Genomic DNA, 114,457 nt, shown 5'->3' on the forward strand with positions numbered 1-114,457 from the left:
GGGCTGTGGCGCTACTTCAGCAAGTTCGAAGGGCCGCAGCGGTCGTTGCCGGTGCGGGTGGCAGTGTGGGGCGCGATCTGGGCCCACGCGCTGGTGCAGGTACCGAGGCTGCTGCGCAGGTCGCTGTAACCCGCTGCGTCAGGATCATCCACGCATGGCGTGGATCTACTGCAGAGCCACGCCGTGCGATAGGGCTCCACCTCCCCGCGGACCCCGGTTCACCCCTACAGGCGCATAATTCCAGCCATGCCTATCATCCAGTCCCTGCTCGACACCGACCTGTACAAGTTCACCATGATGCAGGCGGTGCTGCACCAGCACCCCGGCGCGCAGGTTCAATACCGTTTCAAATGCCGCACACCTGGTATCGAGCTGGCCCGCTTCATCGACCAGATCGATGAGGAGATCGACCACCTGTGCAGCCTGCGCTTCAGCAATGAAGAGCTGGACTACATGCGCGGCCTGCGCTTCGTGAAGCCGGATTTCGCCGACTTCCTCGGCCTGTTCCACCTGGATCGCAAGTACATCCAGCTGCGTGCGTCGAAGACGGTGCCTGGTGAGATCGAGCTGGATATCACCGGTCCGTGGTTGCACACCATCCTGTTCGAAGTGCCGCTGCTGGCGATCATCAACGAAGTCTGGTTCCGCAACACCACCACGGCGGATTTCGCCGAAGGCGAACGCCGGCTGCAGGCCAAGGCCGCGCTGCTGCGCGATACCCCCGGCTTCGAACAGTGCCGCATCGCCGACTACGGCAGCCGCCGCCGCTATTCGCGCGACTGGCATGCGCGCCTGCTGCCGCTGCTGCGCGACGCGCTGGGCCCGCAGCTGGTCGGCACCAGCAACGTGCACTTCGCCCGCCTGTACGGCATGACCCCGCACGGCACCATGGCCCACGAATACCTGCAGGCATTCCAGGCGCTGGGTCCGCGCCTGCGCGATTCGCAGGTGGCGGCACTGGAATCGTGGGCGCGCGAGTACCGCGGCGACCTCGGCATCGCGCTGTCCGACGTGGTCGGGCTGGATGCGTTCCTGCGCGACTTCGACATGTATTTCTGCAAGCTGTTCGATGGCGTGCGCCATGATTCCGGCGACCCGTTCGACTGGGGCGACCGCATGCTGGCCCACTTCCAGCAGCGCCGCGTCGACGCGCGCAGCAAGGTGCTGGTGTTCAGCGATGGGCTCGACATCACCAAGGTGATGCGCCTGTACGACTACTTCCGCGGCCGCTGCCAGGTGGCGTTCGGCGTGGGTACCCATCTGACCAACGATCTGGGGCCGACCCCGCTCAACATCGTCATCAAGATGGTCCGCTGCAATGGCCAGCCGGTGGCCAAGCTCAGTGACTCACCGGGCAAGAGCATGTGCGATGACCCGGGTTACCTGTCCTACCTGCGGCAGGTGTTCGAACTGCCGGACCCGGTTCAGGGGTAGTCGACCACCACCAGATAGGCGCCTCGCAGCGGTTGGCGCTGGGAGGCTTCCAGGCGATAGCGCTCGGAGAACGACAGGTCGCCGGCACGCATCGTGCGTGCGGCCACGGCCAGCTGCTGGCCATGGCGGCCGCCTTCGCGCAGCGTTGCCGTTTCACCTTCGCCCAGCGCCGTCACCGCCACCTTGGCGCCCTTGGCCGACGGCGGGCACGCTTCCAGGCTCAGCTCCTGCTGGGACAGGCGCGTCGTGCAGCCGGGATCGACGATGCGACCGCTGAAGCGGACGCTTCCGCTGCTGGCCTGGGCCAGTGCGCTGACGGACATCAAGGCCACGCACAGCAGGATCGAGCTCTTCATGACACGTTCTCTGGTTCGGTGTGTCCTAGTTAGCGACAACCGCGAACAGTCATTGATAGGCAGTGTTTCGTTCTGCTAGGGCCATCACCCGAGAAGGGTGATGCGCGTCAAATAACGCCGTTTTTACCTGCAAACGCGGTCGACGATCGAGTGCCATTTGCGTCGCACGCTAAGCCTGCCTTGGCTTCCCGGGCATCCTCCATTTTTGAGCTATCACGTCAATTTATTGGCGTCAAGATGTTGTGTTCATAAAAAATTATGAGAACTGGGTCACATTTATGCATATACTTGCGTCACGGATTCAGGGAGAGGTACGTCCGAATCCGGCGACAGGTGAGACGCAAGGAAGGGTCCGATGCCCGGCAGTGCTCCTTGCTTCCTCCTCTACTTTCCATCTCTTCAGTAGGGTTAGGTACAAGCAATGCACAAGATCAAATTCATCGCGGTTCTGATGCTGGCTGCCGCTCCGCTGGCCGCCAATGCTGCCGACGGCACCATCACCTTCAACGGCAAGGTCACCGACAAGACCTGCACCATCTCGACCCCGGGTGGCAAGGACTTCTCTGTCAACCTGCCGACCGTGTCCAAGAGCACCCTGGCTGCCGCCGGTGCCGTCGCTGGTCGTACCCCGTTCGCGATCAACCTGACCAAGTGCAGCGCCGGCAACGTCGCTACCTACTTCGAGCCGGGTTCGACCGTTGACTTCAACAGCGGCCGCCTGAACAACCAGGCTGCGGCCAATGCTGCCGGCAACGTGCAGCTGCAGCTGCTGGGCTCGAACAACCAGTTCCTGCCGGTCAAGGCCTCGGGCGCCAACCAGGCCCAGGACAACTCGCAGTGGGTGACCGTTGCTGCCGATGGCACCGCCAACCTGAACTACTACGCTGAGTACTACGCGACCGCCGCCGCGACTGCCGGTGAAGTCACCAGCAACGTCAAGTACACGATCATCTACAACTGATCGTAGCCGTACCCGCATTGGCCGGCGTACGCGCCGGCCAGTGCTTCGCGGCCCCTGGCCACACATCTCGAGCGTAGTAATTCCGATGAAAGCAATCTTTCCCCGGGCGCTGCTGCTGGCAGCGTTCACGCTGCCCTTCTGCCAGAACGCTCTGGCCGGCGTGGTGGTCAATGGCACGCGAGTGATCTACCCGGCGCAATCGCGCGAAGTCACCGTGCAGGTCGACAACGTGGGCGACTCGCCCGCGCTGGTGCAGGCGTGGGTCGACAGTGGCGACGCCAACCAGACCGCTGATACCAGTGATGCACCGTTCGTGCTGACGCCGCCGATCAGCCGTGTCGAGCCCGGTCGCAGCCAGGCGCTGCGCCTGATCTTCTCTGGCGCGCAGCTGCCGACCGACCACGAATCGGTGTTCTGGCTCAACGTGCTGGATGTGCCGCCGTCGCCGGAAAGCGCCGACAGTGGCGAACAGAACTACCTGCAGGTCGCGTTTCGTTCGCGCCTCAAGCTTTTTTACCGGCCGCAGGGCCTGAAGGGCGTCGCCAACGACGCGCCTGCAGCACTGCGCTGGACCCGCAGCGGTGATCGCCTGCGGGTGGAAAACCCCAGTCCCTTCCACGTGACCCTGGCTGAAGTGCATGCCGTGACCGGCAGCGGCGAACGGCCGGTCGAAGAGCAGGGAAAGATGGTTGCACCGAAGCAGAGCCTCGATTTCGCGGCTCCGGCCGGCATCGAGCAGGTCCGCTTCATCACCATCAACGACTACGGCGGCCGGGTCGAACACACGATCCGCCTGTCCGCTACCGGGGGCTGAAAGCGCCGCGTGGGCCATTGGCCTGCGCATCCCGCAACTGCCGCCGTGCGGCGAATTGAAGGAATGTCAGTGTGATCGGAAACAGATTGACATTGTCGATCCATCAGGCGCTTTGCCTGTTGGCTGCTGGCGTCGCCTGCCCAGGATGGGCACTGGCTGCACCGGCCAATCTCGGCGAACAAGCGCTGATGGCGCAAAGCGGTGCGGCAACGGCGCGTGCGCCGGAACAGGCGCAGTTCAATTCCAGCTTCCTGTCTGGCCAGGCCAAGCAGGTCGACCTGGCAGCGTTCTCCAATGGCAACCCGATGGTTGCCGGCAACTACCGAGTCGACGTCTACGTCAACGGCGCATGGCAGGGCCGCCGCGATCTGCAGTTCAAGGCAGATGCGCAGGGCCGTGTCGATGCCTGCCTGGATGTCGCGACGCTGGAAGAGCTGGGCGTGGACAGCGAAGCGGTCCTGCTCCAGCAGGATCCGTCCGCAGCGCTGGACAAGAGCACCTGTGTGCCGGTGCAGCAGCGCATGGCCAACGCCTACGGTACCTATGACAGCGGCAACCTGCGCTACGACCTCAGCATCCCGCAGGCGTTCATGCGCCGCGAAGCACGAGGCTACGTCAATCCCGCACTGTGGGACCGCGGCATCAATGCCGGTTTCGTTGGCTACAGCTTCAACGCGATCGACAGTGACAGCCGCACCGACGGTGGCAACCGCAACCGCAGCGCCTACCTGGGCCTCAACGCAGGCTTGAACCTGGGCGGCTGGCAGTTCCGCCACGATTCCAACCTGACCTGGAACGAAGGCGACGGCCGTCATTGGCAGAGCATCGCCACCTATGCGCAGCGCGGTATTCCGCAGGTGCGCGGCATGCTCACCCTGGGTGAGGCCTACACCAGCGGCGAGCTGTTCGATTCGATCGGCTACCGCGGTGCCAGCCTGGCCAGCGACGATCGCATGCTGCCCGATTCGCTGCGCGGTTACGCGCCGATCGTGCGTGGCATCGCCGAGACCAATGCGCGCGTCGAAGTGCGCCAGAACCAGCAGCTGATCTATTCGGCCTCGGTGTCGCCGGGCAACTTCGTGATCGACGACCTGTACCCGACCGGTTACGGCGGCGACCTGGAAGTGAGCGTGGTCGAAGCCGATGGCCGTCGCCGCGAGTTCAAGGTTCCGTTCGGTTCGGTGCCGCAGATGCTGCGCGCCGGTGTATCCCGCTATGCGATTACTGCCGGCCAGGTCCGCAACAAGCAGCTGCGCGATGAGCCGTGGCTGATGCAGGGCACCTATCAGCGCGGCATCGGCAACCAGCTGACCCTGTACGGTGGCAGCGCGTTGAGCGATGGCTACCTCTCGCTGCTGTACGGTATCGGCGTGTCCACGCCGCTGGGTGCCTTCGCCGCTGATGTCACCCATGCCCGTACCTCGTTCGATCATTACGGCAACAGCACCGGCGCCAGCGTGCGCCTGAGCTACAGCAACATGATCGGCGAGACCGGCACCAACCTGACCCTGGCTGCTTACCGCTATTCCACTGAAGGCTTCTACAGCCTGCAGGATGCGCTGTATGCACGCGACGCCGATGATCGTGGCATCGATCCGAGCACCCGCGGCCGCCAGCGCAGCCAGTTCCAGCTGACCCTGAACCAGCCGCTCGGCCGTCGCTGGGGCGCGCTGTACGTGACCGGCTCGGTGCGTGACTTCTATGATCGCCCCGGTACTGCCAAGCAGTACCAGGTGGGCTACAACAACGCCTGGCGCTCGGTGAACTTCGGTTTCTCCGCACTGCGTACCGAAGAAGGTGCGCTGGGCCGTTCCGATACCCAGTACCTGTTGTCGATGAGCGTGCCGCTGGGCCGCGGAACCCGCCCGGTCTCGCTCAGTGCCGATGTCGGTGTGCGCGAACGCGGTGGCTACGACAGCAGTCGCGTAGGCATCACCGGCGCCGCAGGCGTGGACAACAACTTCAGCTACGGTGTGGCCCTGTCCGATACCCGCGACGGTGGCACCACCGCCGTCGGCAATGCCGAGTACCGCAGCCGCTACACCGCTTTGAACGCGACCTACGGCCATTCGCGTGACTTCCGCCAGGCATCGTTCGGTGCCAACGGCAGCCTGGTCATGCACCCGGGTGGCGTCACCTTCACCCCGCAGCGCGGTGAAACCATGGTGCTCGTCGAGGCACCGGGTGCACGTGATGCCATGGTCAGCAACGCGCCTGGCCTGCGCATCGATGGTCGCGGTTACGCCGTGGTGCCCTACGTGTCGCCGTATCGTCTCAACACCGTGACCCTGGACCCGCAGGGCATGGCTCACGATGTCGAGCTGGAAAGCAGCAGCCAGTCGATCGCTCCGTTCGCCGGTGCCATCAGCTACCTGCGCTTCGACACCCGCAAGGGCAACGCGTTGCTGATCCAGGTGCGCAACGCCGACGGCCGCACGCTGCCGTTCGGCGCGCAGGTCAAGGACGAAACTGGCCAGCCGGTGGGCATGGTCAGCCAGGGCGGCCGCCTGTACGTGCGCAGCGAGAAGAACCAGGGCAGCCTGCAGGTTGAATGGGGCTCCGGTGCTGACCAGCGCTGCACGGTTGATTACCAGGTACCGGCGGGCGCCGATGCGTCCAAGACCGGCTTCATCCCGCTGGAGGCAGCATGCCGATGATTCTCTTCCGTGGCCGCAAGGCGCTGGCCACCCTGGCCGTGCTTGGCGGCGTGCTGCTGGCCGGCCCGGCGCTGGCCACCTGCTATATCACCCAGCAGGGGTTCGTCGCGCAGGACGTGCAGATGGACATGGGTCAGATCGTCATCCTGCCCAATCTGCCAGTCGGTGGTGTGATCAAGGAACTGATCGTGCCGATCAACCAGCGCGACAACATTGGTTACTGTGATCGTTGGGGCGGCAGCGCCAACGGTCGCTTCGTGAACGCTGCGCAGCAGAGCGCTGTGCCAGGCTTCAGCAATGTCTATGCCACCGACGTAGCGGGTGTCGGTATTCGTGTCTATCGCGATTCGGGCTCCATCCAGACCTATTACCCCCACACCCTGCAATTGGGGGGCAACCGCAACTTGACCCTCAATGGCGGCCGCTTCCGGGTGGAATTGATCAAGACTGCTGCGCAGACCGGTTCGGGCACCATCGCGCCCAATGGTCGTTTCACCACCTACTATCTTGATGGCGACGGTCCCGGCCGTCCGGAACTGACCTCCACCTTCAAGGGTTCGGGCACCACCGTGGTCAGCCCGACCTGCGAAGTACAGGCCGGCAGCCGCAACATCCCGGTGGATTTCGGCAGCGTGCCCAACACCAGCTTCACCGGCGTCGGCTCCAAGGCCGTCAACCGTGATTTCGACATCCGCCTGAACTGCCAGGGCAGCAACCTTGCGCAGTTCCAGAGCAAGGTCGGCATCCGCCTGGATGCCGACCAGGATGGTTCGAACATGCCGGGCGTGCTCAAGCTGAGCGCCGCTGCCAACAGCGCTACGCGCATCGGCATCCAGATGGTGCAGCGCGATGGCAGCAACGAGCGCGAAGTGCGTTTCGGCCAGACCATCAACGTCGGCACGACGACGGTCGGCAGCTCTACGTTGAGCCTGCCGCTGCGCGCCCGCTACGTGCAGACCCAGGCCGGTACCGTGGGTGCCGGTATTGCAAACGGGCAGGCAACCTTCACCATCCAGTACGAGTGAAGGCCACGCGGCATCGGGTAGTGCCGGCCGCTGGCCGGCAACTGCAGGATTCCCGAGGCATGTGAGGTTGCCGGCCAGCGGCCGGCAACAGCCACCGGCTTACTCCAGCGCGTAGCGCAGCACGAACAGCACCGCCACCAGCCACACTGCCGGATGCACCTCGCGCCAGCGGCCGGTGCCCGCCTTCAGCGCGGCATAGGCAATGAAGCCGAAGGCCAGGCCGTTGGCGATGGAATAGGTGAACGGCATCGCCAGCGCGCACAGTGCCGCCGGCACCGACTCGGTCAGGTCGCTCCAGTCCACTTCCACCAGTTCACGCAGCATCAGCCCGGCCACGAACAGCAGCGCCGGCGCGGTGGCATAGCCGGGCACCATCGCCGCCAGTGGCGAGAACAGCAGTGCGGCCAGGAACAGCGCGGCCACCACCAGCGCGGTCAAACCGGTACGGCCACCCACCTGCACGCCAGAGGCGCTTTCGGCGAAGGCGGTGGTGCTGCTGGTGCCCAGCAGCGAGCCGGCGACAATCGCCGTGCTGTCGGCCAGCAGCGCGCGCCCGAATCGCTTCTGTGCGCCCGGCAGTTTCAGCAGGCCGGCACGGCCGACCACGCCGTACAGCGTACCGGTGGCATCGAACACTTCCACCAGCACGAACACCAGCACCACCTGCAGCAGTACCGCAATCGGCGCACCGCCGTTGTGGTGCAGCAGGCCGGGCAGGTCCAGCTGCAGGAAGGTCGGTGCCAGGCTCGGCGGCAACGACACCAATCCGTGGTACTGCAGATCACCCAACGCCCAGCCGGCCGTGGTCACCGCCAGGATGCCGATCAGGATCGCGCCGCGCACACGCCGCGCTTCCAGGATCGCGATCAGCAGGAAGCCGCCCAGTGCCAGCAGCGGCGGTGCGGTATTGAGCGGGCCCAACGCGACCAGCGTGTCCTCGTTGCCGATGATCACGCCGGATTTCTGCAGCGCGATGATCGCCAGGAACAGGCCGATGCCGGCCACGATCGCCGACCGCAATGACGCCGGAATGCCCGACACCAGCCACGCGCGCACGCCGGTCAGCGACAGCACCAGGAACACCAGGCCGGAAATGAACACCGCCGCCAGCGCCTGCTGCCAGGGCAGGCCGGCAGCACCGACCACGGTGAAGGCGAAGAACGCATTCAAGCCCATGCCCGGCGCCATGCCCACCGGGAAGTTGGCCGCCAGCGCCATCACCACCGAGCCCAGCGCTGCGGCCAGGCAGGTGGCCACGAACACCGCACCCGCATCCATGCCGGTGGTGCCGAGAATCTCGGGATTGACGAAGACGATGTAGGACATCGTCAGGAACGTGGTGACACCGGCCAGCAGTTCGGTGCGCACGGTAGTGCCGTGCTGCTGCAGCTGGAACAGGCGTTCGAACAGGGACATGGGGTTCTCACGACAATAAGGTGTCACGACCAACGGTCGTGACCTACCCAAATGCAGAACGTGGGTACCGACCGTTGGTCGGTACGCCTTCCTTCACCACCAACGGTGGTGACCTATCTAAATGAGAAAGGCCGCGCGAGCGCGGCCTTTCCGGTTGCCTTACTTCAGCGCCTTGAAGCGCAGGCGCTTCGGCGCAGCGTCGTCGCCCATGCGGCGGCGCTTGTCTTCTTCGTACTCGCGGTAGTTGCCCTGGAAGAACTCCACGTGCGAATCGCCTTCGAACGCCAGGATGTGGGTCGCGATGCGATCCAGGAACCAGCGGTCATGCGAAATGACGAAGGTGTTGCCCGGGAACTCCAGCAGCGCATCTTCCAGCGCACGCAGGGTTTCGATGTCCAGATCGTTGGACGGTTCATCGAGCAGCAGCACGTTGCCACCCTGCAGCAGGGTCTTGGCCATGTGCAGGCGGCCACGCTCACCACCGGACAGCGAACCGACCATCTTCTGCTGGTCCTGGCCCTTGAAGTTGAAGCGGCCGATGTAGGCGCGCGACTGGATCTCGATGCCGTTGATGTTGAGGATGTCCAGGCCGCCCGCGATTTCCTGGAACACGCTGTGGTTGCCTTCCAGCGCGTCACGGCTCTGGTCGACATAGGACAGCTGCACGGTCGGGCCGACCACGATCTCGCCGGTGTCCGGCTTTTCCTTGCCGGTGATCATCTTGAACAGGGTCGACTTACCCGCACCGTTGGGGCCGATGATGCCGACGATGGCGCCCGAGGGCACCAGGAAGTTCAGGTTGTCGAACAGCAGGCGGTCGCCGAACTTCTTGGAAACGTTCTTGAATTCCATCACCGCCTGGCCCAGGCGCTCGCCCGGCGGGATGAAGATTTCATTGGTCTCGTTGCGCTTCTGGTAATCGACCGACTGCAGCTCTTCCAGGCGGGCCAGACGGGCCTTGCCCTTGGTGCGGCCGCCCTTGGCGTTCTGGCGCGACCACTCCAGTTCCTTCTGGATGGCCTTCTGGCGGGACTTCTCCTGGTTGTCTTCCTGCTTCAGGCGCTCGTCCTTCTGGGTCAGCCAGTCGGTGTAGTTGCCCTTCCACGGAATGCCGCGGCCACGGTCCAGTTCCAGGATCCACTCGGCGGCGTTGTCCAGGAAGTAGCGATCATGGGTGACCGCCACGACGGTGCCGGTGTAGCGCGCCAGGAACTGTTCCAGCCATTCCACCGACTCGGCGTCGAGGTGGTTGGTCGGTTCATCGAGCAGCAGCATGTCCGGCTTCTGCAGCAGCAGGCGGCACAGCGCCACACGGCGCTTTTCACCACCGGACAGCTTGCCGACGATGGCCTCCCACGGCGGCAGGCGCAGCGCGTCGGCGGCCACGTCCAGCTGGTTTTCCAGGGTGTGCGCGTCACCGGCGGCGAGGATCGCCTCCAGGCGTTCCTGTTCCTTGGCCAGCGCGTCGAAATCAGCGCCTTCCTCGGCATAGGCGGCGTACACGGCGTCCAGTGCGGACTGCGCCTGCAGCACTTCGCCCACGCCTTCCTCCACCGCTTCACGCACGGTCTTGGTCGGGTCCAGCTCCGGTTCCTGCGCCAGGTAGCCGACCTTGATGCCCGGCTGCGGACGGGCCTCGCCCTCGAAATCGGTGTCCACGCCGGCCATGATCTTCAGCACGGTGGACTTGCCGGCGCCGTTCAGGCCCAGCAGGCCGATCTTCGCGCCCGGGAAGAAGGACAGCGAGATGTCCTTGATGATCTGCCGCTTGGGCGGGACCACCTTGGACACGCGGTTCATGGTGTAGATGTATTGCGAGGACATGAGGTCTCCGTAGGCGCGACCCTGCGCCCGGTCCGTCACGGGGAACTTCCCGTTGCGGCAGCGGGCACAGATTGAATTGAATACCCCCAATTATAGCCGGAACCGGTTCCGGCCCGCGCTGGCCTGAGCGCCCGGGGCTGGCCGCGGCCTGAATACCCCGTCACAGTCCCGCAGCGGGAAGCGTTTCCAGCCGGAAACCGTTCAGATCGCATGCGCAAGATGGGATCACCACCCACCCAGCAGAGGTCTCCCATGCAACTCCATCGACTCATGGCCGGCGCCGTGGCCTCCGTACTGGCGCTGGGTGCCATCGCCCCGGCCTTTGCCGACAACGACCACCGTGGCCGCGACCATGATCGCCGTGAGTGGCGCGAGGATCGCCGGGAATGGCGTCACGACCGTCGCGACTGGGAACGCGACCGCCGCGAAGCGCGCCGCGATTACCGTCACGATCGCCGCTACGACCATGGCTACTACCGTCCGGCACCGCCGCCGCCGCGCGTGGTCTACAGCCCCGGCTACCGGCCCGGCCATGGCTATGGCTGGCAGCGCGGCCACCGCTACCGCGATTACTACCGTGGCCCGATCTACGTGGTGAACGACTACCCGCGCTACCAGCTGCGCCGCCCGCCGTACGGCCACCAGTGGATCCGCGATGACCGCGGCAACATGCTGCTGGTGGCCATCGCCAGCGGCATCATCGCCGACTACATCGTCAGCAACCGCTGATGCAGCGCCGGGGTCGGATCCCTTTCCGCAGGGAAGGGCTCTGACCCCACAACGCCAATCGAAACCATACGGGGCCGGATTCGTTCGTCGAATCCGGCCCCGGTCGTTTCGGCCCCAGCAGGCCGGGGCGGGGCTACAATCAAGGGCTGAGTCGTACCCCTTTCCCCGCCTGCTGGAGTACCCGATGTTCCCGCGTGACGTCCGCATCGAAACCTACGATCCCGAACTGGCCAAGGCCATCGCCGCTGAGACCCAGCGCCAGGAAGACCACGTCGAGCTGATCGCCAGCGAGAACTACACCAGCCCGGCGGTGATGGAAGCACAGGGCAGCCAGCTGACCAACAAGTACGCCGAAGGCTACCCGGGCAAGCGCTACTACGGTGGCTGCGAATACGTGGACATCGCCGAGCAGCTGGCGATCGACCGCCTCAAGCAGCTGTTCGACGCGGACTATGCCAACGTGCAGCCGCACAGCGGCTCGCAGGCCAACCAGGCCGTGTACTTCGCGCTGCTGCAGCCGGGTGACACCATCCTCGGCATGAGCCTGGCCCACGGCGGCCACCTCACCCACGGCGCCAAGGTCAACGCCTCGGGCAAGCTGTTCAACGCCGTGCAGTACGGCGTCAACGACCAGGGCCTGATCGATTATGACGAAGTCGAGCGCCTGGCCCTGGAGCACAAGCCGAAGATGGTCGTGGCCGGCTTCTCGGCCTACTCGCAGGTGATCGACTGGGCGCGCTTCCGCGCCATCGCCGACAAGGTCGGTGCCTACCTGTTCGTCGACATGGCGCACGTTGCCGGCCTGGTTGCCGCTGGGGTCTACCCGAGCCCGCTGGAACATGCCCACGTGGTCACCTCGACCACCCACAAGACCCTGCGCGGCCCGCGCGGCGGCATCATCGTCGCCAAGGGCGCCGACGAGGACCTGGTCAAGAAGCTGCAGTCGATCGTGTTCCCGGGCATCCAGGGCGGTCCGCTGATGCATGTCATCGCCGGCAAGGCCGTGGCCTTCAAGGAAGCACTGGAGCCTGGCTTCAAGACTTACCAGCAGCAGGTGGTGAAGAACGCCCAGGCGATGGCCAACACGCTGATCGCGCGCGGCTACAAGATCGTCTCCGGCGGCACCCAGAACCATCTGATGCTGGTCGACATGATCGGCAAGGACGTGTCCGGCAAGGACGCGGAAGCCGCGCTGGGCAAGGCCCATATCACCGTCAACAAGAACTCGGTGCCGAACGACCCGCGTTCGCCGTTCGTGACCTCGGGCCTGCGCCTGGGCACTCCGGCGGTGACCACTCGTGGTTATGTGGAACAGGACTGCGTGGACCTGGCCAACTGGATCGCCGACGTGCTCGACGCGCCGGCCGATGAAGCCGTCATTGCCCGCGTGCGCGATGCCGTCAGCGCGCAGTGCCGCAAGTACCCGGTTTACGGTTGATCGGGCACTGGGGTCGGATCCCTTCCTTGTGGGAAGGGCTCTGACCCCGGGCACCTGAGTACCGCGCATGGATGAGCGCCGCCTTAAGTATCTCTATGCAGCGCTGGCGGTGCCGTTGGGTGCACCCAGCGTGCTGTTCGGCGGGGCGATGGCGGTGATCGGCATGGCGGGAAGCGTGCTTTCACTCGCCGACGGCACTGTCGATCTGCCCAGCCAGGCGTTGATGCTGGTGTGGGGATTGGCCGGCCTCGCCGGTTGCCTTGCTTGGCTCGATCTCAGTTGTGGATACCTGTTTGGAGGACGCAGCGCACTGCGCACCCGCAGCCGGGTGCAGTGGGGCGCGCTGCTGCTTGGCATGCTCGCGGCGCTGCCGCTGTTGGGCATGGGGCTGTGGCTGGGAATCACACACGGCGTTGAGGGATTGGGTCTGCTGCTGACGGGGCCTTCGCTGCTGGTTCCGGCCGCCATGCTTTTGTGGCTGCGACCGCGCGCTTGAAGCGAGCGACCTTAGCGCTTGAAGCGAGCGACCTTAAAAGAGATTCGAACGCATGGATGAGCGTCTGCACAAACGCCTGTATATCGCCCAATGCCTGCTGCTGGGGCTGCCTGCGCTGGTGGCCGGTGGTGGCGTCGCCGGGTTCGGCATCTACACCTTCCTGGTCCGTCATGGACTGATGCGCGGCGACGAAGGTGCCGTGCTGTTCCTGTGGGCGAGTGCCGGCATTGCCGGGTTGCTGGCATGGCTGTGGCTCAGCATCCGTTACCTGCGGCGGGGGCGCGATGGCGTGCGGCAGTCACCAGCGCTGCCATGGATCGGGCTGGTGCTTGGCGCCATCGCGGCACTGGCCGTGGTCGGCGTCGTGCTTTTCAGCCTGTTTGCCGGCAGCCCCTGGCAGGTGCTGGGGTATCTGGTGCTGGGCGTGCCACTGCTGCTGCCAGCGGCGCATCTGGGTTGGCTGCGTCGCGTCCCCGGCGTTGCCGAACAAGGCTGATTGCAGCCGGCATTTGCTGGGAAAGCCCTTCTCAGGTACCGTTGCGACGCTGCCACGACCGTGGCAGCAGGTATTTTCCTGAGCCAGGCGTTCAATGCATTGCCCCTTCTGCCAGCATGCCGATACACGGGTCATCGACTCGCGCGTCTCCGAAGACGGCGCGACGATTCGTCGTCGGCGTGAGTGCGAGTCGTGCAACGAACGCTTCAGTACGTTGGAAACCGTTGAACTGAAGCTGCCGGCCATCGTCAAGAGCGATGGCACCCGCGAAGCCTTCGATGCCCGCAAGGTCCGTGCCGGCTTCGACCGTGCGCTGCAGAAGCGTGCGGTGCCGGAAGAGAAGATCGAAGCGGCGGTACGCGCGGTGGTGCATCAGCTGCGTATCAGCGGCGAACGCGAAGTGCCCTCGATCAAGGTCGGCGAGTTCGTGATGAATGAACTGCGCAAGCTCGACCATGTTGGTTATGTGCGTTTCGCCTCGGTCTACCGCAGCTTCGAGGACGTGGCCGATTTCCGCGAGGAGATCGAGAAGCTCGAACGCGACCTGCCGTCGAGCACCGAACAATTGCAGTTGCTGGGCGATGTGATCGCCCTGACCAAGAAGAAGAAGGGCTGACGCCCGTTGCTCTGGTAGATGCCAACCTTGGTTGGCGCGTTGCCGCCATCCACGCATGGCGTGGATCTACTGGACTCTGCCAACCTTGGCTGGCGTCGTGCCGTCCATCCACGCATGGCGTGGATCCGTACCAACGGCGCTACCATGGCGGCATGAGCACATCGTTCACCGTCCTTGACCACCTGCACATGGCCACCGCATTGCGGCTTGCCGAGCGTGGTGCGTATACCACCCGCCCCAACCCGATGGTCGGCTGTGTGATCGCCCATGGCGAGCGCGTGGTCGGGCAGGGCTGGCACCAGCGTGCCGGCGGCCCGCACGCCGAAGTGTTCGCATTGCGCGAGGCCGGCAGCGAAGCGCGTGGTGCCACCGCCTACGTCACCCTGGAACCGTGCGCGCATTACGGACGCACGCCGCCGTGCGCATTGGCGCTGATCGATGCCGGCGTGTCGCGCGTTGTTGCCGCGATGCGCGACCCGTTCCCGAAAGTGGATGGCGGTGGTTTCGATCTGCTGCGCGAAGCCGGAATCGAGGTCGCCGAGGGCCTGATGGCCGCGCAGGCGCGCGAACTCAACAAGGGCTTCCTGTCGCGCGTGGAGCGCGGTCGTCCGTGGCTGCGGGTGAAGCTGGCGGCCAGCCTGGATGGCCGTACTGCGATGGCTGACGGCAGCTCGAAGTGGATCACCGGCCCCGCCGCGCGCGAGGATGTGCAGCACTGGCGCGCTCGCGCCGGCGCGATCCTCACCGGTGCCGACACCGTGATCGCCGACGACCCGATGCTGACCGTGCGCTTGACCGACACCGAGGTGATGCCACCACTGCGCGTGGTGCTGGATTCGCGCCTGCGCTCGCTGGAATGCAGCCGTGTGCGCGAGGGTGGGGCGCACACGCTGTACCTGTACGATGCGATGATCAGCCCGCCCGACGCAGCCGACGCGGCATTCGCCAGCGTGGCCGTGCGTCACGGCCGCCTGGATCTGGGCGCGGTTCTGGCGCTGCTGGCCGAACGCGGCATCAACGAAGTGCATACCGAAGCCGGCGCGACGCTGGCCGGTGCGCTGCTGCGCGGTGGCTGGGTGGACGAGCTGCTGCTGTACCAGGCGCCGACCCTGCTCGGCGACAGCGGCCGCCCGCTGCTGGCTGGTCTTGGGATCGACGCGATGGACCAGCAGCGCCGCCTGCGCGTGGTCGATCAGCGCCAGGTGGGTGAGGATCTGCGTCTGCTGCTGCGCCCCTGAAAAAGGGACGGAGGGGATTAAGTCGTTTATGCCACAAACGACTTAATCCCCTCCGTCCCTTTTTCAATTCGGCAGGTGCTCGTTCCACTCGAAGAACGGCAGGAACGCATCCGCTAGTCCGCTCATCAGCGGCGTTGGGTTCTGCATGCGCCAGGCACCACCGTCAAGGTCGCGATGGAACGACACCGTGATGATCCTTTCCCGGTCCGGTACTACGGCGATCATCTGCGTATATGCCGTCGCCAGTTCACTTGCCATCTGCGGCGGATGCGGCCCATTGAACGGCACGCGATGCTGTCGATACACGGGCAGCAGTGCCGACAGGTCGGGCAGGTGGCAGCGATAGTCGACGTCGGCGCTGTCGGTCTGAGGATGGCGCACGCTGTCGGTGGCGCAATGCGCCGAGGCCTGCCGCTTGCGTAGCGCCGCCGCGGCCTTCGGCCAATCAGCCAGTTCGGGCGCCTCGTCCAGATGGCTTGCGCCCGCCAATGCCGCGGCGAAGGCAGCCCCGTTGTCGGTATCGAGATAGCGGGCCAGCGTTGCCTGTGCTGCTGCATCGCCGTGCACGATCACCTGTGCATACAGGTCGAATACCTGCACGGGCGTCAGCGCAGGTGCCGACGCCAGTGCAGTACCAGGGGCCAGCAGCGCTGCCAGCCCCAGTCGTTTCAGCGCAGTGATCTCACGCGCACTCATCGGTCCACATCATCTCGGCCATCGGACGCAGCGACTTGCACTCCTGCGTCATCTCCTCGGCCGACATCACCTGCGTCTTCGCCTTCAGCTCTTCGGCCATCGCATCAACACCGCTGATCTGGTCCGGCGCAATTTTCGCCACGCAGCTGCGGTGCTGCTGCAGCAGCAGGTCGCAGGCCGGCACGCCGGTCACCTTCGGTGCCTTGGCCGCTTCAACGTCCTGGATCCATTCTTCGAACGGCGCCAGCGCACCCAGCACCGGGCCGACCAGATCGTCGAAGTTGCTGCTGTACCAGTAGCCCTTGTCCTTGGCGGTGTACAGGGTGAGGGTGCCGGTCACTGCCTTGCGCGGGCCAGTCTGCAGGGCCTTGGTATAGGCCTCGGTGAAGCGCGTGCGGGTAGCCTGCACATCACTGGTCAGGCTGGCAGTGAACAACGGATGCACGCTGGCCAGGTCGGCCAGCTGGCAGCTGAAATCGACCTTGGCGATCTTCTGGTCGTCCACGTACTCGTTGTCTTCCACCGAACTGCGCGTGGCACGGCACTGCGAGGCCTTCAGCGCCTTGGCGTACATTGCTTCCGCCGCTGCAGGATCGCCTTTCACGCCGGCCACGGCCAGCACCGTCTGCCACGGTTCTGCCAGGGCCTGCGCCATCATGCCCGGCACCGGCGTTACCGAGTCCTGGCCGTCGAAGGCCGGCTTCAGCGCGTCGTTGAGCGTGCGCGTGGCGGCGGTATCGTCTTCCAGCAATGCGCGTGCATAGAGGTCGAAGGTCTGTTCCGGCGTCAGCTGCGCAGGTGCAGCAGCGGCGAACAACGGGGCGCACAGCAGTGCGGTGGCCAGCAGGCCGCGGATCGGGGTCTTCATGACGGTGTTCCTGTTCCAGAGGGCGGCAAGCCTAGCGCAATTGCCATGGCATTCGATGGTGCGCGACAGCCAAGCGTGTTGCGCGCGGCGGCCAACAAAAAACGGGCCCCTTGCGGGACCCGTTCGATCACACGACGAGGATCGGGCAATCAGAAGCTGGCGCGCACGCCGGCCGAGTACTGGGTGACGTCGCGGTAGCCGGAGATCTCACCGACCAGGCCCCAGGTACGGGTGAAGTTGATCTGGCCGCCGACGGTGCCGACCCAGGTGCCCTTGAACTCGTTGCCGCCGTCCATGTAACCGGCCTTGATCCAGGCTTCGGTCATGCGCGAAGGCTTGCCACGCAGGCCCATGGTGGCACGCACCAGGTTGGTGTGGTCCTTGATGGTGAAGCGGCCGTAGTCCACGTCCTTGACGGTCACTTCCGCCTGCTGGCGGACCCAGGCAATGTCAGCGGTGTAATCGACGCGATCACTGAAGGGCATGTGGTAGCCGACGCCCAGCTCCGGCTGGTTCAACTTCAGCTTCATCGAGCCGTAGTCGTAGTCGTACGACTTGCTGCCGTAGTTCCAGCCGCCGAACACGTGCACCTGCTCGGCCAGCGCGATCGAACCGCGCACATAGCCACCATCGACCTTCGGGTCGTTGAATGCTTCGTCATCGGTCTTGACCTGGGTCCAGCCGCCTTCGACGTAGGTGTAGCTCAGGGCGTCGGCCGAGGCCGAGAACGGGGCGGCGGCCAGCAGGGCGGCCACGATCAGGATCTTGCGCATGGGAATTCCTGTGAATTTCAGTCCATTGGCGGTCCACCTGTGCGGCAGTCCGTGGCGACCTCATGTCGTCCGAGCGCCGATTTTAATGAAAGTTTTACGAAATGCGAGCGACGGCCGTCACAGGCCAGGGCACGCCCGGGCGGGGTCGGATCCGTTTCCCATCGGGAAACGGCTCTGACCCCATGGCATCCGACCCCGTTCAGCCCGGGCTGTTACACTTGGCGGGCCGGTTCGCCGGTACACAAACGTCTTCAGGGCGGGGTGCAATTCCCCACCGGCGGTAGGTGCGCAAGCACGAGCCCGCGAGCGCCCCGGCCTTACCGTCGGGGGTCAGCAGATCCGGTCCAATGCCGGAGCCGACGGTCATAGTCCGGATGAAAGAAGACGGTGCCACAGGGCCTATGCGGCCCTGCGCCCGCCTGTTTGCCTTGCGGCGTTTTTCGCTCACTTTTCGCGGAGAACGTTACTTGTTTACTGGAATCATCGAAGGCGTCGGCCGTCTGGCCGCTCGCGAATCCATCGGCGGCGATGTCCGCTTCACCTTCAATGTCGGGAATCTGCCGTTCGACAACGTGCAGATGGGCGAGAGCATCGCCATCAACGGCGTCTGCCTCACCGTCATCGCGTTTGACGCCGGCAGCTTCCAGGCCGATGCGTCCACCGAGACCCTGGGCCTGACCACGCTGGGCCAGCTGGCCGAAGGTGCTGTGATCAACCTCGAACGTGCCATGCGCCCGACCGACCGCCTCGGCGGCCATCTGGTCAGCGGCCACGTTGATGGCCTCGGCCAGGTGCTGTCCATCCACGAAGATGCCCGCGCGCAGCGCTGGCGTTTCGCCGCGCCGGCCGCGCTGCGCCGCTACATCGCCAAGAAGGGCTCCATCTGCGTGGACGGCGTCAGCCTCACCGTCAACGAAGTGGACGACGAAGGCTTTGAAGTGGCGCTGATCCCGCACACCGTGGCCAATACCGCGTTCTCCGCCACCGGCGTGGGCAGCGCGATCAATCTTGAAATCGATCTGGTTGCTCGTTATGTCGAGCGGCTGATCAGTGTGCCGACCAACGGTCTGCACCCACAGGGAGATGCCGTGCCGACCAACGGTCAGCACCCACAGGGAGATACCCCATGAACTTCGCCCCCATCCCCGACATCCTGGAAGACATCCGCCTCGGCCGCATGGTCGTCATCGTCGATGACGAAGACCGCGAGAACGAAGGCGACCTGATCATGGCGGCCGAGCTGGTCAAGGCCAGCGACATCAACTTCATGGTCACCCACGGCCGTGGCCTGGTGTGCCTGCCGCTGACCCGCACCCGCGCCGCCGACCTCGGCCTGGCGCCGATGGTGCAGGCCAATACCGCGCAGTTCCAGACCAACTTCACCGTCAGCATCGAGGCCGCCGAAGGTGTCACCACCGGCATCTCGGCGCATGACCGCGCGCACACCATCCGCACCGCGGTGAAGCCCAACGCCAAGCCGGCCGACCTGCACCAGCCGGGCCACATCTTCCCGCTGATCGCCCAGCCGGGTGGCGTGCTGACCCGCGCCGGCCACACCGAAGCTGGCGTCGACCTGGCGATGCTGGCCGGGCTGGAACCGGCCGGCGTGCTGGTGGAGATCCTCAACCCCGACGGCAGCATGGCGCGCCGCCCGGAACTGGAAGTGTTCGCCCGCGAGCACGGCCTGAAGATGGGCTCCATCGCCGATCTGATCGCCTATCGCCTGGCCACCGAAAAGACCGTCGAGCGCGTCGATGAGCGCGAGATCGAGACCGAATTCGGCCCGTTCAAGCTGGTCACCTACCGCGACCGCATCGCCCACGACCTGCATTTCGCCCTGGTCCGTGGCACCCCGGATGCCGATACCCCGACCCTGGTGCGCGTGCAGGTGGAAAACCCGCTGGCCGACCTGCTGCACTGGCGTCGCGACGACTTCGGCGTGGCCGCCACCGATGCCCTGCGTGCCATCGATGCCGAGGGCAGTGGCGTGATGGTCGTGTTGCAGGCCCCGCGCGACGGCGAAGGCCTGCTGGCCCGCCTGCGCCAGCAGCCGGCGCCGGTGGTGCCGGGCAAGGACAAGGACGTGAGCCAGTGGCGCCGCAACGGTGCCGGTGCGCAGATCCTGTCCGACCTGGGCCTGGGCAAGCTGCGCGTGCTGGGCACTCCGCGCCGCCAGATCGGCCTGGCCGGGTACGGCCTGGAAGTGGTGGAGACGGTCACCCCGTAACCCCCTTGGCGTGCCGACCAACGGTCGGCACCCACCGTCTGCCCTCTGGTGGGTGCCGACCGTTGGTCGGCACGCCTCCAGGCCCCCGCCAGCCACGGCCGGGGCCCATCCACGGTAGAATTACCCCTTAATCGAATCCCAAGCCGCATATGAGCCACTACGAAGGCGATCTTCGCACTCCCGAATCGGCGCGCTTCGCCATCCTGGCCAGCCGCTGGAATGCCCGCATCACCGACGTGCTGGTTGCTGGCGCCCGCCAGAGCCTGGCCGGCAACGGCATTGCCGAAGCCAACATCGACGTGATCCGCGTGCCGGGTGCCTGGGAACTGCCGCTGGTTGCCGCGCGCCTGGCCGCCGCCCACGAACACGCCGCCATCCTCACCCTGGGCTGCGTGATCCGCGGCGACACCCGCCATTACGAACACGTGGCCGACCGTTGTGCCGAAGGCCTGATGCGCGTGCAGCTGGACTTCGGCGTGCCGGTGCTGAACGGCGTGCTGGCAGTGGAACGTGTGGAAGATGCCGAGGCCCGCGCAGGCGGCAGCCACGGCAACAAGGGCGAGGAAGTCGCACTCGCCGCATTGGAAATGGTCAACCTTCTGGAGCAGCTGCCATGAACAAGAACACCCAGGGCAAGCCCTCCGGTAAACCCGTCCGCCGCGATGGCATCGATCCGGTGCTGCGCTCGCGCGCGCGCCGTCGTGCCGTGCAGGCCATCTACGCCTGGCAGATCTCCGGTGGCAACGGCCAGTCGCTGATCGCCCAGTTCGCCCACGAGCAGGCCCGCGAAATCGCCGACCTGGCGTACTTCGAAGCGCTGGTGCATGGCGTGCTCGACAACCGTCGCGACATCGACGAAGCCTTCGGCCCGTACCTGGACCGCAGCATCGACGAGGTGGACGCGATCGAACGTGCGGTGCTGCGCCTGGCCGGTTACGAACTGCGTTACCGCCTGGACGTGCCGTACCGCGTGGTCATCAACGAAGCCATTGAATCGGCCAAGCGCTTCGGTTCCGAACATGGCCACACCTACGTCAACGGCGTGCTGGATCGTGCCGCCGTGGAATGGCGCAAGGTCGAATCGGGTCACTGACCCGACTTCTGTAGAGCCGAGCCATGCTCGGCTCACCGTGCAGCGCACGGTTGCGTCCGGCAGTGCGGCGCGTGATCGAACTGCAGCCGAGCATGGCTCGGCTCTACAAGAAAGCAGAACGCCCCATGTCCCTGGCCGAATTCACCCTCATCGACCGCATCCGCGCCCGCACCGTCGAGCGCGACGACATCGTGCTCGGCATCGGCGATGACGCTGCACTGCTGCAGCCGCGCCCGAACGAACAGCTGGTGGTCACCGCCGACACGCTCAACAGCGGCGTGCATTTCCCGGCAGAAACCCCGGCGTTCGACATCGGCTGGAAGACGCTGGCCGTCAACCTGTCCGACCTCGCCGCGATGGGCGCGCGCCCCGCATGGTGCACGCTTGCACTTTCGCTGCCGGAAGCCAGCGAAGACTGGATCGACGCGTTCGCCGACGGTTTCTTCGCACTGGCCGACCAGCACGACATCGCGCTGATTGGTGGTGACACCACGCGTGGCCCGCTGTCGCTGTCGGTCACCGCGATGGGTCAGGTCTCACGTGGCCAGGCGCTGCGTCGTGATCGCGCACAGATTGGCGATGACATCTGGGTCAGCGGCACCCTCGGCGACGCTGCCGGCGCGCTGCGGCTGTGGCAGCAGGGCGCATTGAACGTGACCGCCGCCACGCTGCTGGCCGACTACGAAACCCTGCGCCTGCGCCTGCTGCGTCCCACCCCGCGCGTCACCCTCGGCCTGCGCCTGCGTGCATTCGCGCATGCCGCCGTGGATATCTCCGATGGGTTGCTGGCCGACCTTGGCCACATTGCTGCCCGCAGCGGCGTGCGCGCCGAAGTCGATGCCGATGCGTTGCCGATGTCAGCGGCGCTGCGCGAACTACTGGGCCGCGATGCTGCCCGTGAGTGCGCTCTGCATGGTGGCGACGATTACGAACTGTGCTTCACCGCCGCCGCCGACCAGCGCGACGCGTTGCACTTCGTTGCCGAATCGCTGGATCTGCCGATCACCCGCATCGGCCGGATCATGGAAGGGCAGGGCGTGCATACCGAAGGCCACGACGGCCCGAGCGGGTACGAGCACTTCGCCGGCTGAGCACACCACGTCATGCCCGCTGTTGCGCGGCAACCTGTCGTTCGATGCTCGCCGCGATCAACGCGATAGCTTCAACGACGGTTGCCTTCGACGTCGCATCTGTCACACCGGCGCTGTGCAGGGCCTGCTCGGCCTGTTGGCAGCTGCGCGCCGCCTGGGTCTCCCCCAGAAATGCCAGCGCGCCGGCAAAGCTGTGCAGCAGATCGATCAGGGCCGGTGCATCGGCGCTGTCCAGCGCCTGGATCAGCGCCGTGTAATCACGATGCGCGGTTTGCAGGAACGCCTCGCGCATCTGCCGCTGAACCACCTCGCTTACTGCCGGGGGTAACGTTGGCCGGATCGTGCGATCAAGATCGAATCCGTGCAGCGCGGCCTCCAGCGAGGGCAGGTCGAGTGGCTTCAGCAGCAGGGTGGACATGCCTGCTTCGCGTACGCGTCGCGCATCTTCGGGCATCGCGTTGGCGGTGAGCGCCACGATGGGGATGGAGGGATCGTCCGCACGCAGCTTCCGGGCCAGCCCGTATCCGTCCATGCGTGGCATGTTCAGATCGGTCAGCACGATATCGAACCGGTCCTCGCGCCAGCGCTGCCACGCCTCCTCTCCGTCGGCCGCGAGGGTGACCTGCCAGCCGAGTGCACGCAGCTGTCCCAGCGTCACGTCACGACTGATCACGCTGTCATCCACCAGCAACGCGTGGCCGCGCGAGGGATGCGCGCGCTCGACAGGCGCCGGCCGTGGCAGCGCGTCTGCCACGGCGGTGGTCCGGCCTGCCGGAATGTCCGCGTGGAAAACGCTGCCGTTGCCCGGCGTGCTGCGCACGCCGATGGTGCCGCCCAGCAGTTCGGTGAAGCGCTGGCACAAGGCCAGCCCTAGGCCGCTGCCGCCGTGCTGCCGTGCCGAGCCGGCACCGACCTGCACGAACGGCTTGAACAGCTTGTCCTGCGCCTCGGCATCGATGCCCGGGCCCGTATCGCGGACCTCCACGTGCAGCCATTCCGTGCCATCAGGCCGCACCGAGGCATCAACGCTGACCGCCACCATTCCCGATGCCGTGAACTTCACTGCATTGCCAACCAGGTTGTTGATCACCTGCGCCAAGCGGCCTGCGTCGGCTACGTAGGCGGGTCCCAGCGCATCGCCCGTGTGCAGCTCCAGGCGCAGGCCCTTCGCGCTGGCCTGTGGTTCGAACAGCGTCGCAGTCTGCTGCAGCAGCGCACGCGGATTGAAAGGTGCCGGCTCCAGCGTCATCAGCCCGGCTTCGATGCGGGAAAGGTCCAGGGTGTCGTTCACCAGCCCCTGCAGCACATCAGCGGCACTGCGCGCACGCGTGACATGCGCGTGCGACGCCGGTGGCATGGCCTGGTGCGCAAGCAGTTCAAGATGGCCGAGCACGCCGCTCAAGGGGGTGCGTATTTCGTGGCTGATCATCGCCACGAAGGCGGTCTTGGCGTGGTCCGCAGCCTCGGCATCGTGCTGGGCTCGTTCGGCATGCCGGCGTGCATCCAGCAGGCGCTGCTGGGTTTCCTTCTGCGCGGTCACATCGGTTACCGCGGAGACCCAGATCGCCCGCCGCTGGTAGCGCGAGGCGGCCACGATGGACTGCAGGTAGCGCGGGGAGCCTTGCTCATCCGAGGAGGGTGCCTCGAACAGCTGGCCGTGCACCTGGCCGTCAACGCGTTGCACCAGGCGGCCGACCAGCACGTCCATCAGGTTGCCGGCGGCGTCGCCGATCAACTGCTCCAGTGCCTGGTTATGCAGGATCACCTGCCCGCTCTGCTGGTCGAGCAGGCACAGGCCCACCGGCGAGGTTTCGATCAGCGTGCGGCTCAGCGCTTCGCTTTCATGCACCCGTGCGGCTTCCTCCAGCGCCGGCCGCAGCACGCGCCGGTCCACCAGCAGCAACAGCGTCCACAGCGCGGCCAGCAACGCTGCCAGGGCCAGCCCACCGCCGAGCAGATAGATCCGCTGCGCCGCCCAGATGTCGCTCCAGCGGTAGAGCCGCAGCAGTGTCCAGTCGATGCCATGCAATGGCGTGGATACCACGAAGGCACAGCCGTCAGGCAGTGCCAGCATCGTAGGCCGGGGCGATGGCACGGCGCGCAGCGCAGGCCCGGAAATTGCAGCGTCCACCGCGCTGCGCAGAACATCGTTCTGCTGGCGGTCCAGCACCACCCACGTGCCCGGGCTGGCCTCCTCCAACCGCTCGCGCAGGCCTTGCAGAGGTTCAAACGTCAGCCGGTTGATGAAGGGGGTACCGTTGCTGCGCAGACGCATCTGGGTGACCAGCGCATCCTCGCCGGTGAAGGGATTGCGGCCGAAGTAGGCGCGCAGCCAACCGCTGGCCAGTTGAAGCTCGGAGTCCGCACCCGCCGACTGCCAGCCCGCATCGGCGGTCTGGACCAGCACGGCCAGCGCCTGCTCACGGCTCTGCACCTTCATGAGCTGCAGCAGCTGCGCTTCATCATGCAGTCCAGCAATCGCAAACAGGCGGCCTTCCGGTTCGAAGGCGAAGGAGATCAAGGAGGTGGGCGAATCCTGCGCCGCCACGGTTGCGGCCATGTACGCCGAATAAGTCTGCACCATGCCCAGGTACGCCGCCTCCGCCTGGGGCGGAAGACGGCCATCGCGCGGGGACAGCGCCAGCCAGGGGACGGACAGGGCGCCCGGTGCCATGACGCCTGCGGCGCCCTCCTGTGCCGAAAAGCGCTCACTGATGGACATGCCTCCGGCCACCAGCGCGGGCTGCTGGGTGGCCCACAACGTGGCGTTGGTGTTCAAGCTGGCCACGTAGGCCCGCCTGCGCTCGCCGATGTAGCGATCCACCGTCTGCTGGCCGCGTCGTAGTGCTTCGCGCTCGTTGATATGCACGGTTTCCAGGCGCAGCCACAGCGCCGCGCAGCCGGCAGCCAGCAGCAGCAGGGTCAGGATGGCACCGCCGCCGAACAGCAGCCGGCGCTGCAATCGTTGCAGGGTGGCCAGCACGGAGCCCGAGGGTGACGCCATGGTGCGAACCTGCGACGTGCGGGTGTGGACTACAGCCTGCCGCGCGGGCCGCCCTCAATGCAAGCAGTCGCCGATGCAGTGCGTAAGCGCAGTTTGCGCCTACCGTCCAACGCGCGCTTCGGCTTCGCGCGGCGTGCCGTAATCATCCAGCCACTTGAATGCCACCGTCGCTGGCATCGTGGCACCCTCCGGCAGCGCATAACGCACCTGTGCCCCCGGCGCAATCATGTCCACCTCCACGCTGCTTCCATCGGCCAGCGTCAACGTGCTCAACGTCACGTGGTACGCGCTCGGGTTGCGTACCTGCAGGGTATCGCCATCGGCAGACCACTGCAGCGTGGCTGCTGCGTCGCGCGCATTGCCCGGCAGTCCGGCGGGGCGATGGAACAGCTTCACCCGCGTACGCACCGCGAACTGCAGCAGGTTCTTGCCGCTGGCATCGCTGGGCTTGGGCGGAATGTCCAGCAGATTGAAATAGAACACCGATTCGCGATCGGTCGGCAGCGGCGCCTCCGATGGGCGCGGTGCGTAGGTGACGCGATATGCCTGGCCCTGCTTCGGCTGCAGCAGGCGTGGCTCGGCCGGTGTCAGCCTGAAGGGAGTGCGCACGTTCTCCGGGCGCGACTGGCTGTCGCCGTCGTCGATCCACACCTGCGTCATCGCCGGCAACTCGCCCACGTTGCTGGCCTTGACCGTCACGTCGCGGCCCTTGCTGGCGTCGTGCACGATGCGCGTGCCCTGCAGTGTCACCGCGGCCGATGCCGGCGGCGCCACCGACACGGCCAGCAGCGCGCATATCCACGCCTCGGCGCGTAGTTTCATGGTCAACCTCATTCAAGGGTGCAGGCCAGCACAGCGTGGCGCTGGCCTGCCGGAAGTGGATTACTTGTAGAGCACCACGAAGTCGCCCGAGGCATTGGCGGTGCCTGCCTGCGCGTTCTGCGCCGGTGAGGCGTACCACGCGCTGTAGTCCAGCTGGCCGCTGCCACCGGCGGCGATGGTCACCCACACCGCCGGATCTTCACCGATCTTCTGCTGGTTGCCCGCGGCGTCGTAGAGGGCCACGCCAACATTGGCTGCAGAAGACGCTGCCGTCAGTGCCAGGTTGCCGGTACTGCCATCGGGCGTACCGCCGAAGCGCACACCCACATCCTGTGATGCACCCGAGCCGGAGCAATCCAGCGCGATGGTGAAGTTCTTCTGGCCGGCGCGGGTGCTGGCGTTGACCGAGGCCAGATCGACCTTGCCCATCGGCACGGTGATGGTGCCGCCGGTGGAGCCCACCGAGCAGGTGGAAGTCATCAGTTCACCAGTGATTTCCAGCGTTTCGGCAGATACCGACGGCGCGACGACGGTGAGGGCGGAAAGCGACAGGAGGCGGAGTGTGAGTGGCATGACAGTTCTCTGTAGTGGAATGGAGGCACGCGGTGACCGCCCATGGCAGTCAGCCCGGGTAGTTTCGATGCGCGCGTCAGGCTGCGGTATGCAACAAGTTGTAAAAGCGCGTTGACGTTCGCGAACTGCAATTAATCCGATAGGAAGTGGCAGTGCCGCTGCCTAGACTGCGCGGCCTCGATTGGTTGTCGAAGGACTTGAATTGGTACTCCGCCGAAACTACTGGCGCGCGCTGTCATGGCGATTGCTGCTGTTGGCACCGGCAGCGCTGTTGCTGGCATCTCCGGCTGTCGCCTGCCAGCGACTGGTCCTCGGTGATCAAACCTTGGACGACAACATTACGATGCCCAATCTGGACCTGCCAGACCGTTACTACCGTGGCACGGGGGGCTACCTGACCGATGCGTACGAGTGCCCGGCGGGAACGGCCGAGTTCGTGGTGGATGTATCTCTGGCAGGCCTGACCTATGTGCGCGACATCGTCTATGACGGCATGGTATGGGCAGCCTACGGATTCAGCGATCGCTCGCCGTTGATTGGCATGGTGTACCAGCTGACTGGCAGCTCAAACCAACCATTGCACCCTGGGCAGCGCATCACCCTTGATGCTTCCGTTACGAGCAACGGCAAGAAGAATGCTGGTGTGATCATCCGGTACTTCTTTCGGGGGGGCGCCATGGAAAGCGTGCCCTACAGGCATCTCGGCACAGTCGAAGCCTGGCCGGTGAGTGATCCCAGTCAACGCCTGCTTTCGCCCATCGCGCTGGGTTTTACCGTTCCCCCCGTCACCTGCACCCTTGCCAACGCCTCCCACACTCTCGACGACGTTCTCGCCAACGAACTCGCCGCCAGCGGCAGCAACGCGAAGGAATCCAGCTTCGACGTCGCGATGAACTGCCCGATGGACAACATCGACGTGCAGCTGTCGCTGGCCGACGCGAATGATCCAGGCAGCAGCAACGGCCAGCTTGCCCCAGCCCCCGGTGCCACCGCTGGCGGCGTGCAGGTGCAGCTGCTGCGTGGTGGCCAGCCGGTGCAGTTCGGCCAGGCGTGGTCGCACGGCTGGTCCAGCAAGGGCCAGCAGGCCATTCCGTTCAGTGCGCGCTATCTGCGTACGGCCGACCCGCTGGTGCCCGGCGACGTCAAAGGCGAGGCGGTGCTGACCGCTGACTACCGATGATTGCCGTTGGCCATGCCCGAGCCGTCACGCGATCGCTCTGCGGCGCCATCGGTGCGGTGTTGTCGACGGGGCTGGCGTTCGATGCCGCCGCCGCGCCGGTCGAGTTCAGCGAAGGCTTCCTGATTGGCGGCGAAGCCATCGACATGGCGCGCTATGCCAACGGCAATCCGTTGCCGGCTGGCGATTACGCGGTGGACGTGCACGTGAACGGCGAGTACCTGCGCAGCGAGGACATCCGCTTCGTCATTGAAGACGATCCGCAGATTGCGGTGGCGTGCCTGACACCGGCGCTGGTGCGTGGGCTGCCGTTGAAGCCTGCGTTCCTGGAGGCACTGCCGGCCGAAGAAAGCACTTGTGTGGATCTTCCAGCGCTGGTGGCGGGCGCCAGCACCACCTTCGACAGCGGCGAACTGCAGTTGTCCCTCAGCATTCCGCAAGCGGCGCAAGCCATCGCCGCGCGCGGCTTCGTGGCGCCGGAACTGCGCGACGACGGCATCACCGCTGCCTTCATCGATTACAGCGCCAACCATTACCGCAGCCAGGGCAACGACAGCAGCTACCTCGGCCTGCAGGCGGGCTTGAACCTGGGCGCATGGCGCCTGCGCCACCGCGCGTCGCTCACCCATGGCAGCCAGGGCACCCGCCACCAGGTCATCAGCAGCCACCTGCAGCGCGACATTCCGCGCTGGAACAGCCAGCTGCTGCTGGGCCAAGGCAACACCGGTGGCGAGCTGTTCGAAAGCGTGCCGTTCACCGGTGTGCGCGTGGCCAGCGACGAACGCATGCTGCCCGATTCACTGCGTGGCTATGCACCGGTAGTGCAGGGCATTGCCGAAGGCAACGCGGTGGTCACCATCCGCCAGAACGGCAACATCATCCACGAGAGCAACGTCGCGCCCGGTCCGTTCACCATCGAGGATCTCTACCCCACCAACTTCGGCGGCGACCTGGACGTCAGCGTCACCGAAGCCGATGGGCGCGTGCAGCGCTTCAGCGTCAATTTCTCCGCCGTGCCGCAGGCGTTGCGTGCCGGGTCGTCGCGCTTTGCGGTCACCGCCGGCGAGCTGCGCGACACCGGCAATACGCTGCAGGCGCTGCGCTTCACCGAAGGTACCTACGCGCGCGGCGTGAACAACCGGCTTACCGTGCTGGGTGGCGCGCAGCTGGGTGAGGACTATCGCGCGCTGCTCACCGGTGCCGCGGTCAACACGGCCATCGGTGCGTTCGGTGCCGATGTGACCCATTCGCGCGCGCGCCTGCGCGGCAGCGAGACGGTCACCGGCAACAGCTTCCGCTTGAATTATCAGCGCTACGTGGCGCGCACCGGTACCAACTTCGGCCTGGCCGCGTACCGCTACAGCACGCGTGGCTTCCTCAGCCTCAACGACGTGGCGCGTGCGCAGAACGACGACTGGGGCTATGGCCAGCGCGCCCGCCAGCGCTACCAGGTGAACTTCTCGCAGAAGGTGGGGCAGCGCAGCAACCTGTATCTCAGCGGCGGCCACGTGGCGTACTGGGACAGTGCGCGACGCCGCAACGATTTCCAGCTGGGCTTCCAGAGCACGTTGGGGCGGGTCAACTATGGCGTGTCGGCACTGCGCTACCGCTTGGGCGATGGCCGCCAGGACACGCGCTATGCGTTCACCCTCAGCGTGCCGCTGGGCCGCAGTGCCAACGCACCGCGTGCCAGCACCCAGCTCAGCCAGGCCGACAGTGGGCGGCAATCGCAGCTGGGCATCAGCGGCAGCCTGGGTGAGTCACGTGCGCTCAGCTACAGCCTGTCCGGCGCGCAGGGCAACGGACAGAACAGCCACAGTGCCTATGCCGCGTGGCAGGGCAGCCGTGGCAACCTCAACGCCGGCTACAGCCGCAGCGGCGACTACAGCAGCCTGTCGCTGGGTGCGTCCGGCAGCGTGGTGCTGCATGGCGGTGGCCTCAACCTGGGCGCGCCGGTGGGCGAGGGCTTCGCGCTGGTGCAGGCGCCAGGTGCGCAGGGCGCGCGCATCGGCAGCAGTACCGACCTGCGCGTTGCGCGCAATGGCTACGCGTTGCTGCCGCACATCAGCCCCTATCGCTGGAACACCATTGATCTGGATCCCTCCGGTCTGCCGATCGAGGTGGAGCTGCTGCAGACCTCGCAGCGTGTGGCGCCCACCGCCGGTGGCATCGTGCGCGTGCCGTTCCAGGTGCGTCGCGAACGCACGCTGTTCATCGACGCCACCGATGCCTTGGGCCAGCCGCTGCCGTTTGCCGCGGTGGTGCAGACCGAAGACGGTACGCCGGCCGGTGCGGTGGGGCAGGGCGGGGTGATCCAGCTGCGGGGTGCACAGGACAGTGGCGCGTTGATTGTCGACCCCGATGGCAAGCGACGCTGCCGCATCGACTACCGCATGCCCGATGCACCGGACGCCTACGGCCTGTCATGGAGCCAGACGGTGTGCGTGCCGCAGCCGTTGCCGCCGGAGAGCCAGCAGGCGGGCACGCCGGAGCGGGAAGAGGGCGCCGCCCCATGAGTTTCGTCTTTCCTTTCATCGTTCACAGGAGTCCAGCCATGTCCCGTTCCCTTCTTCAGTTGATCGGGGGGCCGATGCTGTGCCTGATCGCGTCGGCCGCAGGTGCGCAGGCCACCCTCACCATCAGCGGTCGCGTGCTGCCGGGCACCTGCACGCTTGCAGCCCCGGCGATCGCGCTGGACCCGGTGAAGGCCGATGAGATGACGCCAGGTGCCGCCAACAGCGTGAAGGCAGGTGCGTTGAACTTCACCGGCTGCGTGGGCGTCAGCCGCGCGCGCCTGTCGTTCGATGGCACGGCCGCCGACGGCGACCCGGAGCGCTGGAAGAACACTGCCGCCGCCACGCCAGCAACGGGTGTGACGGTCGCGCTGCTGGCTGGCGCGACCGGCAACACGTACCTGAAGAAAGGCGACGCCGACATTCCGGTGGCGGTTTCTGGTGCCACGGCCTCTTATCCGCTGCGGGCGGGCTACTTCATCCCCAACACCAGTGGCATCAACGCCGGCAACATTTCCACCGAGATCGTGGTAACAGCTGCCTACGATTGATCGCCGATCCGGCCCTGTAGAGCCGAGCCATGCTCGGCTGCTCTTCGATCAGGATCCAGGCAAGCCGAGCATGGGCTCGGCTCTACAAGTGCCGCTAAGCAGCCCGCAACTGCACATCCACATACTCGGCCAGCCCACGGCAGGCCAGCAGCAATCCCTCACGCACGTCATCGCCTACCTGCTGCCCCTCGTCGCCATCCACGCGCACACGCTCGATGGCGTGCAGCAGTTCCAGCAGCAGTGTCAGCCCGGCATTGGCGCGGTCGATGCGTGCCATCGCGATGCCATGGCCCTGATTGCGGGCTTTCCAAGGCCAAGGGCGTCCGTCGGCGGCCTCCACGTGGCGAATGCGCTGCAGGCAGCCGAGCAGGGTGATGCCTTCGTCGGCGTGGGCGCCCATCGTGCTGCCCAGGGTGGTTTCCAATGCCTTTGCCAGGTCGTCCGGCAGGCGTTCGACGGCGTCGCCCAGGGTGGCGAACAGATAGGGATAGAGTGAAGAAGTCATGGCGGCGTCCTTGAGTGCGAAGCAAGGGGCCGCCCTCGCGCTGGGCGAGGGCGGCGGACGGTGCGTGGTTGCAATACCGGTGGCAAAAACGCGAAACGCCGGCGGGCACGAAGCCCCCACGCACCGCCCGCCATAGATGCACGGACGGATTGCCTGCCGACGCCGCCCAACAAGGAAAGAGCGACGCCGACAGGCAAGCGTAAACAACGTCTTTGCCAAACGGGATTGCAAGCCCGTGCCACCCGTTGTCGGTGGCGCGCCATGATGTGCACGGAAGTGCTGCTATACCAATCAGAAAAGTTTCAATTTCGAAAACGTTGCAGATTCACTGAGCATGCAATGCGCGAAGCCAGGTTCACATCGGCGTGGCAGTTGCGACACTTCTGTAGAGCCGAGCCCATGCTCGGCTCACCGCGTTCTATCGAAAAGCAGCCGAGCATGGCTCGGCTCTACAGAAAGCAGAGCACGGCGCCGGAATCATCCGGCGCCGTGCGTGTTTCTACTTCACCACTTGTACGCAACACTCAGATTGGCAGTCGCCTCGCGGTAACCATGGTCACCGCGCATCACACCGAAGCCACCCCATGCGCTCAGGCCCGAACGGAAGTCCACGCGTGCACCGGCATTCAACTCGTAGCGGTTGGGCGGCACGCTGGCCTTCAACGCTTCATCGTCAAACGCCATGCCGTTGCTGGCGCCATCGCGGTACCAGTTGGCCACCACGTAGGGGCTGACCGAGGCGCCGGCGGCACTGTGGCCTTCACCCTGCAGGCGCAGGCCCGCACGGCCTGACAGGCCACTGTCGCCCAGGCTGCGCACCACGGTGCCGTTGGCTTCTGCGTGGCGGTCGGTGTTGGCGTCGGTGTACACCAGCTGCAATTCCGGCTGCAGGCTCAGCGCGGTGCTGCCGATCGCACCGATACCGATGCGGTAACCGGCCTCCAACGACGACTGCCACAGACCCGAGTCGTAACGCTCTTCGGCCAGGCCTTCGCCCTGCACGCGGTTGCGGAACTGGCCACGCTGCACGCTGGCATCCACATACAACGCATCGCTGTTCCAGTTGCCGTACACGCCCAGCGCGCCGCCTTCCACCTTGCCGCGTGCGCTGTAGCCGGTCAGCTGCGAGCGCGAAGTGGCACTGGATTGCGCGACGGTACCCATCACGCCCACACGGCCACGGCCGTTGTCGAACACGCCGATGTCCGCGCCCAGCTGCAGGCGCGAGCGGTCCACGCGCAGGTCGAGCTGGTCATCCACTGCGCCCAGTTTGCTCTGGGTAGCGTCAACACGGGCCCAGCCACGGACGCCATCCGCTGCAGCGGCGCCGCCCTGGCGGTCGCGCCAGCCATGACGCAGCAGCTGGTCCAGCGCGAACTGGTTGGCCAGGTAGGCGCCGGTCTCCGGGCGCAGCACCGGGATGGGATCGATCGGGTCCACCGGGTCGATCGGATCCACGATCGGCTTGCACTGCGGCAGGGTCGGGTCGGCCAGGCACGGGTCCGGCGCGGTGGCCAGCTCCGAACGCAGATACCAGCCGCCGTTGGTCGCATCCTTGAACAGGAAGTACTCGTACTGCCCACCCACGGCGCGGCCGCTCAGGTCGAACTGCGCATTGGACGCACCGCCCACGCGGATCAGCTCGATGCCCTTGTCGGTCTTCGCACCGGCACCGCCGGCGTTGAGCACGCGCACGTTGGCCTGGCCATTGGCATCACCGGCGATGATCAGCTTGTCGGTGGCCGAGGCGTCATCGCCCAGCACGGTGTTGAAGCCCAGCGTGCCGCCATTGCCGGTGAAGGTATCCACGCTGAGGGTGTTGAAGGTGCTGCCATCGCCCAGCGCCACGGTACCGGTGCCGCCCAGGGTGAGGTGGCCGACGTTGCTGTCGCCGGTCATCAGCCAGGCGCTGTCGGTGTCGATGGTGGCGCTGGTGACGTTGAGGAAGCGGCCATTGATCTGCGCCTTGTTGCGCAGGGCTACGTTCAATTCCCCGAGCGTGGTAGCAGTATCGAAGTTGACGTTACCGATCAATCGCGCGTCATCCACGGTGAAATTGACCGTGCCTTCGCCGGCACCCACTGCCGGATTGGAGGTGCGGAGCAGCAGCAGGTTGCCGTCACCGGAGATCAGCTGCGAGCCGTTGGTCACGGTGATGTCGTACCGCGCGTCCGGAGTCAGCGAGAACGGAACCACACGAATGGCAGCACCTGTATCGGACTTCAGTACCGAGTTGTCGACGCGGACCGCAATAACGCCGGTGAAGCCGGGCAGATCACTTCGAGCGGCAAGGTAGGCCGCCGTGTTGCCACCCTCGATGCGGGATCCGTTCTGGATGGTCATGCTGCCGAAGAACATCCGAATGCCATGTCCATTGTTCAAGTCGGGTGCACCGGCGGTCTGTTCGGCGCGGACGAAGCTGGAATCGATGATGGCGGATGCGTTGGATGTACTCCCACTGGAGCTCTGAGTAAGGTCAACGCCTATAAATCTGGAGCTGGTGATCCTGCTGCCCACGATGTTTGCGGACGCCGTTTCGTAGAGGCTGACAGTGCCGTCGCGCACGAAGGAGCCGGACATTTTCAGATGAGAGTTGCCCCTCATCTGCACCAGGGCGCGGTCACCCGCGGTGGTCGAGGCGATCGTCGCGCCATTGAGGTTTACCACCGAGTCGAAGCTATTGATGGAGTCGGCCTGCGCGCCGTTGACCGTCAGCGTCGAGCCGTTGATCAGCTTCCAGACTTCCACTAGGTCGCCGGCAACCACCTCGGCGGTCTGTCCATCAAGATCACCGGCGGTAACTGCGCCCACCGGTGCAACAGCGAGGGCCAACAGGAGGCCACGCGCCAAGGGACGCAGTGCGGGCAGGCTTCGGGGAAGGGAGTGAGTCATGGTGGGTCCTTTGGCTGGAAACGGCTGGGGACACCTCAACGTTCGACAACACCCCTGTTCAGGCAGATGGATATGATCATCACATCGTGAAATTCTTGTGAAGTTCCGGGCGAGATACGAACGGCTGTGTCCTGATCGGCCGCCAGTGTCCAACTCCGCCCCGGCAGTTCCCATGCAATTAGTTGCAAAGGCCGCTTCTTACCCAGGGCGATATGGGAAGGGTTAAGCCCGGATCAACGTGTGGCCGGACACGGCACGGTCGCCTGCGACAATGGAGCGCAGGTGCGATTGCAAGCAATTCGATGGTGTGCGGTACCGCAAGGCGGGAGCCTGTGCCCCCCGCTCAGGAGCCCCCCATGCATACCGCACCTCTTCATCGCCACCGCTTGGCTACTGCCCTGGCAGGTGCCCTTATTGCTTCGCCAACCGTGCTTGCGCAACAGGTGGTGGCCGACGGCGACCTGCAGCAGCCGCCCGCTGGCGAGTACCACACCACCGATCCGGTCCTGCCTGGTGACCCGGCCGGTTATGTCTTCCATGCGCTCAATGGTGGCCGCATCGAAGCGATGGATGCCATTTCGCTGCGCTCCGAAGGTGCGGGTGCCGCGGCCGTCCGGTTGGAGAACAGCGGAACTACTGTCGACCTGATGGGGTATGCGGAAATCGTCACAGTGGGTGATGGTGCTGCAGGCATTTCGGTGCAGGATCGCGCACAGTTGCGTGCTGAGAACGTACGCATCGATACCCAAGGTGTGAACAGCCACGGTATCGAGGCCGACGCTGGAGTCGCGGGCGTAAGCGCGGGCGACATCATCACCCGTGGGCAAGGTGCGCATGGTCTGACCGCCAGCAGTGGCGGTTACATCAATCTGCTCGGCGGGACCGTGGTTGCCGAAGGTGCCAACGCACATGCTGCAGTGGCCAGTGGTGCACGCAGCATCGTGCATGTTGAATCGGCAACCTTGACCACTCGCGCCGCCGGCGCCACGACCGCACTGGCGACGCTGGGCGGCACGCTGGAGCTGCGTGACACCCGGGTGGTGAACGAGCGCAACGGCTTTGGCGTGATCGTCCACGCGGGCAGTCAAGCCACGTTGAACAACGTCGATATCCTCATGCAGGGCGACAATTCCTTTGGCCTGTCAGGTGGTGGCGAGATTGTCATGACCGGCGGATCGATCACCGCGCTGGGTGCGGGCAGTACAGCGGTGAGCCTCAACGAGGGGCAGGCGCGTGTGGAAAACGTGCAGGTGCAGGGAACCAACGGCATCCTCCTGCACGAGCGGAGCCGCCTGGATCTGGTCGGGAGCACGGTGATGTCCAGTGGGGTGGCGTTGGACATCAACGGCATGGGCAACGTAGTGAACGTGCAGGACTCCATCCTGCACAGCACGGGCAACGCCGCAGCCGGCATCCAGATCTACCAGTCGTCCACCCTGGACATGACCAACAGTACGATCCGTACCGAGGGTGACCGAGCAGTGGGGATCGATAACCGGGCGGGCGAGGTGACACTGCAGAGTGTCGATGTGCAGACCGGAGGCGTGTCAAGCCATGGCCTGTATTCGGAGTTCGCCGGTTTTGGCAGCCGCCCACGGATCCAGGCCGCCGAATCCCGCATCGCGACTTCCGGTGCGAACGCTGTTGGCGCTCTTGCCCGCAACGGGGGCTCGCTTGAACTGTTGGAAAGTCAGGTGCTGACCCAGGGAGCCGGTGCGCATGGTGTGCTGGCCGGTGGCAGCGGCACCTTGGGGCTGGTCGGCACCCATGTGCGTACCGAAGGTGAAGGTGCCTGGGCCGCAGTGATCAACGACAACGGCCGCATGACCATCGACGGAGGCTCGCTGGTCAGCGCCCGGCATGGCGGCGTGTGGCTGCGCAGCAGCCGCGATCCGGGCCTGACCTTGAGCAACGGCGCGGTGGTATCGGGCGGCAACGGCATTGGCCTGGCATTGGATGCTGCCGTGGCCGGGCGCTTCGATGTGGCGTTGGAGGGACGTTCGCAGCTGTTGGGCGACATCGTCATCACCCCGGCAGACGAGGATGCGGGTCTGGTACCGCAGTCGGACGTGCATGTGCGGTTGGCCGACGGTTCCTTGTGGGCGGGTACGTCCGATCTGGTGCAGACCCTGGCGCTGGAAGGCGGCAGCCAGTGGACGTTGACCGGTGACGCCACCGTGGGCGAGCTGCAGGCGCGCGACAGCGTGGTGGCGTTGTCCGATGGCAGCGGCCGCTTCAATACGCTTACCGTGGACGGTGATCTGCACAGTGAGGGCGCGCTGTTCCTGTTCCAGGGTGCGCTGGCTGGTGATGATTCGGCCATCGACCACCTGCATGTGCGTGGCGATACTTCCGGTGATGCCTTGATTGCGGTGAACAACATCGGTGGTGTGGGCGCGCCCACTGTGGATGGCATCCAGCTCATCGAGGTGGAGGGTGCATCGCTGGCAAGCTACACGCTGACCGGGCGTGCCGTGGGTGGTTCGTATGAGTACTTCCTGTTCCAGGGCGGCATGACCGATCCGAACGATGGCCACTGGTACCTGCGCTCGCAGTGGTTCGATGTCTGCGAGGACGACCCGGCGGCGCCGGGCTGTGCGGTTGATCCGGGCCCGGGCCCGGGGCCTGATCCGGGTGAAGGCGGTGAAGGTGGGGAGGGCATCGGTCCGGTCGATCCGATCCGGCCACCGCCGGTGTTGCGCCCGGAGGCTGGCGCTTACCTGGCCAACCAGTCGGCGGCGGTGAACATGTTCGCCCATCGCCTGAGCGATCGGACCGGTGCACTGAACAGTGGCGACGGGCGGAATGCCTGGGCCCGCGTGGGCCGCCAGCAGGCTGACTTCAGCGCGGTGGGCGGGCAGCTGAGCGTGGATGGTTCGACGTCGGTGCTGCAGATCGGCAGTGACCTGCTGCGTCGCGGTGACGTGGTGTTCGGTGTGATGCTGGGCAGTGGTCGCGCCGACAGCAGCGTGGTTTCGCAGCTGACCGGCTATGGCGCCAAGGGCCGCGTGCGCGGCAACGCTGTGGGCGTGTACGGCACCTGGCTGCAGAACGGCGGCGGGGAAGAGGGGGCGTACGTGGATGCCAACGTGCAGGTGGGGCGTTTCGACAACCGCGTGCACGGTGTCGGGCTGGAGCGCGAGAATTACGACGCGCGCATGACCAGTGCGTCGCTGGAAAGTGGCTATACCATCAACGCGTGGCAGGGGGCATCGTCAGCGCTGTACCTGCAGCCGCAGCTGCAGCTGTCCTACCTGGATTTCCGGGCCGGCCGTCACGTGGAAAGCAACGGAACGGTGGTCGATGGCAGTGATGCAGGCGGTCTGAGCAGCCGCCTGGGTGTGCGCGTGTTCGGCCGAAGCACGGTGGACGGCAACGTGGTGCAGCCCTATCTGGGCGTGAACTGGTTGCACAGCAGCGGCACCAGTACGTTGGATTTCAATGGACAGACGCTGGGTGCGGATGTGCCGCGCAATCGCTATGAAGTGCAGGCCGGTGCCGAGCTGAAGCTGGGCCAGCGCTGGGGCGTGTGGGGCGGAATGACCGTGCAGCACGGTGACCATGGCTACCGCAACGTGGGTGGTCAGGTGGGTATGCGCGTGGCCTGGTAAGCGGCGAATGCCGGGGTCGGATCCCATTGCGAAGGCAATGGGCTCTGACCCCAACCACTCCTGCACACGGACTTCTGTAGAGCCGAGCCCATGCTCGGCTCACCGCGCGAAGCGCGGGTGCATCGTGATCTGAACGGAGAGCAGCCGAGCATGGGCTCGGCTCTACAGGTGCGCGCCCCGGTAGCGCCGGGCCATGCCCGGCGGGTGTCACACCGGCGGCAGCACCTTGCCCGGGTTGAGAATCCCATCCGGGTCCAGCGCGTGCTTGATCGCGCGCATCGCCGCCAGCGTCGCCGGGGTAAATGCTTGGGCCATGAAATCGCGCTTGGCCAGGCCAATCCCGTGTTCGCCCGACAACGTGCCACCCAATGCCAGCGTCAGTTCGAAGATCTTCGGCAGCGCCGCATGTGCGCGTGCGTTCTCGTCGGCGTCGTCCGGGTGGTAGAGGATGTTGACGTGTAGGTTGCCGTTGCCGGCATGGCCGAAGGTGACGATGGTGAGCGTGTACTCGCGCGCCAATGCCTGCACGCCGGATACGAGTTCCGGAATGCGCGACACCGGTACCACCACGTCTTCGTTGATCTTGCCCGGGGCGACGCTGCGCAGCGCGGGCGACAGCGCCTTGCGTGCGGCCCACAACTGATCGCGCGCACGGCCTTCCATCGCCACGTCCAGCTCGATCATGCCGTCGCCCTCGGCGGCGTTGGCCAGTGCCTGCAGCAGGTAGGGCAGAGTGTCGTGGTCGCCATCGGCCTCGACCAGCAGCATCGCACCGGCTTCCGGCACGTCGGCACCGTTGAGGCGCAACAGCTGCAGGCTGCGTGCGTCCATGAATTCCAATCGAGTCGGAACCACGGGTTGCGACATCAGCCGCGACACTGCAGCGGCGGCCGCATCGGCATCGCGGTACAGCACGCGCAGGCCAGCCTGGCTGACCGGCAGCGGGGTCAGCTTCAGCGTCGCTTCCACGATCAGTGCCAGCGTGCCTTCGCTGCCTACCAGCAGGTGGGTGAGGTCGTAACCGGTGGCGTCCTTGGTGTAGGCGCCGCCGCAGCGGATCACCTCACCGGTACCGGTCACCGCCACCAGGCCCAGCACGTTGTCGCGGCTGGTGCCGTACTTCACCGCGCGCGGGCCGCCGGCATTGCAGGCGAGGTTGCCGCCGATGCTGCAGATCTCCGCGCTGGAAGGATCGGGCGCCCAGAACAGGCCGTGCGGCGCCAGCGCCTGCTGCAGCGTTCCATTGAGTACGCCTGGCTGCACCACCGCGCAGCGGTCACCGGCGCGGATCTCGAGGATGCGGTCCATGCGGGTGAACGACAGCACGATGCTGCCGGGCAATGGCACCGCCGCACCGGTGGTGCCGGTGCCGGCTCCACGTGCGACCAGTGCCACGCCATGCGTACGGCAGGCGCGCACCAGCGCCTGCACCTGTTCGACATCTGCCGGCAGTGCCACGGCTGCCGGGCGCTGGTGGCGCCAGGAGTTGTCCTGCGCGTTCGCTTCCAGTGCGCCGTCATCCATGCGCCAGCCACCGGCACCCAGCAGGGCGGACAGTTCGGCAACCAATGCGGCGGGCAGGGCAGTACTCATGACGGATCTCGTGGGGCAGCAGGGAATCAGTTGGTAGATGCCAACCTTGGTTGGCATAACGGCGCCGACCAAGGTCGGCCTCTACCAAAGCGGGGCACCACCGCGTGGGTGATGATGGAAGGCATCAGTAGTCATCCAGCCGGAACGCATCCCGCAGCCAATGCAGCTGCGGCGGATCACCGGTAGCTTCAACCACATCAAAGCGGCAGGGCGCATTGGCCACGGCGGGATGTTCCTGCAGGTACAGCTGTGCGGCATGCACCAGCCGTCGGCATTTGCGTGGATCGACCGAGGCCGCGCCGCCACCGAAGTCCTGTCGTGCGCGGTAGCGCACTTCCACGAAGACCACGGTGCCGGCGTCATCCATCACCAGATCCAGTTCACCGCCGCGATAACGCACGTTGCGTGCGCGCGGCTGCAAGCCGGCCTGCTGCAGATGCTGCTCGGCGGCGGTTTCCACCGCCGAGCCACGTTGCAGGTGCTCAGCGACCACCGGCGATCGGCATCGGCCGGCCACCGCTGAAGGTCGACCATGCCGGCTGGCGCAGGATGTTGCCGTTGCTGTCCAGGTACAGCGTGCCGGTGGCGCCGTCCAGGCCGCCTTCGGTGGCCAGCTTGTCCAGGTAGGAACTGATCTTCCAGGCATCGGCGCCGAAGGCGAACAGTCGGCTGGCCGCGCCGCGCGCACTGGGCAGGGTCTGAGCGACCTGGGCAGCGGACGGCACGCCGGACACGCTGCGCACGTTCCAGGCTTCGTTCGGGTAGATGATGCCGTCCAGCGCCACGTCTTCTTCGACCTTGCCGCTGCCGGTGGTCAGCTGCGACGTGCCCACGCGGGTGGCACCACCGGCACCGGCCAGCGCCAGCTGCGGCGCCAGCAGGCGGGCCTGCGGTGCACGTACGGCCAGGAACACGGCATCGACGGCGCCGGCGTTGCGCACCTGCGCGCTGACATCACCCACCGTTTCGCTGACAGCAATGGTGGCGGCGACGCTGCCGCCACGCTGGGCAAAGCGCTGTGCGAATGCGGCAGCGGCGCGGCGGCCGGTGTCGTCGCTGCTGTTGATCACCAGCGCCTTGCTGCGCTCGCGGCCACGCATGTATTCGGCGGCGACGATGCCGTCGTCTTCCGGCGCCAGCGAGAAACCGGCACTGCCGGCCGGCGGCGCATCCTTGCCGCGGTTCAGGCCCAGCACCGGTACCGGCAGCTGCTGGCGGCCATACACGGCATCCACCTCGTCGCGGCCGAGCGGGCCGACCACGAAGTCGGCGCCGGACGCCACGGCCTTGTCATACGCGGCCAGCGCACCGGCCGGGGTACCGGCGGTGTCGAAGAAGTTGACCTCCGGACGACGACGGGTTTCGCCGTAGTACGCGCTGAGCAGGCCATCGCGCACTGGCTGCGCGGCCGTGGCCAGGCGGCCGCTGAGCGGCAGCAGCACGGCCAGCTTGGCCGGCGGGCGGTAGCCATCGCTCATCGCCGGCGGGCGCTTGCTGGTGTCGAACTGGGCGGCGCCATCGCGATCGAACGGGCGCGGCAGCGGCAGGCCACGGGCGATCAGCGCGCGGCCAGCGAAGTTGTACAGCGGGTCATTGGCCGGCAATGCAGCGGCACGACTGCGCAGGGTGGCATCGTCGAGGGTGCCGAGCAGACCGGAGATGGCCGCCTGGTTCTCGCTGCGCGCAGCGCCGGCCAGACCGGCATGTGCACGGGCGCGTTCGGTGGCGGCGCCGAACGCGTCGCCGGTGGCCTGCAGGGCATTGGCGCGGGCCAAGAACCAGCGCGTGCGCAGGCTCGGGTGCACGTTGTCGCCATGATCCTTCAGCAGGGCCAGCGCCTGCGCCGGCTGCTTGTCGGCCAGCGCCAGTTCGGCACTGGCCAGCTGGTAGCGCTGCAGGCTGGCGCCGTTCACCTGGCGGGCGGTCACCTGGCCCAGCAGGCTGCGCGCGCGGGCGCTGTCACCGGCCAGATGCCAGGCCCAGGCCGCATCGGCCAGGGCGTTGCTGCGGGCACCACCACGCAGGGTGGCGGCCAGCGCTTCCAGTTGCAGGGCGGCGTCGCGCGGCTTGCCTTGTTCGATCAGCGCCAACGCCTGGCTCTGGGCCGGCGATTCGGGCGCGCTGACGAGGCTGGTGGTGGCACAACCGGCCAGCAGCATCAACGACAGCGACAGGGCAGAGATGCGTGCGGCGGGCTTGTTCATGATCGGGTCCATGCGATGAGGGCAGCGGCCTTGGCCAGGTACACGCTAGGATTCTACCCTTGCCCCGTGAGTACCGCTGAAATGAGTGTCCCAACCCTGTATGTCGTCGCCACGCCGATCGGCAACCTGGCCGATCTGAGCCCGCGCGCGCAGGAAGTGCTGCGTTCGGTGGCGGCCATCTGCGCCGAGGACACCCGCCGCAGCGGCCAGCTGCTGTCCCATTTCGGCATCCAGCAGCCGCTGGTGGCCCTGCACGAGCACAACGAAGAGGCCCTGGCCCAGCGCCTGGTGGCACGCCTGCAGGCCGGCGAGTCGCTGGCGCTGGTCAGCGATGCCGGCACCCCGCTGGTCAGCGATCCGGGCTTCCGCCTGGTGCGCGCGGCGCGCGCGGCCGGCATCAAGGTCAGCCCGATTCCCGGCGCCTGCGCCGCCATTGCCGCGTTGAGCGTGGCCGGACTGCCCAGCGACCGCTTTACGTTCGAGGGCTTCCTGCCGGCCAAGGCCAGCGGCCGCCGCGACCGCCTGCAGGGGCTGGCCGGCGAAGTGCGCACGATGGTGTTCTACGAATCCTCGCACCGCATCACCGAATCCCTGGCCGACATGGCGGCGATCTTTGGCGGCGAGCGCCCGGCCGTGCTGGCGCGTGAGCTGACCAAGCTGTTCGAGACCGTGCTGGACGGCGACCTGGCCGGGCTGCTGGCGCAGGTGGAAGCGGACGACAACCAGCGCAAGGGCGAGTTCGTGGTGATGGTGCAGGGCGCTGGTGATGATGCCGAGGCGCAGCTGGCGCACGGCCGCCAGGTCTACGCCAAGCTGAGCGAGCACCTGCCGCCGTCGACCGCGGCCAAGCTGGCCGCCGAGTTGACCGGTGCACCGCGCAAGGCGTTGTACGGCAGTTGATCGAGGTTGGGTGAATCGCAGCCACGCATGGCGTGGCTCTACTGCGGTGCGGCGGGATCCACCCCATTGCGCGTGCACGGTAGATCCACGCCATGCGTGGATGAAGAAACCGCAGACAAGGACGAAAATGATGTCGGCAAAAGGATTTTCACTGGTGTTGGCCATGGCGGTTTCCGCCCACGCGTGGGCGGGCGAGGAGATCCGCCCCTCCGAGCTGGGGCCTGGCTTCACCGGCTATGCGCTGTTCGATCCTGGCCTGGTGCAGCTGCAGCAGGGGCCGTATGTGGAAGGCAACCACGCGATGGTCATCTACACCGCGGCGCGCGAAGCAGTAGACCTGGCCGAGGGCTGCCCGCAGGTGGATCCCGCCGCGCGCGAAGAGATCGAGCAGGCCTACCAGCAGATGGCGGCCGACCAGCACAGGTATGTCAGTGCGCGCCAGTGGACGCAGTTGCGTCGAGCGCTGCACGGCAGCTACAAACAACCGCCGCTGCGTGGCGTGCTGGAATGTGGCGCCTTTGCCTTGCAGGCGCCGCATTTCGATGAACGGCTGGAGGGGCGCCTGCTCGCCCACACCGAGATGTCGCGCTCTGCCAACGGCGCCGTCGATGATCGCGCCGACGCCTTGCGTCCGGCGTTGGGGCTGGGAATGGCGGGAGGAACGCTGGTCAATCACGTGCTCAGCGGCAGCAACGCCGAGCGGGCCGGCCTGCGCGCCAATGACGTGGTGCTGTCGGTGCAGGGCACCGCCGTGGCGACGACCTACGGCATCGAACAGGTCCTTCGCGCATATGCGCCTGGTGACCGCGTACAGCTGAAGGTGCGCCGCACGGTGCTGGATCTGGCAACCGGTGCCTCGTCGCAGGCGCTGGAGATCGCGCTGGTGCTGGAATCACGGGCGGCGTTGCTGACGCCTGCGCAGGCGCGTTAAGCCTGCAGGTGGCCTGTGCAGCCACGCATGGCGTGGCTCTACTGCCGGGATGGATGAACCGCGCGCCGTAATCAACCCGGCAGGGCAGGTCCACGTGCGGTAGAATGCGCGCGGCGGAGTCGGCCAGACAGTCGCGTCATCCCTTCGGGGGTGCCGAGGAAAGTCCGGGCTCCATAGGGCAAGGTGCCAGGTAACGCCTGGGCGGCGCAAGCCGACGGAAAGTGCAACAGAAAGATACCGCCTACGTCTTCTTCGGAAGGCCGGTAAGGGTGAAATGGTGCGGTAAGAGCGCACCGCGAGTCTGGCAACAGACCGGTACGGCAAACCCCACCTGGAGCAAGACCAAATAGGGATCCATTGGCGCGGCCCGCGTTGGATCCGGGTAGGTTGCTTGAGCGTTGCGGCGACGTAACGCCTAGAGGAATGACTGTCCACGACAGAACCCGGCTTATCGGCCGGCTCCGCCCCTTCATTCCATCCACGCATGGCGTGGATCTACCAGGTAGTGCCGGCCGCTGGCCGGCACCCGGAATCACCTGCCGGCCTCAGCCCGGCTTCCGGTACTGCCCGGCGGAAATGAACTGCGAGAAGCGCTCGCACCACACCACCACGGTGGTGAACTCATCCACGTCCACATCGGCCGGCACATCCACCAGGAAGCGGTTGAAGGTCTTGACCTCGCCGATGCGCTGGGCCTTGTCCTTGATCTTCAGGAAGTCGGCCTTGTTGTCGACGAAGTCGCGGACCAGGTAGACCTTGTAGTCCGGGCCCGGGCCCATCTTGCCGTCGAAGGCGACCTGGCGGGCGCTGACGCTGACCTTGCCATCGGCCCAATGCACCGCGTCACTGCCTTTGAGGTCGCGGCGGAAGGTGGTGCGGTAAGTAGCGTCGGCCATCGCGGTCTGTACCTGCTCGACCGGCGGATCGTCGGGGGCGATCAGGATGGGCAGGAAATACACGCCCAGGCCGAAGCCAAGGCCGAGGGTGAGTGCGTGGGTGGCGAGCAGGATGAGGATGCGGCGCATGGGGCCTCCTTGTGGGTGTGGATCGCGCGGCATGGCGCCGGGCAGGACCACCTTGGGAGGCTGGGGGCGACATTTATAGACACAGTGCCGAAGGCGAAAAGGGCACAGCGGGGTGTCTGTGGTGCTGTAGCCCTTGTGGCAGAGGCGGGTATTGGTCGCGCCCTGAAGCTGAATGACGCGTTTGGTCTGTCCCGTCGACGGCCCATTTGATGGAGAACACGACACGCGGGGCGCTGGTAGTGCCGGCCGCTGGCCGGCAGGCACGTGACCTGCCCGTAGGTGCAGAGGTTGCCGGCCAGCGGCCGGCACTACCGGGTCAGAAAATGACGTGACTCTGTCCGCTGGGTACGCCTTGCGGTCCAAAGCGGCGTTCATGGATTTCGCCGTGGCCGTTCGCGTCAATCAGCAGCACGGTGCTGGCGCGGGTGCCGTAATCGTCGCCACGGATGAAGGCGGGGCTGAGCCAGCGTTCGCGCTCCATGCCGATGCCGGTATCGGGCAGGTCGCTGTCGGCCGGGCGATGTTCGTCGGCCAGGGCGTTCCACAGTGGGGTCAGATCCCTTTCCCCTTGGGAACGGGATCTGACCCCGTCCTGTTCCAGCCAAGCGGAAAGGGCGTCCATCAACCGCCGGGTCTTCGGCCAGGGCGCGTCGATGGCGCCATTGGACATGCCATGTACGCCCGGGCCAAGCGTCTGTCGCTCGGCCGGGTGGTTGCCCAGGTATTCCAGGCTGTGGCCATCGGCCAGCAGCAGGTTGAACGGTGCGTAGGCAGCGGAGATTCCGGCCAGACGTTCTATATGCGTACCCGCCGGATCGCGGCCACGCAGGTAGTCGGCTACCAGCGCACCACGTGACGGCCCGGTCTGGGCAGCCTGCGGATCGCGGACGTTGGTCACCACCGCCATCCTGCCGCCGGCACCGACGCCGGCCCAGCCGCCGCCGGAGCGCAGGTCGCGCCCGCCGATGACGGACGTCTCATCCTGCCAGGGGGCCAGGGCCGCAGTCGGGCGGGCGTGGAACTCATCACGGTTGCCGGCCATGACCAACCGCCAGCGCGGGTGGTGCAGCCAGCCAAGAGCAAGCAGGCACATGGGGCCATTGTGCCCGGTTTGCGCAGAGTGGCGTCGCTTTCGGCCCGTTCTGGATGAATGCGCAGGCCATGTTTCACGCGCCCTCCACACCCCTGAACTTCCGTTCAATCTCAAAAATTGAGACGGATCAGCAACTTGTGGATAAACCTTGAACAACTCTCTAAACATTGGCGCAAGCCATTGATGCGGCTGGCGATTTCCCTGCTGAAAAGTTGTTGACAACCCTTTGGCCGCTGCTAAGGTGGGCATCAGAGGGAAATCCGGGTGTTTTGTGGATTTTCGTGGTTCAATGTTTCACCGGGCGAAGGATAAGGTGCAGGCGTCGTGTTCCAGGGCGAGACGGCCATCACAGTTGACGACAAAGGACGCATGGCGGTTCCCACCGCTCACCGCGACCTCGTTGCGCGCGTCAGCAACAACCGTCTCGTGTTGACCTACAACCCCTTCGAATCGGGCTGCCTGTGGCTGTATGCCGAGTCGGAATGGGAGCGGGTACGCGACGACGTCATGTCCAAACCCAACACACAGCGCGTCGTACGTCTGCTGCAGCAGAAGCTGGTCGGTTCAGCCGCCCACCTGGAGCTGGACGGCAACGGTCGCATCAGCATTCCCGCCAGCCACCGCGGTGCGGTGGGCATTGAGAAGAAGGCGGTATTGCTCGGTATGGGCGACAAATTCGAATTGTGGAGCGAGCAGGCGCATCGGGCCCTGATCCAGCAGACGTTGTCTGATGAGGATCTGGGTGATGGGTTGCTCGACCTGAAGTTGTGAGCCGGGGTGCCCGGATGCGCCCAGAAGCGCAGACCGGTCACCTTCCGGTGTCGCAGTCGCCGGCGGTGCATCTGCCGGTCCTGTACACCCAGGTCCTGGAAGGCCTGAGGGTGATCGAAAACGGACGTTATCTGGATGGCACGTTCGGTCGTGGCGGTCATGCACGTGGCGTGCTCACCCAGCTCGGTCCCGAGGGACGCCTGCTGGTCATGGACAAGGATCCGGAAGCCATTGCCGTTGCCGAGCGCGATTTCGCGCCGGACCCGCGCGTGTCGATCTTCCGCGGCAGCTTCGCCCAGCTGCTGCAGTGGAACGAGACCGCCGAAGGCCTGGATGGCGTGCTGTTCGACCTTGGCGTGTCCTCGCCGCAGCTGGATGTCGCCGAGCGGGGTTTCAGCTTCGGCAAGGACGGCCCGCTGGACATGCGCATGGACCCTGACAGCGGCGAAAGCGCTGCGCAGTGGATCAACCGCGTTGAAGAGCGCGAGCTGATGGACGTGCTGTGGACCTATGGCGAAGAGCGGCAGGGCCGACGTATCGCCAAGGCCATCGTGGCCCGCCGGGACAAGCAGCCGTTCTCGCGTACTGCAGAACTGGCCGAGTTGATCGCCTCCGTGATGCCGCGTGGCAAGGACAAGATCCACCCGGCCACGCGCAGCTTCCAGGCCATCCGCATCCACATCAACCGCGAACTGGCCGATCTCGAAGCCGGGCTCGATGCGGCCGTGCAGCGGCTCAAGCCCGGTGGCCGGCTGGCGGTCATCAGCTTCCACTCGCTGGAAGACCGCATCGTCAAGCAGTACATGAACCGCCTGGCCAAGGCGCCGCCGGCCAACCGCCGGCTGCCCGAGGCGCAGGTGTTCGTGCCGACGCTGGACCTGATCGGTGGCGCCATCAAGGCCACTGACGAAGAGCTGGCGATGAACCCGCGCGCCCGCAGCGCCGTGCTGCGTGTTGCCCAGAAGCGGGAGGCCGATGCATGAGCCGGCTGTTGCTGATCATCCTGTTGGCCTGCACCGTGGCCTCGGCGATCGGCGTCGTGTTCGTGCGTCATCGTCACCGGCAGACGTTCATCGAGCTGTCGCGCGCCGAGCGTGCGCGTGATGACCTGAACATCGAATTCGGCCGCCTGCAGCTGGAGCAGGCGACCCTGGCCGAAGCCAACCGCGTGGACAGCATCGCCCGCGAAAAGCTCGGCATGAAGTTCCCCGAGGCCGCCGACGTCGTGGTGGTGCGCCCATGAGCAAGACCGGCCGCAACCGTCCCCGCAACGCCTTCAACCTGCGCCAGCGCCTGCGCTGGGTGGCCCTGGCACTCGGCCTGTGCTCGGTGTCGCTGGTCGGTCGTGCCGCCTACGTGCAGATCATCAACAGCGACTTCTACCAGCGCCAGGGTGAAGCACGTTACCTGCGCGAACTGCCGATCAAGACTTCGCGCGGCATGATCACCGACCGCAACGGCGAGCCGTTGGCCGTGTCCACGCCGGTCGCTTCGATCTGGGTGAATCCGCAGGACCTGCTGCGTTCGCCCGAGCGCATCCCCGAGCTGGCACAGGCGGTGGGCATGTCGGTGGACGAGCTGAGCAGCCGCCTGTCGCAGAAGTCGGACAAGGAATTCATGTACCTGCGTCGCCGGATCAATCCGGACGAGGCAGAGCGCGTGGTTGCCCTGAAGATTCCGGGCGTGGCGGCACAGCGCGAGTTCCGCCGCTTCTACCCGCAGGGTGAGGCGATGGCGCACGTGCTGGGCTTCACCAACATCGATGACCGTGGCCAGGAAGGCCTGGAGCTGGCCTTCGACGAATGGCTGCGCGGCAAGCCCGGCGGCAAGCGGGTGATCCGCAACCGCAAGGGCGAGACGGTCGAGAGCGATCTGCTGCGTGCCGCCGAGCCGGGCAAGGACCTGACCCTCAGCATCGACCGCCGCATCCAGTACCTGGCCTTCAAGGAACTGCGCAACGCGCTGGTCGCCAACAAGGCGGCAGGCGGTTCGATGGTGATCATGGACGTGACCACCGGCGAGATCCTGGCCATGGTCAACCTGCCGACCTACAACCCGAATTCGGTGGGCGGCGCGGCCCCGGACACGCGCCGCAACCGCGCGGTGACCGATCTGGTCGAGCCGGGTTCGACGATGAAGCCGTTGACCATCGCCACCGCGCTGCAGGCCGGTGCGGTGACCAAGGACACCGTCATCGACACCAACCCGGGCTACATGACCCTGGGTCGTTTCACCATCCGCGACGTGCCGCGCAACAACGGCGTGCTGAACGTCACCGGCGTGATCACCCGCAGCTCGAACGTGGGTGCGGCCAAGGTCGCGGCGAAGATGCCCGACCAGGTGTTCTACGACGGTGTGCGCCGCTTCGGCTACGGCTCGGTACCGCATAGCGGCTTCCCGGGCGAGTCGGGTGGCGTGGTGCTGCGTCCGGCCCGCTGGTCGGGCACCACCAAGACCACCATGTCCTACGGCTATGGCCTGAATGTCACACCGCTGCAGATCGCTACCGCGTATTCGGCCTTGGCTAACGGCGGCAAGCTGATCGCGCCGACGTTCGTCAAGGGCCAGCGCAACGAAGGTCAGCAGATCATCGACGAGAACGTCGCCAAGCAGGTGGTGGCGATGATGGAAACGGTGGTCACCCAGGGCGGCGCCAAGCAGGCGGCGGTGCTGGGCTATCGCGTGGCCGGCAAGACCGGTACCGCGCGCAAGACCGGCCCTGGCGGTTACGAGCGTGGCCACTACAACGCGCTCTTCGCCGGCGTGGTGCCGGCCACCAATCCGCGGTTTGCCACCGTCATCGTCATCAACGATCCGCAGGGCGGCAAGTTCTACGGCGGCCTGGTGTCGGCGCCGGTCTATCACAACGTGATGGAAGGCACCCTGCGCCTGATGGACGTGCCGCTGGACGACCTGCAGTCGTGGTTGGCGGCGCAGCAGTCCGGAAAGATCGGCCATTCGGCGTCGGTACTGCCGGTGCCGCCGGCCGAAGCCGCACTGCCGGTGGATGCCGCCGCTGAATTCGATGCCGCGCTGCCGAGCGCGCAATCCCATGTGCCACCCGCTACGGGAGGCACGCAATGAGTCCTTCGATGTTGCTTTCGCAGTTGCTTCCGGACGTGGCCCTGGCGGGCCATGATCCCGTTCTGACCGGCCTGGTGCTGGACAGCCGTGCCGTGCGCCCCGGCAATGCCTTCGTCGCCATCGCCGGTTTCGGCGCGCATGGCCTGGGCTTTGTCGAGCAGGCGCGCGCCGCCGGTGCCGGCGCGATCCTGTTCGAAGCGCCGGCGCCCGCCGAACTGCCTGCACCGGCCGATGCCATCGCCGTGCCGGGCCTGCGCGCGCGGCTGGGTGCGATGGCCGACCAGTTCCATGGCGCGCCTTCGCGGGCGATGACCATGGTTGGCGTGACCGGCACCAACGGCAAGACCTCCACCGTGCAGCTGCTGGCCCAGGCCTGGCATCTGCTCGGTACGCCCAGTGGCAGTATCGGCACGTTGGGCGCCGGACTTTATGGTGCCGTCGAGCCGACCGGTTTCACCACCCCGCTGGTGCTGCAGATGCATGCGCTGCTGGCACAGCTGCGCGACGACGGCGCGCGTGCGGTGGCGATGGAAGTCAGCTCGCACGCACTGGACCAGGGCCGCGTGGATGCCGTGCACTACGACGTGGCGGTGTTCACCAATCTCACCCGCGATCACCTTGATTACCACGGCGACATGGCCAGCTACGGCGCGGCCAAGGCGCGGTTGTTCCATCGTCCGGGCCTGAAGGCGGCGGTGATCAATCTTGACGATGCGTTCGGTCGCCAGCTGTTCGCCGGCCTGCCGGCGGGCGTGCAGGCGATCGGCCTGAGCTCGCGCGGTGCCGACGGCGCCAACGTGCGCGCAGACGCACTGCAGCTGGATGGCCGCGGCATCGGTTTCGAGCTGGTCATCGACGGCCAGCGCGCTGCGGTGCAGTCGCCGCTGCTGGGCCGCTTCAACGTGGACAACCTGCTGGCCGTGGCCGGCAGCCTGCATGCGCTGGGGCATCCGCTGCCGCGCATCGCCGAGGTGCTGTCGGCGCTGCAGCCGATCCGTGGCCGCATGAACCGCCTCGGCGGCGAAGACGGCCTGCCGACCGTGGTGGTCGACTATGCACACACCCCCGACGCGCTGGAACAGGCGCTGGACAGCCTGCACGGCCACCTGCAGGGCACGCTGTTCTGCGTGTTCGGCTGCGGTGGCGAGCGCGATACCGGCAAGCGCCCGCAGATGGCTGCGATTGCCGAACGCCTGGCCAACCAGGTCATCGTCACCGACGACAACCCGCGTGGCGAAGATGGCGACGTGATCGTGGCCGATATCCTGGCCGGCTTCGCTGATGCCTCCACCGTGACCGTGCAGCGCAACCGCGCGCGCGCGATCGGCCTGGCGGTGAAGCGCGCTGGTGACGGCGACATCATCCTGATTGCCGGCAAGGGCCATGAGCCGTACCAGGAAGTGAATGGGGTGCGCCATGACTTCGACGACACCGAAGTGGCCGCTGCTGCACTGGCCGCCAAGGTCGGTGTGCTGGCGGCGACGCGCATGGATGCGCTAGTGGCCCGGCCGCAGGACGCGGAAGAGGGCCCGCAGGCAGGGGAGGGCGCGGCATGAAGCGCACCCTGCTTTCGCTGATCGCCCACTGGGCCGGTGGCGAAATCCACGGCGACGACGTGGCCATCGACGCCATCAGCAACGATACCCGCAGCCTTGGCCCGGGCAGCCTGTATGTGGCGCTGCGTGGCGAACGCTTCGACGGCCATGACTTCGCCGCTGACGCGCAGGCACGTGGCGCCAGCGCGCTGCTGGTCGAGCGCTTGCTGCCGCTGGACCTGCCGCAGGTGCTGGTGGCCGACAGCGAGCGCGCGCTGGCGAAGATCGCCGCCGGCATGCAGCGCGACCGTGCGACCGAACTGTTCGCCATCACCGGCAGCAACGGCAAGACCAGCGTGAAGAGCCTGCTGCTGGCGATCCTGCAGCAGGTGGCCCAGCACGCGCACAAGGTGGTCTACGCCAACCCGGGCAACCGCAACAACGAGATCGGCCTGCCGCTGGCAGTGATCGACGCACCGGAAGATGCCGACTACGCCGTCTACGAGATGGGCGCCGGCAAGCCGGGCGACATCGCCTACCTGACCGACATCGCGCGCCCGCGCTATGCCCTGGTCAACAACATCGCCCCGGCGCACCTGGAGCGGATGGGTAGCCTGCTCGGCGTGGCGGTGACCAAAGGCGCGATCTACGCCGCGCTGCCGGCCGATGGCGTGGCGGTGATCAATGTCGACGATGCCTACGGGCGCTGGTTCGAACAGCATTTCATCGGTACCCCGGCACGTTGCCGGGTGCTGCGCTATGGCCTGGAACACACTGCCGACGTCACCGCGCGCGACATCCGCGCCGGTGCGCAGGGCAGCCGCTTCACCCTGGTCACGCCGATGGGCGAGGCGGGCGTGGTGCTGGGTCTGCCGGGCCGCCACAACATCAGCAATGCACTGGCCGCCGCCAGCCTGGCGCTTGCCGCCGGCATCGAGCTGTCACTGGTGGCTACCGGCCTGGCTGAAGCACAGCCGGTGCCGGGCCGCCAGATCGCCCATCAGCTGCACAACGGCGCGGTGCTGGTGGACGACAGCTACAACGCCAATCCCGGTTCGCTGGCCGCTGCCATCGACGCGCTGGCCGCCGCACCGGAAGAGGGCTGGCTGGTGCTGGGCGACATGCGCGAGCTGGGCCCCGATGCCGAGGCGCTGCATGCACAGGCGGGCATCCGCGCGCGTGCTGCCGGCCTCAAGCGCCTGTATGCACTGGGCCCGCTCAGTGCCGCCGCTGCCGCCGCGTTTGGCGAGGGCGGACGCCATTTCACCACCCATGACGCGCTGTCGCAGGCGCTGAAGGACGAGCTGCACGCCGGCGTGCGCTGCCTGGTCAAGGGTTCCCGTGGCAGCGCCATGGACACGATTGTCAAAGCGCTGCTGGCGCAAGGAGAGGAATCCCCGCATGTTGTATGAACTGGCTCGATGGTTGCAGCAGTTGGAGAGCCTGTTCGGGCTGTTCAACTACCAGACGTTCCGCGCCATCCTTGCCGCGTTGACGGCGCTGTTCCTGTCGCTGTGGCTCGGCCCGGCGATGATCCGCAAGCTTGCCCAGTTCAAGGGTGGCCAGCCGATCCGCAAGGACGGCCCGCAGACCCATTTCTCCAAGGCCGGTACGCCGACCATGGGCGGTTCGCTGATCCTGCTCACCGTCACCCTGTCGGTGCTGATGTGGGCTGACCTGCGCAACCGCTACGTGTGGCTGGTGCTGGCGGTGATGCTGTGCTTCGGCGCCATCGGCTGGTACGACGACTGGATCAAGATCGTCCGTCGCGACCCGAACGGCCTGAAGTCGCGCTGGAAGTACCTGCTGCAGTCGATCTTCGGTCTGGCTGCGGGCATCTTCCTGCTGCAGACCGCGGATGTGCCGGCGGCGTTGACCTTCTATATCCCGATGTTCAAGTCGGTGGCGCTGCCGTTGGCTGGTGTCGGCTTTGTGGCCATCGCCTACTTCTGGATCGTCGGCTTCTCCAACGCGGTCAACCTGACCGATGGCCTGGACGGCTTGGCGATCATGCCCACCGTACTTGTGGCTTGCGGCCTGGGCGTGTTCGCCTATGCCTCGGGCAACGTGGTGTTCGCCAACTACCTGCAGATCCCGCAGATTCCGGGCGCCGGCGAGCTGGTCATCATCTGCGCCGCGATTGCGGGTGCAGGCCTTGGCTTCCTCTGGTTCAACACCTATCCGGCCATGGTGTTCATGGGCGATATCGGCGCGCTGTCGCTGGGCGCGGTGCTGGGCACCATCGCGGTGATCACCCGCCAGGAACTGGTGCTGGTGATCATGGGCGGCGTGTTCGTGATCGAAACGCTGTCGGTGATGATCCAGGTCGCCTCGTTCAAGCTGACCGGCAAGCGCGTGTTCCGCATGGCGCCGATCCACCACCACTTCGAGCTGAAGGGCTGGCCGGAGCCGCGCGTGATCGTGCGCTTCTGGATCATCTCCGTCGTGCTGGTGCTGATCGGCCTGGCCACGTTGAAGGTACGCTGATGAATGACCTGTCGCACCAGGCAACACGCCTTGAGGCCATCGGTGGCAGCTACGACAAGTGGCTGCTCGGCGCGATGATCGCGCTCACCGGGCTGGGCGTGGTGATGGTCGCGTCCAGTTCGATCGCGTTGATGAGCAGCCCGTTCTACTACCTCAACCGCCACCTGATCTTCCTGGCGGTCGGCATCGTGCTGGCCATCATGGCTGCGCGCACCGAGCTGAAGACCATCGAGCAGTACAACCAGATGCTGCTGCTGGGCTGCTTCGCGCTGCTGGTGGTGGTGTTCGTTCCCGGCCTGGGCAGCAGCGTCAACGGCGCCCGCCGCTGGATCAACCTGGGCATCTCCAAGTTCCAGACGGTCGAAGCGGTGAAGGTGCTCTACATCGTCTGGCTGTCCAGCTACCTGGTGCGCTTCCGCGACGAGGTCAACGCCACCTGGCCGGCGATGCTCAAGCCGCTGGGCGTGGCCGGTGCGCTGGTGGTGCTGCTGCTGCTGCAGCCCGACTTCGGTTCGTCCACGCTGTTGCTGGCGATCACCGCCGGCATGCTGGTGCTGGGCGGGGTGAACATGCCGCGCATGTCGATGCCGGTGGTGATCGGCCTGGTCGGCATGAGCGCGCTGGCGATCATCGAGCCGTACCGCATGCGCCGCATCACCTCCTTCCTCGACCCGTGGGCCGACCAGCAGGGCGACGGCTACCAGCTGTCCAACGCGCTGATGGCGGTGGGCCGCGGCGAGTGGACCGGCGTCGGCCTGGGCAATTCGGTGCAGAAGCTGTACTACCTGCCCGAGGCGCACACCGATTTCATCTTCTCGGTCACCGCCGAGGAATTCGGCTTCCTCGGCACCTGCACGATCGTGGCCCTGTACGCGCTGCTGGTCGGCCGTACGTTCTGGCTGGGTATGCGCTGCGTGGAAATGAAGCGCCACTTCTCCGGCTACATCGCCTTCGGCATCGGCCTGTGGATCAGCATGCAGACCTTCGTGTCGATCGGCGTGAACCTGGGCATCCTGCCGACCAAGGGCCTGACCCTGCCGCTGATTTCGTCGGGTGGTTCGTCGGTGCTGATGACCTGCGTGGCGATGGGCCTGCTGCTGCGTGTCTCCTATGAACTGAAGCGTGCCGAACGCCGCCAGGCCGTGCGCATGGGCGCTGCTGATGAAGTTGCTGGCCCGGCTCCGGCCGATGCGCCGTCCGCACCGGCGGCAAAAAACGTGCCGATGGCTGCCGAACCGGCCGCTGCCGAGTCGGCCGCCGTGCGCGGCACCAGCCGCCTGCAGTCGCGCGTCGAACCTACCTTCGGGAGGCTCGGATGAGCGCGGCCCAGAACAACGCCCGGCCGGTGATGATCCTGGCCGGTGGTACCGGCGGGCATATCTTCCCGGGCCTGGCCGTGGCCCGCGTGCTGCGCGCGCGTGGCGTGCCGGTCACCTGGATGGGCGCCGCTGGTGCGATGGAAACCCGTCTGGTTCCGCAGCACGACATCCACATCGATACGCTGGCCATCACCGGTCTGCGCGGCAAGGGCAAGCTGGCCCTGCTGGCCGCACCCTGGCGCCTGATGCGCGCGCTGCGTGCCGCCGGCCTGATCATCCGTGATCGCCAGCCGCGTGCGGTGGTTGCTTTCGGTGGCTTCGCCTCCGGCCCCGGTGGCATGGCCGCGCGCCTGCACGGCCTGCCGTTGATCGTGCACGAACAGAACCGCGCGCCGGGCCTGACCAACCGCATCCTGTCGCGCTACGCGCGCCGCCTGCTGACTGGTTTCCCGGGCACCTTCGCTGCACGCGAGGAATTCGTGGGCAACCCGGTGCGTGCCGAAATCGCCGCCGTCGCGCCGCCGCAACAGCGGCTGGCTGATCGCAGCGGTCCGCTGCGCCTGCTGGTACTGGGCGGCAGCCAGGGCGCACGCGCCCTCAACAGTGGCGTGCCGCAGGCACTGGCCGCGCTCGGTGCGCAGGTGCCGGTGGTGGTGCGTCACCAGAGTGGCGAGAAGCTGCATGCCGAAGCGGTGGAGGCCTATGCCAAGGCCGGCGTGCAGGGCGAAGTGACGCCGTTCATCGCCGACATGGCCGAAGCCTTCGCCTGGGCCGACCTGGTGGTGTGCCGTTCCGGCGCATCCACGCTGGCCGAGCTCTGTGCGGTCGGCATCGGCAGCGTGCTGGTGCCATTCCCCGCTGCTGTCGACGATCACCAGACCCGCAATGCGGAGTATCTGGTCGAGCGCGACGCGGCCGTATTGCTGAAGCAGGACGAAACGCTGGCAGACGGCATTGCCGCGCTGCTGCGTGATCTGTCCGAAAATCCCGCCCGCCGCATGCAGATGGCGCAAGCCGCGCGTGCCCTGGCCAAGGTCGATGCCGCCGAGCGCATCGCCGATATCATTCTCGAGGAAGCTGTATGAAGAAGGCACGCTCCAGCGCCTGCCCTGCGCGAGGCCGCGCATGATCCGCCGCCTGCATGACACCAACGATCTGGTGCGCGCATTCCCGCGCGTGCATTTCGTCGGCATCGGCGGCACCGGCATGAGCGGCATCGCCGAAGTGATGCTGACGCTGGGCTATGAAGTGTCCGGTTCGGACAACGCCGACAACGCTGCCACCCGCCGCCTGGCCGGCCTGGGCGCGCGCATCATGCGCGGCCATTCCGCCGCCAATGTGCTGGGCACCGACTGCGTGGTGGTCTCCAGCGCGATCCGCGAAGACAACCCGGAGCTGATGGAAGCGCGCAGCCAGCGCATCCCGATCATGCCGCGCGCGGCGATGCTGGCCGAACTGATGCGCTTCCGCCGCGGCATCGCCGTGGCCGGTACCCATGGCAAGACCACCACCACCAGCCTGACCGCTGCGGTGCTGAGCGAAGGCGGGCTGGACCCGACCTTCGTAATCGGTGGCCAGCTGCTGGCGGCAGGTGCCAACGCCAAGCTCGGCGGAGGCCAGTGGCTGGTGGCCGAGGCCGACGAGAGCGATGGCAGCTTCCTGCGCCTGAATCCGTTGATGTCGATCATCACCAACATCGATTCCGATCATCTGGAGAACTACGGCAACGACTTCGCCCGCGTGCAGGCGGCGTTCGCCGAGTTCCTGCAGCGCCTGCCGTTCTACGGCCTGGCGGTGCTATGCATCGACGACCCGGAAGTGGCCGCACTGGCCGCCAAGACCCCGCGCCACGTGATGAGCTACGGCATGAGCCCGCAGGCCGACGTGCGCGCTGAGAACGTGGTGCAGGAAGGTTCGCGCATGCGCTTCACCCTGCGTCTGCCGCAGGGCACCAGCCAGGAAGTGGTGCTGGCGCTGCCGGGCAAGCACAACGTGCTCAATGCGCTGGCCGCTGCGGCGGTGGGTTGGCAGCTGGGTGTGTCTCCGGACACGATCGCGCGTGCGCTGGCCAGCTTCGCTGGCGTCGGCCGCCGCTTCAACGATCTGGGCGAAGTGACCACCGCCACTGGTGCAAAGGTCCGCATCATCGACGACTACGGTCACCATCCGAGCGAACTGGAAGCCGTGTTCGCCGCCGCCCGTGGCGGCTGGGCCGACAAGCGCCTGGTGGTGGCCTTCCAGCCGCACCGCTACAGCCGTACCCGCGATCAGTTCGACAAGTTCGCAGCGGTGCTGTCGAGCGTCGATGCGCTGGTGCTGAGCGAGGTCTACCCGGCCGGCGAAGAGCCGATCGCCGGCGCCGATTCGCATGCGCTGGCCCGCGCCATCCGTGCGCGTGGCCGCAGCGAGCCGGTGGTGGTCGGCAAGGCGTCCGAGCTGGCAACCGTGCTGCCGGACGTACTGCAGGACGGCGATCTGCTGCTGATGATGGGTGCGGGCGACATCGGCGCCGTCGCCAGCCACATTGCAGTGGAAGGTTTCAAGGCGGAGGGCGAGGCGTGAGCACGCTGACCTTCCCGTCGCTGCGCAGCACCGATCCGGCCATGTTCGGCCGCGTCGCCGTGCTGCTCGGTGGCAGCTCCAGCGAACGCGAAGTGTCGCTGGATTCGGGCCGCAACGTACTCGAAGCCCTGCAGTCGCGTGGTGTCGATGCGATCGCCATCGATGGCATTCCGGCGCTGGCCAAGGCGCTGGCGGCCGGCGGCATCGATCGCGTGTTCAACATCCTGCACGGCCACAACGGTGGTGGTGAGGATGGCATCGTGCAGGGCCTGATGGACGCGTTCGGCGTGCCCTACACCGGTTCCAACGTGCTGGGCTCGGCCTTGAGCATGGACAAGATCCGCACCAAGCAGGTGTGGCTGTCGCTGGGCCTGCCGACCCCGCAGTACCGGAAGGTCGATGCCTCCACGGTGCATGCGCTGGCGGCCGAGCTCGGCCTGCCGGTGGTGGTCAAGCCGGCCAACGAAGGCTCCAGCGTGGGCATCAGCCGGGTCACCGACGACGCCGGCCTGGACGAAGCGGTGGCCCTGGCCGCGCGCTACGACGGCCAGCTGCTGATGGAACAGATGGTGGTCGGCGATGAACTGACCGTGGCCATCCTGGGTGATGTCGCGCTGCCGTCGATCCGCATCGTGCCCAAGGGCCAGTGGTACGACTACAACGCCAAGTACATCGCCGAAGACACCCAGTACCTGTGCCCGGGCCTGGATGGTGATGACGAAGAAGAGATCCGCCGCATCGCGCTGGCCGCCTTCCGCGCCGCCGGTTGCCGTGGCTGGGGTCGCGTCGATGTGATGCGTGATCGCGCCAGCGGCCGCTTCTTCCTGCTGGAAGTGAACACCGCGCCGGGCATGACCAGCCATTCGCTGGTGCCCAAGGCGGCCGGGCAGGCCGGCATCAGCTTCGAGGAGCTGGTGTGGCGCGTGCTGGAACAGACCCTGGAGGCATCGCACGCATGAACGCGGTGCTGCGCATCTTCGTCTGGCTGTTGGCACTGTCGGTGGTTGCACTGCCGGTAGTGGCCGTGGTCAATGGCTGGGTCGGCGCCGAGCGCTGGCCGCTGGCGAAGCTGCGCGTGCACGGTGAGTTCAAGCGGGTGCCGCCGGAACAGCTGCAGCAGGTGCTGCTGCCGTATGCACATGCCGGCTTCTTCGCGGTCAAGCTGCAGGACGCGCAGGACGCTCTGGAAAAGCTGCCGTGGGTGGAAAGCGCGCAGGTGCGCAAGCAGTGGCCGGACGTGCTGGAAGTGACGCTGGTCGAGCACAAGCCGTTCGCGCGCTGGGGCGAAGGTCGCCTGCTGTCCGAGCAGGGCAAGCTGTTCCCCACGCCGAAGAAGCTGGCCGACCTGCAGCTGCCCGAGCTGGATGGCCCGGACAGCCAGACCGAAGAAGTGGTCAAGCTCTACAACGATTCGCGCGCGCTGTTCGCGCCGGCTGGCGTCGATGTGCGCCGGCTGACCATGGACGCGCGCGGCAGCTGGTCGCTGCTGCTGAGCAACGGCACTGAAGTGGTGGTCGGCCGCGATGATGCGCGTTCGCGCCTGCAGCGCTTCGTGCGCGTGCTGCCGCAGCTGGCCAACCAGGCCGCGCCGATCGAGCGCGCCGACCTCCGATATACCAATGGTTTCACGCTGAGCTGGGGCACTCCGGCCGCCCCCGCCAATGCACCGGGCACCCCGGCAAGAAGGACGCAGGAAAGAACATGAATCGCAAGGGTGACAAATCGCTGATCGTCGGCCTGGATATCGGCACCTCCAAGGTGGTGGCGCTGGTGGGCGAGTATTCGCCGGGCAACCCGATCGAAGTGATCGGCATCGGCTCCCATGAGTCGCGCGGCCTCAAGCGCGGCGTGGTGGTGGATATCGAATCGACCGTGCAGTCGATCCAGCGCGCGGTCGAAGAAGCCGAGCTGATGGCCGGCTGCGAGATCCGCTCGGTGTACGCCTCCATCTCCGGCAATCACGTGCAGTGCAAGAACTCGCCCGGCATCGTGCCGATCCGCGACGGCGAAGTGACCTGGGGCGACCTGGATCGCGTGCTCGATGCGGCCAAGGCGGTGGCGATTCCGGCCGACCAGAAGATCCTGCATGCGATCCCGCGCGAGTACGTGCTGGACGACTCGCAGGAAGGCATCCGCAACCCCGTCGGCATGACAGGCGTGCGCCTGGAGGTGCATGCGCACCTGGTGGTGTGCGCGCAGTCGGCCGCCGCCAACATCAGCAAGTGCGTGCAGCGCTGCGGCCTGCAGGTGGACGACCTGGTGCTGTCCTCGCTGGCCTCCAGCGTGGCGGTGCTGACCGCCGACGAGCGCGAGCTGGGCGTGGTGCTGGTCGACATGGGCGCCGGCACCACCGACATCGCAGTGTTCGTGCAGGGTGCGATCTGCCACACCGCCTCGCTGCCGATCGCCGGCGACCACGTGACCAACGACATCGCGCACATGCTGCGTACGCCGACCCCGGAAGCCGAGCAGATCAAGGTGCGCTACGCGTGTGCCCTGGCCCAGCTGGCCACCGCCGAGGAAAGCATCCAGGTGCCGTCGGTCGGTGATCGTCCGCCGCGCCGCATGCCGCGCCACGCGCTGGCGCAGGCCGTGCAGGGCCGCTACGAAGAGATCTTCGAAATGGTGCAGGCCGAACTGCGCCGCTCCGGCTTCGAGGAACTGGTGCGCGCCGGCATGGTGCTGACCGGTGGTGCCTCGAAGATGGAAGGCGTGGTCGAACTGGCCGAGGAAATGCTGCAGATGCCGGTGCGCGTGGGCATCCCGCAGCACGTCACCGGGCTGGGCGAAGTGGTGGGCAACCCGGTGCACGCCACCGGCGTGGGCCTGCTGCTGATGGGCAGCCAGATCGAGCATCCGCGCCGGCCGTCGCTGCCGACTGGCCGCGCTGGAAGCATGTTCAAGAAACTCAAGACCTGGTTCCGCGGCGAATTCTGACGCGGAACCTGCACCACCCGGGCTCGCCCGGTTGCAACACCTGCAACACGACGCAACACCGGCAACACATAACCCACACAGCCGCAACGACGGCATGCAGCACGAAGGCAGGACGCCCGAAGGCCCATGCAATCGAAAGCGGATACAACGAGGACACGGACATGGCGCATTTTGAACTGATCGAAAAGATGGCACCCAATGCGGTGATCAAGGTTGTTGGCGTGGGCGGCGGCGGCGGCAATGCCGTGGCGCACATGGTCAACTCGGCAGTGGATGGCGTGGAATTCATCACCGCCAACACCGACTCGCAGGCCATCAAGAATTGTGGTGCCAAGCTGCAGCTGCAGCTGGGTACCAATGTCACCAAGGGCCTGGGCGCAGGCGCGAATCCGGAAGTCGGCCGCCAGGCTGCGCTGGAAGACCGTGAGCGCATCATGGACGCGCTGCAGGGTGCGGACATGGTGTTCATCACCGCTGGCATGGGCGGTGGCACCGGTACCGGCGCTGCGCCGGTGGTGGCACAGCTGGCCAAGGAAATGGGCATCCTGACCGTGGCCGTGGTCACCAAGCCGTTCCCGTTCGAAGGCCGTCGCCGCATGCAGGTCGCGCTGAAGGGCATCGAAGAACTGAGCCAGCACTGCGACTCGCTGATCACCATCCCCAACGAGAAGCTGATCACCGTGCTGGGTCGCAACGCGACCATGATCCAGGCCTTCCGTGCCGCCAACGACGTGCTGCAGGGCGCCGTGCAGGGCATCGCCGACCTGATCGTGCGTCCGGGCCTGATCAACGTCGACTTCGCCGACGTGCGCACCGTCATGTCCGAAATGGGCCTGGCGATGATGGGCACCGGTACCGCCCGCGGCGATGACCGCGCGCAGGCCGCGGCCGAGTCGGCCATCCAGAACCCGCTGCTGGACGATGTGAACCTGGCCGGTGCCAACGGCATCCTGGTCAACATCACCGCCGGTGCCGACTTCACCATGGCCGAGTTCGACGAGATCGGCCGCACCATCGACGGCTTCGCTTCGGAAGACGCGACCGTGGTGGTGGGTACCGTGCTCGATCCGGACATGCAGGACGAAGTGCGCGTGACCGTGGTCGCCACGGGCCTGAACCGCGTCTCGGCCAGCAAGACCCAGCGTCCGGGCGAGCGTGCACCGATCAAGCTGGTCCGCAACGCCACCACCGGCCAGCCGGAGTTCGGCGAGTTCGACAACGGCGGCGATGCGGTGTCCAAGGCTGTCGGCGGCATGGGCCTGGGCCTGCGTCGGGCCAGCAGCGACAGCGTGGCGGCTTCCACCCCGTCGGCTCCGGCCTCCTCGGCCCCGGCCGCGGCGGAACTGCCGAACGATTACCTGGACATCCCGGCGTTCCTGCGCCGCCAGGCGGACTGATCGACGCTGCCCGGGGCTTGTCCCCCCCGGGTTGCGCCACCATGTCCTGAAAACGCGGGCGCCGGGCCAGGATGGGCCCGGCCGCCCTGCTTCACGCGCGTCCTACCGGCGCGCCGGTGTGTCCTGCCGGCGTTTCAGCCGGGGTAGGGGACCCTGCGTGTTAATCTAATGTGTCACTTCCGGTCGTCCCCCCATGATCCAGCAACGCACCCTCAAGAACACGATCCGCGCCACCGGCGTAGGCCTGCACAGCGGCGACAAGGTCTACATGACCCTGCGTCCGGCGCCGGTCAACCATGGCATCGTGTTCCGGCGCGTGGACCTGGACCCGGTGGTGGAAGTACCTGCGAAGGCCGAGCTGGTCACCGAAGTGACCCTGTGCACCGGCCTGACCTGCAACGACGCCAAGATCCAGACCGTCGAGCACCTGATGTCGGCCCTGGCCGGCCTGGGTGTGGACAACATCATCGTCGAACTGTCCTCGGCCGAGCTGCCGATCATGGACGGTTCGTCCGGCCCGTTCGTGTTCCTGCTGCAGTCGGCAGGCATCGTGGAACAGGATGCGCCCAAGCGCTTCATCCGCGTGCTGAAGACCGTGGAAGTGACCGAGGGCGACAAGGTGGCCCGCTTCACCCCGTATGAGGGGTACAAGCTGGGCTTCACCATCCAGTTCGACCACCCGATGATCCCGGCCAAGCAGTCGCGCCAGGAAATCGAGTTCTCGACGATGGCCTACACCAAGGAAATTTCCCGCGCGCGCACCTTTGGCTTCATGCGCGACCTGGAATACATGCGCGAGCGCAACCTCGGCCTGGGCGGTTCGATGGACAACGCCATCGTGCTCGATGAGTTCCGCGTGCTCAACGAAGACGGGCTGCGCTACGCCGACGAATTCGTGCGCCACAAGATCCTCGATGCGATCGGCGACCTTTATCTGGCCGGCGGCCAGGTGCTGGGCGCCTACGAGGGCTTCAAGTCCGGCCACGCGCTCAACAACAAGTTGGTGCGGGCGCTGATGGCAGATGCCACTGCCTGGGAATGGGTCACCTACGACTCGCCGGCGGTGCCGGACCCGGTTGTGTACGCCACGCCGGCCTATGCCTGATTCCATAGGCTATTGATTTGAAAGAAAAAAACGCCGCCTTTCTGGGCGGCGTTTGCGTTTCCGACCTTAGTTAAGGCCCTGGCGCAGTGGGTGACGCGACGGCCGGGCCGAGGTCACGGTTTTGTGAACCTGTTGGATCGGAAGCCTGAATTTAACGTTGTTTTAACAACAATCTAACGACTGCCCCACCGGGGCCAGCTAGGATGCGACCCGGCCCCCGAAATGTTTCACGCTGCGGTGACACGCGCGACGGGGAGTGGAGCAGGACGCTCCGCTGCTTTCAGGTTTCCCGCTTCGGTTTCGAAGGAAGGTCCTGCAGAGCTGCCAAGGCGTCGCGTAGCCCTTTGTGCGTGGCGGCTGAAACTGCGTGGGGTCCATTCCGGTTGTCGAGCGCTGGGGAGCGCGTGGGAGTGGGAGACGCAGTCTTGACGGTCACCTTTGTGGCCTTCAGCCCGATGGACCGGGCCGCGTCGAGCAACTGGGCTTCGGCAAGCCGCAACTTGGCATGCCAGACCGGGGATTCGACGAGAAAAACGAGGTGTTCCCCGTCCACATTGGCCAGCCGGCAACGGCTGCGCAGAGGTGGCGGCAACTGGGGGCGCAACTGACGGTCCAGCGCGTCGAGCCATAGGGCACGCCGCAGCGGGTTCCCGCTTTTGTCCGCCATCACTACATCCAGGGCCGGTTTCGGTCTGGATGCGGGACGAACGCTGGATTTCGGCTCAGACATGAAAACTCACTGATGGCATTCAAAAAGATCGTAATCAAAACGCGTGAAGGACAGGCCAAATCGGCGCTCACGCGTTTGCGGTTCTACTTCGAGGACCGCCCCCGAGCCCTGCTGGGCAGCGTGCTCGGCGCAGGTTGCATTATCGGCCTTGCCGGCGGCATTGGCGCCAGTGCGCTCAATGATTCGCGCCTGCAGGCCAAGGTCGACCGCCAGGAGGCGGAGCTGGCCAAGGTCCAGCGCGATGCGCAGACCCAGGTCAACGCGCTGGCCGCCCGCCTCGGCGAGCTGCAGGCACAGGCCACCCGCCTGAACGCCCTGGGCGAGCGGCTGACCCAGATGGGCAAGCTGGAAGACGGCGAATTCGACTTCAACGAGACCCCCGGCCTCGGTGACGGCGATGCCGGCGGCCCGACCGCCGACATCCCGGTGAAGGACGTCAACGCCGACTTACAGATGCTGGAGCAGCGCTTCGCTGCTTCAGGCCGCCAGTTGTCGGTGATGGAATCGCTGATGTTCGACCACCAGCTGCAGCAGAACGCCGTGCCCTCGCGCATGCCGATCCGCAACAGCTATGTCACTTCCGGCTTCGGTACCCGCGCCGACCCGTTCGGTCGCGGTGCCGCTACCCACAAGGGCATGGACTTCCACGCCCGCGTCGGTGACCCGGTGATGTCGGTGGCCGACGGCGTGGTCAGCTTCTCCGGGGTCAAGGGCGGCTACGGCAACGTGGTCGATGTCGACCACGGCAATGGCTACGTCACCCGCTACGCGCACAATTCGCGCCTGGTGGTGAAGGTCGGCGACCTCGTCCGTGCCGGCCAGGAAGTGGCCAAGGCCGGTTCCACCGGTCGTTCGACCGGCGCCCACGTGCACTTCGAGGTGTGGGAGAACGGCAACGTGGTCAACCCGCGCAAGTTCCTCGGCGATGGCGGCAATACCCCGGTCGGGCGCATCACCCGCGGTTGATGCCAACGCCGGGCATGGCCCGGCGCTACCGGGACGCCGTCGGATCCCGGCGGTAGCGCGGGGCCATGCCCCGCGAGCGCGAAGCGCGGCCGCCAGGACCCCGGTCCCGGCCGCCTAGACGACCGCAAAGGGTTGAAACCCCTGCCGCCCATCCCAAGCTACAATGGGTGTTGCCATCGACAGGGCGCCAGGCGCCCTGTTTCGTTTGCGGCGGACGGATCCTCCCGGAGCCGTGCGGCATTCCCATCCAACCCGGTTCCTTCAATGATCAACAGCCTGCTTACCCGCGTATTTGGCAGTCGTAATGAACGACAGCTGCGCCAGCTCAACCGCATCGTCGCCAAGATCAATGCGCTGGAGCCGGAGATCGAGAAGCTTTCCGACGAGCAGCTGCAGGCCAAGACGCCGGAATTCAAGCAGCGCATCGCCGGTGGTGAAGCCCTGGACAAGGTGTTGCCGGAAGCCTTCGCGGTCTGCCGCGAGGCCGGTCGCCGCGTGCTGGGCATGCGCCACTACGACGTGCAGCTGATCGGCGGCATGGTGCTTCACCTGGGCAAGATCGCAGAAATGCGCACCGGTGAAGGCAAGACCCTGGTGGCGACCCTGCCGGTGTACCTCAATGCGCTGGAAGGCAAGGGCGTGCACGTGGTCACCGTGAACGACTACCTGGCCCGCCGCGATGCCGCGCAGATGGGCAAGCTGTACAACTGGCTGGGCCTGAGCGTGGGCGTGGTCTACCCGGGCATGCCGCACAGCGACAAGCGTGAAGCCTATGGTTCGGACATCACCTACGGCACCAACAACGAATTCGGTTTCGACTACCTGCGCGACAACATGGCGCTGTCCAAGGCTGACCGCTACCAGCGCGGCCTGCACTACGCCATCGTCGACGAAGTCGACTCCATCCTGATCGACGAAGCGCGCACCCCGCTGATCATCTCCGGCCCGGCCGACGATTCCCCGGAGCTGTACATCCGCGTCAACCGCATCGTGCCGAACCTGGTCAAGCAGGAAGCGGAAGACGGTGAGGGTGACTTCTGGGTCGATGAGAAGGGCAAGCAGGTGCACCTGTCCGAAGCGGGCATGGAGCACGCCGAGCAGCTGCTGGTCGAAGCGGGCATCCTCGATGCCGAGACCGAAGGCCTGTACGCCGCGCAGAACCTGACCGTGGTCCACCACCTCAACGCCGCGCTGCGCGCGCACGCCATCTACCAGCGTGATGTGGACTACATCGTGCGCGATGGCGAAGTGGTCATCGTCGACGAATTCACTGGCCGTACCCTGGCCGGCCGCCGCTGGTCCGATGGCTTGCACCAGGCGGTGGAAGCGAAGGAAGGCGTGCCGGTCCAGCGCGAGAACCAGACGCTGGCCAGCATCACCTTCCAGAACCTGTTCCGCATGTACAAGAAGCTGTCCGGCATGACCGGTACGGCCGATACCGAAGCGTTCGAGTTCCAGAGCATCTACGGCCTGGAAGTGGTGGTGATCCCGACCAACCGTCCGACCATCCGCAAGGACAGCCCGGACCAGGTGTTCCTCAACCGCAAGGGCAAGTTCAATGCGGTGCTGGCCGACATCGAAGAGTGCGCCAAGCGCGGCCAGCCGGTGCTGGTGGGTACCACCTCGATCGAAACCTCGGAAATGCTGTCCGAGCACCTGCGCAAGGCGGGTGTGAAGCACGAAGTACTCAACGCCAAGCAGCACGACCGCGAAGCGACCATCGTCGCCAACGCCGGTCGTCCGGCGGCCGTGACCATCGCCACCAACATGGCAGGTCGTGGTACCGACATCGTGCTGGGTGGTTCGCTGGAAGCGGAAATCCACGAGCTGGGCGAAGGTGCGACCGACGAACAGAAGGCCGCGATCAAGGCCGAATGGCAGAAGCGCCATGACGCGGTCAAGGCTGCGGGCGGCCTGCACATCGTCGGCACCGAGCGCCACGAATCGCGTCGTATCGACAACCAGCTGCGTGGCCGTTCGGGCCGCCAGGGTGACCCGGGTTCGTCCCGCTTCTACCTGTCGCTGGAAGACAACCTGATGCGCATCTTCGCCTCCGACTGGGTGCAGAAGGCCATGCGCATGATGGGCATGAAGGAAGACGACGTCATCGAGGACCGCCTGGTCAGCCGCCAGATTGAAAAGGCGCAGCGCAAGGTCGAGGCCCACAACTTCGACATCCGCAAGAACCTGCTGGATTTCGACGACGTCAACAACGACCAGCGCAAGGTGATCTACGCCCAGCGCGATGAACTGCTTGACGCTGAGTCGGTGAAGGACAACGTCGATGGCATCCGCGACGACGTGATCTTCGACATCGTCGCCCGCTTCGTGCCGCCGAACTCGGTGGACGAACAGTGGGACTTGCGTGGCCTGGAAGCCACCCTGCAGTCGGACTTCGGCGTGGACATGTCGCTGACCGATCTGGTCAAGTCGCACGAGGAACTGGACGCCGAAGGCATCACCGCCAAGGTGCAGGAACGCATCAACCAGCACTTCGCCGAGAAGGAAGCGGGTGTGGGCGAAGAGACCATGCGCGCACTGGAGAAGCACGTGATGCTGACCGTGCTCGACCAGAGCTGGAAGGAGCACCTGGCGCGCATGGATTACCTGCGCCAGGGCATCTACCTGCGCGGTTATGCGCAGAAGCAGCCGAAGCAGGAATACAAGAAGGAAGCCTTCGAGCTGTTCTCGGACATGCTGGAGAACGTCAAGCGCGAAGTGGTGACCCTGCTGGCTCGTGTGCGCATCCGCAGCGACGAGGAAGTGCAGGCACTGGAAGCGGCCGAGCGCCAGCAGGTGGAAGCCCGCCTGAAGCAGTCGCAGTTCCAGCACCAGGACGCAGGCGGCTACAGCGCCGACGAGGAAGCGGCGCAGGTCGAAGCCGCCCAGCTGCAGCGTGACGAGCCGAAGATCGGTCGCAACGATCCGTGCCCGTGCGGCAGCGGCAAGAAGTACAAGCACTGCCACGGCCAGCTGAGCTGACCCCCGGAGAGCCCCGCGAAAGCGGGGCTTTCCTGTTATGGGCCTTGAAGCGTTCGGCGATTGCGCCGGTGCCCCGGTTTTCGGCATGCTCCCCCCATGCCTTCCCCGAAACGATCGATCCACGTCGTAGCCGCCGTCATCACTGACGCCCGCGGCCGCATCCTGCTCAACCGCCGTACCGAAAGCCGCGACATGGCCGGCCTCTGGGAATTCCCGGGCGGCAAGCGCGAGCCCGGTGAGACCTCCGAGCAGGCGCTGGCGCGTGAACTGCACGAGGAACTGGGCATCGAGGCCGAGGTGGGCGAGTGGGTCATGGACGTGCCGCAGCGCTACCCGGACAAGGACCTGACCCTGGAAGTGCGGCACGTACGCAGTTGGAAGGGCACCCCGCGCGGACGCGAGGGCCAGGCCATCACCTGGGTGGCGCCGGACAAGCTGGTCCGCTATTCCATGCCACCGGCCGACCTGCCGGTGGTGGCCGTACTGCGCCAGCCGGACTGCTACCTGATCACCCCAGCGCCGGACACGGATGAAGGTGCCCTGCAGCGCTGGCACGGCCAGCTGCAGCAGGCGGTCGCATCGGGTCAGCAACGCATCCAGCTGCGCCTGCCGGCCGAGCATCCGCAGCGGCAGGGCATGATCGAGCAGGCCGTGCGCGCGCATCGACGTGGTGTGCAGTGGTTGCTCAACCGCGATATCGAACTGGCGCGCACCCTGGGCGTCGGCGTGCACCTGGGCAGCGAGCAGCTGCAGTCACTGCAGGAACGGCCGCTGCCGGCCGGGCAGCTGGTCGCCGCCTCCTGCCACGACCTTGAACAGCTGTTGCACGCGCAACGGCTGGGCTGCGACTTCGCTGTGCTGGGCCCGGTGCAGGCTACTGCGAGCCATCCCGATGCAGTGCCGTTGGGGTGGGAAGCCTTCGCCGCGATGCGCGCGCAGGTCTCGCTGCCGATCTACGCGCTCGGCGGCATGACGCCGCAGCACGTGATCGAGGCACGCCGTCACGGCGGGCAGGGCATCGCCGCCATCCGCGGACTGTGGCCGGCCTGATGCCCTGACACGGGTGCCGATCCGACGCCATACAGGGACGAGTAGATCCACGCCATGCGTGGATGAGCAGATCCAAACCGCGCAGGGACCAGTAGATCCACGCCATGCGTGGATGGCGCTCAGCTCAACCCATTCACAACGTAATCCAAAAACACCCATATTGCCGCCGCAGCCCAAGCACGGTCGCCGCGCGCGTGGCGCTGCCCGGCAGGGTCTGCTCCAACCGCAACCCGACCGGATGGCGCCGCGCAGTCGGTTCCGATTCCAATTCCGGTACCTGCGCAGCAGTGCCCGCGCCTTCATCCAGATCCTGCCGCGGATACACCGGCACCACATCCACCAGCGGCCGCCGCACCACCGATTCCAGCTGGCCAAGAATCCGCTGTGCGCCCGCATCGGACACCGCGCCCCACAGGTACAGCGAAGAGAGCCGGTTCACATCACCGATGGCGACCGCCGTGTGCAACGCCTGCACCAGTTCACTCAGCCGACGTGGGCAGCTGCTGCCGAGGCTGTCGCGCTGCAGGGTGTTGCCGGAAGGCGCCGGCGGCGGACGCCGGGACTGCGCACCCAGGCTGTCGCAGGGGCGGTCGGTGTAGACACTCTGCCCCTGCGGATCAGTGCAGCGGTTCAAGCGCGTGGGTTGCGCCTGTGCGACGGCGCAGAGGCCGGGCAGCAGCAGGAGCAGCAACAGGGAGAGGACGAGCTTCATCGACGCAGCGTAGCGCCGATTGCGATAACGCAGCGTACTTTTCAGCCGCGCAGCAACGTCAGTACCGAGACCGTCGGCTTGGCCAGGTTCAACGTGTAGAAATGCAGGCCCGGTGCGCCCCCTTCGATCAGGCGTTGGCACAGCTTGGCTACCACTTCGGCGCCGAAGGCGCGCACCGATTCGGCATCGTCACCGTAGGCCTGCATCTTGCGGCTGATCCAGCGCGGGATTTCCGCACCGCACTGTTCGGAGAAGCGGCGCAGCTGGCTGAAGTTGGAGATCGGCATGATGCCCGGGGTGATCGGCACCTGCACGCCAAGCCGCTGCACTTCGTCGACGAAGTGGAAGTAGGCATCGGGGTTGAAGAAGTACTGAGTGATGGCCGCATCGGCACCAGCGTCGATCTTGGCCTTGAAGTGCTTCAGGTCGAGCAAGGCGTCCTGCGCCTGCGGGTGCGTTTCCGGATACGCGCCCACTTCGATGCGGAAGGCATCACCGTGTTCGGCGCGGATGAAGGCGATCAGTTCGGAGGCGTAACGCATGTCGCCGGGGAAGCCCATGCCGGAGGGCAGGTCACCGCGCAGCGCGACCAGGCGCCGGCAGCCGATGGCGCGGTACAGCTTGAGCAGCTCGCGGATCTCCTGGCGGGTGCCGCCCACGCAGGACAGATGCGGTGCCGCCTCGAAGCCGTGGTGCTGGTTGAGATGGCGCACGGTCTCGGAGGTGTAGCTGAGGGTCGAGCCACCGGCGCCGAAGGTACAGGACACGTACTCGGGGGCATACGCCTTCAGCTTGGCCGCGGCACGGTCCAGCTGGGTGCGCTGTTCGTCGGTCTTGGGCGGATAGAACTCGAAGCTGATGGCGGTCATGGCAGGGGCAGCGGCGACGGGTGCGGATCAGTATATCGCTTCATCAAGATGGATGTGCAATAGGCGCGTGAGGTCGGCTGTCCCGTGCGGGCGACCGTTCGCCCCGCTGACGGACCGTTGCTCCGCAATCGCAACCGAGGCACCGGAAGCGGAGCCACGCTGGCCCCATTCCCGGCACCACCCACCCGATGAAGGAGCAGACGATGAAGATCTTCCAGGCACTCTGGTACGCAATGAAGGCCTTGGCCAGGCTGGTGATGATCGGCATGGCGATGGCCGTGCTTGGCACCGGCCCGGCCCATGCCACCGCCGTCGACAAGTCCGCCGTTCCAGGCACCGTGCAGGTCGAGGTGGTCGGCAAGGGGCGTCCGCTGCTGATGATTCCCGGCCTGAACAGCAGTGCCGAGGTCTGGCGCGAGACCTGTCTGGCGCTGAAGAATGTGCAGTGTCACCTGGTGCAGTTGCCGGGCTTTGCCGGTGCTGCGGCAGCGCACCCACGCCCGGCGGATTTCCTGCCGGCGATGCGCGATGAACTGCTGGGCTATCTGCAGGCGCAGCAGCTGTCGAAGGTTGCCGTGATTGGCCACAGCCTGGGAGGCGTGCTGGCGATGCAGTTGGCACTGAAGGCACCCGATGCCGTCGGTCCACTGGTAATCGTGGATTCGCTGCCGTTCTATGCGGCGGTGATGAACCCGCAGGCCACCGCGCAGAACGTGGGGATGATGGCCGGACAGCTGCGCGAAGGCCTGCTGGCGGCCGATGAGGCCAGCTTCAATGCACGCAACGACGCGACCGCCAAGGCCCTGACCCGCAGCACGCAGCATCTGCCGGAGCTGCAGCGTTGGGGGCGCGACAGTGATCGCACGAGCATGGCTGATGCGATGCACTCCATGCTGGTGCGCGATCTGCGTGATGACATCGCCGATATCCACACGCCGGTCCTGGTGCTGGGCAGCTGGGCCGCTTATCAGTCGATGGGTGGTACGGAGGCCAGTACCCGTGCGCAGTTCCAGGCGCAGTACGCGAAGCTGCCGGGTGTGCAGATCGAGATGAGCGCACAGGGCTACCACTTCCTGATGTGGGATGATCCGCGCTGGCTGCAGGCGCAGGTGCGCCGCTTCCTTGCCACGCATTCCTGATCGCTGCATGCCTTTCCCTCCACCACCGAGGCTGCCCATGGACGCAACCACGCCATCCCGCCGCTTCTGGACCCTCAACGCGCTGGCGTGGGCGGGCTATGCGACGTACAGCCTGTGGCTGGGGGTGCGTATCGGCGGCGGCACGCTGTTCAGCGGCGTGGTGTTGATCTCCCTCAGCATCGCCGTGTCCCTGTGGTTGTGCAGCGGCGCGCTGCGTTCGGTCGCGCTGCGGCAGCGCTGGTGGGATGGCAGTCTGGGCAGCCTGGCGCTGAAGCTGGCCGCTGGCGTGGTGGTTGGCGCCAGCATTGCACAGGGGCTGACGGCGGCGTTGCTGCTGCCGGCGCTGGCCCTGGGCTGGGTGCAGTTGCCCGGTGGGCGTGCCGATTACCAGCTGTCGTCGGTCGTGCTGTACTGGATGAACACCGCCCTGTTCCTGTTGATGTGGACGGGTCTGTGGGCGGGCCTGCATGGCCTGCGCCGTGCGCGCCACAGCGAGCTGGCACGGTTGCGCGCGGAGGCGGAGCGCAGCGCGCTGGAGCGCGATGCGTTGCGTGCGCGGCTGAATCCACACTTCATGTTCAACGCATTGAACAATCTGCGCGCGCTGATCCTGGAGGACCCCGAGCGTGCTCGCGACATGGTCACCCGCCTGTCGCGCACGCTGCGCCACGCATTGGCCCACAACCGCAGCGAGCAGGTGACCCTGGCCGAGGAACTGGCGGTGGTCGATGACTATCTTGCCATCGAGGCGATCCACTTCGAACAGCGTCTGCAGGTACGGCGGGAGATCGCCGCAGAAGCTGTGCAGGCACAACTGCCTGCAATGGCACTGCAGCTGTTGGTGGAGAACGCGATCAAACATGGCATTGCCAGCCGCGCGGGCGGCGGAGAGGTACATATCCGCGCGTCGCTGGAAGATGGCCTGCTGCGCCTGCAGGTGGACAACCCGCTTGGCAACGCCAATGAACCCACCCTTGGCCATGGTGTTGGCCTGGCCTACCTGCGTACGCAACTGGGTACGCGTGGCCGTTTCGCCCTGCAGCCGATCGGCGATCGTATGCAGGCCCTGCTGGAGATTCCGCAATGACGGCCGTGCTGCGTGTGTTGATTGTCGACGATGCACGGCTGGCGCGGCAGGAGCTGCGTACGCTGCTCTCGTCGTTGCCGTGGGTGCAGTGCGTGGGCGAGGCCGACGACGTGCCGGCCGCGCGCGAGGCCATCGCCACGCTGGCACCGGACCTGGTGCTGCTGGACGTGCAGATGCCCTCCGGCAGCGGCTTCGATGTACTGGACGGGCTGGAAAGGGTGCCTGCGGTGGTGTTCGTCACTGCCTATGACACCTACGCAGTACGCGCATTCCAGGCCAACGCGCTGGACTACCTGGTGAAGCCGGTGGAAGCTCCGCGCCTGCTGGAGGCGCTGGAGCGTGCACGCCAGCATGCGGAGATGAATACCGAAGCACCAAGCGGTCACGGCACGTTGGGCGCGCAGGACCAGGTGTTCGTGCGCGAAGGCGAGCGCTGCTGGTTCGTGGCCGTTGCCGAGATCCGTCGATTGGTGGTGGATGGCAACTACACGCGACTGTGGTTCCGCGACCAGAACGCATTGCTGGCCCGCAGCCTGAGTGCGTTGGAGGCACGCTTGCCGCCGGATCTTTTCTTTCGTGCCAACCGCAACACGCTGGTCAACCTGCGGCGCATCCGTGCGGTCACGCCGAGCATCGGCGATGGTTACGATCTGGCGCTGGATGATGGCAGCGAAGTCGAGGTATCGCGGCGGCAGGCACGGGAGCTGCGCGAGCGGATGGCGCTGTAGGCGGCACCACACGGTTGTCGATCACCCCGGCATCGGCAAGCCGCGCAGGATTGCCCGCACGCCAAGGGCGTGTCGTTCGATCCGCAGCTGCAGGCCATGCTGATCGCACAGGCGGCGCATGATCTCCAGGCCGAGACCGTTGCCCTGGCTGTCTTCGCCTTTTTCAAACGGGCGTGGATCGGGCCAGTGGCCAAGGGATGCGTCGCTGCCGGTGCTGTTGTACACCGACAGTTCTCCTGCTTCCATGCTGATGCGCACATGTCCCAGCGGTGTATGGGCGAAGGCATTGCCGATCAGATTGGCCAGCACCACGCGCAGCGCCGGTTCCGGCGCGCAGAGTGCCGCATCGTCGGCCAACGTCATCTGCACCTCCACCGGCCGTGCGCCAAGCAACGGCGCCTGTTCAACGATGACCCGCTCCAGCAGTGGCACCAGACGCACCTGCCCGGCGGGGGGCGCCTCGTCCTCGCGGGCCAGGGCCAGCAGTGCTGCCACCGCCTGCTGCAGCTGCAGCGCGGACAGGCGGATATGCTGCAGGTGCTGCTGCCCGCGCTCGGACAGCCCGGGTTCGTGCAGCAACTGGCCAGCAGCGCTGGAAATCACCGCCAACGGTGTGCGCAGTTCGTGGCTGGCATCGCGGGTGAAGGCGTGTTCGCGGGCAACAAAGGCGGCCACCCGTGCGGACAGCCGGTCCACGGCACGCGCCAGCACGCCGATCTCGTCATCGTCGAAGTGAGCAGCCAGGGCGGTGTCTTCCCGTGGCAGCAGTGGCAACGCCTCCACGTGCGCCACGAGCGAGTACAGAGGGCGCGTGCCACGGCGCGCAAGCCACACGCCCAGCAGGATCGCCAGCAGCACCATCACCAACGCGGTGCCGGCCAGCAGGGCCACTACTTCATCGCGGATCGGGCGTACCGCCAGTTGTGAGCTGACCTCGGCGATCAGCCAGGCAGGCCGTGACGGCGGTGTCGGATCCATGCGCCGCACGTGGTAGTGCCGGCCCTCCTTGCCGCTGAATTCAGAACGCCACGGCTCCTGGGTGAATGCGGTCTGCAGATCGCTTGGGAACGCGCTCGTGTCCTGATACAGGCGGATGGCCGCATCACCCGGCGCCCGCCATCGACCCGTAGCTGCATGGACGGCAAGCTGCGCCGTCGCTTCACGGGCCAGCTGTGCATTGAAAACGCTGTCTTCCACGGCGTACATGAAGACCAGCGAATACAGCCCGAACACCGCAGCAATGAAGAGGGTGAAGGACGTAAACGCGACGACCAGGCGGCGGCGCAGGCGCTGGACCGGCCGCCGCTTCATGGTGAAGCCTCCAGCCGGAAGCCGACGCCGTGCACGGTGCGCAGCATCTCACCGTCGAATGGCCGGTCCAGTACCTGGCGCAGCAGGTACAGATGCGAGCGCAGTGGATCGGAGGGGGGCGCTTCATCTCCCCACAGGCGTTGCACCAGTTCGCTGCGGGTGACAGTGCGCGGCCAGGCTTCGGCCAGCGCCAGCAGGATGCGTTGTGGAACCTGCTGCAGCTCCAGCGCTGTGCCCGCGCGCCAGGCCTGGCCACTGCGCCGGTCGATGCTCAACGCACCGATCTGCAGCAGGTTCGGTTGGCCCACGCGATGGCGCCGGGCGAGGGCAAGGCAACGGGCCAGCAGCTCTGCGTCGTCGAACGGCTTGACCAGGTAGTCGTCCACGCCGGCAGCGAACCCCTGCAGCTTGTCGTCGATCGCATCGCGTGCAGTCAGCATCAACACCGGCACATGGCGGTCGCTGCATTCACGCAACCGCCGGCACAAGGTGATGCCGTCGAGGCCTGGTAGTCCCACATCGAGCAGCAGCACGTCCGGTGGTGTTGCCAGCGCCAGCCGCAGGCCGACCTGGCCGTCGGCGGCGAAGTCGACCTGATGGCCTTGGGCCTGCAGCAGGTCGACGATGGCCGAGGCCAGCGGCAGGTTGTCTTCGATCAACAGCAGGCGCAGGCGCTCGGCGTCCATGATCAGGGCTGCATGCGGGCCAGGAGAGCCTTAGCTTCGTCCAGCTGCGGCTGCTTTTCCAGCAGTGCCAGCAACTGCTCGCGTGCCTGGGTCGTCCTGCCAAGGCGCCAGTGCGCATCGGCGATGGCCACGTCCAGTCGCGGTTCCTGCATGTGCGGGCGGGCCAGTTGCATGATGGCCAGTGCATCGGACACCTGTGTGCCGTCGGCTGCGCCCTGCAGCTGCACGTACCCCAGCATGCCGATCAGCTCCACATGGAAATCGGTGCTGCGCTCTGCCAGCTGCCGCGCTGCGCTGTCATCGCGCCGCTGCAGGTGCTGCTCGACCAGGGCCATGCTGCGTTCGTCACGCCAGGGCTCGCGCGCTGCAGGAGTGCGACCGCTGGCACGCACGAAGGCATCGGCGAGGGCCGCGGTCGAGAACGGGTTCTGCCCGGTCAGCAGCCGGCCATCAACCACCACCTTGGGCATCATCAGTGGTGCCTCCTGCCAGTGTGCCCCCAGTTCGCGCATGCGCGGCTCCAGCTGGAAGCTGAACTCCTTCGCCCAGCGCTTGCCGAACTGGGTTTCCTCTTCCTCGGTGAAACCGGTCATCGTCCGGCCCTGCACAAGCGGGCGTCCATCGTCCAGGCGTACCTCCGCCAACGCGGCGGGGCCGTGGCAGACGGCCGCAACGACGCCGCCCTGTTCCCAGATGCTGGCGATGGTCTTCTGCAGGGCGATATCGCGTGGCAGGTCGAACATCGCGCCCTTGCCGCCGATCACCAGCACGCCCTGGTAGTCGGCGGCACGAAGCTGTTCTGTGGGAAGCGTGGCAGCCAGCTTGGCAACGGCCTGTTGATCGGCAAGCAGCGCGGCATTGAATGCTTCGGCGGGGTTGTACTTGTCTGCTTCCACGGCGCCGCCGCGGGGGCTTGCCACGTCGATGGCAAAGCCGTTGCGCTTGAGGATCAACCAGGCTTGGGCGAACTCGTCCATCTCGAAGCCGGGACGGCTCTTGCCCTGGTCGCGGCCCTCGCTGCTGACCACCAGCAGCACGCGCGGCGGCTCTGGGGGAGCGGGGGCCGCAACAGCGGTCAACGGCAGCAGGACCAGCGCCAGCAGGTGGCTCGGGTTGAATCGGAACATGCTCGTCTCTCCTTGGGTGTGCGGCGCAGTCTGCGCGGCAGATGTGAAGCAGACTTCAAGCACGCCGGCGGTTAACCTGAGTCCCTGTTCCCGCATCACATCACCATGTCCATCGTCCTCACCGATTTCGCCCGCCCCCGCCTGTTCCCCCGCGTGCCGCGCGGCAACACCATCCAGGATTGCAGCGCCGAGCAGTTCGAGGCGCACCTCAACGCGCATCCGCCGCTGAAGGTGCTCGATGGCTACGCGCCGTTCTGCAAACTGTTCGTGTACGAGAACTGGACCAGCACACGCTGCCTGACGGTGCCGATCACCGACGCCAACCGCCACCAGCTGCGCAGCGGCTACGAGGCGCGCAACCGCGAGGAACTGCCGGTGCTGGTGCGCTGGTTCGAGGGCGTGGAATCGCCGCGTGCCAACTATCTGGTGGTGATCCTGTACAGCGCCGAGCAGTTGGCCAAGGAGGGCTCGCCCATTGATGCGGACTGGGGCATCGTCGGCTGCATCTACACCGCCGAGCCGGAAGAAGTGCCGATGGCACCGATCACGATGATGCGCAATGCGCTGGGTGTGGAGGAAGGTGGTTCGGGCGTGCTGCTGGATCGCGAGGCGTACCAGCGCGCGGTGGCATTCTGGGAGAGCAACGCCAATTGGCGCCCATGAATGCATAAGGGCCCGTAGCGCCATGCCATGCGCGACTGCCCTATGATCGGGCAGGCAAACGCACGGAGGGCGGGGCATGGGTATCTGGGCAAGGAGGATTCCGCTGCTGCTGGCAGGCATGCTGCCGGCTGCCGGGGTGCTGGCGGCAACGCCTGACACGCAGGCCGCGTGTTCGCCACTGCCCCCCACGTCCTGGCTGCGCGATGCGGGGGTGACCGCGTTGTCGATGCAGGTCCGCGAAGGCCGTTGCTTGGTGGAGGTGACGGCGGTCGATGGCAAGGCGCTGTTTCGCCAGCAGCAGATGCTGATGGTGCTTGCGCAGAAGGCCTGTGCCGCACCGGCGGAAGCAACCGTGGATGACACGCAGGTGTCACTGCAGCTGCGCCTGCCGAAGCGCTGCGCGGCGCGCAGCAGCCAGGATCTGTTCGCGGGCGACGAGACGGCCTGGATGCCACCCCGCGGTGTGTCACCGCGCTACCCGAGGGAGGCCATGCAGGAAGGGCTTTCCGGTCGCAGCCTGCTCAAGGCCGTGGTGGATGCGCAGGGAGCCGTCGCTGCAGTGGTTGTCGAAAGATCCAGTGGCCACGCGGTGCTGGATGAAGCGGCGGTTGAGGAACTGCGCGGCTGGCGTTTCATCCGCACCGACGCGAAGAGTGCAGTGCCGGAATTGAGCATCGTGCGCGTACCGATGCGCTATGAACTGGTGGAGTAGCGGCCATACACGCATGGCATGGATCTGCCCCGTGCGCGCGGTAGTAGAGCCACGCCATGCGTGGCTTCAATCATCGGTCACAACGATCCACTCCCACCACGGGTAGTGGTACTCGCGGTCGGTGGCATCCCAGTGCCGGCTGCAGCTGGTGCAGGCCACCCGATGCCGGTCGCCCCAGCCATCCTCGGCCACGCCCTGTTCCAGCAGCCGCACATGCCCCTGTTCGATCAGCCGGCGTGGGTTGAAGAACAGATAGTCCGGATACAGCGCGCACAGGCAGCCGCTGCGTTCACGCCAATAGCGCAGGCGGCGCAGTGCGGCTTTCAGGTGCACATCGTTGCTGAGCAGCGCCCCGCCCAGCTGCACACCATCGCAGGCGTGTTCGATGCGTTCGGCATGGGGTGCCAGTGCGTCAAGCGTAGTGGCACTGAACAGCCGCGCCAGCTGGCTGCTCGCCGCGTGGATACGGCTGGCATCGCGCGACAGCAGATCCTGCAGCAGCACGTCGGCCTGCGGATCATCCAGCCGCGGTGGCGGCGATGCGGACCATGGCCAGCGCATCAGCGGGGCCTGCCGATCGCGGCGTAATGGCCGCCGGTCAGGCGCAGCAGGTCGGCGGGTGCCAGCTCGACTTCCAGTCCACGCCGCCCCGCGCTGACATGCAACTGCGGCAGCGTCTGCGCGCTGGCATCAAGGAAGCTGCGCAGGCGCTTCTTCTGCCCCAGCGGACTGATGCCGCCGACCAGATAGCCGGTTGCGCGCTGCGCGGCATCGACGGCGGCCATCTCGCATTTCTTGCAGCCGGCGGCTTCGGCCAGTGCTTTCAGGTCGAGCTGGCCGGCCACCGGCACGATCGCTACCAGCAGTTCGTGGGTTTCGGTGCTGGCCAGCAGCGTCTTGAATACCTGTGCAGGGTCCAGGCCCAGCTTTTCGACGGCTTCGCCGCCGTAGGATTCGGCATGGGCGTCGTGCACGTAGCTGTGCACGGTATGGGCGATCTTCTCGCGCTTGAGCAGGTTGATGGCCGGGGTCATGGGGGAATCGTAACGCGGCCTTTCCCTGCTGACTTGACCGAGGCTACTGCTGCATCGGCTGGTGATGGGAAGCGGCTCCCCGGCATCCCGGCGCGGGCAACTCATCACGTCCGCGATAGCCGGCAATAGATGGATCCACGTCATGCGTGGATCCACCCGATCCATCGCAGATCAGCGCGACATCGGCTGCTGCGCTTGTGCCTGTTCCTGCGCCTGCCGTTGTGTCTGTTCGGCGTTCAACGCTTCGCTCTGGCGTGTGCTGGACGGCAGGTCCTGGCCGACCGCCTGCGCAAGGTCGATGTAGGTGCGGTGCGCTGCAGGATCACCCAGCTGGCCCTGCACCGCGAACACGCCCTGACCATCCGGACGCGCCACTACGGTGTCCACCTGTGACATGCCGACAACCTTGGACTCGTAGGCGACCTGCCCAGCCGCGTTTTCCAGTTGGTTGCGGTCATGGAACAGCGGCGACAGCCCACCCTGGCTGCGCTGCTGTTCAAGCGCCTCCAGTTTCTCCACCACCTGCTGGTAGCGCGGATTGTCGGCGTGCCCGGGCGTGGCCATGCTCGGTGCTGCTGCGGGCGCCGCAGGTTCGGCCGGCTGCTGGCGCTGCTGGCTTGCCGCGTCCAGCGCACCCAGGGTGCCGTTGCCAGCTTTGCCGTCCACCGTCAGCTGATGATCGCGTTGGAACTGCTGCACTGCCTGCAGCGTGCCCGGGCCAAAGTGACCGTCGGCCACCAGCGGTGCACCGTCCTTGCCCGTGTAGCCGAGGTCGGCCAGTTTCTGCTGCATGGCCTGCACTTCATCACCCTTTGCGCCGTTTACCAGCACGCCACTACCAGCCTGCGCACCGGGTGTGGTGGGCGAGCCGTGCGAGGGGGCATGGGTCTGGGCGATGCCCAGCTGGCTCATGGCCGTGTCGAAGCGTTCATCACGGCTGGTCACGGCCGCAGGCGACTGGATGCCGTACTTGGTTGCATCGACGAAGGTCTGTACGTCGGCCCGGGTGGGTGGATCGCCGGCCTGGATGGTACCGCCCTGCAGCTTTTCCGCATTGCCGGACAGATAGTTGATGAACTGCGGGCCCATGCTGCCGAACTGGTTGTCATAGTCGGCCATGGCCAGCTGCAGTTCCGGGTTTGCCACGATGGCATCGGCGGCGGCCGGGTTGGTCGCACGCACCTTGGCGATGGCTTCGTCGACGCGCCCGATGGCGCTGTCCAGCTTGGCGTTGGTGAGCTGATCGATGTTGGCCTGCGGAATGGCCTGCAGCTTGGCGTCGAGCGCGGCCAGCTGCTGCGTGCTCAGCCCCCCCTGCTGGGACAGCAGTTCGATGTCACCATTGGTGAAGCCGTTGTCGCGCAGGAAACGCCTGGCCTGGGGGTTGCCGCCGACGTCGAATTGCACCAGGCCGAACGAGTAGGTGCTGGTGCCTTCCTTGGCGTACGCGAAATGGTCCAGATGGCGGGTGTTGCCGCCCAGCTCGGTGTTGAGGAACAGCGTGGACAGCTGCTCGCGGGTGAGGGTGGAATCCGTTGCCATGATGATCGTCCTTCAGTGAGGAAAAAGGAGCCGGGCCTGTCCGGCGGATATCAGCCGGCGCAGTGCTGCTGGGTGAAGCCGAGCAGCTGGCGTGTGGCCTCGGTGCCGTAGGCGGCCGGCGCCGGTTCGATGGCGAACTGGCCGACCATCTGGTTGCTGCACAGCTGCACGCTGCGCTTGCCGCTGGCGGTTTCCTGGGTGCAGTTGGCCGCCAGCTGGGCGTTCTGCCCGCCGCCGATGTTGGTAGCCGCCGTGCAGCCCAGCAGGCGACCTTCCTGGCCGTTTTCACCCAGCAGCGTGTTGAAGGTCGCCAGCTGGCTGTTGGGGTCGCGCAGCACCAGCATGTCCACGCACTGCTGCTGGCCGTCGGGTACTTCGCAGGCGTCTTGGTCGACCAGGCCGTCGCGCGTGGCCGACAGCACCTTGAGGCGGTCGGTAAATACCTGTTGCAGGCAGTGCGCGTCGCTGCACAGATCGCGCGTGTGCTGGATCCAGCGCTGCTGCTCGGCCTGCAGCTTGGCCTTGCCGGCGGTATCGAGGGTCTGGCTTGCGGTGGCTTCGGCCTTGGCCAGCTCGCCTTCCTGCTTCAACAGGGCGGGGTCGTTGCAGATCAGGGTCTGCACCGGTGATGCCGAATCGGCGCAGGCGGCGCTGCTGCCGGCGGCCGCTGCCGCGGCGCTGGCCGCCTTGCCGTCGGTGTTGGCCTGTCCGGTGGCTGCTGCAGGCGTCGTGGCCTGGGCATCGCCGGAAGGCGGGGTGCAGGCGGCCAGCAGGGCCACGCAGCACAGGGTCATCAGGGGCTTGATGGTTCGGGTCATACGTTCACTGCTGCGCTGCATGTCTGTCCTTTGATGTCTGCGTCCTGGCGCATGGCCTGCGGGCGGCGGGGGCATGGGGCGAAAATCGTAGCAAGCGGCTTCTTAGGGCTCTGTGACAGGGCGCGCGGATCGGGCTGGCGGGTGCCGGAATGCAGAACGGGCGCCCGAAGGCGCCCGTCCGTGTGCATCCGTTGCTGGGGCCAGAGCCCTTTCCTGCGGAAAGGGATCCGACCCCGCGCACGGCATCAGTAGCGGTAATGATCCGGCTTGAACGGACCTTCCACCGGCACGCCGATGTAGTCGGCTTGTTCCTGGCTCAGGGTGGTCAGCTTCACGCCGATCTTCTCCAGGTGCAGGCGGGCCACTTCTTCGTCCAGCTTCTTCGGCAGCAGGTACACCTTGTTCTCGTAGCTGCCCTTGTTGGCCCACAGGTCGATCTGGGCCAGGGTCTGGTTGGCGAACGAGTTGGACATCACGAAGCTCGGGTGGCCGGTGGCGCAGCCCAGGTTGACCAGGCGGCCTTCGGCCAGCAGGAAGATCGCGTTTCCGTTCGGGAAGATGTACTTGTCCACCTGCGGCTTGATGTTGACGTGCTTCACGCCCGGGAAGGCGACCAGCGCATCGACCTGGATCTCGTTGTCGAAGTGGCCGATGTTGCAGACGATGGCCTGGTCCTTCATCGCGCTCAGGTGCTCGATGCGGATGATGTCCTTGTTGCCGGTGGTGGTGACGTACAAGTCGGCACGGCCCAGGGTCGACTCGATGGTGTTGACCTCGAAGCCTTCCATCGCCGCCTGCAGGGCGCAGATCGGGTCGATCTCGGTAACCACCACGCGCGCGCCGTAGGCACGCAGCGAGGCGGCGCAGCCCTTGCCCACGTCACCGTAGCCGCAGACCACGGCGACCTTGCCGGCCAGCATCACGTCCATCGCGCGCTTGAGACCGTCGGCCAGCGACTCGCGGCAGCCGTACAGGTTGTCAAACTTGCTCTTGGTGACCGAGTCGTTGACGTTGATCGCCGGGATCAGCAGGGTGCCGGCCTGCGCCAGCTGGTACAGGCGGTGCACGCCGGTGGTGGTTTCTTCGGAAACGCCCTTCCAGTCCTTGACCACGCGACCCCAGTAACCCGGACGCTCCTTGGCCACGCGCTTGAGCAGGTTCTTGATGACCTGCTCTTCGTGCGAGGCGGCCTTTTCGTCCACCCAGGTGCTGCCGTTTTCCAGCTCGTAACCCTTGTGGATCAGCAGGGTCACATCACCGCCGTCGTCGACCACCAGTTCCGGGCCGGTCAGGGTGCCGTCGGCCAGGGTGAAGGTCAGCGCGTCCAGGGTGCAGTCCCAGTACTCTTCCAGCGACTCGCCCTTCCAGGCGAACACGGGGGTGCCGGTGGCGGCGATCGCCGCAGCGGCATGGTCCTGGGTCGAGAAGATGTTGCACGAGGCCCAACGCACGTCGGCGCCGATGTCCTTCAGGGTCTCGATCAGCACCGCGGTCTGGATGGTCATGTGCAGCGAACCGGTCACGCGCACGCCCTTCAGCGGCAGGGTGGCGGCGTGCTTGCGACGGATCGACATCAGGCCCGGCATCTCGTGCTCGGCGATGTCCAGTTCCTTGCGGCCCCAGTCGGCCAGGGTGATGTCGCGGATCTTGTAATCACCTTCGGTGGAGAAGGTCTTGGCAACAGCATTCATGCAGTAGCTCCGGTTGTGGGCGAGCGGATGCTCGCATCTAGCCGGGCGCCGTTGTTGCAAAGCCACCTGGCCGAGCCTGGCCGGTCTCAGGGGATCCGGTCGCAGCGCCCCTCGGCAGGGGAGGATGCCCATTATATCGCGCCTCCGCTGTGACACAGCGATGACCCAACCATCGGCAGATGGGCGGATGTGCATGGCCTGTTAAGGTCGGGGGCTTCACGCAGCGAACAGGTGGAACAATGATGAGCACGCACGCACGCCGCAACCGGCGCTTGACTGGCCTGGTCCTGTCGATGGCCCTGCTGGCGGTGGTCCCGCAGGCCTTGGCTGCGGCCCCGCAGGCGGCACAGACCCAAGCGCAGGGCGTGACCGGCTATGAGCTGCCCTCGGCCGCACTGCAGGCGGTGGTCGACGCGCCGCGGGCGCCGTCGCTGTACCTGTCGCCACGCCGCGACGTGGCCGCGCTGATGCAGATGCCGTCGCTGCCGTCGATCCAGGTGGTGGCGCAGCCGGAACTGAAGCTTGCCGGCCTGCGCATCAACCCGCGCACCTTCTCCGACAGCCGCTTCAGCTTCGGCCAGAAGCTGTGGCTGATGAACGTGGCCGACGGCAAGGAGCGGCAGATCAGCGGGCTGCCGGCCTCGCTGTCGATTGCCAGCCTGACGTGGTCGCCGGACCAGAAGTGGCTGGCCTTCAACCAGGTCGATGCCGCTACCGGCGCCAATGAGCTGTGGCTGGTGGACGTTGCCGGCGGCAGCGCCCGTCGTCTGGTCGCCGGCCTGAACACTGTCCTGGGCAGTGGCTACCAGTGGTTGCCGGACAGCCGTGGACTGGTGGTGTTCACCCGCCCGGCCAACCTGGGCGCCGCGCCGGCCGCGGATGGCATTCCGACCGGCCCGGCCGTGCAGCAGACCAGCCAGGGCGGCGGCGTGGTGTCCATCCGCACCTACCAGGACCTGCTGAAGAACGAGGCCGACGCGCGCCAGTTCGATTACTACGCCACCACCCAGCCGGTGGAGGTCAGCCTGGACGGGCAGAGCCGTGCCATCGGTGCGGCCGGCATCTTCATGGGCTTTGCGGTGTCGCCCGATGGCCGCTTCGTGCTCAGCCAGCCGGTGCAGCGCCCGTACTCCTACGTGGTGCCGGTGAGCAGCTTCCCGCGCCGCATCGAAGTGCTCGACCGCAGCACCGGCAAGCTGGTGCACACCGTGGCCGTGCGTCCGTTGGTGGAAGGCTTGCCGACCGGCAACGATGCCGAAGTGACCGGCGTGCGTGACATCAGCTGGCGCGGCGATGCCGATGCCACCCTGGTGTGGGCCGAAGCGCAGGACGGCGGCGACCCGAACAGGGAGGCCAAGGTGCGCGATGCGGTGTTCATGCAGGCTGCACCGTTCGAAACGCCGCCGGTGACCCTGGCCCAGCTCGGCAGCCGTTACGCCGGCATCAGCTGGGGCCGTGGCGACCTGGCCCTGCTCAATGAATCGTGGTGGAAGACACGCCGCAGCAAGACCTGGCTGATCGCACCGGACAACGCCAGTGCCGATGCCAGGCTGCTGTGGGACCGCGATGCACAGGACCGCTATGCCGATCCGGGTCGTCCGCTGATGGCCAGCGATGACCGCGGCCGCTCGCTGCTGCAGACCACCGCTGATGGTGGCAGCCTGTACCTGGCCGGTGCCGGTGCGTCGCCGGAGGGCGACCGTCCGTTCGTTGATCGCTTCGAGGTGGCCAGCGGCAAGGCGACGCGCCTGTTCCATTCGCAGGCACCAACCTACGCCGCGCCGGTGACGTTGCTGGATGCGCAGGCCAGTTCGCTGCTGATCAGCCGCGAAAGCCCGGATGAACCGACCAACTTCTACGTGCAGTCGCTGGCCGACACCAACGCTGCACCGCGTGCGCTGACCCACTTCGCCCATCCGCTGCCTCAGTTGAAGGGTGTGCAGAAAGAGCAGATCCGCTACAAGCGCAAGGACGGCGTGGACCTGACCGCGACCCTGCTGCTGCCGCCGGGCTACGACCCCAAGCGCGATGGTCCGCGGCCGCTGCTGATGTGGGCCTACCCGGGTGAGTTCAAGAGCGCGGCGGCCGCCAGCCAGGTGACCGATTCGCCGTACCGCTTCAACGCGATCAGCTACTGGGGCCCGCAGGCGTTCCTGGCCAAGGGCTACGTGGTGCTGGCCAGCCCGTCGATGCCGATCATCGGCGAAGGCGACAAGGAACCCAACGACACCTACATCGAACAGCTGGTCGCCAATGCCCAGGCCGCGGTGGACGAGGTGGTGCGTCGTGGCGTGACCGATCGCGAGCACATCGCCATCGGTGGCCATTCCTACGGTGCGTTCATGACCGCCAACCTGCTCGCGCACACCCGCCTGTTCAAGGCCGGCATCGCCCGCAGCGGCGCCTACAACCGCACGCTGACCCCGTTTGGTTTCCAGGCCGAAGAGCGCAACTACTGGCAGGCGCAGGACGTGTACCAGAAGATGGCGCCGTTCAACTACGCCGACAGGATCAAGGATCCGATCCTCTTCATCCATGGCGTGGACGACAACAATTCGGGCACGTTCCCGCTGCAGAGCGAGCGCATGTTCGCTGCGGTGAAGGGCTTGGGCGGCACTGCCCGCCTGGTGATGCTGCCGAACGAATCGCATGCCTACCGCGCACGCGAATCGATCATGACCATGCTGGCCGAGAGCGAGCGCTGGCTGGAGCAGACCCTGGGCCCGGTGCAGCAGGGCAAGGCCAAGAAGACGCGCTGACGCGCATGACGGCGGCCCTCGCTGCGGGGGCCGCCTGTTCGGCTGCGCCGCCACCCGAGCACGGGCTCGGGCGCTACACGGTATGGCGCGTGATGACGTCTGTAGAGCCGAGCCCACGCTCGGCTGCTTCTGCTGCGGATACGTGCAGATGAAACCATTTCCGCATCGCAGCATCGTGCGTAATCTGGTTTAGGCTTGGGATCTGGATCCGTTGACCGAGGCCTGTGCGTCGCCGATGAACGAGTACCGCAGCAGTATCGAGTTTGCTTCCCCCGATCTTCCCCTGCGTGACGATGTGCGCCGTCTCGGTGCACTGGTCGGCGACCTGCTGGTCGAGCAGGTGTCGGCCGCTTTCCTCGATGACGTCGAGGACGTGCGTACGCGTGCCATCGCCCGCCGCGAGAACCAGGCGCCTCTGTCCGAACTGGCCGATGGCCTGGCCGGGCGTGCGCCGCAGCAGGCCGAGACCATGGTGCGTGCGTTCAGCACCTATTTCCAGGTGGTCAATATCGCCGAGCGCGTGCATCGCATCCGCCGCCGTCGCGACTACCAGCGCGCCGTTGCCGCCGCACCGCAACCCGATGGCCTGCAGGATGCCCTGCAGCACCTGAAGGCGCAGGGCGTCGGCCTGGACGAACTGGCGCAGTGGCTGCCACGCATCGATATCGAGCCGGTGTTCACCGCGCACCCCACCGAGGCCGTACGCCGCGCGCTGCTGGAAAAAGAGCAGCTGATGGTGGCCAGCCTGGTCGACAACCTCGACGGCCAACGCACCCCCGGTGAGGCCGCCGCCGACGCCGCGCGCTTCCGCATGGCGTTGACCGCATCGTGGCAGACCACCGATTCCTCGCCGGTGCGTCCGACCGTGGACGACGAGCGCGAGCACGTCGGCTTCTATCTGGTGCAGGTGCTGTATCGGGTCATCCCGGTGTTGTACGAGTCGCTGCAGCAGGCACTGCGCGATACCTATGGCGAAGAGCTGCCGTTGCCACGCCTGCTGCGTTTCGGCACGTGGGTGGGTGGCGACATGGACGGCAATCCCAATGTGGATGCGCACACCATCCGCAACACGCTGGATGCACAGCGCGTTGCCGTGTTGGGCCAGTACCAGAAGGAGCTGCTGCAGCTGGCCAGCCTGCTCAGCCAATCCACCGAACGGGTGGGGGTGAGCGATGCACTGCAGGCGCGTGTTGCGCATTACCAGCAGTTGCTGCCGCAGGTGCAGTCGCGGCCACGCCATGCCGACATGCCGTATCGGTTGCTCAACGACCGCATGCGCGCGCGCCTGCAGGCCACGCTGGATGATGCCGACGGCGCCTATGCCGGCCCGGACGAGCTGATCGATGACCTGCAGCTGATCCTCGACAGCCTGCGCGCGAACCGTGGCGAACATGCCGGCGGCTTCGCCGTGCAGCGCCTGCTGTGGCGGGTGAAGACCTTCGGCTTCCATCTGGCGCGGCTGGATGTGCGCCAGGAATCGAGCGTGCATGCGCGCGCGCTGGCGGCGGTGCTGGGCGGCGACGCAGCATGGGATGCGTTGGATGCAGCTGGACGCGCGCGCCTGCTGGCGCCACATGCCAGTGGTGAAACACCCTTGCCCGCTGGCGATGATGAGGGCAGCCAGCGCTTGGATGCGGTGTTTGCCGCATTGGCCGATGCGCGTGCGCGGCATGGTGGCGACGCGCTGGGCAGCTACATCATCTCGATGGCGCACGACCGTGGCGATGTGCTGGCAGTGCTCGCGCTGGCGCGCCGTGGTGGGTTGGTCGATGACGCCGGCAGCGTGCCGCTGGATATCGCGCCGCTGTTCGAGACAGTGGACGATCTCAAGCGCGGCACCGCGACGCTGCGTGACCTGCTGGCCGATCCGGTGTACCGCGCGCATCTGCGTGCACGTGATGATGTGCAGATGGTGATGCTGGGTTATTCGGACAGCAGCAAGGACGGTGGCATTGCCGCCTCGCGCTGGGGCCTGCAACGCGCGCAGGTTGAGCTGCTGGAGGTGGCTGCCGAAGCGGGCCTGCGCCTGACCTTCTTCCATGGCCGCGGCGGTTCGATCAGCCGTGGTGGCGGCAAGACCACGCATGCGGTCGATGCCTCGCCACGCGGCAGCATCGATGGCCGCCTGCGAGTGACCGAACAGGGCGAAGTGATCCACCGCAAGTACGGCATCCGCGCGCTGGCGCTGCGTTCGCTGGAGCAGGCCACCGGTGCGGTACTGCGCGCCAGCCTGCGCCCGCGCGCCGCCGAGCCGCGCGAGGACGCATGGCGGCCGGTGATGGACGTGGTCGCCGGTTCCAGCAGCGAAGTCTATCGGGCGTTCGTCGGCCAGCCACGTTTCATGGATTACTTCCGCACCGCTACGCCGATCGATGTGATCGAACGGATGACACTGGGGTCGCGGCCTTCGCGCCGGCTCGGCCAGGATGCGGCATTGACCAACCTGCGTGCGATTCCGTGGGTGTTCGCCTGGAGCCAGGCGCGCGCGGTGATTCCGGGCTGGTATGGCGTCGGCAGCGGCCTGCAGGCGGCGGTGGACGCCGGCCATGAAGCCACGCTGCGTGAAATGGCGCGGGACTGGCCGTTCTTCCGCACGTTCCTGGATGACATCGCGATGGTGCTGTCCAAGGGCGATATCACCATCGCCGAACAGTTCTCGCGCCTGTCAGGCGAGCTGCACGACGCGTTCTTCCCGCAGGTTGAACGCGAACTGGAACTGACCCGGCACTGGCTGCTGGCGCTGATGGAGCAGCAGACCCTGTTGGACCACGACGCGCGGCTGGCGCTGTCGATCCGCCTGCGCAATCCCTATGTGGACCCGATCAGCGTGCTGCAGGTGGACCTGCTGCAGCGCTGGCGCGGAAGCGGGCGCGAGGACGATGACCTGCTGCGTGCGCTGGTGGCCTGCGTGAATGGTGTTTCGCAGGGCGTGCAGAACACCGGGTGAGCCGCTGTGGTAGTGCCGGCCGCTGGCCGGCAACCTTGCATCTGTTTCCGAGCATCAGGAGGTTGCCGGCCAGCGGCCGGCACTACCGGGTTTGAGATCATTCTTCCGGCGACGGCGGATTCGACGCCAGCAGTTCCAGATGCCGCTGCTCCATTTCCTGGCGTAGCTGGCGGCGGATCAATGCTGCTGCCTGGCGGCGCTTCTCGTCCGAACTGGCCGGCTGCAATGACGGAACCGGCGTCGGCCGGCCTTCCTCGTCCACCGCCACCATGGTGAAGAAGCAGCTGTTGGCGTGGCGCACGCTGCGCTTGAGGATGTCCTCGGCCACCACCTTGACGCCGATTTCCATCGACGAGGTGCCGGTGTAGTTCACCGAGGCCAGGAAGGTGACCAGTTCGCCGACCGCGATCGGCTGGCGGAACACCACCTGGTCCACCGACAGGGTGACCACGTAGCGGCCGGCATAGCGGCTGGCGCAGGCATAGGCGACCTGGTCGAGCAGGCGCAGGATCGCGCCGCCGTGGACCTTGCCGGAGAAGTTGGCCATTTCCGGCGACATCAGCACGGTCATGGACAGCTGGTGGGATTTGAGTTCGGTCGACATGGAGCGATTGTATCGGCGTGGCGTGGCTCGTGTAGAGCCGAGCCCATGCTCGGCTGCTCTTGGCGCAGACAAAAAGAAAGCCGAACATGGGCTCGGCTCTACAGGAAGCGGAAGGGCCGCTTGCGCGGCCCTTCTTGAAGGTCAGCCGACTAACAGTCGGCTCTACAGCGGCCCTTCGTCTGTCTTACTTCAGCTTCGCATCGGCGCGCAGGGCGGCGGCGCGATCGGTCTTCTCCCAGGAGAAGGCCGTGGCGTTGACGGTCTCGCCTTCGCCGTTGATGTAGCTGAACTCCTTCGGCTTGCGGCCGAAGTGGCCGTAGGCCGCGGTCTGCTGGTACATCGGGTGGATCAGGTCCAGCATCTTGATGATGCCGTACGGGCGCAGGTCGAAGTGCTTGCGGATCAGCTTCTCGATCTTGTCGTCGCTGATCTTGCCGGTGCCGAAGGTGGTGACCGAGATCGAGGTCGGCTCAGCCACGCCGATGGCGTAGGAGACCTGCACTTCGCAACGGTCGGCCAGGCCGGCGGCAACCACGTTCTTGGCAACGTAGCGGGCAGCGTAGGCGGCCGAACGGTCGACCTTGGACGGATCCTTGCCGGAGAACGCGCCACCACCGTGACGGGCCCAGCCGCCGTAGGTGTCGACGATGATCTTGCGGCCGGTCAGACCGCAGTCGCCCACCGGGCCGCCGATCTCGAACTTGCCGGTCGGGTTGATGTGGAACTTGGTGCCCTTGTGCAGCCACTTGGCCGGCAGCACCGGCTTGATGATCTCTTCGCGGACGGCCTCGATGAGGTCCTTCTGCTTGATGCCCGGGGCGTGCTGGGTCGACAGGACCACCGCGTCGATGGCCGAGACCACGCCGTTTTCATAGCGCAGGGTGACCTGGCTCTTGGCATCCGGACGCAGCCAGGACAGCGGCGAGTTGCGCTTCTTGCGGATCTTGGCCTGCTGCTCGACCAGGCGGTGCGACAGGTGGATCGCCGCCGGCATGTAGCTGTCGGTTTCGTTGGTGGCATAGCCGAACATCAGGCCCTGGTCGCCAGCGCCCATTTCTTCCGGCTTCTTGCGGTCAACGCCCTGGGCGATGTGCGGGGACTGCTTGCCGATCAGGTTCAGCACGCCGCAGGTGGCGCCGTCGAAGCCGACTTCGGAGCTGTCATAGCCGATGTCCACGATGACCTTGCGGGTCAGCGCTTCCAGGTCGATCCAGGCGCTGGTGGTGATCTCGCCGGCAACGATGGCAACGCCGGTCTTGACCATGGTCTCGCAGGCCACACGGGCGCGCTGGTCCTGGGTCAGGATCGCGTCCAGCACCGCATCGGAGATCTGGTCGGCAACCTTGTCCGGATGGCCTTCAGAGACCGACTCGGAGGTGAAGAGGTAGCTGGACATCAGGCTTAATATCCTTTGATTCGGATGGAAAGATGGGCGCGAATGATACACGGGGTGCGCCGCCTGTGCATTGTGAACCCGTATGGGTTGCCGGTGGTTAAGGTGTTGTGCCCGGCAGGGCAAGGCCTGGCGGGCATTGCGGGGGCATCGTGCACAGGCAGTGTTCCACTGGCGTGACCATTGCCGCCCCCCCGCCGGGCCCGGATGGGCCGGTGCAGGCGCCGTCATCATTCTGCCGCCAAACCGCCATCTGGCTGCCGCGTCCTGGGCGCAGGCTCTCGGCCAACCCGGCCGCCGGGCAGGAGTGGACACGCCATGCAGGAACTCGAACAGCGTCTGCAGCAACGCTATCCCGACTGGTTCCATGGCCGTCGCGGCCAACTGGCCCGGCCCCTGCTGCGCAGCGTCGGACGCTGGTCGCGGCTGGACCGGATCGAGGAGTTCCTGCGCCGCAATGCCAACGTGCGCGGTTTCGACTTTGTCGCCGCCGGACTGGATTTCATCGAGGGCCGCTACCACGTGGACTCCGCCGCACTGGCGCGGATTCCGGCCACCGGCCGCCTGTTGATCGTGGCCAATCACCCTTCCGGTGCGCTGGATGCCTTGGCCCTGCTGGATGCAGTCGGCCGCATCCGCCGCGACGTACGCATCGTGGCCAACGATCTGCTGGGCGCGATCGGGCCGCTGCAGGACCTGCTGCTGCCGGTGCGCATCCTCGGTGGCAAGGTCCAGCGCACCAGCCTGCAGGCGGTGGAGCAGGCGCTGGCGGCCGAGCAGTGCGTGATCGTGTTCCCGGCCGGCGAGGTCTCGCGGTTGTCGCTGCTCGGCATCCGCGATGGTCGCTGGCAGCGGGGGTTTGTCCGCTTTGCCCGTGCCGCCGCCGCACCGGTGCTGCCGGTGCGGGTGGAAGCGCGCAACTCCGCGCTGTTCTACGGCGCTTCGACGCTGTTCAAGCCGGCCGGTACGGCATTGCTGGCACGCGAGATGTTCGCCCGCCGTGGCCGGCCACTGCGGCTGCGCATCGGCGAACCGATGCAGCTGGGGCAGGGTGACCCCGGCGCGCAGCTGCTGGCGGTGCGCCGCGCGGTGTACGCCCTGGGGCGCACTACGCCGGTCGCCGAAGGCTGCCCTGCTGGGCCCGAGCCGCTGGCCGCCCCGGTGCCGCCTGCACAGGTTGCCGCTGGGATTGCCGCTGCCACCGTGCTGGGGCAGACCGCCGATGGCAAACAGATCCTGCTGGCCAGCTGCGCGGCCGATTCGCCGTTGCTGCATGAGCTGGGGCGGCTGCGCGAACTGACCTTCCGCCAGGTGGGCGAGGGCACGGGGCGCAGTCGCGACCTGGACGACTTCGACCTGCACTACCAGCACATCGTGATCTGGGACGGCACCGCCCAGCGCATCGCCGGTGCCTACCGGATCATGCGTGGCGCGCAGGCGTTGGCACGCCGGGGCCTGGCCGGACTCTACAGTGCCTCCCTGTTCCGCTATTCCGACGATGCCATTCCACGCATTGCCGAAGGCCTGGAACTGGGCCGCAGCTTCGTGGTGCCCGATTACTGGGGCAGCCGCAGCCTGGATTACCTGTGGCAGGGCATCGGCGCCTATCTGCAATGCCAGCCCGGCATCCGTTATCTGTTCGGTGCGGTGTCGATCAGCGCCGCCTTGCCCCGCGATGCGCGCGAGCAGCTGGTGGCCTATTACCAGCGTTACTACGGCGCGGCCGATGGTCGGGTGCAATCGAACCGGCCGTTCCAGTACTTCGCCGCGCCACCGTGCTTCGGCGAACTGGATGCGGCGGCCGCCTTCGACGTGCTCAAAGCCAACCTCGCCGCGCTCGGCACCGGCGTGCCCACCTTGTACCGGCAGTACACCGACCTGTGCGAACCCGGCGGTGCTCGGTTCCTGGCGTTCGGCGTCGACCCGGATTTCAGCGACTCGATCGATGGCCTGATCGAAGTCGACCTGCACGCGATCCGGCCACACAAGCGCAAACGCTACCTGCGCGATGCGGGGATGCCGGCATGAGCACGCTGGCGAACCTGGCACCGCATCGTCGCGCCGTGTTCGTCTCCGATGTGCATCTGGGGTCGCGGCATTGCCACGCCACCGAGCTTGCGCGTTTCCTCGGCACGCTGCGCTGCGAGCGCCTGTACCTGGTCGGCGACATCATCGACCTGTGGTGGATGGCACACCGGCGCGCCAACTGGCGGCAGTCGCACAGCGACGTCATTCTGGCCCTGCACGCGCTGCGGCGCGCCGGTACCGAGATCATCTACATCCCCGGCAACCACGACGCTTCGTTGCGCCAGGTGTGTGGCCTGATGCTGCCGGCGATGCAGGTGCGCCGCCGCGCGATCCACACCACGGCCGATGGCCGCCGGCTGCTGGTGGCGCATGGCGACGACTATGACGGTGTCACCCACTTCGGTGGCCTGCAGGAGCGGTTTGGCGACTGGCTGTACTACCGCATCCTCACCGGCAACCATCTGTTGAACGCGGTGCGGCGTCGACTCGGAATGCGCTACTGGTCGTTGTCCGAATTCCTGAAACGGCAGAGCAGTGCGGCCGAACGCTACATCGAGCGCTTCGTGCAGGCCGGTCTGGATGATGTGCGCCGGCGTGGCCTGGATGGCATCGTCTGCGGACACATCCACCGCGCCGCGCTGATCGAGCGTGACGGTCTGGTCTATGCCAATGACGGTGACTGGGTGGAGAGCCTGACCGCCCTGGCCGAGGACCACGACGGCGCGTTGCGGCTGCTGGACCACAACGGGCAGACACTGGTCGAGCTGGCGGGCGCGCGGTTGTCGCAGGCGGCGTGAACCGCTCCTGTAGCGTCGAGCCATGCTCGACGGGCGTGCATGGTCCCCCTGTAGAGCCGAGCCCATGCTCGGCTGTCGTGGCGCCGAACGAAGAGCAGCCGAGCATGGGCTCGGCGCTACATACACCGCGCGCAACCCGCTAGCATCGGCCGATGGACTCATTGACCCAGATCGTTCTCGGCGGCGCTGTCGCTGCCGCCATCGCCCCGCCCGGACACCGCCGTGCCGCTCTGCTGGCCGGTGCCGCGCTCGGTACCCTGCCGGACCTGGATGCCCTGTGGCTGGGCTTTGCCGCCGCCGATCCGGTGGCGAACATGACCGACCACCGCAGTTTCAGCCATTCGCTGCTGGTGCTGCCGTGGGTAGCCGCGTTGATCTGGTGGTTGTTCATGCGCTTCGGCAAGGGCCGGGTGGCGCAGTCACCGGTGCGCTGGTTCTGGGCGATCCAGCTGGCGTTGGTCACCCACCCCGTGCTGGATGCCTTCACCGTCTACGGCACGCAGCTGTGGTGGCCGTTGCAGCCGCATCCAGCGATGGGCTCGAGTGTCTTCATCATTGATCCAGGCTACACGGTGTGGTTGCTGCTGGGCTGCGTGCTGGCCTGGTTCGGTCGGGCGCGGCCGTGGGCGGGCAAAGCGCTCGGCGTTGCCTTGCTGCTCAGCAGTGCGTACCTGGGCTGGGGGCTGATCGCCAAGGCACAGGTCGACCGTGCCGCGCAGCAGAGCCTGGCCGCGATGGGCCTGGGCGACGCGCCGCGGTTCTCGGTGCCGATGCCGTTCAATACCCTGCTGTGGCGGGTGGTGGCGATGACCCCGAATGGCTATGTGGTCGGTGACCACTCGGTGGTGGCCGACCACGCGCCGATGCGTTTCGAGGGGCATCCGTCCAACGTGCAGGCATTGCGCGAAGCAGCGGGAATTCCGGCAGTACAGCGTCTGCAGTGGTTCAACCGTGGCTTCATGCGCGCACAGGTGGTGGAGGGCCGGCTGGTGTTGAGCGACCTGCGCATGGGCCTGGAGCCGGACTACACCTTCAACTTCGCGGTGGCCGAGCAGGTTGACGGCCAGTGGCGCGCGATCGTGCCCGAGCAGCTGCGGGTGGACTACAGCAGCCCGGCCGCGCGTGCCGATGCCGGTCGCCGGTTGTCGGCCATGTGGCAGCGAATCTGGCACGAACCCGAACAGTAGATCCACGCCATGCGTGGATGGCGCAATGCATCGGCACCCGAGGGTTCCACCCCATGCATGGATGGCCTGTACCGCAGGCCGCTCAATACACCGTTGCGCGGCCCTGCACGAACGAATAGAAGAACACCGCGTTCGGATCGTTCTGCACCAGCCGGAACTCGCGACGCATGCCCTCCACCGTTTCTTCGTCCACCGTGCCGGCCTGCAGCAGCTGATCGGCCGCCGACAGCAGCAGCTGTTCCCAGAACGCGATCATCGTCTTGCGACGTGCCGGTTCGCGGTTGTCCAGGTGGATGGTCTTGATCTCGGTGTGCACATCGCGGAAGCCGCCGGCCAGCAGCAGATTGCCCAGCTTGGCGCCGACGAACGGGTCACCGCCATGGTCGTACTGGAAGTCATTGAAGGCCATCCAGTAGCGCCAGATGTGCGGCGAATACGGATCAAGCAGGAACGAGGCATTCATCACCTCGGTGATGTACACCGGCGAGCCCGGGGCGAGTACGCGGCGTACTTCACTCAGCACGCGCGCGGGCGAGGGCACGTGTTCCAGTACCCAGCACAGGAAGGCCGCATCGAAGGTGCGCGCCTCGAACGGCAGTTCACCGGCATCGGCCTGCTGCAGCGTGTAACGGTCGCTGCACCACGGCGTGCGCGCCAGATTCTCGCGTGCGGTTTCCAGCTGGGTCTCGCTCAGGTCCACGCCGGTCACGTGCAGCTCGGGGAAGCGGCGCAGCAGGATCTCGGTCTGTGCACCCACGCCGCTGCCGACTTCCAGCAGGCGCCTTGCGCCGCTGTAATCGATCTGGCCGAAGATGCTCGATTCCAGCAGGCGCGCCTGCGTCATCAGGCGCTGCTGTTCGGTGCCGGAGAACCCGTGCAGGTAGGTCGGGGAGGAAATCGGCGGGGTCATGTTGGCGGGCTCAGGCAGCAGAAGACATCGCCGGTTCCCCGGCGATCAGGCGGTCGAAATAGTCGGTGGTCAGCGCGATCTGGCTGGCCGGATCTTCAGCACGGTTCACTACCGCGCGGAACGCGGCATTCTCCGGCCGGTCCTTGGCGTACCAGCCCAGGTGCTTGCGTGCGATGCGCACGCCCTGCGGTTCGCCATAGAAATCGTGCAGTGCGTGCAGGTGGCCGAGCAGGATGTCGCGCACTTCGGCCAGCGACGGCGGCGGCAATTCCTCGCCGGTGGCCAGGTAGTGCGCCACCTCGCGGAAGATCCACGGCCGGCCCTGTGCGGAGCGGCCGATCATCACCGCGTCCACGCCGGTCTGCTGCAGTACGAAGGCGGCCTTCTGCGGCGAATCGATATCGCCGTTGGCGATCACCGGGATGCGCAATGCGGCTTTGATCTCGCCGATCGTGGCGTACTCGGCCTGGCCGGTGTAGTGCTGGTCGCGGGTACGGCCGTGCACGGCCAGGGCGGCGATGCCACTGGCCTCGGCGATGCGGGCGATGACCGGGCCATTGCGGTGGTCGCAATCCCAGCCGGTGCGGATCTTCAGCGTCACCGGCACGTCCACCGCGTTGACCACCGCTTCCAGGATGCGCGCGACCAGCTGCTCATCGCGCATCAGCGCAGAGCCCGCCCAGGCGTTGCACACCTTCTTGGCCGGGCAGCCCATGTTGATGTCGATGATCTGCGCGCCATGGTCGACGTTGTAACGCGCCGCCTCGGCCAGCTGCTGCGGCTCGGTACCGGCGATCTGCACGCTGATCGGCGCGGGTTCACCGGCATGGTCCATGCGGTGGATCGACTTGCGCGTGTTCCAGAAGCGCGGGTCGCTGATGGTCATTTCCGAGGCGGCCAGGCCCGCGCCCAGCCGTTTGCACAGCAGGCGGAAGGGCTTGTCGGTGACGCCGGCCATGGGCGCAAGCACGACGTTGGGGGCAATGGAGTACGGGCCGATCTGCATGCGCCCATTGTAGGGCGCGGCCGGCGCCCCGGCGGGGTTGCCGGCCTGCCGGTTCAGGCCGATCCGGACCGACCTCATGCCGGACGGGCATCAACAGATGCTTGACGGTTGCTTCCGTCGCCCCCAAGGGCAGGCGATGGTGGTCGGCTGGGTGTTCCGGCAACGCGCATTCACGCATGGCGTGGATCTACTGCGGGCCCGACCCGCGCGGATGCGGCCTTCGCGCCCCGCGTCCCGGTAGATCCACGCCATGGGTGGATGGGGCCTTGCCCACGAATGTGAAAAGGCCCGGGCATCTGCATGCTCGGGCCCGATCATCATCCCCGAGGGGATGAGGCGTTACTTCACTTCGGCGTCGGCCGGGGTGAAGCGCGGCATTGCCGCGGCCGCGCCTTCCTTCTCGGTCGAACGACCGGCGAACTGGTTGGCGAAGCGCACGTGGCGGGCGAACGGAGCCTCCGGCACCTGGGCGATCGAGGCCACCAGCGCACCGTTGAAGGCATCGCCGGCACCGGTGGTGTCGATCGCCTGCACCTGTTCGGCACCCACGCGGTAGTACGGCTGGGTGTCACCACGCAGGTGCTCGTCGGCATGCGACACGAACACGCCCACCGAACCCAGGGTCACCACTACCGTGCCGTTGCCGACCAGCTTGCGGCACAGCGCATGCAGGCTGGCGCCATCGAGCGCGGCGACGTCGTTGGCATCCACACGCTCACCGACATGACGGCCGAGCAGGGCAGCGAACTCGGTCTCGTTCGGGGTGATCACATCGGCCAGCTTGAGCAGGCCGATGCTCGACGGGGCATCAGCCGGGGCGGCGTTGAGAACGGTGGTGACACCGGCCTCACGGGCCACGGCCAGCGCCGCTTCGATGGTCTGCACCGGCGATTCCAGCTGCACCAGCACCACCTTGGCGCCGGTCAGCAGGGCCTGCTGTTGCTGCACGAAGTCGGTGCTCAGCGCCGCGTTGGCACCCGGGCCGATGACGATGGTGTTGCGGCCACGGGCATCGACATAGATGCCGGCGGTGCCGGTCGGCTCGCTGCTGGCTTCGGCGATCAGCGCGAAACCATCCTGCGCGGCCAGGTCACGGGCAGTGGCACCACCTGCGTCGTCGCCCAGCGCACACAGGAAGCTGGTGTCAGCGCCGGCACGGCAGGCGGCAACGGCCTGGTTGAAGCCCTTGCCACCCGGACCGGTGCTGTAGCGGCCGGCAATGGTCGCACCCGGTGCCGGCAGCGACTCGCACCGCCACACGTGATCGACATTGAAGGAACCGACGACAACGACACTGCTGCTCATAGGGAATCTTTTCTCAAACAAGGGTTCAGCTGAAATGCGTCAGCACGCCGGCGATGGTAGCCGTCATGAAGGTTGCGATGGTACCGCCCAGCACCGCGCGCAGGCCGAACTTGGCCAGATCGTGGCGACGTTCCGGTGCCAGACCGCCGATGCCGCCGATCTGGATCGCAATCGAACTGAAATTGGCGAAGCCGCACAGGGCATAGGTGGCGATCAGGCGACCTTCTTCGGACAGGCTCATGCCTGGAACCTGGCCGTTCACGATACGCGACAGTTCGGTGTAGGCGACGAACTCGTTGATCACGACCTTCTGGCCGATCAGCGAACCGACGGTGGTGGCGTCGGCCCACGGGGTGCCGATCACCCAGGCGATCGGTGCCAGCACGTAGCCGAAGATGGTCGACAGGTCGGTCGGCTTGCCGATCGCAGCCGCCAGGCCGGTGACTTCACCGAGCCAGGTCAGCGGTGCATTGAGCAGCGCGATCAGGGCGATGAAGGCCAGCAGCATCGCACCGATGTTCAGTGCCAGCTTCAGGCCATCACCGGCACCGGCAGCAGCCGCGTCGATGATGTTGCTGGAGGTCTTCTCCACTTCCATCTTGACCGTACCGCGGGTCAGCGGGGTGCCGGTTTCCGGAATCAGCAGCTTGGCCACGACCAGGGTGGCCGGGGCCGCCATGATGCTGGCCGCCAGCAGATGCTTGGCGTAGAACGCCTGCTGCACCGGATCGCCGCCGCCGAGCATGCCCACGTACGCGGCAAGCACGCCGCCGGCGATATGGGCCATGCCGCCGATCATCATCGTCAGCAGCTCGGACTGGGTCATCTTGGCGATGTACGGACGCACCGTCAGCGGTGCCTCGGTCTGGCCGATGAACACGCTGGCGCAGACGCTGGTGGTTTCCGCACCGGACACGCGCATCACCTTGGTGATCGACCAGGCCATCACCCGCACGATCGCCTGCATGACGTTGAGGTGGTACATGACCCCCATCAGCGCCGAGAAGAAGATGATCGTCGGCAGCACCTGGAAGGCGAAGATGAAACCGTAGTTCTTGGTGTCCATCAACGAGCCGAAGATGAAGCTTGAACCCTCGTTGACGAAGCTCAGCACCTTCACGAAGCCCTGGCCCAGCGCATCGAACACGTCGCGCCCGCCCGGTACCAGGATCACCAGTGCCGCAAATGCGATCTGCAGGGAGATGCCGGTGGCGACCAGCTTCCAGTCCACCGCGCGCTTGTTGTTGGAAAACAGCCAGGTGATGCCGATCAGCACCGCCAAACCGAACAGGCCGAAGCCGATCCTGCCCAAACCTTCGACCATCTGAGTGACTCCCCTGGGGCGTCGCGAAAAACGGGAAGCCTAGTGCAGGGCAGGGGCCGGAGCAAGGAAAAGCGGTCTGCGCGCGGCCATCGGCTCCGATCAGGCCAGCAACAGCAAGGGGTTGCGCCTGCCGGGACAGGTAGAATGGTGGCTTGATCCCGGCCCGTATGCGGGCCCGCAGCAGGAGAATCGCATGCTCTACCGTCGCCTTGGCTCCACCGGCCTGCCGATGTCCGCCCTGTCCTTCGGCGCCTGGGTGACCTTCGGCGACCAGGTGCCACGCGATGAGGCGCGCAACCTGGTGGCGGCGGCCTGGGACCATGGCATCAACTTCTTCGACAACGCCGAGGGCTATGCCAACGGCCGCGCCGAGCAGGTGATGGGCGATGTGATTGCCGACCTGCGCCTGCCGCGCGATGGTTTCTGCGTGTCGAGCAAGGTGTTCTTCGGCAGTGCCCAGGACCCGCGGCCGACCCAGCGTGGCCTGTCGCGCAAGCATGTGACCGACGCCTGCCATGCTGCGCTCAAGCGCCTGCGGGTGGAGTACCTGGACCTTTATTACTGTCATCGTCCGGATCCGGACGCTCCGATCGCTGAAACGGTGCATGCCATGGACACCCTGGTCAGGCAGGGCAAGGTGCTGTACTGGGGCACGTCAGAATGGTCGGCCAACCAGATCCAGGAAGCGGTGGACATCGCCGCGCGCCACAACCTGCAGGCACCGTCGATGGAGCAGCCGCAGTACAACCTGCTGCATCGGGAGCGGGTGGAAGTGGAGTACGCGCCGCTGTATGCCACCGCCGGGCTGGGCACCACGATCTTCTCGCCGCTGGCCTCGGGCCTGCTGAGCGGCAAGTACGACGACGGCGTCCCGGCCGATGCACGCCTGGGACGCGAGGGCATGGGCTGGCTGCAGGACCTGGTGCTGGGCGACAACGCCGATGCGCGCCTGGCCCGGGTGCGTCGCTTCAGTGCCGTGGCGCGCGACCTGGGCCACGCCCCGGCCAGCCTGGCCATCGCCTGGTGCCTGCGCAATCCGAACGTGTCCAGTGTGATCCTCGGCGCCAGCCGGGTCAGCCAGCTGCTGCAGAACCTGCAGGCGCTGGACGTGCTGGCGCAGGTGGACGACGCCGGCTGGGCTCAGGTGGAAGCCGTATTCGCCTGAGGGCCGAGGACAGGTTGTAGGGCCGAGCCCACGCTCGGCCGGCCTTACCGCGCCCAATTGCACCTATTGAAATAGGCAAAGGCTATCGAAATTGAAATTTCGATCATTAATTCCATCAATTAAGTTGAGAATGATTGTTGATTGTCAACTGAGAATCATTATCATTTAACTCGTCCCTCGCACGAGTCCAGATGCTCATGAATGCTCAACCTGTACTGCTGCGCCCCGAAACGCTGACCCTCCGCGACCGCCCGGTTCGTGTCGTGCCGCCGGAAGAGGTCATCGACAGCGAAGCCCTGCTCAAGGGCCGTCGTGAAATCCTGATCCAGCACGGTGACCGTTTCTACCGGCTGCGTCATACCAGCAACGACAAGCTGATCCTGACCAAGTAACGCGGTCTGGTCGCCCGCCTCCCTCCCTCCTGTCGGCAGCGCCGACAGGGTGGGCGACCCGTCCGCTCCTGCTCTCTCCCCCTCGGTCTACCGTTCATGCCTGCTTGGTGTGGCGGTGGCCGGGGGTTCCCCTGCCTGACCGAATGATGCCGATGACCCGCCCGACCGCCCTTTCCATTGCCCTGTGGATGGCCCTGCCGCTGTCCGCCCATGCTGCTGCCGATGCCGCGCCCGACGCGCGCGAGTTCGATCGGGTGCAGGTCACCGCCACCCGCACCGAGCGGGCAGTGAGCGATGTCGCGGCCACCGTCGATGTGATCGACCGCGAGCAGATGGACCGGCATCTGGTGCAGGACATCAAGGATCTGGTGCGCTACGAGCCGGGCCTGTCGGTCACCCGCAATGCCACCCGCTTCGGCCTCGACGGTTTCCGCATCCGTGGCCTGGACGGCAACCGCGTGCGCATCCAGACCGACGGCATCGTGATGCCGACCCGCTTCGACATCGGCGCGTTCTCCAGCGCCAATCGCAACTTCACCGACCTCGACACGCTCAAGCGCGTGGAGATCGTGCGCGGACCGGCCAGCTCGCTGTACGGCTCGGACGCACTGGGTGGCGTGGTCGCCTTCGTCACCAAGGACCCGGCCGATTACCTGAAGGACGGCAAGGACAGCTACTTCGGCCTGAAGTTCGGCTACGACGGTGAGTGGAAGGGCCTGCTTGGCGGTGCCACTGCTGCCTTTGGTGGCGAGCACTGGAGCGGCCTGGTCAACGTCAACCACCACCAAGGCCAGGAAACGGACAACAAGGGCACGGTGCGCAGCGACGACCGCACCCGCACTGCCGCCAACCCGCAGGACCGCGACGGTCGCAGTCTGCTCAGCAAGCTGGTCTACGCGCCGAGCGCGGACCAGCGCTTCCGCTTGACGGTGGAAGGCAACGAAGACACCACCGACACCAACGTACTGTCGTCGGTCGGCGTCAACTCGGCCACCGGCATGAAGGCGCACGACACGCAGAAGCGGGGTCGTGTGTCGTTCGCTCACGAGATGGATGCGCTGGACCAGCCGTTCGCCGACAGCATGCACTGGCAGGTGTACGCGCAGAACAGCGAAACCCGGCAGCAGACCGACGAGACCCGCACCGACGGCAGCCGCCGCCACCGCGTTTTCTCCTTCGACCAGCATGCCTATGGCCTGCAGGCGCAGTTCAACAAGGCCTTCAGCACCGGCGCGGTCGAGCACGCGCTGACGTACGGCCTCGAAGGCACCCGTACCGAAATCCGCCAGAAGCGCGACGGCTACCAGGTCAGCAAGGCCGGCGTGGTCAGCAAGGCCATCGTCCCCGATGTGTTCCCGGTGCGTGACTTCCCGATCAGCAAGACCACCGAACTGGGTCTGTACGCCCAGGACGAGATGCGCTTTGCCGATGGCCGGCTGTCGCTGGTGCCGGGCGTGCGCGTCGATCGCTACGAGCTGAAGCCGGAAGTGGACAGCATCTTTGCCGAGGACAATCCGACCACGGCCGTGGCGCAGCTGAAGAAGACCAGCGTGTCGCCAAAGCTGGGCATGGTCTGGCGCTTCGACGACCAGTGGTCGCTGTTTGCCGGCTACGCACGTGGCTTCCGCTCGCCGCCGTACAACGACGTCAACATCGGCCTGACCAACGTCGCCTTCGGTTACACCGCCATCGCCAACCCGGATCTCAAGCCGGAAACCAGCGATGGCTACGAACTGGGCCTGCGCTTCATCGCACCGGCGGCCTACGTCAGCGTCAGCGGCTACTACAACGACTACAAGAACTTCATCGAGTCCAACATCAACACCGGCCGCAATGCACAGGGTCTGATGGTGTTCCAGTCGCAGAACATCGCCGACGCTCGCATCTACGGTGCCGAAATGAAGGCCGGCATCGAGTTCGGCGAACTCAGCCCGGCGCTGAAGGGCTGGGCACTGCGCAGCGCGCTGGCGTGGTCACGTGGTGACAACAAGACCGACGACGAACCACTGGCCTCGGTCGACCCGCTGCGCGGCACGCTGGGCCTGATGTACGACACCGACAGCTGGGGCGTTGAACTGGCCGGTACCTTCGTGCAGCGCAAGAAGCGCCTGCCGCCGCCCGCCGCGCAGACCAACCCGAACGCACCAGCGCCGTTCGTCTACCAGCCGGCAGGTTATGGCGTGCTGGACCTGATGGCGCACTGGAACTTCGCACCGGGCGCGACCTTCAACGTCGGCGTGTTCAACCTGGCCGACAAGCGCTACATCGAATGGTCCTCGATCACCCCGAGCCTGATCACCGACCGCGCGCTGAGCGATCGCTTCAGCAGCCCCGGCCGCACCTTCTCCGCCAGCCTCGCCGTTTCCTGGTGACCTCATGAGCCGAGCACTGTCCGCACGCAGGAATGACTCCACCGCCGCGCCACACAGCGCGGCCTGGCCGACCCCGGCACAGCTGGCCACGCTCGGCACCGTGTTGTGCCTGTACCACGCCGACGGCAACGAGCTGGGCGGCTGGCGCCAGGCAGTGCGCGTGCATGCCTGCCAGGGCGTGGACAGCGAGGGCCTGCGCGAAAGCCTTTGCTTCCTCGATGCACGCGGCCGCTGCGTGTGGCGCCTGTACCTGTTGCCGGACAGTGATTTCCTGGCCTGGGATCGGCTGGTGGCGACGCTGCCGCCAGGCCCGGAACACGACAGCGACGCCAGCGTCGGCGAGCGACTGTGGCGGCGCCTGGCCGGCCACCTCGGCGGCCAGCGCTGGCGCCTGTGCACGCTGCGCCTGCACGCTGCCGACGAGGGGCGGACCCTGGCCGCCAGCCTGTCCACGTTGTCGTCGCTCGGCGCGGCCACCGCGCGACGCATCGCCCGCCTGGAAGGCGCCGAAGGCGAACTGGCGATCGACGACTGTTGTTGTGCCGATGCCGCACGCCGCCCTGCCGCGCGCGCTCCCGGCGACCTGCCGCTGGTTCGCCTGTGACCTGATTGCGATGGATCGACTGCTGGCCAGGATGGCCTCTCCACGAAACCTGCAACCCCGAAGGAAGACCCGATGAAGTTCCAGACAGCCAGCGTGATGGTGCTGCTCGCCGCCAGTGGCGCCGCCAGCGCGCAGCCCTCCGACATCGCCCGCGACCATGACAGCATCCTGGCCATGCAGGGTGAGTACACGGTGGATTTCGCCTTCGATGAGACCGTGCTGCTGAAGCCGGGTTACGAGCGCGCACCGGCCATGCGCAGCGGCGGCAACGAAGTGGTGATCGTGGTCGAGGACAGCCCGAAGCGCATCGTCCTGCAGCACCTGCTGGTGGACAGCAAGAGCGGCCACGTGACCAAGCACTGGCGCCAGGACTGGGTGTACGAAGCGCCGAACCGCTTCGAGTTCAGCGCCGACCAGACCTGGCAGGTACGCACGATTGCGGCCGCGACCAACAAGGGGGCCTGGACCCAGTGCGTGTATGAAGTCAGCGATGCACCGCGCTACTGCGGCACCGGCACGTGGACCTACAGCAACAACGTGCCGACCTGGACCAGCGACATCAGCTGGCGCCCGCTGCCACGCCGCGAGTACACCAAGCGCAGCGATTACAACGCGCTGGCCGTGGTCAATCGCCACACCTTGACCCCGAACGGCTGGACCCACGAGCAGTTCAACACCAAGGTGCAGCGCAACGCTGATGGCAGCCAGGTCGAAATCGCCCGCGAATTCGGCTTCAACGACTACATCAAGACCACCGAGGTCGACTTCACCCCGGCGCGTGATTACTGGAAGGCCACTGCCGGTTACTGGAGCAAAGTGCGCCAGCGTTGGGACGGCTTCCTGACCCAGGCCCCGGGCGTGCACCTGAAGACCAAGCTCGACGGCATGGCGATGATCATCCCGTTGTTCACCCAGGCCGAGGACGTGCAGGCCGGCAAGAAGGTGAAGGACAAGCAGATCGACGACGTCTTCGCCAAGTACGTGGAAAAGGCGCCGAAGGAAGGGTGATCGCTGCGGCGGGTGTCGGACGTGCACTGCACTGGTGGGTGCCGAGCTTGCTCGGCACTGCATCCACGCATGGCGTGGATCTACCGGAGCCATCGGCACTGCATCCACGCATGGCGTGGATCTACTGGCATGCGCGGCGTGGATCTACTGGGGTTATCGCTGGTAGATCCACGCCATGCGTGGATGCCTTTGCTTTCACAACAGCGTCAGGCCTCGCGCAATGCCAATGCTGGCGGCGTGTGCAGGATCCGCCGGGTGCCCAACCAGCCGGCCAGCAGGCTCAGGCCAATGCCGAGTAGCCCACCCAGCAGCAGACCCGGCCACGGCGGCAGCAGCGGCAGTTCGAACACCTTCTGCGACACCGCCACGCCGATCACCGCTGCCGCGCCCACCGCCAACAGCGCCGCCAGGGCGCCCAGCGCACCGAACTCGACCAGTACCGCGCCACGCAGCTGCCGCCGCGTTGCACCCAGCGTGCGCAGCACCGCGCTGTCATAGCGCCGCTCGCCAGCCGTCGCCTGCAGCGCCGCCAGCAGCACCAGCACACCGGCCAGCAGGCTGAACACCATCACCAGCTGCACCGCCTGCGCTACCCGTTCCATCACATCGCGCACCTGCGAGATCACTGCATCCACGTCCAGCAGCGACAGGTTCGGCTGCGCACGCACCAGGGCCCCGAGACCCGCCGCCTGTCCCGCCGGCAGATGGAACGCCGACAGCAGGTTGTGCGGTGTATCGCCCACTGCGTTCGGGTTCAGCAGCACGAAGAAGTTCGGCCGGAAAGTGTTCCAGTCGGCCTTGCGCACGCTGGTGACGCTGAACTCGCGCTCCTGCTCGCCCACTGCAATGGTGATGCGGTCGCCCGGGTGCACGCCGTAGCGCTTGGCCCAGCCGATCTCCACCGAGGCCTCGGCAGCGGTGCTGTCCGGCGTCCAGAACGTGCCGTTGACCAGCGTATTGGCCGGCGGGAACGTGCTGCGCCAACTGAAGTTCAGCGGACGGTTCTCGTCATCGTCGTCGCGCTGTCCTTCGCCCTGCGGCTGATTGTCGTCGTCCGGCGTGCGGTCCACCCGCAGCGGTGGTTTGCCGTTGATTGCGATCAGGCGGCCGGTGGCCATCGGTTCGATGCTGGCATCATCCGCACCCAGGCCCTGCAGTGCGGCCAGCACGCTGTCGCGCTGCTCGGGCTGGATGTTGATCAGGAAGTAGTTCGGTGTGTCCGCGGGCAGGCGCTCGCGCCACTGCTGCAGCAGGCCGGGGCCGATCACCGCCAGCAGCAGCAGGGCGCACAGCGACAGTGACAGCCCCACCAGCTGCATCACTGCCAGCATCCGCCGCCGCGTCAGCGCGGCCAGGCCCAATCGCCAGTTGCCGTGCAGACGATGCTGCAGGCCACGCAGCAGCTGCAGCAGCAGGAACCCGACAACGCCTGCAGCGACCGCCAGCCCGGCCAGGCCACCCAGCACCCACAGGGCCAGCTTCAGATCGCCGGTGACCTGCACCGCCAGCACCAGGCTGGCCGCCAGTGCGGCCACATAGGCCAGCAGCGAGGCCGGCGGCAAGGCGGCAAACGAGCGGTTGAGCACGCGCATCGGCGGCACGCCACGCAGGCGCAGCAGCGGCGGCAGTCCGAAGCCGAACAGCAGCAACAGGCCGATCCCCGCGCCGGTCAGTGCGGGCATCGCTTCGGGCAGCGGCAGGCGTTGCGGCACCAGGCTGCCCAGCACCTGCACCAGTCCTTCCTGCGCCGCCATGCCCAGGCCGATGCCGATCGCACAGGCCGGCACGGCCAGCATCAGCAGCTGCAGGGCCAGGCCAGCGAGGATGTCGCGCTGGCGTGCGCCCAGGCAGCGCAGGATCGCCACCTGGTCGATGCGACGCAGGGCGAACCGGTTGGCAGCCAGTGCGGTGGCCACGCCAGCCAGCAGTACCGCCAGCAGCGCGCTCAGGCCGAGGAAACGACCGGCCAGATCGAAGGCCTGGCGCACCCCGCGCTGGGTATCGTTCACGCTGAGCAGGCGCATGCCCTTCACCTGCGGCAGCAGCCATTGCCGGAATGCAGCGATATCGGTGGCCGGGCCGGCGAACATCAGCCGGTAATTGATGCGGCTGCCGGGGCCGAGCAGGCCGGTGCCTTCCACATCGGCGCGGTTGACCAGCAGGGTCGGCGACAGCGTCAGCAGGTCGCCGCCGGCATCGGGCTCGGATTCGATGATGCCGGCAATGCGCAGCGTGCCTGCACCGAATTCCAGATCGTCGCCGGCCTTCAGGCCCAGCGCCTGCAGCAGGCGTGGATCGGCATAGGCCTGGCCCTTGGCCGGCATCCCGGCATCGGCGATCAGCGCGCCGCCCGGCGTAGCGCGCACGCGCAGCGCGCCACGCAGCGGATAGCCTGCTTCCACGGCCTTGATGCTGGCCATCTGGCTGGCATCGCCCTGGAACAGCACGCTGCCGAAGCTGGCCAGCCGCGTGTGCGCCAGGCCGCGTCGCTGCGCTTCGTCGGCGAACGCGGCAGGCGGGTCGTCGCGCCCGGCCACGCCGAGGTCGCCGCCGAGCATTTCCGCCGCGCTGCCGGTCAGGGCCAGGTTGACCCGGTTGACCAGCGTGCCCACTGCCGTCATCACCGCCACGCCCAGTACCAGGGCGGCGAAGACGGTCAGCAGGTCACCGGCCAGGGCTTCGCGGCGCAGCGCGCGCCACGCATGCCGCAGCAGGTTCATGCGTCTACTCCATGTTCCACCGGCTGCAGGCGGCCGTTGTCGATGCGATGGATGTACTGGCAGCGCTGTGCCAGGCGCAGGTCGTGGGTGACCAGCACCAGCGTGGTACCGCTGCCGGCGTTGAGTTCGAACAGCAGATCGCTGATGTGCTGGCCGGTGGCCTGGTCCAGCGAGCCGGTGGGTTCATCGGCGAACAGGATGCGCGGGCGGCTGACGAACGCGCGGGCGAGGGCGACACGCTGCTGCTCGCCGCCGGACAGCTGCCGCGGATAGTGGCGGGCGCGGTGCGAGAGCCCTACCGCAGCCAGCACCTCATCCACCCGCGTGCGGTCCTCGCGACCCGCCAGTTCCAGCGGCAGCGCGATGTTTTCGGCCGCCGTCAGCGCCGGCAGCAGGTGGAAGCTCTGGAACACGAAGCCGACGTCGCGTGCGCGCAGCTGTGCACGGGCTTCTTCGTCCAACGCCGTCAGATCCTGGCCCGCCAGCGTGATGCGGCCGCGGCTGGGCAGGTCCAGCCCGGCCAGCAGGCCGAGCAGGGTGGTCTTGCCGGAACCGGAGGCGCCGACGATGGCCACGCTGGTCCCTTCATGGACGGTCAGGGTGATGTTGTCCAGTATGTGGACTTCACCCTCCGGGCCATGCACGGATTTGCCGACGTGGTCGACGGCGATGGCGACGGGCGCGCTGCGGGGGGACAGGCTGTCGATGAGGAGACTCCAATGCACAAGACGGGATGGAGCCGGCAAGCCGGCGCAATGATGGTGCTGTTGCTAGGGTTGCTGCTGTTGCCGGCACTGGCGTGTGCCAAAGGTCCGGCCACCGGTACCGTGCTGGTGCTCGGTGACAGCCTCAGTGCCGCCCACAATATCCCGGCCGATGCAGGCTGGGTCAGCCTGCTGCAGCAGCGGGTCAGGCAGCAGTCGAAAACCCCGCCGCGCATCGTCAACGCCAGCATGAGCGGGGAAACCACTGCCGGCGCGCTGACCCGCCTGCCGGGCCTGCTCGGGCGGGAAAAGCCCACGGTGGTGGTGATCGCCCTCGGTGGCAACGATGCGCTGCGCGGCCTGACCCCGGCGCAGGTGCAGGGCAACCTGGAAAAAATGGTACAGGCAAGCCAGAGGGCCGGTGCCAAGGTGCTGCTGCTGGGCATCGACGTGCCGCCCAACTATGGGCCGGGCTACCGCCAGCGCCTGGCGGCGGCGTACCGCGCACTTGCCACGCAGTACAAGGTGCCGTTGTTGCCGTTCCTGCTGGAAGGCGTGGCCCTGCAGCCGGGATTGATGCAGGCCGATGGCCTGCATCCCACCGCGCAGGCGCAGCCGAAAGTGCTGGATAACGTATGGCCGCTGCTGAAACCGCTGCTGTGAGCACGCCATCTTCTTTTCATTGACGCAACTTCACATCGCGTGCACCGTCGATCGGGCATGTTTCACAAAGCTGAAGAAAGAGGGATTCTCATGCGTCAGACGAAGGAGACTTCCGGCTTGGTGCTGGTGGTCGAAGACAACCGCAATATCTCCGAGATGATCGGTGAATACCTGGAAGGCCGTGGCTTCGAGGTGGACTATGCGCAGGATGGCCTGGACGGCTACCGTCTGGCTGCCGAGAACAGCTACGACGTGGTCGTGCTGGACCTGATGCTGCCGCGGCTGGATGGCATCGAAGTGTGCCGCCGGCTGCGCAACGATGCGCGCAAGTCGACCCCGGTGCTGATGCTGACCGCGCGCGACACGCTGGATGACAAGCTCACCGGCCTTGGCTTTGGTGCCGATGATTACCTGACCAAGCCGTTTGCGATCCAGGAACTGGAAGCCCGCCTGCGAGCGCTGATCCGCCGTGAACGTCGCCAGGTCGGTTCGGAAGTGCTCAAGGTCGCCGACCTGGTGCTCGATCCGGTCAGCATGCGTGCCACGCGTGCCGGCACCGAGCTGCAGCTGTCGCCGATCGGCCTGCGCCTGCTGACCATCCTGATGCGCGAATCGCCGCGTGTGGTCACCCGCCAGGAAATCGAGCGCGAAATCTGGGGCAACGGCCTGCCTGATTCGGACACGTTGCGCAGCCATCTGTACAACCTGCGCAAGATCATCGACAAGCCGTTCGACCGGCCGCTGCTGCACACCGTGCAGAGCGCGGGCTATCGCATCGCCGATATCGCCCAGCCGATGGCCTGATCGACGTCGTGCCGGTGTTGCAGCAGAACCGGCACGGCCGTGGTCGGCAGGGAAGGGGTGAACGTTCCGGATGCCCGGTCGTCATCGTCCATGCACGATCACGGCACAGCGCGCTGTCTATAATCGCAGCGCTCTGACCGGGACACCGCAATGCCGCACGGCCTGCCGCGCAAGATCCGTATCGCCTTCATCCTGCAAGCCGTGCTGGCCAGCCTGGGTATCCTGCTGGGTGCCTGGCTGGTTTCGCTGGTGATCAAGCACAGCCTGGTCGGCGCTGCCCTGCGCGAAGAAGCGGCGTACTACTGGACGCTGCACGAGGCCTCGCCCGTGCAGCCGCCGCCCAATACCCAGAACATCCGTGGCTACCTGCTGGAACGCGGGCAGTCCAGCCTGTCACTGCCCGCCAACCTGCGCACGTTGGAACCGGGTTTCCACGAACTGCCCGACGATGATCAGCTGGTGCTGGTCGACGCCCGCGAACAGGGGCGCCTGTACCTGGTGTTCCTGCGCTCGCGCGCGGAGATGCTGGCGTTCTGGTTCGGCATCGTGCCGGTGCTGCTGACCCTGCTGGCGGTGTATGGCGCCTCCTGGATCACCTACCGTGCCTCCAAGCGCCTGGTATCACCGGTGAACTGGCTGGCGCGCCGCGTCTCGCGCTGGGATCCGGGTCATCCGGAAGCGGCCGATCTGGAACCGAACAAGCTGCCCGCAGACATGCAGGGCGAGACCCGGCAACTGGCGGCGGCGCTGCATTCGCTGGCCAACCGTGTCACTGCGCACGTGGCACGCGAGCGCAACTTCACCCGTGATGCCAGCCATGAACTGCGCACGCCGCTGACCGTCATCCGGGTGGCCAGCGACATGGCGCTGGGCGATGAAAGCCTGGAGCCGCGCCTGCGCCGCAGCCTGCAGCGCATCCAGCGTGCCGGGCGGGACATGGAAGCGGTGATCGATGCGTTCCTGATCCTGGCCCGCGAGGCCGACGTCGAGCCGCAGGTGGAACTGTTCGACGTCAACGACATCGTCCGCTACGAAGTGGACAACGCCAACGAACTGCTGGTGGGCCGGCCGCTGGCGGTGCACCTGCACAGCGATGCGGCCGTGCAGCTGCACGCACCGCCGCGGGTGCTGCAGGTGGTGGTCAGCAACCTGGTGCGCAATGCCTGCAGTTATACCGACGAAGGTCGCATCGACGTGCACGTGCACAACGACCGGGTGGTGGTAAGCGATACCGGCATCGGCATGTCCGCCGACGCACTGTCGCGTGCGTTCGAGCCGTTCTATCGTGCCGATCCCAGCCGTCCGCAGGGTACGGGCCTGGGCCTGTCGATCGTGCGTCGCCTGTGTGATCGCTTCGGCTGGAAGGTCAGTTTGACCAGCGAGCTGGGCAAGGGCACCGAGGCGACGGTGGTTTTCCGCTGAGGGCCGGGCGGCGAAGCAACAGCAACAGCGGACATTCCGTGGGATGGCGGGGCGCTGTGGGTTTGCAGGACACGCCGTAAACCCATCCATGGGGGCTCGATGGCGCCATCCATGGCGCCAACGGTCCTGCAAACCCACAGCGCCCCGCCTTCGACAGGTTCCGCGATCTGCGGTAGATCCACGCCATGCGTGGATGAGCGTCCCCGGTAGTGCCGGCCGCTGGCCGGCAACCCAGCATCACTCAGTCGCAGTTGACCTTCGGCGCCAGCGCCTTGGTCCAGATCCCATAGCCGGCGGGGGTCATGTGCAGCATGTCCTCGCGGAACAACGCGGCATCGGGCTGGCCATCGGCCCCCAGCATCGGCGTGTAGATGTCGGTGTAGCCGGTGTTGGGCAGCTTCGCCAGCGCAGCCTTGATCTTCGCGTTGGCGTCGTTGATCGCCGGCAGCAGATGCGCCCGCGACGGGCTGGGCTTGATGGAGACGTACTCCACCTTCGTCTTCGGCAGGTCGCGATGCACGCGCTGCACGAAGGCCACCACGTCGTCGCGTACCTGGGTCGCGCTGCGGCCGCTGTTGAGGTCGTTGTCGCCGGCGTAGAAGAACACCTTGCACGGCGCGTACGGCACGATCGCCTGGCCGGCATACCAGGTGCTGTCGCGGACTTCCGAGCCACCGAAGCCGCGGTTGAACACCGGTTGCCCCGGGAAGTCCTGGGCCAGGCTGTCCCACATGCGGAAGGACGAGCTGCCGATGAATTCGATGCCACCGCGCGGCGGCGGATTGGTGCGGTCGGCGGTGGCGAAGGACGCCATGTCGGCGGCCCAGGCCACGTTGGAGACCTGCGCGGGTACCTGCGGCGGCGCCGGCGGGCTCAGGGCCTGGGCCAGCGGCGCGGCCAGCAGGCCAAGCAGGATCAGGCAGGTGCGGGGACGGGTCATCAGGCACTCCGGCAGGGCAGGGGGCATCCATCATAGAAGCTGGCTTGGCCCCACGCTTGGCCGCGCCGGGCCGTTCGCGGGGCCTCGCGGCGGCGCGTCCGGGGTGCCCTTGCCGCCCTTGTGGCAAAATGGGGGCTGTCTGCCTATCCCTGTGCACCCATGATTCCCTGCCGTGCGTCTGAGCGGTCGCTGCGCCGCGCCCCTGTTGCTGGATGCTTCACCCGTGGCTGATCAGTTCGGCCACATGCCCCGCGGCCCACGTCGCATCTTCCAGGCCGCCCGCTGGTCCTGGCAGGGCCTGCGAGCTGCCTGGCTGCATGAGTCCTCGTTCCGGCTGGAGGTCTACCTGCTGGTGCTGCTGACGCCGCTGGCGATCTGGCTGGGCCAGACACCGGTGGAGCGCGCGCTGATGATCGGCTCGATGCTGCTGGTGCTGGCGATGGAGCTGGCCAACTCGGCCATCGAGGCGGTGATCGAGCGCTATGGCGCGGAAATCCACGAACTGGCCGGCCGCGCCAAGGACATGGGCTCGGCGGCAGTGTTCGTGCTGATGATGAACGTGCTGCTGTGCTGGGCCCTGGTGCTGGTGCCGCGATTGTTCCCGGCCAGCGTCGGCTGATCCTTCTTCCTCCCCCCTTGTTGAAGACTTCCCATGTCCCTTGAGCTTCTCGCCGATCCGAATGTCTGGTTGACCCTGTTCACCTTGAGCGCGCTGGAAATCGTGCTCGGCATCGACAATCTGGTGTTCATCTCCATCGCCGTCAGCAAGCTGCCCGAAGAGCGCCGCCCGTTCGCGCGCCGCCTCGGCATCGCCGTGGCCTGCATCACCCGTATCGGCCTGCTGGTGTCGCTGGCGTACCTGGCGCACATGCAGGCGAATCTGTTCACCGTGGCCGGCATGGGCATCTCCATCCGCGACCTGGTGCTGATCGTCGGTGGCCTGTTCCTGATCATCAAGGGCTGGATGGAGATCAAGGAAATGATCTCCGGTGGCGAGGACGAGGATCCGACCACCACCAAGACCTCGGCCGTGTTCGGCTACGTGATCGCGCAGATCGCGATCATCGACATCGTGTTCTCGCTGGACTCGGTGATCACCGCCGTCGGCATCGCCGACCACGTGCCGGTGATGGTCGCTGCGATCCTGCTGTCGGTGGCGGTGATGCTGCTGGCCGCCAACCCGCTGGGCCGTTTCATCGATGCCAACCCGACCGTGAAGATGCTGGCCCTGGCCTTCATCCTGCTGATCGGTGCGGTGCTGATCCTGGACGGCCTGGACGTGCACGTGCCCAAGCCCTACATCTACGCCGCGATGGGCTTCTCGGTGCTGGTGGAGTGGCTGAACCTGCTGATGCGCCGCCGCGCACGCGAACACCACGTGCCGGGTGCCGGCGACTGGTAAGCACTACCCCGAACCCCCGGCCAGCGCCGGGGGTTCTGCTTTCCGGGCGCCGCTGCGCTCGCCGGGCATGGCCCGGCGCTACCCGGATGGCCGACCTGCCCGCCACTTGTGAATCGGGATCAACACTGTTTTCCCGCGCCGAGGCTTACTCCCGGCCGGCAAAGCGCGCAGGCTACGCGCTCATTTTCCACAGGGCCTGCCCCACGCAGGCAACTCCCATGAATTCCAGAGCCGCTTTGCTGGCACTCGCCGTCGGCGCCTTCGCCATTGGTACCACCGAGTTCACCCCGATGGGCCTGTTGCCGGTCATCGCCAACGGAGTGGGGGTCAGCATTCCCACTGCCGGCATGCTGATCACCGCCTACGCGGTGGGCGTGATGCTGGGCGCGCCGGTGATGACCCTGCTGATGGGACGCTTCGGCAAGCGCACCGCGCTGATGCTGCTGATGTCGATCTTCATCGTCGGCAACGTGCTGTCGGCGCTGGCCCCGAACTACGGCCTGCTGCTGCTGTCGCGTCTGGTGACCAGCCTCAATCACGGCGCGTTCTTCGGCATCGGCGCGGTGGTCGCCGCCAGCCTGGTGCCCAAGGACAAGCAGGCGGCAGCAGTGGCAACGATGTTCATGGGCCTGACCATCGCCAACATCGGCGGCGTGCCGCTGGCGACCTGGGTCGGCCAGCAACTGGGTTGGCGTTTGGCTTTTGCCGGCACTGCCGTACTCGGCGTGGTGGCGATCACCGCCTTGGCCATGGCACTGCCGGCCTCCGCAGCGGGTGCACGCCCGGATGTCCGGCGTGAACTGAAATCGATCATGCAGCCGCAGGTGCTGCTGGCGATGGCGACCACGGTGCTGGGTGCAGGCGCGATGTTCACTCTCTACACCTACGTAGCGCCAGTGTTGACCGAGCTGACCGGCGCCTCGAACGCTTTCATTGCGTTGTCGCTGGCACTGATCGGTATTGGTTTCACCGTTGGCAACGGCATCGGCGGACGCATGGCAGACTGGTCGCTGGACGGCGCGACCCGCATTCTGCTGGCGGTGCTGGCAGCGCTGATGTTCGTGCTGCCGCTGGCCTTCATGAGCCACGCGACCGCAGCGCTTGGCGTGTTGCTGTTCGGCGCGGCGACCTTCGCCATCGTGCCGCCGTTGCAGATCCGGGTGATGCAGGCCGCCAGCGAGGCGCCGGGACTGGCGTCGTCGATCAACGTCGGTGCGTTCAACCTCGGCAATGCACTGGGCGCGGCGCTGGGTGGTGCGGTGATCAGCCTTGGGCTGGGCTACGCGGCGATTCCGGTGGCCGGTGGCCTGCTGGC

General features: G+C 66.5%; 97 protein-coding genes, 1 other RNA gene, 1 pseudogene and 2 riboswitches (2 of these 101 only partly in view). Of the genes and pseudogenes, 63 read left to right on the plus strand and 36 right to left on the minus strand.

Translation table 11 applies throughout. The features are described 5' to 3' along the window. Together CR156_RS00225 and pncB are read left to right on the plus strand one after the other, a co-directional pair. A protein-coding gene (locus CR156_RS00225) for a glycosyltransferase family 2 protein (RefSeq protein WP_100551530.1) crosses the window boundary here: on the plus strand, positions 1-129 show its 3' end. It extends 711 nt beyond the left edge of the window; 129 of the gene's 840 nt are visible here — the last part of the coding sequence; its start codon lies off the left edge, out of view; its stop codon occupies positions 127-129. A gap of 117 nt (positions 130-246) precedes the next feature. Next, positions 247-1,434 carry a nicotinate phosphoribosyltransferase gene (gene pncB, locus CR156_RS00230; RefSeq protein ID WP_100551531.1) on the plus strand — a complete coding sequence of 396 codons (1,188 nt, stop codon included), beginning with the start codon at positions 247-249 and terminating at the stop codon, positions 1,432-1,434. Here the strand turns inward: pncB and CR156_RS00235 are convergent. Then, the gene (locus CR156_RS00235) at positions 1,425-1,790 is read right to left on the minus strand and encodes a type 1 fimbrial protein (protein WP_089238703.1); all 366 of its coding nucleotides are present in this window, start codon (positions 1,788-1,790) and stop codon (positions 1,425-1,427) included. The genes pncB and CR156_RS00235 overlap by 10 nt on opposite strands. 421 nt (positions 1,791-2,211) lie before the next feature. Here CR156_RS00235 and CR156_RS00240 point away from each other — a divergent pair, with 421 nt between their 5' ends. The 4 genes from CR156_RS00240 to CR156_RS00255 all read left to right on the plus strand — a co-directional run bounded on the left by CR156_RS00240 (position 2,212) and on the right by CR156_RS00255 (position 7,247). After that, the gene (locus CR156_RS00240) at positions 2,212-2,751 is read left to right on the plus strand and encodes a fimbrial protein (RefSeq protein ID WP_049469455.1); all 540 of its coding nucleotides are present in this window, start codon (positions 2,212-2,214) and stop codon (positions 2,749-2,751) included. A gap of 85 nt (positions 2,752-2,836) precedes the next feature. Then, positions 2,837-3,565: a fimbrial biogenesis chaperone gene (locus tag CR156_RS00245; RefSeq protein ID WP_089238705.1), complete on the plus strand. Its 729-nt coding sequence runs from the start codon at positions 2,837-2,839 to the stop codon at positions 3,563-3,565. Between the two features lie 92 nt (positions 3,566-3,657). Further along, complete coding sequence (locus CR156_RS00250) at positions 3,658-6,222, plus strand: fimbria/pilus outer membrane usher protein (protein WP_100551532.1); 2,565 nt, start codon at positions 3,658-3,660, stop codon at positions 6,220-6,222. After that, positions 6,213-7,247, plus strand: a complete 1,035-nt coding sequence (locus tag CR156_RS00255) for a fimbrial protein (protein ID WP_100551533.1) — start codon at positions 6,213-6,215, stop codon at positions 7,245-7,247. The genes CR156_RS00250 and CR156_RS00255 overlap by 10 nt, the downstream gene beginning before the upstream one ends. A gap of 99 nt (positions 7,248-7,346) precedes the next feature. On the opposite strand, the gene CR156_RS00260 is transcribed toward CR156_RS00255, so the two are convergent. Next, positions 7,347-8,663 carry an NCS2 family permease gene (locus CR156_RS00260; protein ID WP_089238711.1) on the minus strand — a complete coding sequence of 439 codons (1,317 nt, stop codon included), beginning with the start codon at positions 8,661-8,663 and terminating at the stop codon, positions 7,347-7,349. Positions 8,664-8,822: 159 nt separating this feature from the next. Further along, the gene (gene ettA / locus CR156_RS00265) at positions 8,823-10,487 is read right to left on the minus strand and encodes an energy-dependent translational throttle protein EttA (protein WP_100551534.1); all 1,665 of its coding nucleotides are present in this window, start codon (positions 10,485-10,487) and stop codon (positions 8,823-8,825) included. 252 nt (positions 10,488-10,739) lie between these two features. Here ettA and CR156_RS00270 point away from each other — a divergent pair, with 252 nt between their 5' ends. The 6 genes from CR156_RS00270 to ribD all read left to right on the plus strand — a co-directional run bounded on the left by CR156_RS00270 (position 10,740) and on the right by ribD (position 15,500). Beyond that, the gene (locus CR156_RS00270) at positions 10,740-11,216 is read left to right on the plus strand and encodes an RcnB family protein (protein ID WP_100551535.1); all 477 of its coding nucleotides are present in this window, start codon (positions 10,740-10,742) and stop codon (positions 11,214-11,216) included. Between the two features lie 184 nt (positions 11,217-11,400). Further along, positions 11,401-12,654 (plus strand): serine hydroxymethyltransferase, encoded by a 1,254-nt coding sequence (glyA, locus tag CR156_RS00275; protein ID WP_100551536.1) that lies wholly within the window; start codon positions 11,401-11,403, stop codon positions 12,652-12,654. A gap of 67 nt (positions 12,655-12,721) precedes the next feature. Further along, positions 12,722-13,150, plus strand: coding sequence for a hypothetical protein (locus CR156_RS00280; protein WP_100551537.1), 429 nt, complete (start codon positions 12,722-12,724; stop codon positions 13,148-13,150). Between the two features lie 52 nt (positions 13,151-13,202). Further along, positions 13,203-13,646, plus strand: a complete 444-nt coding sequence (locus CR156_RS00285; RefSeq protein WP_100551538.1) for a hypothetical protein — start codon at positions 13,203-13,205, stop codon at positions 13,644-13,646. Positions 13,647-13,740: 94 nt separating this feature from the next. Beyond that, positions 13,741-14,262, plus strand: a complete 522-nt coding sequence (gene nrdR, locus CR156_RS00290) for a transcriptional regulator NrdR (RefSeq protein WP_100551539.1) — start codon at positions 13,741-13,743, stop codon at positions 14,260-14,262. Between the two features lie 152 nt (positions 14,263-14,414). Then, entirely contained in the window at positions 14,415-15,500 is a 1,086-nt protein-coding gene (gene ribD, locus CR156_RS00295; protein WP_100551540.1) for a bifunctional diaminohydroxyphosphoribosylaminopyrimidine deaminase/5-amino-6-(5-phosphoribosylamino)uracil reductase RibD, read from the plus strand. A 63-nt stretch (positions 15,501-15,563) separates the two neighbouring features. Here the strand turns inward: ribD and CR156_RS00300 are convergent, their stop codons facing one another. From CR156_RS00300 to CR156_RS00310, 3 genes are all read right to left on the minus strand, one after another. After that, complete coding sequence (locus CR156_RS00300; RefSeq protein ID WP_100551541.1) at positions 15,564-16,196, minus strand: hypothetical protein; 633 nt, start codon at positions 16,194-16,196, stop codon at positions 15,564-15,566. Beyond that, positions 16,183-17,064: a hypothetical protein gene (locus CR156_RS00305; RefSeq protein WP_100551542.1), complete on the minus strand. Its 882-nt coding sequence runs from the start codon at positions 17,062-17,064 to the stop codon at positions 16,183-16,185. Before CR156_RS00305 ends, CR156_RS00300 begins: the two co-directional genes overlap by 14 nt. Before the next feature lie 149 nt (positions 17,065-17,213). Beyond that, a complete protein-coding gene (locus CR156_RS00310; RefSeq protein ID WP_100551543.1) occupies positions 17,214-17,837 on the minus strand; it encodes an outer membrane beta-barrel protein in 624 nt (207 codons plus the stop codon). A 243-nt stretch (positions 17,838-18,080) separates the two neighbouring features. Next, positions 18,081-18,227: riboswitch (FMN riboswitch) on the plus strand. Positions 18,228-18,304: 77 nt separating this feature from the next. Between CR156_RS00310 and CR156_RS00315 the strand changes: the two genes are divergently transcribed. From CR156_RS00315 to thiL, 5 genes are all read left to right on the plus strand, one after another. After that, the gene (locus tag CR156_RS00315; RefSeq protein WP_100551544.1) at positions 18,305-18,967 is read left to right on the plus strand and encodes a riboflavin synthase; all 663 of its coding nucleotides are present in this window, start codon (positions 18,305-18,307) and stop codon (positions 18,965-18,967) included. Then, the gene (gene ribB / locus CR156_RS00320) at positions 18,964-20,064 is read left to right on the plus strand and encodes a 3,4-dihydroxy-2-butanone-4-phosphate synthase (protein ID WP_100551545.1); all 1,101 of its coding nucleotides are present in this window, start codon (positions 18,964-18,966) and stop codon (positions 20,062-20,064) included. The genes CR156_RS00315 and ribB overlap by 4 nt, the downstream gene beginning before the upstream one ends. A gap of 149 nt (positions 20,065-20,213) precedes the next feature. After that, positions 20,214-20,681 (plus strand): 6,7-dimethyl-8-ribityllumazine synthase, encoded by a 468-nt coding sequence (ribH, locus tag CR156_RS00325; RefSeq protein WP_025876639.1) that lies wholly within the window; start codon positions 20,214-20,216, stop codon positions 20,679-20,681. After that, on the plus strand, positions 20,678-21,157 hold the full coding sequence (gene nusB / locus CR156_RS00330) for a transcription antitermination factor NusB (protein ID WP_049469504.1): 480 nt from the start codon (positions 20,678-20,680) through the stop codon (positions 21,155-21,157). The genes ribH and nusB overlap by 4 nt, the downstream gene beginning before the upstream one ends. 125 nt (positions 21,158-21,282) lie before the next feature. After that, positions 21,283-22,248 carry a thiamine-phosphate kinase gene (thiL, locus tag CR156_RS00335; protein ID WP_100462899.1) on the plus strand — a complete coding sequence of 322 codons (966 nt, stop codon included), beginning with the start codon at positions 21,283-21,285 and terminating at the stop codon, positions 22,246-22,248. Between the two features lie 10 nt (positions 22,249-22,258). On the opposite strand, the gene CR156_RS00340 is transcribed toward thiL, so the two are convergent. The 3 genes from CR156_RS00340 to CR156_RS00350 all read right to left on the minus strand — a co-directional run bounded on the left by CR156_RS00340 (position 22,259) and on the right by CR156_RS00350 (position 26,647). Further along, complete coding sequence (locus CR156_RS00340; RefSeq protein ID WP_100551546.1) at positions 22,259-25,252, minus strand: ATP-binding protein; 2,994 nt, start codon at positions 25,250-25,252, stop codon at positions 22,259-22,261. A gap of 99 nt (positions 25,253-25,351) precedes the next feature. Beyond that, on the minus strand, positions 25,352-26,074 hold the full coding sequence (locus CR156_RS00345; protein ID WP_100551547.1) for a fimbrial biogenesis chaperone: 723 nt from the start codon (positions 26,072-26,074) through the stop codon (positions 25,352-25,354). A 60-nt stretch (positions 26,075-26,134) separates the two neighbouring features. Next, positions 26,135-26,647: a fimbrial protein gene (locus CR156_RS00350; protein ID WP_100551548.1), complete on the minus strand. Its 513-nt coding sequence runs from the start codon at positions 26,645-26,647 to the stop codon at positions 26,135-26,137. A gap of 325 nt (positions 26,648-26,972) precedes the next feature. On the opposite strand from CR156_RS00350, the gene CR156_RS23100 reads away from it, so the two are divergent. Genes CR156_RS23100 through CR156_RS00365 form a run of 3 tightly spaced genes read left to right on the plus strand, consistent with a single transcriptional unit; the run spans position 26,973 to position 30,888 of the window. Continuing rightward, on the plus strand, positions 26,973-27,827 hold the full coding sequence (locus tag CR156_RS23100) for a fimbrial protein (RefSeq protein ID WP_223880237.1): 855 nt from the start codon (positions 26,973-26,975) through the stop codon (positions 27,825-27,827). After that, positions 27,824-30,340 carry a fimbria/pilus outer membrane usher protein gene (locus CR156_RS00360; protein WP_100551549.1) on the plus strand — a complete coding sequence of 839 codons (2,517 nt, stop codon included), beginning with the start codon at positions 27,824-27,826 and terminating at the stop codon, positions 30,338-30,340. The genes CR156_RS23100 and CR156_RS00360 overlap by 4 nt, the downstream gene beginning before the upstream one ends. 38 nt (positions 30,341-30,378) lie before the next feature. After that, positions 30,379-30,888: a fimbrial protein gene (locus CR156_RS00365; protein WP_223880238.1), complete on the plus strand. Its 510-nt coding sequence runs from the start codon at positions 30,379-30,381 to the stop codon at positions 30,886-30,888. Between the two features lie 94 nt (positions 30,889-30,982). Here CR156_RS00365 and CR156_RS00370 read toward each other — a convergent pair whose 3' ends face one another. After that, the gene (locus tag CR156_RS00370) at positions 30,983-31,393 is read right to left on the minus strand and encodes a hypothetical protein (protein WP_100551551.1); all 411 of its coding nucleotides are present in this window, start codon (positions 31,391-31,393) and stop codon (positions 30,983-30,985) included. Between the two features lie 504 nt (positions 31,394-31,897). Beyond that, positions 31,898-34,285, minus strand: coding sequence for an autotransporter family protein (locus tag CR156_RS00375; protein WP_100551552.1), 2,388 nt, complete (start codon positions 34,283-34,285; stop codon positions 31,898-31,900). 356 nt (positions 34,286-34,641) lie between these two features. Between CR156_RS00375 and CR156_RS00380 the strand changes: the two genes are divergently transcribed. Then, positions 34,642-37,896: an autotransporter family protein gene (locus tag CR156_RS00380; RefSeq protein WP_100551553.1), complete on the plus strand. Its 3,255-nt coding sequence runs from the start codon at positions 34,642-34,644 to the stop codon at positions 37,894-37,896. A 207-nt stretch (positions 37,897-38,103) separates the two neighbouring features. Here CR156_RS00380 and CR156_RS00385 read toward each other — a convergent pair whose 3' ends face one another. The 3 genes from CR156_RS00385 to CR156_RS00395 all read right to left on the minus strand — a co-directional run bounded on the left by CR156_RS00385 (position 38,104) and on the right by CR156_RS00395 (position 41,693). After that, positions 38,104-39,489 (minus strand): FAD-binding oxidoreductase, encoded by a 1,386-nt coding sequence (locus CR156_RS00385; protein ID WP_100551554.1) that lies wholly within the window; start codon positions 39,487-39,489, stop codon positions 38,104-38,106. A 124-nt stretch (positions 39,490-39,613) separates the two neighbouring features. Continuing rightward, positions 39,614-39,982, minus strand: coding sequence for a YraN family protein (locus CR156_RS00390; protein ID WP_409349538.1), 369 nt, complete (start codon positions 39,980-39,982; stop codon positions 39,614-39,616). Further along, positions 39,972-41,693, minus strand: coding sequence for a penicillin-binding protein activator (locus CR156_RS00395; RefSeq protein WP_100551556.1), 1,722 nt, complete (start codon positions 41,691-41,693; stop codon positions 39,972-39,974). The genes CR156_RS00390 and CR156_RS00395 overlap by 11 nt, the downstream gene beginning before the upstream one ends. Before the next feature lie 81 nt (positions 41,694-41,774). On the opposite strand from CR156_RS00395, the gene rsmI reads away from it, so the two are divergent. The 3 genes from rsmI (at position 41,775) to rnpB (ending at position 43,991) form a co-directional block, all read left to right on the plus strand. After that, a complete protein-coding gene (rsmI, locus tag CR156_RS00400) occupies positions 41,775-42,593 on the plus strand; it encodes a 16S rRNA (cytidine(1402)-2'-O)-methyltransferase (protein WP_100551557.1) in 819 nt (272 codons plus the stop codon). 163 nt (positions 42,594-42,756) lie between these two features. Beyond that, entirely contained in the window at positions 42,757-43,524 is a 768-nt protein-coding gene (locus CR156_RS00405) for a PDZ domain-containing protein (RefSeq protein WP_165780959.1), read from the plus strand. Between the two features lie 115 nt (positions 43,525-43,639). Beyond that, positions 43,640-43,991: RNase P RNA component class A (gene rnpB / locus CR156_RS00410), an RNA gene on the plus strand. Between the two features lie 78 nt (positions 43,992-44,069). Here rnpB and CR156_RS00415 read toward each other — a convergent pair. Together CR156_RS00415 and CR156_RS00420 are read right to left on the minus strand one after the other, a co-directional pair. Further along, on the minus strand, positions 44,070-44,549 hold the full coding sequence (locus CR156_RS00415; RefSeq protein WP_100551559.1) for a DM13 domain-containing protein: 480 nt from the start codon (positions 44,547-44,549) through the stop codon (positions 44,070-44,072). 316 nt (positions 44,550-44,865) lie between these two features. Next, positions 44,866-45,642: an NRDE family protein gene (locus tag CR156_RS00420; protein ID WP_100551560.1), complete on the minus strand. Its 777-nt coding sequence runs from the start codon at positions 45,640-45,642 to the stop codon at positions 44,866-44,868. 324 nt (positions 45,643-45,966) lie between these two features. Here CR156_RS00420 and mraZ point away from each other — a divergent pair, with 324 nt between their 5' ends. The 15 genes and pseudogenes from mraZ (at position 45,967) to lpxC (ending at position 62,839) form a co-directional block, all read left to right on the plus strand. Beyond that, on the plus strand, positions 45,967-46,413 hold the full coding sequence (mraZ, locus tag CR156_RS00425) for a division/cell wall cluster transcriptional repressor MraZ (protein ID WP_025876601.1): 447 nt from the start codon (positions 45,967-45,969) through the stop codon (positions 46,411-46,413). A gap of 14 nt (positions 46,414-46,427) precedes the next feature. Next, a complete protein-coding gene (rsmH, locus tag CR156_RS00430) occupies positions 46,428-47,396 on the plus strand; it encodes a 16S rRNA (cytosine(1402)-N(4))-methyltransferase RsmH (RefSeq protein WP_100551561.1) in 969 nt (322 codons plus the stop codon). Then, positions 47,393-47,656 carry a cell division protein FtsL gene (gene ftsL, locus CR156_RS00435; RefSeq protein WP_025876599.1) on the plus strand — a complete coding sequence of 88 codons (264 nt, stop codon included), beginning with the start codon at positions 47,393-47,395 and terminating at the stop codon, positions 47,654-47,656. Before rsmH ends, ftsL begins: the two co-directional genes overlap by 4 nt. Further along, positions 47,653-49,497 (plus strand): peptidoglycan D,D-transpeptidase FtsI family protein, encoded by a 1,845-nt coding sequence (locus CR156_RS00440; RefSeq protein ID WP_100551562.1) that lies wholly within the window; start codon positions 47,653-47,655, stop codon positions 49,495-49,497. The genes ftsL and CR156_RS00440 overlap by 4 nt, the downstream gene beginning before the upstream one ends. Next, positions 49,494-51,053, plus strand: coding sequence for a UDP-N-acetylmuramoyl-L-alanyl-D-glutamate--2,6-diaminopimelate ligase (locus CR156_RS00445; protein WP_223880239.1), 1,560 nt, complete (start codon positions 49,494-49,496; stop codon positions 51,051-51,053). The genes CR156_RS00440 and CR156_RS00445 overlap by 4 nt, the downstream gene beginning before the upstream one ends. Then, positions 51,050-52,444 (plus strand): UDP-N-acetylmuramoyl-tripeptide--D-alanyl-D-alanine ligase, encoded by a 1,395-nt coding sequence (locus CR156_RS00450; RefSeq protein WP_100551563.1) that lies wholly within the window; start codon positions 51,050-51,052, stop codon positions 52,442-52,444. Before CR156_RS00445 ends, CR156_RS00450 begins: the two co-directional genes overlap by 4 nt. Further along, positions 52,434-53,519, plus strand: coding sequence for a phospho-N-acetylmuramoyl-pentapeptide-transferase (gene mraY / locus CR156_RS00455; protein WP_100551564.1), 1,086 nt, complete (start codon positions 52,434-52,436; stop codon positions 53,517-53,519). The genes CR156_RS00450 and mraY overlap by 11 nt, the downstream gene beginning before the upstream one ends. Further along, on the plus strand, positions 53,519-54,838 hold the full coding sequence (ftsW, locus tag CR156_RS00460; protein WP_100551565.1) for a putative lipid II flippase FtsW: 1,320 nt from the start codon (positions 53,519-53,521) through the stop codon (positions 54,836-54,838). The genes mraY and ftsW overlap by 1 nt, the downstream gene beginning before the upstream one ends. Beyond that, positions 54,835-55,923, plus strand: coding sequence for an undecaprenyldiphospho-muramoylpentapeptide beta-N-acetylglucosaminyltransferase (murG, locus tag CR156_RS00465; protein WP_100551566.1), 1,089 nt, complete (start codon positions 54,835-54,837; stop codon positions 55,921-55,923). The genes ftsW and murG overlap by 4 nt, the downstream gene beginning before the upstream one ends. A gap of 40 nt (positions 55,924-55,963) precedes the next feature. Next, positions 55,964-57,400: a UDP-N-acetylmuramate--L-alanine ligase gene (gene murC / locus CR156_RS00470; RefSeq protein ID WP_089238777.1), complete on the plus strand. Its 1,437-nt coding sequence runs from the start codon at positions 55,964-55,966 to the stop codon at positions 57,398-57,400. A 41-nt stretch (positions 57,401-57,441) separates the two neighbouring features. Next, the gene (locus CR156_RS00475; protein WP_165781015.1) at positions 57,442-58,359 is read left to right on the plus strand and encodes a D-alanine--D-alanine ligase; all 918 of its coding nucleotides are present in this window, start codon (positions 57,442-57,444) and stop codon (positions 58,357-58,359) included. Further along, positions 58,356-59,033 (plus strand): annotated as a pseudogene (locus tag CR156_RS00480) (cell division protein FtsQ/DivIB); the annotation flags it as partial. The gene CR156_RS00475 and the pseudogene CR156_RS00480, both read left to right, overlap by 4 nt. 68 nt (positions 59,034-59,101) lie before the next feature. Further along, positions 59,102-60,337 (plus strand): cell division protein FtsA, encoded by a 1,236-nt coding sequence (gene ftsA, locus CR156_RS00485; protein WP_025876580.1) that lies wholly within the window; start codon positions 59,102-59,104, stop codon positions 60,335-60,337. A 161-nt stretch (positions 60,338-60,498) separates the two neighbouring features. Next, a complete protein-coding gene (gene ftsZ, locus CR156_RS00490) occupies positions 60,499-61,734 on the plus strand; it encodes a cell division protein FtsZ (protein WP_025876577.1) in 1,236 nt (411 codons plus the stop codon). Positions 61,735-61,927: 193 nt separating this feature from the next. Then, positions 61,928-62,839 carry a UDP-3-O-acyl-N-acetylglucosamine deacetylase gene (gene lpxC, locus CR156_RS00495; RefSeq protein ID WP_089238783.1) on the plus strand — a complete coding sequence of 304 codons (912 nt, stop codon included), beginning with the start codon at positions 61,928-61,930 and terminating at the stop codon, positions 62,837-62,839. A gap of 280 nt (positions 62,840-63,119) precedes the next feature. On the opposite strand, the gene CR156_RS00500 is transcribed toward lpxC, so the two are convergent. Beyond that, a complete protein-coding gene (locus tag CR156_RS00500; protein WP_162292002.1) occupies positions 63,120-63,569 on the minus strand; it encodes a DUF721 domain-containing protein in 450 nt (149 codons plus the stop codon). A 12-nt stretch (positions 63,570-63,581) separates the two neighbouring features. Here CR156_RS00500 and CR156_RS00505 point away from each other — a divergent pair, with 12 nt between their 5' ends. The 3 genes from CR156_RS00505 to CR156_RS00515 all read left to right on the plus strand — a co-directional run bounded on the left by CR156_RS00505 (position 63,582) and on the right by CR156_RS00515 (position 68,567). Further along, positions 63,582-64,535, plus strand: a complete 954-nt coding sequence (locus CR156_RS00505; RefSeq protein ID WP_089238787.1) for a M23 family metallopeptidase — start codon at positions 63,582-63,584, stop codon at positions 64,533-64,535. 264 nt (positions 64,536-64,799) lie between these two features. After that, on the plus strand, positions 64,800-67,517 hold the full coding sequence (gene secA, locus CR156_RS00510; RefSeq protein WP_099820293.1) for a preprotein translocase subunit SecA: 2,718 nt from the start codon (positions 64,800-64,802) through the stop codon (positions 67,515-67,517). A 96-nt stretch (positions 67,518-67,613) separates the two neighbouring features. Next, a complete protein-coding gene (locus CR156_RS00515; protein ID WP_100551568.1) occupies positions 67,614-68,567 on the plus strand; it encodes a Nudix family hydrolase in 954 nt (317 codons plus the stop codon). Positions 68,568-68,700: 133 nt separating this feature from the next. On the opposite strand, the gene CR156_RS00520 is transcribed toward CR156_RS00515, so the two are convergent. Both CR156_RS00520 and metF read right to left on the minus strand, forming a co-directional pair. Beyond that, the gene (locus CR156_RS00520; RefSeq protein WP_100551569.1) at positions 68,701-69,279 is read right to left on the minus strand and encodes a DUF4124 domain-containing protein; all 579 of its coding nucleotides are present in this window, start codon (positions 69,277-69,279) and stop codon (positions 68,701-68,703) included. A 41-nt stretch (positions 69,280-69,320) separates the two neighbouring features. Then, entirely contained in the window at positions 69,321-70,148 is an 828-nt protein-coding gene (gene metF / locus CR156_RS00525) for a methylenetetrahydrofolate reductase [NAD(P)H] (RefSeq protein ID WP_089238795.1), read from the minus strand. A 203-nt stretch (positions 70,149-70,351) separates the two neighbouring features. Between metF and CR156_RS00530 the strand changes: the two genes are divergently transcribed. Genes CR156_RS00530 through CR156_RS00540 form a run of 3 tightly spaced genes read left to right on the plus strand, consistent with a single transcriptional unit; the run spans position 70,352 to position 73,102 of the window. After that, entirely contained in the window at positions 70,352-71,287 is a 936-nt protein-coding gene (locus CR156_RS00530; protein WP_100551570.1) for an alpha/beta fold hydrolase, read from the plus strand. Between the two features lie 37 nt (positions 71,288-71,324). Then, positions 71,325-72,374, plus strand: a complete 1,050-nt coding sequence (locus CR156_RS00535) for a sensor histidine kinase (protein WP_100551571.1) — start codon at positions 71,325-71,327, stop codon at positions 72,372-72,374. Continuing rightward, positions 72,371-73,102: a LytR/AlgR family response regulator transcription factor gene (locus tag CR156_RS00540; protein ID WP_100551572.1), complete on the plus strand. Its 732-nt coding sequence runs from the start codon at positions 72,371-72,373 to the stop codon at positions 73,100-73,102. Before CR156_RS00535 ends, CR156_RS00540 begins: the two co-directional genes overlap by 4 nt. Positions 73,103-73,123: 21 nt before the next feature. Here CR156_RS00540 and CR156_RS00545 read toward each other — a convergent pair whose 3' ends face one another. The 3 genes from CR156_RS00545 to CR156_RS00555 are packed head-to-tail and all read right to left on the minus strand — an operon-like array spanning position 73,124 to position 76,226. Next, a complete protein-coding gene (locus CR156_RS00545) occupies positions 73,124-74,413 on the minus strand; it encodes a sensor histidine kinase (RefSeq protein ID WP_100551573.1) in 1,290 nt (429 codons plus the stop codon). Further along, positions 74,410-75,099: a response regulator transcription factor gene (locus tag CR156_RS00550; RefSeq protein ID WP_100551574.1), complete on the minus strand. Its 690-nt coding sequence runs from the start codon at positions 75,097-75,099 to the stop codon at positions 74,410-74,412. Before CR156_RS00550 ends, CR156_RS00545 begins: the two co-directional genes overlap by 4 nt. Before the next feature lie 2 nt (positions 75,100-75,101). After that, entirely contained in the window at positions 75,102-76,226 is a 1,125-nt protein-coding gene (locus CR156_RS00555) for a type 1 glutamine amidotransferase domain-containing protein (RefSeq protein WP_100551575.1), read from the minus strand. A gap of 105 nt (positions 76,227-76,331) precedes the next feature. Between CR156_RS00555 and CR156_RS00560 the strand changes: the two genes are divergently transcribed. Beyond that, positions 76,332-76,889, plus strand: coding sequence for a DUF3228 family protein (locus tag CR156_RS00560; protein WP_100551576.1), 558 nt, complete (start codon positions 76,332-76,334; stop codon positions 76,887-76,889). Between the two features lie 76 nt (positions 76,890-76,965). Then, positions 76,966-77,601, plus strand: coding sequence for a TonB family protein (locus tag CR156_RS00565; RefSeq protein ID WP_100551577.1), 636 nt, complete (start codon positions 76,966-76,968; stop codon positions 77,599-77,601). A gap of 66 nt (positions 77,602-77,667) precedes the next feature. On the opposite strand, the gene CR156_RS00570 is transcribed toward CR156_RS00565, so the two are convergent. The 5 genes from CR156_RS00570 to ahcY all read right to left on the minus strand — a co-directional run bounded on the left by CR156_RS00570 (position 77,668) and on the right by ahcY (position 82,686). Next, positions 77,668-78,162, minus strand: a complete 495-nt coding sequence (locus CR156_RS00570) for a hypothetical protein (RefSeq protein WP_100551578.1) — start codon at positions 78,160-78,162, stop codon at positions 77,668-77,670. After that, on the minus strand, positions 78,162-78,635 hold the full coding sequence (gene ybaK / locus CR156_RS00575; protein ID WP_100551579.1) for a Cys-tRNA(Pro) deacylase: 474 nt from the start codon (positions 78,633-78,635) through the stop codon (positions 78,162-78,164). Before ybaK ends, CR156_RS00570 begins: the two co-directional genes overlap by 1 nt. Positions 78,636-78,806: 171 nt before the next feature. Further along, positions 78,807-80,177 carry a peptidoglycan-binding domain-containing protein gene (locus CR156_RS00580; protein ID WP_100551580.1) on the minus strand — a complete coding sequence of 457 codons (1,371 nt, stop codon included), beginning with the start codon at positions 80,175-80,177 and terminating at the stop codon, positions 78,807-78,809. Between the two features lie 50 nt (positions 80,178-80,227). Then, the gene (locus CR156_RS00585; RefSeq protein WP_243381667.1) at positions 80,228-80,995 is read right to left on the minus strand and encodes a lysozyme inhibitor LprI family protein; all 768 of its coding nucleotides are present in this window, start codon (positions 80,993-80,995) and stop codon (positions 80,228-80,230) included. A gap of 245 nt (positions 80,996-81,240) precedes the next feature. Further along, the gene (gene ahcY / locus CR156_RS00590) at positions 81,241-82,686 is read right to left on the minus strand and encodes an adenosylhomocysteinase (protein WP_089238815.1); all 1,446 of its coding nucleotides are present in this window, start codon (positions 82,684-82,686) and stop codon (positions 81,241-81,243) included. A 36-nt stretch (positions 82,687-82,722) separates the two neighbouring features. Continuing rightward, positions 82,723-82,805, minus strand: a riboswitch (S-adenosyl-L-homocysteine riboswitch). Positions 82,806-82,928: 123 nt separating this feature from the next. On the opposite strand from ahcY, the gene CR156_RS00595 reads away from it, so the two are divergent. Together CR156_RS00595 and ppc are read left to right on the plus strand one after the other, a co-directional pair. Beyond that, entirely contained in the window at positions 82,929-85,445 is a 2,517-nt protein-coding gene (locus tag CR156_RS00595) for a S9 family peptidase (RefSeq protein WP_100551582.1), read from the plus strand. 235 nt (positions 85,446-85,680) lie between these two features. Further along, positions 85,681-88,392 (plus strand): phosphoenolpyruvate carboxylase, encoded by a 2,712-nt coding sequence (gene ppc, locus CR156_RS00600; RefSeq protein WP_100551583.1) that lies wholly within the window; start codon positions 85,681-85,683, stop codon positions 88,390-88,392. Positions 88,393-88,489: 97 nt separating this feature from the next. Here the strand turns inward: ppc and CR156_RS00605 are convergent, their stop codons facing one another. Continuing rightward, positions 88,490-88,996, minus strand: a complete 507-nt coding sequence (locus CR156_RS00605) for an acyl-CoA thioesterase (RefSeq protein ID WP_089238821.1) — start codon at positions 88,994-88,996, stop codon at positions 88,490-88,492. A gap of 184 nt (positions 88,997-89,180) precedes the next feature. Continuing rightward, a complete protein-coding gene (gene metK / locus CR156_RS00610; RefSeq protein ID WP_089238823.1) occupies positions 89,181-90,392 on the minus strand; it encodes a methionine adenosyltransferase in 1,212 nt (403 codons plus the stop codon). A 315-nt stretch (positions 90,393-90,707) separates the two neighbouring features. Here metK and CR156_RS00615 point away from each other — a divergent pair, with 315 nt between their 5' ends. The 3 genes from CR156_RS00615 (at position 90,708) to CR156_RS00625 (ending at position 94,401) form a co-directional block, all read left to right on the plus strand. Beyond that, positions 90,708-92,417, plus strand: a complete 1,710-nt coding sequence (locus CR156_RS00615; RefSeq protein WP_089238825.1) for a lysophospholipid acyltransferase family protein — start codon at positions 90,708-90,710, stop codon at positions 92,415-92,417. Continuing rightward, the gene (locus CR156_RS00620; protein WP_100551584.1) at positions 92,414-93,214 is read left to right on the plus strand and encodes a UDP-2,3-diacylglucosamine diphosphatase; all 801 of its coding nucleotides are present in this window, start codon (positions 92,414-92,416) and stop codon (positions 93,212-93,214) included. Before CR156_RS00615 ends, CR156_RS00620 begins: the two co-directional genes overlap by 4 nt. Positions 93,215-93,366: 152 nt before the next feature. Then, on the plus strand, positions 93,367-94,401 hold the full coding sequence (locus CR156_RS00625) for a metal-dependent hydrolase (protein ID WP_100551585.1): 1,035 nt from the start codon (positions 93,367-93,369) through the stop codon (positions 94,399-94,401). 82 nt (positions 94,402-94,483) lie between these two features. On the opposite strand, the gene CR156_RS00630 is transcribed toward CR156_RS00625, so the two are convergent. The 4 genes from CR156_RS00630 to CR156_RS00645 all read right to left on the minus strand — a co-directional run bounded on the left by CR156_RS00630 (position 94,484) and on the right by CR156_RS00645 (position 98,946). After that, complete coding sequence (locus tag CR156_RS00630) at positions 94,484-95,311, minus strand: methyltransferase domain-containing protein (protein WP_100551586.1); 828 nt, start codon at positions 95,309-95,311, stop codon at positions 94,484-94,486. A gap of 10 nt (positions 95,312-95,321) precedes the next feature. Beyond that, positions 95,322-96,317, minus strand: coding sequence for a tRNA dihydrouridine synthase DusB (gene dusB / locus CR156_RS00635; protein ID WP_099820273.1), 996 nt, complete (start codon positions 96,315-96,317; stop codon positions 95,322-95,324). Positions 96,318-96,656: 339 nt separating this feature from the next. Then, positions 96,657-97,622 (minus strand): ribokinase, encoded by a 966-nt coding sequence (locus CR156_RS00640; protein WP_100551587.1) that lies wholly within the window; start codon positions 97,620-97,622, stop codon positions 96,657-96,659. Positions 97,623-97,647: 25 nt separating this feature from the next. Further along, positions 97,648-98,946, minus strand: coding sequence for a NupC/NupG family nucleoside CNT transporter (locus CR156_RS00645; RefSeq protein ID WP_100551588.1), 1,299 nt, complete (start codon positions 98,944-98,946; stop codon positions 97,648-97,650). A 193-nt stretch (positions 98,947-99,139) separates the two neighbouring features. Here CR156_RS00645 and CR156_RS00650 point away from each other — a divergent pair, with 193 nt between their 5' ends. From CR156_RS00650 to CR156_RS00670, 5 genes are all read left to right on the plus strand, one after another. After that, a complete protein-coding gene (locus tag CR156_RS00650; RefSeq protein WP_100551589.1) occupies positions 99,140-100,111 on the plus strand; it encodes an aldo/keto reductase in 972 nt (323 codons plus the stop codon). Positions 100,112-100,308: 197 nt separating this feature from the next. Beyond that, positions 100,309-100,503, plus strand: coding sequence for a hemin uptake protein HemP (gene hemP / locus CR156_RS00655; RefSeq protein WP_005412278.1), 195 nt, complete (start codon positions 100,309-100,311; stop codon positions 100,501-100,503). Positions 100,504-100,655: 152 nt separating this feature from the next. Next, positions 100,656-102,875, plus strand: a complete 2,220-nt coding sequence (locus CR156_RS00660; protein WP_279324067.1) for a TonB-dependent hemoglobin/transferrin/lactoferrin family receptor — start codon at positions 100,656-100,658, stop codon at positions 102,873-102,875. A gap of 4 nt (positions 102,876-102,879) precedes the next feature. After that, positions 102,880-103,479: a ChuX/HutX family heme-like substrate-binding protein gene (locus CR156_RS00665; protein WP_089238839.1), complete on the plus strand. Its 600-nt coding sequence runs from the start codon at positions 102,880-102,882 to the stop codon at positions 103,477-103,479. Between the two features lie 72 nt (positions 103,480-103,551). Next, positions 103,552-104,487, plus strand: coding sequence for a DUF6607 family protein (locus tag CR156_RS00670; RefSeq protein ID WP_100551590.1), 936 nt, complete (start codon positions 103,552-103,554; stop codon positions 104,485-104,487). 206 nt (positions 104,488-104,693) lie between these two features. Here the strand turns inward: CR156_RS00670 and CR156_RS00675 are convergent, their stop codons facing one another. Then, the gene (locus CR156_RS00675) at positions 104,694-107,207 is read right to left on the minus strand and encodes an ABC transporter permease (RefSeq protein WP_100551591.1); all 2,514 of its coding nucleotides are present in this window, start codon (positions 107,205-107,207) and stop codon (positions 104,694-104,696) included. Continuing rightward, positions 107,204-107,851, minus strand: a complete 648-nt coding sequence (locus CR156_RS00680; protein ID WP_033832045.1) for an ABC transporter ATP-binding protein — start codon at positions 107,849-107,851, stop codon at positions 107,204-107,206. Before CR156_RS00680 ends, CR156_RS00675 begins: the two co-directional genes overlap by 4 nt. Positions 107,852-107,926: 75 nt before the next feature. On the opposite strand from CR156_RS00680, the gene CR156_RS00685 reads away from it, so the two are divergent. From CR156_RS00685 to CR156_RS00695, 3 genes are all read left to right on the plus strand, one after another. Further along, positions 107,927-108,574 carry an arylesterase gene (locus CR156_RS00685; protein WP_100551592.1) on the plus strand — a complete coding sequence of 216 codons (648 nt, stop codon included), beginning with the start codon at positions 107,927-107,929 and terminating at the stop codon, positions 108,572-108,574. A gap of 90 nt (positions 108,575-108,664) precedes the next feature. Beyond that, complete coding sequence (locus CR156_RS00690) at positions 108,665-109,378, plus strand: response regulator transcription factor (RefSeq protein WP_002811889.1); 714 nt, start codon at positions 108,665-108,667, stop codon at positions 109,376-109,378. 150 nt (positions 109,379-109,528) lie between these two features. Beyond that, entirely contained in the window at positions 109,529-110,800 is a 1,272-nt protein-coding gene (locus CR156_RS00695) for a sensor histidine kinase (protein WP_100551593.1), read from the plus strand. A 241-nt stretch (positions 110,801-111,041) separates the two neighbouring features. Here the strand turns inward: CR156_RS00695 and CR156_RS00700 are convergent, their stop codons facing one another. Next, on the minus strand, positions 111,042-111,740 hold the full coding sequence (locus tag CR156_RS00700; protein WP_100551594.1) for an SGNH/GDSL hydrolase family protein: 699 nt from the start codon (positions 111,738-111,740) through the stop codon (positions 111,042-111,044). Positions 111,741-111,963: 223 nt separating this feature from the next. On the opposite strand from CR156_RS00700, the gene CR156_RS00705 reads away from it, so the two are divergent. From CR156_RS00705 to CR156_RS00715, 3 genes are all read left to right on the plus strand, one after another. Continuing rightward, the gene (locus tag CR156_RS00705; protein WP_025877898.1) at positions 111,964-112,359 is read left to right on the plus strand and encodes a diacylglycerol kinase; all 396 of its coding nucleotides are present in this window, start codon (positions 111,964-111,966) and stop codon (positions 112,357-112,359) included. A gap of 33 nt (positions 112,360-112,392) precedes the next feature. Then, positions 112,393-113,142, plus strand: coding sequence for a TerC family protein (locus CR156_RS00710; RefSeq protein ID WP_099820261.1), 750 nt, complete (start codon positions 112,393-112,395; stop codon positions 113,140-113,142). A gap of 218 nt (positions 113,143-113,360) precedes the next feature. Then, positions 113,361-114,457, plus strand: partial view of an MFS transporter gene (locus CR156_RS00715; RefSeq protein ID WP_100551595.1) — the 5' portion only. The gene runs 64 nt beyond the window's last position; 1,097 of the gene's 1,161 nt are visible here — the first part of the coding sequence; the start codon lies at positions 113,361-113,363; its stop codon lies beyond the right edge, outside the window.

Origin of the sequence: Stenotrophomonas lactitubi, from assembly GCF_002803515.1 — a bacterium.
Taxonomy (GTDB): domain Bacteria; phylum Pseudomonadota; class Gammaproteobacteria; order Xanthomonadales; family Xanthomonadaceae; genus Stenotrophomonas; species Stenotrophomonas lactitubi.

Excerpts from the sequence above, each read along its gene's own strand:
- CR156_RS00475 (WP_165781015.1), top strand. The coding sequence starts at position 57,442 with ATGTTCGGCCGCGTCGCCGTGCTGCTCGGTGGCAGCTCCAGCGAACGC.
- dusB (WP_099820273.1), bottom strand. The coding sequence starts at position 96,317 with ATGCAGATCGGCCCGTACTCCATTGCCCCCAACGTCGTGCTTGCGCCC.
- ftsW (WP_100551565.1), top strand. The coding sequence starts at position 53,519 with ATGAATGACCTGTCGCACCAGGCAACACGCCTTGAGGCCATCGGTGGC.
- CR156_RS00500 (WP_162292002.1), bottom strand. The coding sequence starts at position 63,569 with ATGTCTGAGCCGAAATCCAGCGTTCGTCCCGCATCCAGACCGAAACCG.
- CR156_RS00350 (WP_100551548.1), bottom strand. The coding sequence starts at position 26,647 with ATGCCACTCACACTCCGCCTCCTGTCGCTTTCCGCCCTCACCGTCGTC.
- CR156_RS00645 (WP_100551588.1), bottom strand. The coding sequence starts at position 98,946 with ATGGTCGAAGGTTTGGGCAGGATCGGCTTCGGCCTGTTCGGTTTGGCG.
- CR156_RS00620 (WP_100551584.1), top strand. The coding sequence starts at position 92,414 with ATGAGCACGCTGGCGAACCTGGCACCGCATCGTCGCGCCGTGTTCGTC.
- CR156_RS00395 (WP_100551556.1), bottom strand. The coding sequence starts at position 41,693 with ATGAACAAGCCCGCCGCACGCATCTCTGCCCTGTCGCTGTCGTTGATG.
- CR156_RS00450 (WP_100551563.1), top strand. The coding sequence starts at position 51,050 with ATGAAGCGCACCCTGCTTTCGCTGATCGCCCACTGGGCCGGTGGCGAA.
- CR156_RS00665 (WP_089238839.1), top strand. The coding sequence starts at position 102,880 with ATGAGCCGAGCACTGTCCGCACGCAGGAATGACTCCACCGCCGCGCCA.
- CR156_RS00580 (WP_100551580.1), bottom strand. The coding sequence starts at position 80,177 with ATGGCAACGGATTCCACCCTCACCCGCGAGCAGCTGTCCACGCTGTTC.
- hemP (WP_005412278.1), top strand. The coding sequence starts at position 100,309 with ATGAATGCTCAACCTGTACTGCTGCGCCCCGAAACGCTGACCCTCCGC.
- nusB (WP_049469504.1), top strand. The coding sequence starts at position 20,678 with ATGAACAAGAACACCCAGGGCAAGCCCTCCGGTAAACCCGTCCGCCGC.
- CR156_RS00285 (WP_100551538.1), top strand. The coding sequence starts at position 13,203 with ATGGATGAGCGTCTGCACAAACGCCTGTATATCGCCCAATGCCTGCTG.
- CR156_RS00340 (WP_100551546.1), bottom strand. The coding sequence starts at position 25,252 with ATGGCGTCACCCTCGGGCTCCGTGCTGGCCACCCTGCAACGATTGCAG.
- CR156_RS00505 (WP_089238787.1), top strand. The coding sequence starts at position 63,582 with ATGGCATTCAAAAAGATCGTAATCAAAACGCGTGAAGGACAGGCCAAA.
- CR156_RS00625 (WP_100551585.1), top strand. The coding sequence starts at position 93,367 with ATGGACTCATTGACCCAGATCGTTCTCGGCGGCGCTGTCGCTGCCGCC.
- CR156_RS00280 (WP_100551537.1), top strand. The coding sequence starts at position 12,722 with ATGGATGAGCGCCGCCTTAAGTATCTCTATGCAGCGCTGGCGGTGCCG.
- secA (WP_099820293.1), top strand. The coding sequence starts at position 64,800 with ATGATCAACAGCCTGCTTACCCGCGTATTTGGCAGTCGTAATGAACGA.
- CR156_RS00405 (WP_165780959.1), top strand. The coding sequence starts at position 42,757 with ATGGCGGTTTCCGCCCACGCGTGGGCGGGCGAGGAGATCCGCCCCTCC.
- CR156_RS00660 (WP_279324067.1), top strand. The coding sequence starts at position 100,656 with ATGACCCGCCCGACCGCCCTTTCCATTGCCCTGTGGATGGCCCTGCCG.
- CR156_RS00515 (WP_100551568.1), top strand. The coding sequence starts at position 67,614 with ATGCCTTCCCCGAAACGATCGATCCACGTCGTAGCCGCCGTCATCACT.
- CR156_RS00695 (WP_100551593.1), top strand. The coding sequence starts at position 109,529 with ATGCCGCACGGCCTGCCGCGCAAGATCCGTATCGCCTTCATCCTGCAA.
- ftsA (WP_025876580.1), top strand. The coding sequence starts at position 59,102 with ATGAATCGCAAGGGTGACAAATCGCTGATCGTCGGCCTGGATATCGGC.
- CR156_RS00345 (WP_100551547.1), bottom strand. The coding sequence starts at position 26,074 with ATGAAACTACGCGCCGAGGCGTGGATATGCGCGCTGCTGGCCGTGTCG.
- thiL (WP_100462899.1), top strand. The coding sequence starts at position 21,283 with ATGTCCCTGGCCGAATTCACCCTCATCGACCGCATCCGCGCCCGCACC.
- CR156_RS00305 (WP_100551542.1), bottom strand. The coding sequence starts at position 17,064 with ATGAAGACCCCGATCCGCGGCCTGCTGGCCACCGCACTGCTGTGCGCC.
- murG (WP_100551566.1), top strand. The coding sequence starts at position 54,835 with ATGAGCGCGGCCCAGAACAACGCCCGGCCGGTGATGATCCTGGCCGGT.
- CR156_RS00270 (WP_100551535.1), top strand. The coding sequence starts at position 10,740 with ATGCAACTCCATCGACTCATGGCCGGCGCCGTGGCCTCCGTACTGGCG.
- CR156_RS00445 (WP_223880239.1), top strand. The coding sequence starts at position 49,494 with ATGAGTCCTTCGATGTTGCTTTCGCAGTTGCTTCCGGACGTGGCCCTG.
- pncB (WP_100551531.1), top strand. The coding sequence starts at position 247 with ATGCCTATCATCCAGTCCCTGCTCGACACCGACCTGTACAAGTTCACC.
- CR156_RS00300 (WP_100551541.1), bottom strand. The coding sequence starts at position 16,196 with ATGAGTGCGCGTGAGATCACTGCGCTGAAACGACTGGGGCTGGCAGCG.
- CR156_RS00520 (WP_100551569.1), bottom strand. The coding sequence starts at position 69,279 with ATGAAGCTCGTCCTCTCCCTGTTGCTGCTCCTGCTGCTGCCCGGCCTC.
- ybaK (WP_100551579.1), bottom strand. The coding sequence starts at position 78,635 with ATGACCCCGGCCATCAACCTGCTCAAGCGCGAGAAGATCGCCCATACC.
- CR156_RS00570 (WP_100551578.1), bottom strand. The coding sequence starts at position 78,162 with ATGCGCTGGCCATGGTCCGCATCGCCGCCACCGCGGCTGGATGATCCG.
- rsmI (WP_100551557.1), top strand. The coding sequence starts at position 41,775 with ATGAGTGTCCCAACCCTGTATGTCGTCGCCACGCCGATCGGCAACCTG.
- CR156_RS00240 (WP_049469455.1), top strand. The coding sequence starts at position 2,212 with ATGCACAAGATCAAATTCATCGCGGTTCTGATGCTGGCTGCCGCTCCG.
- nrdR (WP_100551539.1), top strand. The coding sequence starts at position 13,741 with ATGCATTGCCCCTTCTGCCAGCATGCCGATACACGGGTCATCGACTCG.
- CR156_RS00555 (WP_100551575.1), bottom strand. The coding sequence starts at position 76,226 with ATGTTCCGATTCAACCCGAGCCACCTGCTGGCGCTGGTCCTGCTGCCG.
- CR156_RS00255 (WP_100551533.1), top strand. The coding sequence starts at position 6,213 with ATGCCGATGATTCTCTTCCGTGGCCGCAAGGCGCTGGCCACCCTGGCC.
- metK (WP_089238823.1), bottom strand. The coding sequence starts at position 90,392 with ATGTCCAGCTACCTCTTCACCTCCGAGTCGGTCTCTGAAGGCCATCCG.
- CR156_RS00545 (WP_100551573.1), bottom strand. The coding sequence starts at position 74,413 with ATGAAGCGGCGGCCGGTCCAGCGCCTGCGCCGCCGCCTGGTCGTCGCG.
- CR156_RS00700 (WP_100551594.1), bottom strand. The coding sequence starts at position 111,740 with ATGACCCGTCCCCGCACCTGCCTGATCCTGCTTGGCCTGCTGGCCGCG.
- CR156_RS00420 (WP_100551560.1), bottom strand. The coding sequence starts at position 45,642 with ATGTGCCTGCTTGCTCTTGGCTGGCTGCACCACCCGCGCTGGCGGTTG.
- ribB (WP_100551545.1), top strand. The coding sequence starts at position 18,964 with ATGAACTTCGCCCCCATCCCCGACATCCTGGAAGACATCCGCCTCGGC.
- CR156_RS00670 (WP_100551590.1), top strand. The coding sequence starts at position 103,552 with ATGAAGTTCCAGACAGCCAGCGTGATGGTGCTGCTCGCCGCCAGTGGC.
- CR156_RS00685 (WP_100551592.1), top strand. The coding sequence starts at position 107,927 with ATGCACAAGACGGGATGGAGCCGGCAAGCCGGCGCAATGATGGTGCTG.
- ftsL (WP_025876599.1), top strand. The coding sequence starts at position 47,393 with ATGAGCCGGCTGTTGCTGATCATCCTGTTGGCCTGCACCGTGGCCTCG.
- CR156_RS00630 (WP_100551586.1), bottom strand. The coding sequence starts at position 95,311 with ATGACCCCGCCGATTTCCTCCCCGACCTACCTGCACGGGTTCTCCGGC.
- murC (WP_089238777.1), top strand. The coding sequence starts at position 55,964 with ATGATCCGCCGCCTGCATGACACCAACGATCTGGTGCGCGCATTCCCG.
- CR156_RS00650 (WP_100551589.1), top strand. The coding sequence starts at position 99,140 with ATGCTCTACCGTCGCCTTGGCTCCACCGGCCTGCCGATGTCCGCCCTG.
- lpxC (WP_089238783.1), top strand. The coding sequence starts at position 61,928 with ATGATCCAGCAACGCACCCTCAAGAACACGATCCGCGCCACCGGCGTA.
- CR156_RS00415 (WP_100551559.1), bottom strand. The coding sequence starts at position 44,549 with ATGCGCCGCATCCTCATCCTGCTCGCCACCCACGCACTCACCCTCGGC.
- CR156_RS00605 (WP_089238821.1), bottom strand. The coding sequence starts at position 88,996 with ATGTCGACCGAACTCAAATCCCACCAGCTGTCCATGACCGTGCTGATG.
- CR156_RS00535 (WP_100551571.1), top strand. The coding sequence starts at position 71,325 with ATGGACGCAACCACGCCATCCCGCCGCTTCTGGACCCTCAACGCGCTG.
- CR156_RS00360 (WP_100551549.1), top strand. The coding sequence starts at position 27,824 with ATGATTGCCGTTGGCCATGCCCGAGCCGTCACGCGATCGCTCTGCGGC.
- CR156_RS00380 (WP_100551553.1), top strand. The coding sequence starts at position 34,642 with ATGCATACCGCACCTCTTCATCGCCACCGCTTGGCTACTGCCCTGGCA.
- ribH (WP_025876639.1), top strand. The coding sequence starts at position 20,214 with ATGAGCCACTACGAAGGCGATCTTCGCACTCCCGAATCGGCGCGCTTC.
- CR156_RS00690 (WP_002811889.1), top strand. The coding sequence starts at position 108,665 with ATGCGTCAGACGAAGGAGACTTCCGGCTTGGTGCTGGTGGTCGAAGAC.
- CR156_RS00530 (WP_100551570.1), top strand. The coding sequence starts at position 70,352 with ATGAAGATCTTCCAGGCACTCTGGTACGCAATGAAGGCCTTGGCCAGG.
- CR156_RS00365 (WP_223880238.1), top strand. The coding sequence starts at position 30,379 with ATGTCCCGTTCCCTTCTTCAGTTGATCGGGGGGCCGATGCTGTGCCTG.
- CR156_RS00615 (WP_089238825.1), top strand. The coding sequence starts at position 90,708 with ATGCAGGAACTCGAACAGCGTCTGCAGCAACGCTATCCCGACTGGTTC.
- CR156_RS00245 (WP_089238705.1), top strand. The coding sequence starts at position 2,837 with ATGAAAGCAATCTTTCCCCGGGCGCTGCTGCTGGCAGCGTTCACGCTG.
- CR156_RS00640 (WP_100551587.1), bottom strand. The coding sequence starts at position 97,622 with ATGAGCAGCAGTGTCGTTGTCGTCGGTTCCTTCAATGTCGATCACGTG.
- mraY (WP_100551564.1), top strand. The coding sequence starts at position 52,434 with ATGTTGTATGAACTGGCTCGATGGTTGCAGCAGTTGGAGAGCCTGTTC.
- CR156_RS00440 (WP_100551562.1), top strand. The coding sequence starts at position 47,653 with ATGAGCAAGACCGGCCGCAACCGTCCCCGCAACGCCTTCAACCTGCGC.
- glyA (WP_100551536.1), top strand. The coding sequence starts at position 11,401 with ATGTTCCCGCGTGACGTCCGCATCGAAACCTACGATCCCGAACTGGCC.
- CR156_RS00710 (WP_099820261.1), top strand. The coding sequence starts at position 112,393 with ATGTCCCTTGAGCTTCTCGCCGATCCGAATGTCTGGTTGACCCTGTTC.
- metF (WP_089238795.1), bottom strand. The coding sequence starts at position 70,148 with ATGACCGCCATCAGCTTCGAGTTCTATCCGCCCAAGACCGACGAACAG.
- CR156_RS00560 (WP_100551576.1), top strand. The coding sequence starts at position 76,332 with ATGTCCATCGTCCTCACCGATTTCGCCCGCCCCCGCCTGTTCCCCCGC.
- rsmH (WP_100551561.1), top strand. The coding sequence starts at position 46,428 with ATGCGCCCAGAAGCGCAGACCGGTCACCTTCCGGTGTCGCAGTCGCCG.
- CR156_RS00540 (WP_100551572.1), top strand. The coding sequence starts at position 72,371 with ATGACGGCCGTGCTGCGTGTGTTGATTGTCGACGATGCACGGCTGGCG.
- ettA (WP_100551534.1), bottom strand. The coding sequence starts at position 10,487 with ATGTCCTCGCAATACATCTACACCATGAACCGCGTGTCCAAGGTGGTC.
- CR156_RS00385 (WP_100551554.1), bottom strand. The coding sequence starts at position 39,489 with ATGAGTACTGCCCTGCCCGCCGCATTGGTTGCCGAACTGTCCGCCCTG.
- CR156_RS00310 (WP_100551543.1), bottom strand. The coding sequence starts at position 17,837 with ATGCGCAAGATCCTGATCGTGGCCGCCCTGCTGGCCGCCGCCCCGTTC.
- CR156_RS00565 (WP_100551577.1), top strand. The coding sequence starts at position 76,966 with ATGGGTATCTGGGCAAGGAGGATTCCGCTGCTGCTGGCAGGCATGCTG.
- ahcY (WP_089238815.1), bottom strand. The coding sequence starts at position 82,686 with ATGAATGCTGTTGCCAAGACCTTCTCCACCGAAGGTGATTACAAGATC.
- CR156_RS00595 (WP_100551582.1), top strand. The coding sequence starts at position 82,929 with ATGAGCACGCACGCACGCCGCAACCGGCGCTTGACTGGCCTGGTCCTG.
- CR156_RS00260 (WP_089238711.1), bottom strand. The coding sequence starts at position 8,663 with ATGTCCCTGTTCGAACGCCTGTTCCAGCTGCAGCAGCACGGCACTACC.
- CR156_RS00370 (WP_100551551.1), bottom strand. The coding sequence starts at position 31,393 with ATGACTTCTTCACTCTATCCCTATCTGTTCGCCACCCTGGGCGACGCC.
- CR156_RS00375 (WP_100551552.1), bottom strand. The coding sequence starts at position 34,285 with ATGACTCACTCCCTTCCCCGAAGCCTGCCCGCACTGCGTCCCTTGGCG.
- CR156_RS00235 (WP_089238703.1), bottom strand. The coding sequence starts at position 1,790 with ATGAAGAGCTCGATCCTGCTGTGCGTGGCCTTGATGTCCGTCAGCGCA.
- CR156_RS00550 (WP_100551574.1), bottom strand. The coding sequence starts at position 75,099 with ATGGACGCCGAGCGCCTGCGCCTGCTGTTGATCGAAGACAACCTGCCG.
- ftsZ (WP_025876577.1), top strand. The coding sequence starts at position 60,499 with ATGGCGCATTTTGAACTGATCGAAAAGATGGCACCCAATGCGGTGATC.
- ppc (WP_100551583.1), top strand. The coding sequence starts at position 85,681 with ATGAACGAGTACCGCAGCAGTATCGAGTTTGCTTCCCCCGATCTTCCC.
- CR156_RS00585 (WP_243381667.1), bottom strand. The coding sequence starts at position 80,995 with ATGACCCGAACCATCAAGCCCCTGATGACCCTGTGCTGCGTGGCCCTG.
- CR156_RS00675 (WP_100551591.1), bottom strand. The coding sequence starts at position 107,207 with ATGAACCTGCTGCGGCATGCGTGGCGCGCGCTGCGCCGCGAAGCCCTG.
- ribD (WP_100551540.1), top strand. The coding sequence starts at position 14,415 with ATGAGCACATCGTTCACCGTCCTTGACCACCTGCACATGGCCACCGCA.